This is a genomic window from Sphingobium anseongense (assembly GCF_037725245.1).
GTDB lineage: Bacteria > Pseudomonadota > Alphaproteobacteria > Sphingomonadales > Sphingomonadaceae > Sphingobium.
In genome coordinates, this window is sequence record NZ_JBBJUL010000001.1 from 115344 (window position 1) to 230686 (window position 115343).

Genomic DNA, 115343 nt, shown 5'->3' on the forward strand with positions numbered 1-115343 from the left:
GCTTTCAGCGCGGTCGCTTCTGCCGCCTCGGGCGATTCCGATGCGATTCGGGCAAGCAACCGCTCCTCCCCCATCAGGAAGATCGCGTCGCCATAGGCCAATTGCCCGGCGCGCTGCCCGCCGCCCATGCTGCGATTGCCTATCCCTGCGCTGTTGATCTGGCGATAGCGCTTGAGGCGCGACAGGTCGAGCAGCTCAAATCCCTGCGCGGCCATGAAGGCAACGATGTCCCATGCCAGCGCCTGCCCCGCATAACGCTGGAAAAAGGAAACCTCGACCTCCGCCAGTATGACCGATCCAGACAAGGTCGCGGTCGCACCGCGAAGGATTTCGATCTCGCTGCCCTGCGTATCGACCTTCAGCGCATCGACCGTCCACCCGTCCCTCGTCGCGACCGCGTCCAGCGCATCGACCGGAATGTCGATGGTGGACTGGACGTGGGTATGCGCGCCCTTTTTGCGATAGCGCGCCAGCCGCGCCGCATTGGGCATCAGCGTGGAGGACATATTGGGCAAAGCGGTGATGTTCAGCGTCGCACGACCCGCTCGCTCGCCGAGCGCGATCGGGTAGACGCTGTCGGCGCCCTTGCGTTCGATATCGCCGCCCTCGCGCGGTTCGAACAACAGAGCGGAAACCACCGGGCGCAGCGGTGTCCAGCGCCGGTGAATACCACCAGCCGAACCGACATCGGCCAAAGTCAGCCGGAAATCGTCCGGCAGAGCACGCATCAAAGCGGTAAAATTCATCTGATATCCCCCGCGCGATCTTGCGCCGAATGGTGCGATTGTAAAGCGCATTTGCGAATGGCGACCGTTGCAGTAAAGGCCATGTTTGCAGCGGGTCGCCTCGAACGGGCCGGATACAAGCTAAGGGCGAACAATGACAGAAGCGGTTCCGGTGGTCATTCCGGTGGGCGACAATTCCACCCTGTTCTGGGGCATCACCACGGCCGAACGCATCCGTCGTCTGGCGCGCGCGATGAAGCTGCCTGCGGGGCAAGCGGGCGACGGCGCGGTCCCGGCGCTGCTGGCCAGTTGCACCCATGCCTTCGATCCCGCATGGCTGCGCCATTTCGCCCGGCATCCCGGCACGGCCCTGACGCTGGCGGGCGTGCCGGTCATCGCCCATTGCCGCAACGCCACCGAGCGCGCGGCGGCGGAGGCAGCGATGCGGGACGGCACGCCGCTGTCATCGGACGTCACGCTCGCGCCCATGCCCATGGAAGGCGGTGCCAGCATCCTCAACGAACAGCTTCGCAAGCGCGAACAGCCCTTCGCGATGCCGCTTACTCCCGCAACCTTGCGCGCGGCCGAACGGGCCAGCTATTTCGGCGCCTATAAGGGCGTGACCGATATTCTCACCAAATATCTGTGGCCCGAATGGGCGCTGGTGCTGACCCGTATCGCCGCTCGCATCGGCATGACGCCCAACATGGTGACGGCGATCGGCGCCATTCTGTGCGTTCTGGCTACGGTCGCCTTCTGGCACGGTCATTTCTGGTCCGGCATGGCGATGGGCCTCGGGTTCATGGTGCTCGACACGGTCGATGGCAAGCTGGCGCGCTGCACGGTCACATCCTCCAAATGGGGCAATGTCTTCGATCATGGCATCGACCTGGTCCACCCGCCCTTCTGGTGGGTGGCGTGGGGTGTAGGCCTTATCGCCTATGGCCGCCCGTTGGAGCCGGAGGTGCTCCAATGGACGCTTGCGATCATTCTGATCGGCTATGTCGTGCAACGGCTGATCGAAGGCGCGTTCATGCGCCTGTACGGCATGCACATCCATGTGTGGCAGAAGGTGGATTCCGATTTCCGCCTGATTACGGCGCGGCGCAATCCCAACATGGTGCTGCTGTTCGTCGCCACATTGGTCGGGCGACCGGATATCGGCCTGATCGCCGTGGCGGTGTGGACCGCCCTGTCGCTGGTTTTCCATGCCGTCCGGCTCGCGCAGGCGATGGCGCGGGTCCGGCTGGCCCCCATCCGGTCCTGGCTGGAACAGGCATGAACGACACGATTGCGAAATTCGGCTGGCCCGCCACCCTGGTCGCGGAATTCGACCATTGGCTGATCCTGCTCCGCCCGGCCCAGCCGACATTGGGTTCGCTGATCCTCGCGGCAAAGAGCGACGCCACGGCATTCGGCGACTTGCCGGCCCAGGCTCATGCCGAACTCAAGACCGTCACCGCATCGATAGAGTCAATGCTGCACCAAGCCATCGGCTATGAACGCATCAATTATCTGATGCTGATGATGGTCGACCCGCACGTCCATTTCCACGTCCTGCCCCGTTATGAGGGCGAACGCATCGCGGCAGGCCTGACCATTGCCGATGCCGGCTGGCCCGGCCAACCCGATCTGGCGGCGGCGGTAAAACTGGACGAGGGGCAGCGCGACGCCTTGCTGGCGTTGCTCAGACCCTATTTCGCGTAGCGTCCTTCTTTCGTCCACCTGGCGGTCAGCGCGATTGCCGCATCGACATCCTGGGGGAAATCGACTTCCTGCCAGTCCATTCCCTCGATCGACGCGGTGCCGACGCGGTTGCCCTTGGCAATGATGTCGATCGCGCGCAGATACCACCGCTCCACCCCTTCGGGCGTGCGCATCATCTGATTGACCTGATTGCGGAAGATCGCCGGGCCCTCGCCGGTAAAGGCCAGCATGCCGATCGATTCGGCGTTGGTGTCTGGGGGCAGCAGCCGCTTGCCGATATGGTGCAGCCTGCCGTCGGCATCCCGGTTCACCTTCATGTCGTCATCATCATAGTCCGCCTTGACGTCGACCGTCACGGTAATCGGCGAATCCGCGCCGGCGATCAGCGTCGCGACGATTTCGGCCGACACGATGGTATCGCCATTCAGGATGATGAAATCGCGATCCATTTCCTCTCGCGCAATCCAGCAGGTGCCCAGATTATCGGCGACCTGGAAAAAGGGATTGAACAGCGTCCGCACCCGCGCGCCGGTATCGCGATATAGTTCAAGCGCATGGTCTTCCACCCGCTCGGTGCGAAAGCCGGTGACGACGACGATATCGGTGACGCCATTGGCGACCAGAGCCGCGACCTGCCAGCCCAGCAGGGTGCGTCCGTTAAGGTCGATCAGGCATTTGGGCACGTCGCGGGTCAGCGGCAGCAGGCGTGATCCCTGACCTGCGGACAGGATGATGGCTTTGGTGATGCTCATGGCGCGCGCCTTTAGCCCAAAGCGCGCGTCAAATACAGCCTTGCCGACCGGATTTGCCGTTTGCGGCACGCGGCTCTAGATGAACGCCGGACAGTGGGGTGCGATTGAAGGGCGGGATCGGGTGAAGGCGCGGCGCGGAGACAGCGACAGGCATGAAGGCTTTGGCCGCATCCTGGCCAACACCGGCTGGCTGCTGGGCGGCAAGGGCGTGGGCGCGGTGCTCAGCCTCGCCTATCTCGCCATCGTCACCCGCACGCTGGGGGTGGCCGATTTCGGCCGCTTCGCGCTGGTGCTGAGCGCGGCGCAGGCGATCCGGACGCTGATGACGTTCGATAGCTGGCAGATCATCGTCCGATACGGCCAGGGTCACCTGGCCGCCGGCTTGAGCGATGCGCTCGCCCGGCTCGTGCGTTTCTGCATCCTGATCGATATGGCCGCGGCGCTGATCGGCTGCCTGCTGGCGGCGCTCATCATCCTGGTCTTCGGCGACATGATGGAGCTGTCGACCGACATGGCGGTCGACGCCATGGCCTTTTGCGCGGTGATGCTGCTCACCATCCGTTCGACCCCTACCGGCCTGTTGCGGCTGTTCGACCGGTTCGACACCGACACGCTTGCCGACACGATGATCCCTGTCGGACGGATGATTGGCGCGCTGGTGGTGCTGGGCGCGGGCCATTCGATTCGCGGTTACCTGATCGCGTGGGGCGCGGCCGAACTGCTGTGCGCCGCGGTCTATTGGTGGCTGGCGCTGCGCGAGGCACGCGGGCGAACCGGTTCTTGGCGCAAGGCGCGGGCGCTCGACGCGCGGCGCGAAAATCCGGGGATCGTCACGTTCCTCATATCCACCAATCTGCAAACGACGCTGGCCAGCGTCGGACGGCAGATGGCGGTACTGATCATCGGCCTGTTCACCGGCCCCACAGGCGCAGGCCTCTATCGCCTCGCCAATCAGCTCGCCGTGGCCCTCACGAAGATTTCGGGTCTGTTGTCCCGCAGCATATTCGTGGAACTCGCTCGAACGCGGACGGCGCAGGGCACGGACGGTTTGCGCCTGCTGTTCCGGCGCACCAACCGGCTCGCAATGATCGCGGGCGTCGTGATCGTGGCGCTCATCCTCCTGATCGGCCGTCCATTGCTGGAACTGATCGCCGGCCCCGCGTTCCTGCCCGCCTATCCGCTGCTGCTGATGCTGGGCATCGCCGCATCCATCGATCTGGTCGGCGTCAGCTATCGCCCGCTGCTGATGGCAACCGAAGCGGCGGCGCTGTCGCTGCGCATCACCCTTGTAACGACCATGTTGCTGCTGGCGTTGCTGACGCTGCTGCTGCCGCTTTACGGCCCCATCGGCGCGGCTGCCGCCAATATCGCCGCGGCTGCCGTCGGCTTCGTGCTCATGGCGCTCGCCAGTCGCTGGATCTTGCGCAATTAGGCACCCTGCTCCACCGGACTTGCCGCCCGGTCACACGCCGCCTAGATAGGAGCGATGGGCCAGCACCATCACCACCAGGAGCCGCAGGGCGCCAAGCTCGCAGATGCCGCGCGCGCGACTCTCCAGGCGAGCGACGAACAGTGGACGCCGATGCGCGCCGCCATATTCGATGTACTGGCAGGCAAGGAAAAGCCGGCATCGGCCTATGACATTGCCGACGCCGTGTCGCAGGCGCGCGGCAAGCGCGTCGCGCCCAACAGCGTCTATCGGATCCTCGACCTGTTCGTCGCCAACAACATCGCGATGCGGGTGGAAAGCGCCAACGCCTATATCGCCAACGCCCATCCGGGCTGTCATCACGACTGCATTTTTCTGGTCTGCCGCGTCTGCCGGGAAGCCACCCATATCGACAATGACAAGGTGACAGGCGATGTGCGGTCCGTTGCCGCGCATCAGGGCTTTCGCGCCGAAAGGCCGGTGATCGAGATATTGGGCACCTGCGCCAAGTGCGCCGCCTGACGCGGGTTGATCGCTCGCGCTATGCCTGCCAAGGCAAGGACCGGAGTATCCTGATCCCATGACCGACCTGCCCCCTACCCCCATGCTGGATCGCGCGCCCTGGCCGGCCGACCTGCGCACGCTGGACCATTCGGACCTGCGCCAATTGGCCGACGAATTGCGGGTGGAGGTAATTTCGGCGGTCGGGTCTACCGGCGGTCATCTCGGCTCTGGCCTGGGCGTGGTGGAACTGACCACCGCCATCCATTATGTGTTCGACACGCCCCGCGACAAGCTGGTGTGGGACGTGGGCCATCAATGCTACCCCCACAAGATACTCACCGGACGGCGTGACCGGATCCGCACGCTGCGTCAGGGCGGCGGCCTTTCGGGCTTCACCAAGCGGTCCGAAAGCGAATATGACCCGTTCGGCGCCGCGCACAGCTCGACCTCGATCAGCGCCGCGCTCGGTTTCGCGGTAGCCAACAAGCTCGCGGGCACACCGGGCAAGGGCATCGCGGTGATCGGCGACGGCGCGATGTCGGCGGGCATGGCCTATGAGGCGATGAACAACGCGCGCGCAGCCGGCAATCGGCTGGTCGTCATCCTCAACGACAATGACATGTCGATAGCGCCGCCGGTCGGGGGGCTGTCGGCCTATCTCGCGCGACTGGTGACGAGCCGCGAATTTCTGGGCCTGCGCGATCTTGCCCGGCGGCTGGCGCGCAAGCTGCCCCGCCCGCTTCACAATGCGGCGCGCAAGACCGATGAATTCGCCCGTGGCATGGCCATGGGCGGCACCCTGTTCGAGGAATTGGGCTTCTATTATGTCGGCCCGGTCGATGGCCATAATCTCGACCAGTTGATCCCCGTGCTCGAAAATGTCCGCGATGCCGCCGAGGGGCCGTGCCTGATCCATGTCGTCACGCAAAAGGGCAAGGGATATGCCCCGGCCGAAAATGCGGCGGACAAATATCATGGCGTGCAAAAATTCGACGTCATCACCGGCGCACAGGCAAAGGCCCCGCCGGGACCGCCCAGCTATACCAGCATATTTGCCCAGGCCCTGATCGCCGAAGCCGAGCGCGATCCCACGATTTGCGCCATCACCGCCGCAATGCCTTCAGGGACCGGCATCGACAAGTTCGAAAGCGCCTTTCCCGATCGCAGCTTTGACGTGGGGATCGCCGAACAACATGCCGTGACCTTCGCCGCTGGCCTCGCCGCACAGGGGATGCGGCCGTTCTGCGCCATCTATTCGACTTTCCTTCAGCGCGCCTACGACCAGGTCGTGCATGACGTGGCCATCCAGAACCTACCGGTGCGATTCGCGATCGACCGCGCAGGCCTCGTCGGCGCGGATGGCAGCACCCATGCGGGCAGCTTCGATGTCACCTATCTCGCCACCCTGCCCAACATGGTGGTGATGGCGGCGGCGGATGAGGCCGAACTTGTGCATATGGTCCACACCTGCGCCGTCCATGACAGCGGCCCGATCGCAGTCCGCTATCCGCGCGGCAACGGCACCGGCGTGGCGCTCCCCACCGTGCCCCAGCGGCTGGAGATCGGCAAGGGACGGATCGTGCGCGAAGGCCGGCAGGTGGCGATCCTGTCGCTGGGCACCCGCCTGGAGGAAGCCTTGAAGGCAGCGGAAGCGCTGGAGGCCAAGGGGCTGTCCACCACGGTCGCCGACCTGCGTTTCGCCAAGCCGCTGGACGAAGCGATGATCCGCAGGCTGCTGGTCACGCATGAAGTTGCGGTAACGGTGGAGGAAGGCGCGATCGGTGGCCTTGGCGCGCATGTGCTGACGCTGGCGAGCGACCTTGGCCTGACCGACGCGGGCCTCAAGATCCGCACCCTGCGGCTGCCCGACATTTTTCAGGATCAGGACAAGCCCGAAAAACAATATGCCGACGCCCGGCTGGATGCCGATGCGATCGTCGATACGGTGCTGACCGCGCTGCGGCACAACAGCGCGGGACTGGACGCTGGCGCACGGGCTTGAGGCGAGATCCGCCACAGGGCCGCAGCGCCGGGTTGTCAGGGCCTATTGGGCGGTCGCCGCGCGCGCGTCCTGACCATCGCCTTCGGGCGCGGCGATAATGTCGCGAGTGACCGCGCCCTTGTCGACGACTTCGGTGCCCGGATCGCCGGCTGACGAACGGATGCCCGGCACCGCGGTCGAACGACCAGCCGCTGTCAGCGCGGCGGCTTCCGTCGCCGAACGCATCGCGGGACCGCCGAACATCGCTTCCATGGCGGCGCGGCTCGAATCGACCGATGTCGACGAAGGCGTGCCCGGCGCCGGCGGCACCATCGCGAAATCGGGCGGAATCACCAGCGGCGCCTGGCGCGACACCGCGAACTCATCGGGACGCTCACGGTCGAACAGCCCAGTCGAACCGCAGGCGGACAGGGTGGAAAGCAGGCCGGCGGCGAGGATCAGTTTACGCATCAGTTCGAAGTCTCCGTCTTTGCGCTCTTCTCGCGCAGCAGCAGCGCCCGCGCAAGCAGGATCAGCACGCCGATGGTGATGGCGGCGTCCGCCAGGTTGAAAATCAGGAAGGGCCGCCATTCGCCAAAATGCAGGTCGGCATAGTCGATGACATAGCCCAGCCGCACGCGATCGATGATGTTGCCGATGGCCCCGCCCAGCACCAGGCTGAGCGCGAAGACATCCTGCCGCGCCTTTTCCCGCCACATCCAGACCGCAACGCCAGTGGCGATCAGGATGGTCATGCCGACCAGCGCCCAGCGCATCATATCGGTTTCGGCGTGGAAGAAGCCCATCGACACGCCGCGATTTTCAAGCCAGCGCAGGCGGAAGATCGGCAGCAGGTCGATGCCCTCCCCCGCCCGGCTCTTGAGCGCGAGCGGATAGGTCACGGCATATTTGATCAGCTGGTCGAGGACGAGCGTGACCGTCACGACGGTGATGCCCAGCGGGCGGTGGTTGAAGGGGGTGGACACTTAGCTAGCCTCAAAAACAGCCGTCATGCTGAACGTGTTTCAGCATCCATTCCTCGCCACGCGGAATTTTCCCTTGGGGCAGAATGGATGCTGAAACAAGTTCAGGATGACGAAGGAGGAAATACCGGCTCATTCCTTCAGCACCGCATCGCAACGATCGCACAACGCGCCATCTTCGGTCACTTCGGGCAACAGGCGCCAGCAACGGCCGCATTTGTGCCATTCGCTGGGGCGAACGATGATGCCGTCGCCCACGCCCATTTCGATGCGGGCGACGATGGCGACTTCGGCGAAGTTCACACCGTCGCTGGGGACCAGTTCACCCATGGTCACGTCGGCTTCCAGACTGGAGCGGACGATCTTTTCGCGGCGCAGCGGTTCGATCGCTTCGTTCACTTCCTCGCGCTTGACGCGCAGATTGGCCCATTTCTCGCCAAGATGACGGTCGATCCAGCGACGATTGACATCAGGCCATTCCAGAAAATGCACGCTATCTTCGTCGCTTGGAAAGCAGCTTTGCCACACTTCCTCAGCAGTGAAGGGGATGATCGGCGCGACGTAGCGGATCAGCGCGTGGAACAGCGTGTCCAGCACCGTCCGGTAGGCGCGCCGCTTGGAATCGCTCTTCGCGTCGCAATAGAGGCAATCCTTGCGGATATCGAAGAAGAAGGCCGACAGGTCGCTGTTGGCGAAATCGAACAGCGCGCGGGTGTAGCGGCTGAACTCCAGCCAGCTTTCGCTGCCCGCCGCCTTGTCGACCACGGCGCGCAGTTCGGCATCCAGTTCGGCGAGGCGATGGAGCATGTAGCGCTCCAACTCCGGCATATCGGCCACCGCCACCCGTTCCTCTTCCGAAAAATCGGAAAGAGCGCCGAGCATGTATCGGAACGTATTGCGCAATTTTCGATAGGCGTCGGACGATCCGGCCAGCACTTCCTTGCCGATGCGCACGTCATCGAAATAATCGGTGCTGGCGACCCAGACGCGCAATATGTCCGCGCCGCTCTCGCTCATGATCTTGAGCGGATCGACCACGTTGCCAAGGCTTTTCGACATCTTCTTGCCCGTGCCGTCGAGCGCGAAACCGTGGGTCAGCACCGCGTCATAGGGCGCGCGGCCGCGCGTGCCGCTCGATTCGAGCAGCGAGGACTGAAACCAGCCGCGATGCTGGTCGGACCCTTCGACATAGAGGTCGGCGCGCACGCCTTCGCCATAGCGCGCCTCGATGACGAAACTGTGGGTCGAGCCGCTGTCGAACCAGACGTCGAGAATGTCGTTCACGACCTCATAGTCGGCAAGGTCATAGTCCGGGCCGAGCAAAGCCTGATGGTCTGCCCCGAACCAGGCGTCCGCGCCACCGAGCTTGAACGCCTCGACGATGCGGGCATTGACCGCCGGATCAACCAGATACTGGCCGGACTTGCGATGGACATAGAGGGCGATGGGGACGCCCCAGGCGCGCTGGCGGCTGATGACCCAATCGGGACGCCCCTCCACCATCGAGCGGATGCGGTTGGTCGAGCGCTCCGGCACCCAGCGGGTATTGGCGATGGCGTCGAGCGCGACACCGCGCAGGGTCGGGCCGTTGCCTCCCTCCCCCGCCGTCACCCCAGCGAAGGCTGGGGTCTCAAGCATGTGCGCGCCGCCGCCTGAGATGCCAGCCTGCGCCGGCATGACTGAGTGTGGGGATGGCGTATCCATCGGAATGAACCATTGCGGGGTGCAGCGATAGATGAGCGGGGCCTTCGAACGCCAGCTATGGGGATAGCTGTGCCGCGTGCTTTCATCGTTGCGGGCGGAAAGCAACGCGCCCGCGGCTCTGAGATCGCTGCAAATCGGGCCGTCCGGCGCGAGCAGCTTCTTGTTGATGACCGACAGCGACTTGTCCTGCGGCCAAATCCAGTCGTCACGATAAGTCCCATCGCCTTGCACCGCGAATACCGGAGCTAGCGGGAGCGATTTCGTGCCAAGTGTCGGTGCAAATTGCTTGCACAGCGTAAAGTCATCCTCGCCATGGTCGGGGGCCATATGGACAAGGCCGGTGCCCGCGTCGGTCGTGACGAAATCGCCGGGGAGGAACGGGCGCGGCTCAGCGAAGAAGCCGCCGAGCGCATGCATCGGGTGGCGGGCGGTGGCGCCGGCGAGCTTGGAACCGGAATACATCCCCTCCAATCGACCTTCGCCTGATTGTGGCTCATAGCCAATACGCTTCATGAATTCAGGTTGAAGAGCGAATGCGACAAGATAGCGCTCTCCTCGCCATTCAATCAAATCGTAGCTGATCTCTTCCCCATAGGCGATCGCCTGGTTCACCGGAATCGTCCAGGGCGTCGTCGTCCAGATCACTGCATGCGCGCCGACCAGTTCCGGCGCGTTCGGCGCGTCCACGATCTCGAACGCCACGTCGATCTGCGTCGACGTCACATCCTCATATTCGACCTCGGCCTCGGCCAGTGCGGTCTTTTCGACTGGGGACCACATGACGGGCTTGGCCCCGCGATAAAGCTGGCCGCTTTCGGCGAACTTCAGCAGCTCGCCAACGATCGTCGCTTCGGCATCGAACTTCATGGTCAGGTACGGATCGGCCCAGTCGCCCATCACGCCCAGCCGCTTGAACTGCTCGCGCTGCACGTCCACCCACTTATCGGCATAGGCGCGGCACTGGGCGCGAAACTCGAACGGGGGCACCTCGTCCTTGTTCAGCTTCTTCTTGCGATATTCCTCCTCAATCTTCCATTCGATCGGCAGGCCGTGGCAATCCCAGCCGGGCACATAGGGCGCATCCTTGCCGAGCAAAGACTGGCTGCGGACGATGATGTCCTTCAACACCTTGTTCATTGCGTGGCCCATATGGATGTCGCCATTGGCGTAGGGCGGGCCGTCGTGGAGGATGAAGCGTTCGCGCCCCGCGCGCTTTTCGCGCAGGCGGTCGTAGAGGCCCATGGCGTCCCACTTCGCCGCGATGGCCGGTTCCTTCTGCGCGAGGCCGGCCTTCATCGGGAAGTCGGTCTGCGGCAGGAAGACAGTGGATTTATAATCTGGGGCGTCGGTCATGAAAGGTCCGGTCAATGAATAAACCGTTCACCCCGAACGAAATCGAAGGGCTTTGCCGAGGCGAAGCCGAGGCACTTCGCTACGCTCAGTAAAGGGCTTCGACTTCGCTCAGCCCGAACGGAGAAAAAGTCAGCGCGTGCCCTACGCGACGTGGGGCGTGGCCGCAAGGATTTGCCGCGCATGGGCGCAGTCCCGGTCGATCTGCGCCATCAGCGCGTCCAAACTGTCGAACCTGGCTTCCGCGCGAAGATACTCGATCAGTTGCACCTCGATCGGCTGGTCGTAGAGATTGTCGCCAAAGTCGAAGAAATGCGGCTCCAGCAGTTCCTTGGGCGGGTCAAAGGTAGGGCGGATGCCCAGATTGGCCGCGCCGTCCAGCACGCGCCCGTCCGGCAACAGCCCGCGCACCGCATAGATGCCATAGGCCGGCCGCAGATAGTTGCCGATGTCGACATTGGCGGTGGGATAACCGATCGTGCGACCGAGTTTGTCGCCATGCTGGACGACCCCCTGAATGGCAAAGGGCCGAGTCAACAGCCGGGTCGCGGTTGCGCAATCGCCGGCCTTCAATGCCTCGCGAATCCTGCTGGACGAAACGGGCAGGCCATCATCCCTCCGCACCGCGCCCACCGCCTGGGCGACGATGCCCAGCGACGCGCCGATCTCCGCAAGCCCGGCAACATTGCCCGTCTTGCCCTTGGCGAAGGTGAAATCATCGCCCGTCACCACGCCGGCCAGCCCGATCCGGTCGCGCAACATGCCCGCCACGAATTCATGGGGGCCAAGCGCGGCCAGCGCCGCGTCGAAATTGAACACCAGCATCGCATCCGCGCCGGCCGCAGCGAACAGCCGCTCGCGCTGGTCGAGCGTCGTCAGCCGGAACGGCGGCGCATCGGGATGGAACAGCCGCATGGGATGCGGATCGAACGTCGCGACGATCGCGCGTCGACCCTCGCTGCGCGCCCATTGGATCGCGCGCCCGACCACCGCCTGGTGACCAAGGTGAAATCCATCGAAATTGCCGAGCGCCACGATTGCCCCGCGGAATTCCGCGGGCACCGGGGCACTGCTGTCCAGCCGCTGCATGGAAGCGGCCTATAGGGGCGGCAGCGCCATTGGGCAATGCGCGGCAGAGCGCCGTCAGGCCGGCCATCACGGTGGTGGCGATCGCGGCTCTGCCTGTCGATGGGATGAGCCGGCCTAGACCTTGCCCATCGGCGCTGCTGCATCGCGGCGGCGAAATGTGACGAAGCTGAATGCGGGATGATCCCCCACAGCGGCATGATCTTCGCGCGCGGTTTCACGCCAGTCCGCAGGGTCGGGATAGGCGATTGCAGCGTCGCCCAGGGCGTCGATATGCACTTCGGTCAGCTCGATTCGATCGGCGCGGGGCAGGAACAGGCGATAGATGTCCGCGCCGCCGATCACCATGATCGCAGGCGCATTGGCGAGGATCAGCGCCTGATCGGCCGACCGAGCCACCTCCGCCCCCGTCCCGCGCCACGCGGCGTCGCGGGTCAGCACGATATGGCGTCGCTCCGGCAACAGGCCGGGCAGGCTGTCGAATGTCTTGCGGCCCATGATCATCGGATGACCAAGCGTCAGCATCTTGAAGCGGCGCAGGTCGGCGGGAAGTCGCCACGGAAGGGCCCCGTCCCTGCCGATCACGCCATTGTCGGCGCGCGCGAGGACAAGGACGATTTCCGGCTTCGCGCTCACCGCGTCAACCGCGTCACATGCCCCATCTTGCGCCCGGCACGCGCTTCGCCCTTGCCGTAGAGATGGAGGTGGTTGGCCGGGTCGGCCAGGATCGCGGCCCAGTCGCTCGCCTGATCGCCGATCAGGTTGCGCATCTCCACGCGCGGCGCGGCAAGGGCGGTATCGCCCAGCGGCAGGCCGCAGATCGCCCGGACATGATTTTCGAACTGGCTGGTCACCGCGCCCTCGATCGTCCAGTGGCCGCTGTTATGGACGCGCGGCGCGAGTTCGTTGAATACCGGGCCGTCGGCAGCGGCAAAGAATTCGAGCGTCAGCACGCCGACATAATCGAGCGCATCGGCCACCTTGCGCGCGAGCGCGCGGGCGGCGGGCAGATATCCCTCGATCAGCGGTCCGGCGGGCAGGCAGGATGTGGCCAGAATGCCGTCCTCGTGCACGTTGGCGGTGGAATCCCAGAAGCGGATGTCCCCGTCCGCTCCGCGCACCAGAATGACAGAAAATTCCTCGGCGAAGGTGACGAACCCCTCCAGGATGGCGCTTCGCCGCTGAATCGCGTTCCACGCGCCCACCGCGTCCCCCGGCTCATTCAGCCGCGCCTGGCCCTTGCCGTCATAGCCCATGCGGTTGGTCTTGAGGATCGCGCGGCTGCCGATCGCGTCGATCGCCGCTTCCAGGTCGTCCAGGCTATCGACCGGGGCAAAGGGCGCCGTGACCCCGCCCAGGTCGCACACGAAGCGTTTCTCCATGAACCTGTCCTGGCCGATGCGCAGCGCCATCGCGCCGGGGCGAACCAGGGTTCGACCTGCGAGCGTTTCGATCGCGGCCGGGTCGATATTCTCGAACTCATAGGTCACGACATCGACCGTGCCGGCGAAAGCCGCGAGCGCGGCGGCATCCTCATAGCGTCCGCGGGTCCAGCGCGGCGAAACGTCCGCGGCGGGGCCGCTGTCTTCGGGCGCATAGATATGGGTGCGATAGCCAAGCTGCGCGGCGGCGACGGCGATCATCCGGCCAAGCTGGCCGCCGCCCAATATGCCGATTGTCGAACCAGGAGCGATGCAGTTCATCTTATTCGGGGCTGTCCGCCACGTCGGCCGTCTGCTTTGTCCGCCAGCCATCGAGCCGGTCGGCAAGCGCATCGTCGCTGGTGGCGAGGATCGCGGCGGCAAGCAGCGCCGCGTTGATCGCACCGGGCTTGCCGATCGCCAATGTGCCAACCGGAATGCCGCCGGGCATCTGGACGATGGACAACAGCGAATCCATGCCCTTGAGCGATTTGGATTCGACCGGCACGCCCAGCACCGGCAGCCGCGTCATCGAAGCCGCCATGCCCGGCAGATGCGCCGCTCCGCCCGCGCCGGCGATGATCACCTTGAGCCCACGGCCAACGGCGCCCGTCGCATAGTCATAGAGCCGTTGCGGCGTGCGGTGCGCGGAAACGACCTTGCATTCATGGGGCACGCCCAGCGCATCCAGCGTTTCGGCCGCATGCCGCATCGTGTCCCAGTCGGACCGCGACCCCATGATGATGCCGACCTCAACCCCGCCCATGGCCTGATGCTTCCCTGCTGACCCGGAAAGCGACGGTCCTTAACGGGCGCAAGCGCCGCGGGCAATATAACTCGCAGTTATATTCCGGACGGCCAAATCCCTGGGGTCTCGTCACCGCTCCGACAGATAATAGCGGTCGATCGCGCTCAGGTCGTCGGCCAGTTCATAGACGATGGGCTGGCCGGTCGGGATTTCCAGTTCGGTGATTTCGTCATCCGGGATGCCCGACAGATGCTTGACCAGCGCGCGCAGCGAATTGCCGTGCGCGGAAATCAGCACGCGCTTGCCCGCCTTCAGTTCGGGCGCGATCCGGCTGTTCCAATAGGGCAGCACGCGTGCGATCGTGTCCTTGAGCGATTCGGTCGACGGGATCGCGATGCCGGCATAGCGGCGGTCCTTCGACAGGTCGAATTCGCTGCCGGCATCCAGCACCGGCGGCGGAATGTCGAAGCTGCGGCGCCAGATCTTCACTTGCGCCTCGCCATGCTTGGCGGCGGTTTCCGCCTTGTCCAGCCCGGTCAGGCCGCCATAATGCCGCTCGTTGAGGTGCCAGTCCTTTTCCACCGGCAACCACAGCCGCCCCATTTCCTCCAGCGCCAGATGGAGCGTCTTGATCGCGCGGGTCTGGACGCTGGTGAAGCAGGTGTCGAAATCGAGACCCTTGTCCTTCATCAGCCGGCCCGCCGCGCGCGCTTCCTCCACCCCTTTTTCGGTCACGTCCACGTCCCACCAGCCGGTGAAGCGGTTTTCCAGGTTCCAGGCGGACTGGCCGTGGCGGATGAGGACGAGCGTGGGCATGGGGCGGCGTCTCCGTGACTACATGATCGCGCATCCCCATAGCGGCTGAGCCCGGCGGCGCAAGATTGCAGTCGTGGGGGGGATGGGGTAGCGCTTGGCCCAATCGAGGAGACCGGCGTGGCGTTCATCAAAGGCATCTGGCGCATATTGGGGGCGGTCAAGGACGGGCTGGTGCTGTTGCTTCTGCTCCTGTTCTTCGGCCTGCTCTATGCCGCGCTGACGATGGCCCCCACGCCCGGAAGCGCCGTGTCGAGCGGCGCGCTGCTGCTCGACCTCGACGGCACGATTGTCGAACAGCCCGCCGAAATCGACCCGTTTTCGCTGCTGGCCGGCTCGGGACCGCAAACCAGGGAATATCGGCTGGCCGATATCGTCGCCGCTCTGGACGCCGCGAAAAACGATGCCAAGGTGAAGGCGGTCGTGCTCGATCTGGATGGCTTCATGGGAGCTGGACAGGTGGCGCTGTCGCGCGTCGGCCTGGCGCTGGACAGCCTGCGCGCCGCGAAAAAGCCGGTCTATGCCTTTGCCACCATCTACACCGATGATGGCTATCAACTCGCCGCCCATGCGTCCGAAATCTGGGTCGATCCGCTGGGAGGCGTCGCGCTGGCCGGCCCCGGCGGTTCGCGGCTCTATTACAAGGGATTGATCGACCGGCTGGGCGTCAACGCCCATGTCTATCGCGTCGGCACCTACAAGAGTTTCGTCGAGCCGTTCACGCGCACCGAACAGTCCCCCGAAGCAAAGGCTGCCGACACCGCGCTGGCCGGCGCCCTGTGGCAGAACTGGCAGGATGAAGTCGCCAAGGCGCGGCCAAAGGCGAAACTCGCCGGTTACATGGCCGATCCGGCGGCGGCCGCGCGGGCGACCGGCGGCAATCTGTCGCAGGCGGCGCTGGCGGCGGGCCTGGTCGACCGGCTGGGCAGCGAAGCGAGCTTCGAGGCGCATGTGGCCAAGGTTGCTGGCGAAGAAGCGGACGCGAGCAAGACAGGCTTTGCCGCAATCGACCTGCGCACCTACGCCAAAGCGCACCGGCCCGCCGATGATGGCGCGATCGGCGTTCTGACCGTGGCGGGCGACATTGTCGATGGCGAAGCGGGGCCGGGCACGGCGGCGGGCGATACGATATCGGACCTGCTATATACCGCGCTGGCGGAAAAGGCGCTCAAGGCTCTGGTCGTCCGCATCGATTCGCCCGGCGGATCGGTGATGGCGTCGGAAAAGATCCGGGTCGCGATCCAGTCGGCCAGGGATGCCGGTCTGCCCGTGGTCGTCTCGATGGGCAATGTCGCGGCGAGCGGTGGCTATTGGGTGGCGACACCGGCCAATGTCATCTTCGCCGAACCTGGCACGGTCACCGGGTCTATCGGGGTTTTCGGCATCCTGCCGAGCTTTGAAGGAACGCTGGCAAAGATCGGCATTACCACCGACGGGATTACCACCACGCCGCTGTCGGGCCAGCCCGACCTTGCCGGCGGAACGACACCGCAATTCGACGCGGTGATGCAGATGGGTGTCGAAGATGTTTATCGCCGCTTTGTGGGGCTGGTCGCCAAGGCGCGCGACAAATCGCCTGCCCAGATCGACGCTATTGCGCAGGGCCGCGTGTGGGACGGCGGCACCGCGCGGCAGATCGGCCTTGTCGATCGCTTCGGTGGCCTGGAAGACGCCGTGGCCGAGGCGGCCAAACTCGCGAAGCTCGATCCGGCCAAGGCGCGGACCTACCGCATCGAAAAGCAACCCGATCGTATCATACGGTTCATCGAACAGATGCGCGAAGGCGACGAAGATGCCGCCCCCGCCGCGCGCGACCTGCTCGGCCGCGCCGCGCGGGCGCAGCGTTTGTGGGCGATGCAGGCGGTCGGCGACGTTCGGGCGATGCTGGCGGGCAATGGCGTGCGTGCCGATTGCCTGGAATGTCGCGGCCTTGGCGCGCCCAAAGCGGCGACGCGTGAGGATGCCGGGGTCTGGGCGCTGATCATGTCCGCGCTGCGTTAAGGCGGCCTGCATTGCGCACGCGGCTGAGCATCTGCCTGAAAAAGGCCCGTTTCCCTTCGGAAGCGGCTGCGCTGCTGGCCCCGCGCACCGCCAGCATCGCGCTGCGCCATTATCGCTGCGACCGCTGCGGCCTGTTTCACCTCACCAGTCGCACCAAGGGCAAGCGGGTGGCGCGGCCTGGGCAGTGACCGGCCACGTCATTTGGCTCATGCGCCGTTGAACGATCAGCCCAGCGCCTTGCGCACCAGTTCGTTGACGACCTGCGGATTGGCCTTGCCCTGCATCGCCTTCATCGTCTGACCGACGAAAAAGCCGAACAGCGCTTCCTTGCCGCCACGATATTGTTCGACCTTGTCGGCATTGTTCGCCAGCACCGTGGCCACCGCCGCCTCGATCGCGCCGGTGTCGGACGTCTGCTTCAGGCCCTTTTCCTCGACGATCTTGCCCGCCCCGTCGCCGGTTTCCAGCATGATCTCGAACACCTGCTTGGCAAGTGATCCCGACAACGTGCCGTCCGCGACCAGCGCCAGCAATTCGGCGGCCTGCGCCGGACTGACCGGGCTGTCCTCCAGGCTTTTGCCAAGCCGGTTGAGCGCGCCATAGAGGTCGGACAGCAGCCAGTTGGCCGCCGCCTTGGCGACGTCGCTCTCGCTCTTTTTCTGGGCGGCGGCGCTCTGCGCCAACAGCGTCTCGAACCAGCGCGCGGTATCGGCGTCGGCGGTCAGGGTCGCGGCGTTATAGGGCGACAGACCCAGCGCCTGCTCATAGCGCTTGCGCTTGACGTCGGGTAGTTCGGGCAGCGAGGCGCGACATTCGTCCAGGAAAGCATCGTCCAGCACCAAGGGCAACAGGTCGGGATCGGGGAAGTAGCGATAGTCGTGCGCATCTTCCTTCGACCGCATCGACCGCGTCTCATTCTTGTCCGGGTCGTAAAGGCGGGTTTCCTGCACGATCTTGCCGCCGGCCTCCAGCACATCGACCTGACGGCTCGCTTCCCGTTCGACCACCGCCATGACGAAGCGCACCGAATTGACGTTCTTCGTCTCGGTCCGGGTGCCCAGTTCACCGCCCGGCCTGCGCACCGAAACATTGACGTCAGCGCGCATCGAACCCTGGTCCATATTCCCGTCGCACGACCCGACATAGCGCAGGATCGTCCGCAGCTTCGCCAGATAAGCCCCTGCTTCCGCTGGAGAACGCATGTCGGGCCGCGACACGATTTCCATCAGCGCAACACCCGACCGGTTGAGATCGACATAGGAGCGCGTGGGATGCTGGTCATGCATCAGCTTGCCCGCATCCTGTTCGACATGGATGCGCTCGACGCCGATCACCTTGGCGCTGGTGTCCGGATTCTTCTCGTCCAGCACGATCTCGATCTGCCCTTCGCCCACGATCGGGTGATAGAGCTGGCTGATCTGATAGCCCTGCGGCAGATCGGCATAGAAGTAATTTTTCCGGTCGAAGCGCGACCATTTGTTGATCTGCGCGTCGATCGCCATGCCGGTGCGCACCGCCTGGCGGATGCATTCGCGGTTGGGCACGGGCAACATGCCGGGCATCGCCGCGTCGACCAGGCTGACCTGCGTATTCGGCTCCGCCCCGAACGCGGTCGCCGCGCCGGAAAACAGCTTGGCATTCGACGTCACCTGCGCATGGACCTCCAGGCCGACCACGACCTCCCACTCACCGGTTGCGCCCTGGATGCGATAGGTTGATTCAGTCATCAGTCGTCCTTTGAAGGCGTGATCAACGGCACGCCGGGAAAATAGCTGCGATAGAAGCGCGGATCGCGAGTCAGGATGGTGGCGCCAACGGATTGGGCATGACCGCCGATCAGGAAGTCGGCAACAATCGCTTTGGGTGTATCACCGGGACGCATTCGCCGATATTTCTGAAAGGCGCATCCTGCGTTGAAAGCCGCACGCGCATCAAGCACTTCAAAACCAATCACCATGGCGACCATGCGGATCATGAAATCATCAAGGTCACCATATTGAGGAGCGATTTCGGCCACAACGACTGGATTAATGAATACGCTGCCCATCGCGGTGGCATCTTCAAGCCTAGCAAAAGACCAGTCGAACCATCTCGGATCACGATCCAATATGTCAATCAAAACATTGGAATCGATCAATATCACGGTTCGTAATCACCCCTTAGTTCCCGCATATATTCATCGGTACTCATGCCGTCAGGATTTGGATATTTGCCGGCAATGGCCATCAATCCTTCCCGCATCCGCCGCACCCGTTCTTCCGCATCCTCCGGACCAAACCCCAAAGGTGCGACGACCACCTGACCTTCGGCATTTACCGTGACCTTATACGGCCACCCCGGCTTCAGACCCACCGCGTCGCGCATGGCCTTGGGGATCAATATCTGCCCCTTGCTTGTCATGGTCCCGGTTTCGACCTTGCTCTGCGCGTTCATTACCCAATCTCCAGTGTTACCAAGGTAACACTTTGCAACCCTATCTTCAATCACCGGGTATGACGCGGATGCGATAGGTTAATACGGTTATTGATCTTTCTCTAACCTAGTGAAAAGCGTGGCTGGATATGTAAGCTCCAATGAAGAAGATCGCAGCAAAACCAAACAACCACTTAAAGGCCGTGACCACAATCTTGTCGTAAGTGACGTCGCCCAGCTTAGCCCGCGCAATTGCGATTACTCCTAAGACTAGAACAATGACGATACCGCCACTCATCTCACCACCACTTGTCCGGCCGCGCGACGAAGCCAGCCCGTTCCTCGATCGCCAGCCCCGCGTTCAGCACCGTCTGCTCGTCCAGCGCCTTGCCGATGATCTGTAAGCCCAGCGGCAGGCCTTGCGAGTCCAGCCCTCCGGGCACGCTCATCGCCGGCAGCCCGGCGAGCGAGGCGGGCACGGTGAACACGTCGTTCAGATACATCGCCAGCGGATCGGCCTGCTTTTCGCCCAGCGTAAAGGCCGCGCTTGGTGCGGTCGGGGTCAGCAGCAGGTCGCATTGTTCGAACGCCCGTTCAAAATCGCGCGCGATCAGCGCCCGGACCTTTTGCGCCTGGGTATAATAAGCGTCGTAGAAACCGGCCGACAGCACATAGGTGCCGATCATGATGCGGCGCTTAACCTCCGGCCCGAAACCGGCGGCGCGGGTCGCGGCATACATGTCCTGCAAGCCTGCGCCATCGGGCAGGTCGCGCTGGCCATAGCGCACGCCGTCATAACGGGCGAGGTTGGACGAGGCTTCGGCGGGCGCGATGATATAATAGGTCGGCAGCGCATATTTGGTATGCGGCAGCGACACTTCCACCACGTTCGCACCTGCGTCCTTGAGCCATGCGATGCCCTTGTCCCACAGCGCCGCGATTTCCGCGTTCAGGCCATCTGGACGATATTCCTTGGGAATGCCGACCGTCTTGCCCTTGAGATCGCTCGACAATCCCGCTTCCCACTGTGGCACGGCGACGTCGAGAGAGGTGGAATCCCTGGGATCAAAGCCCGCCATCACCTCCAGCAGCAACGCATTGTCGCGCACGGTGCGCGCCATCGGCCCGGCCTGGTCGAGCGAACTGGCGAACGCCACGATGCCCCAGCGCGAACAGCGGCCATAGGTCGGCTTGATGCCCGCAATGCCGGTGAAAGCGGCGGGCTGGCGGATCGACCCGCCGGTGTCGGTGCCGGTCGCAGCCGGGCAGAGCCGCGCGGCGATGGCCGTCGACGATCCGCCCGACGATCCGCCGGGGGCCAGCGCCGCATTGTCGCCGCCGCCGCGTTTCCATGGGGAAATGACATTGCCGAAATAGCTGGTTTCGTTGGACGATCCCATGGCGAACTGATCGAGGTTCAGCTTGCCCAGCATCCCGGCGCCCGCAGCCCACAATTTGGCCGACACGGTCGATTCATAGGTCGGCACGAAACCTTCCAGCATGTGGCTGGCCGCCGTGGTCTGGACGCCTTCGGTACAGAACAGGTCCTTCATGCCGATCGGCACGCCCGACAGTGGCTTGGCGTCGCCGGACGCACGCGCGGCGTCGGCGGCGTCTGCCGCTTCCAGCGCCTTTTCCGGCGTTTCGACGATGAAGGCATTCAGCGCCTTGGCCGCCGCGACATTGGCGTTGAACGCCTGCGCTACCTCGCGTGCCGAAAAATCGCCCGCGCGGAAGCCATCGCGGATTTCCGCAACGGTAAGATCGGTGAGGTTGGTCATAACCAGATTTCCGTTCGCCCTGAGCCTGTCGAAGGGCCGCACTTCATTTCAACAAAGGGCCAGGCTTCGACAAGCTCGGCCAGAAGGGGTCGAGGATCGATCACTCGATCACTTTGGGGACCGCGAAAAAGCCATGTTCGGCTTGCGGCGCATTGGCCAGCACCTTGTCGCGAACATTGCCGTCGGTGATCGCATCCTCGCGCAGGCGCAGATGGTTGGGAATGACGGCGGTCATCGGCTCGACGCCGGTCACGTCGACCTCACCCAGTTGCTCCACCCAGCCAAGGATGTTGTTGAGTTCGGGCACCATCGCCTGCGCCTCGTCCTGGGTCACCGAAATGCGCGACAGGCTGGCGATCTTTTTCACGGTTGCAAGGTCTATGGACATGGCCGGGCGCTAGCATCCGCGTATCGCCGCTTCAACCCCGTACGTTACGTGCGACCGCCGCCCTTGCGTGCGCCCGGCGCTTGCGCCAGACAGGCGGCACGATGGCGGCAGCGCCACGCAATACAGACGGAGTGGCCGTTGGCTCGCAAGTTCCTCTATATCATCGCCGGGCTGGTCGTGCTGGTGATCGCGGCGCTGCTGGCCTATCGCATCTGGGGTACACAGTTGATGCGCATCGTGATGGTGCCGCGAGAACCGTTTGTTGCCCTCTCTCCGCTGCCGGCCAACGCCTATGACGATTCGGCGATGTGGATCGCCCGGCCGGACATCGCCAGGGACAATCCGACGCTGTGGACGCCGGCGGGCATTCGCGACACGCCCGTCGAGCGCAAGGTCGCGCTGTTTTTCATCCATCCCACCTCCTACATCACCACATTGGGCGACGCCCATTGGAACATGGCGCTGGACGACCGGGAATCGCTCGCCATCGCGCGCCGTTTTGTCGGCAGTCAGGCGAGCGCCTTCAACGCCGTGGGTTCGATCTGGGCGCCCCGCTACCGCCAGGCCAATATCGGCGCCTTCCTGACCGACCGGCCGGACGCCGACCTGGCGCTGGCCGCGGCCTATCGCGATATCGCAGCCGCTTTCGCCACGTTTCTCAAGGCCAATCCCCAAGGGCCGCTGATCCTCGCCGGCCACAGCCAGGGAACCCGGCATCTGCTCCAGCTCCTGCGCGAAAAGGTGGCGGGCCAGCCGGTCGCGGACCGTGTCGCGGCGGTCTATGCCGTGGGCTGGCCGATTTCGGTGGAGGCGGATCTTCCCGCGCTCGGCCTTCCCGCCTGCGCGGGACGTGACCAGGGTCACTGCATCGTCGGCTGGCAAAGCTATGCCGAGCCAGCCGATCCTTCGGCCGTGATCGAAAGTTTCGTACGCAAGGCGGGCTACACCGGCCGGCCGCGCAAGGGCACGCACATGCTCTGCACCAATCCGATCACCGGCGCGTTCAACGGCGCGGCGCCCGCGAGCGCCAATCGCGGCACGCTCGACAGCCGTGACGAGGGCAAGCCGCCGCGCTTGCTCAAGGGCATCGTCCCCGCGCGCTGCGACACCAGCGGCGTGCTGATGATCGGCGAGCCGGTCGACATGGGGCCATTCACGCTGCCCGGCAATAATTACCATGTGTATGATTACAGCCTGTTCTGGGGTGACGTCCGGGAAGATGCGCGGCGGCGGCTCGCGGCTTTCCTGAAGTCATGAGCCTCGTCACGGCGGATCGCCCGACCTTTCGCGCGGCCTTGCCCCAGGGCGGGCGATTGATCGGTCTGGACGTGGGCACCAAGACCATCGGGCTGGCGCTGTGCGATGCGGGCTGGTCGATCGCCAGCCCCGCCCACACCATCAACCGGACCAAGTTCACCAGGGACAAACTCGCCCTTGCCGATTTCATCGCGCAGCAGCAGGTAAAGGGCATCGTCATCGGCCTTCCCTTCAATCTCGACGGCAGCGAATCGCCGCGCAGCCAGTCCTCGCGCGCCTTTGCGGGCAATCTGGCCGATCTGGGGCTCCCGATCCTGCTGTGGGATGAGCGCTGGTCGACCCAGGCCGTCACGCGCACGCTGCTGGAGGCGGACGCCAGCCGCGCACGCCGCGACGTGCTGATCGACAAGATGGCGGCAAGTTACATATTGCAGGGCGCGATCGACGGGCTGGTCGCGGGGATGGAGCATTGATGGCGCGCGCGGACAGGCTGGAGCGACTGGATGCGCGGCGCGCAATCCTGGAAAGCGACTATCGCGAAGCCCTGATCGCTGCGCTCAAGGTGACGGCGGCGGGCAAGTGGGGCCTGTTCGGCCACCAGAAGGACCGCCAGATCGAAGCCGCCGCCGCACCGACCATCGCGGCCCTTACCGAGCTTGGCGAAGAGATAGACGCCATCCGCGAGACGCTGTTCATGGAACCGTTCGCGCTGCATGCGGAATTTCTGGCGTCGCGCGGACCGGTCAAATCGACCGCCGTGGGCGAACCCAAGCAGGCGCGGGCGTGGCTCGAACGGTTGGAGCGGGCGTCATGAGCCGCCGTCTTGCCCTTCCCCGCCCCCTCCCCTAAAGCCTCGCTTCATGCCCGAAACGACCACCGCCCCTTCCACGACCGGCCTGACCGGGCGGGCGTTGTTCCCGCACCGCCACCTTCTGTCGATCGCGGACCTCAAACCCTGGGAAATTCGCTTCCTGCTCGACGAGGCCGAGGGCTGGGTGCAGGCCAACCGGGGTCACGCACGCAAGCATGACGATCGACTGGCCGGCATGACCCAGATCAACGCTTTCTTCGAAAATAGCACGCGTACCTTGCTGTCGTTCGAAATCGCGGGCAAGCGCCTCGGCGCGGACGTGGTCAACATGCATGCCGCCCAGTCGAGCGTCAAAAAAGGCGAAACGCTGATCGACACGGCGATGACGCTCAACGCCATGTATGCCGACGTCATCGTCATTCGCCATGGCAGCTCAGGCGCGGTCCGGCTGATCGCGGACAAGGTGGATTGCCCGGTGCTCAACGCCGGCGACGGCTGGCATCAGCATCCGACCCAGGCCCTGCTGGACGCGCTGACCATCCGTCGGCGCAAGGGCGGCTTCGAAGGATTGGTGGTCGCGATCTGCGGTGACGTGCTGCACAGCCGGGTCGCGCGCTCCAACATGCTGTGCCTCGCGGCATTGGGGGCGCAGGTGCGCGCGGTCGCGCCGTCCACGCTGATGCCGGCGCAGGTCGACATGCTGGGCGCGACCCCCTTCACCGACATGGCCGCCGGGCTGGAAGGCGCGGACGTGGTCATGATGCTGCGGCTTCAAAATGAGCGGATGGACGGCGCGTTCATCCCGTCGCCGCGCGAATATCACATGCTCCATGGCCTCACTCCCGATCGCCTGGCGCTGGCCAAGCCCGATGCGCTGGTCATGCATCCTGGTCCCATGAACCGGGGTGTCGAAATTTCCAGCAGCGTCGCGGACCATCCCGAACGATCGGCGATTACCGAACAGGTCGAAATGGGCGTCGCGGTTCGCATGGCCTGCCTTGACGTGCTGACCCGATCGGCGCGCGGCGTGGAGGGTTGGGCATGAGCCGGACCGCCATCGTCAACGGCCGCCTCGCCGATCCGGCCGGCAGCGCCGTTGCGCCGGGCACGATCCTGATCGAGGGCGACAGCATCCTTGCCGCCGGCGCGATCGACGTTCCCGCCGATGCCGCACGGATCGACGCGCAGGGCCTGATCGTCGCGCCGGGCCTGATCGACCTTGGCGTGTTCAGCACCGACAAGCCCGCTTTCCATTTCGGCGGCGTGACACGCGCCGCGCTGATGCCCGACCAGTCTTCGCCGCTCGACGATGCCGGCCTGATCCGGCAGGCGACACGCGCGGGCAAGCCCGATTTCTGGGTTCATCCCATCGCGGCGGCGACGCGGGGCCTGGCGGGCAGGGAATTGGCCGAAATCGGCATGATGCGCGCGGCCGGAGCGATGGCGGTGGGCACCGGGCGGCAATGGATCGCGGACTCCGGCGTCATGTTGCGCGTCCTGTCCTACGCATCGGGCCTGGGCCTGACCGTCATTGCCCATGCCGAAGACGGCGGCCTGACGGGCAATGCGGTCGCCACCAGCGGCGAAACCGCGACGCGGCTTGGCCTCGCCAACGCGCCTGCCTGCGCCGAAGCCATGGCGATCGCGCGCGACGTGATGCTGGCGCGCGAAACCGGCGCGGCAATCCATTTCCGGCTGGTGACGACCGCCGACGGCTTCGCGCAGGTGCGCGCCGCCAAGGCGCAAGGGCTGCGCGTCACCTGTGGCACCAGCCCCGCCTATCTGTTCCTGTCGGACAATGCGGTCAGCGACTTCCGCACCTTTGCCCGATTGTCCCCGCCGCTTCGTTCGGAGGATGATCGCAAGGCGACGATCGCGGCGGTTTCGGACGGCACCGTCGATGTGATCACATCCAGCCACGACCCGCGCGGTCCCGAAGACAAGCGCCTGCCCTTCGCCGACGCCGCCGCCGGCATGGCGGGGGCGGAAACCCTGCTCGCCCTGTCGCTCAATCTGGTGCGCGATGGGCATGTCACGATGAACCGGCTGATGACGCTGCTGAGCGGCAATCCCGCGCGCATCCTGGGCGTGGCCGCCGGCGACTTTGCCACGGGCCACGCCGCCGACCTCATCTTTATCGATCCCGACGCGCCCTGGATCATCGATTCGACCCGGATGGCGGCATCGGCGGGCAATACCCCCTTCGACCGCGTGCCAGTTCAGGGCCGCGTGCGCCGAATCATGAAGGGCGGCATGTTCCTTTAGGGAACGTGCCGCCCTTCATGAAATGATCGCTGTCGATCAGCGTGAGGCGTACTGACGGCCCCTGGTCGCTACCGCCCAACGCTGCGGCGTCGCACCCGGCGCGCCTTCGCGGACGAAGCATTGCCCCTTTTGCGCCTGGATCGTCCGGCACATCGTCAACGCATCGGCGCGATTGGCGAAGCCGCCGACCGCAAGGCGATGGAAGCTCTTACCCTTGATCGTCGCGCTGCTGGTGAGCACGGGGAATGCGGCGAGATTATTGTTGACGGTCGCCATCCGCGTCCAGCGTTCCTTGGCGATCGCCGCGCTGTCATAGGCGCCCAACTGAACCACCCAATTGCTTGCGCCGCTGCCGACGGGCTTGATGAAGGCCGCCTTCTGCATCGTCGCAATCGCCGGCGCCGCATTCCGCACGGCAGCCCTGGCGGCTTTCACTGGCTTGGGCGCGGCGCTCGAACGCTTGCCCTTCTCCTCGACGACGAAATCATCGGCGGCGGTACGGACCGGTGCCGGCGCCGCCTGGATGATCGGCGCTTTGAGGGTCGCGGCCGGGACGGGCACGGATTGCACCGCGGCCATTTCGAACGGCGGTTGCGCATCGTCCGTCGCTGGCGGCGTGTCGGCGGCGGCATCGGCGAAGGCCTGCGGCGTTTCGCTCGGAGCCTGGGGCGCCAGCGCGAGCGCGACCGGCTGGCCGGCATCGACGCCATTCACCTCAACGCCCATCAGCACCGCGACGCGCTGGGCGCCCATGGCGGGATCGGCCATCGTCGCCCATTGCGAAACACGCTGCGCGGCAGCGAGCGGCGGCAGGTCTTCACCCGCCATCACGCGCGCATCCTTCCACCGCCCGGCAAGAGCATAAGCGTAAGCGAGGTTCTGGCGCGTACGCGCGGTCGCCGACGGATCGTGGATCGCCTGGCTCAATATATTGACGCCCTCGACCGGATCGCCGGCCATCGCGATGGCAAGGCCATAGTCGGCGGCGGGCAACGTTTCGGCGTGGGCGGCGATCAGGCCGCGCGCTTCATCATTCTTGCCAAGGCCGACCTTGACCAGGGCCAGGCTGATGATCGTGCGGGCATCGCTCTTGCCCAGCGTCATGGCATCCTGCAACGCGGTTTCGGCCGATACGAACCGGCCGTTGGCGACATAGGCGCGCCCCAGCAACTGGCGCAGCGTGGCATCGCGGGGATAGCCTGCGACGGCCGCCTCCGCCGAAGTGAGCGCGCGATCAAAATCGCGTGCCGCCAGCGCCTTTTCGGTCGCCGCAGCCAGCTTCTGGGCGGTCTGCTGTTCCTTCGTCGCCCCGGCCGAGGGCCGGTCCGTGAATGCAGCGCCGCTGCAACCGACCATCGTGGTCGCCATCAGCAGCGAGGAAAGCGCCGCCCTTCCGAAACTGTTCCGCGTCATCTGCCTATCCACCCTTCGTTCAATTGGTGCCGCGGCGACGCGGCAACTGTCCGGCGAGTCGTTCGACTTCCGGCTGGCTGTTGAGAAATGCATCGAGCGCATCGGTCACGATCTGCTGCGCCGAACGCCCTTGCAGCGCGCAGGCTAGGCGCAGCCTGAGGTGCCGGTCGCTGTCGAGCCGCAGTGTGAACGCTGCCTTGCGGGCCAGCGCCCCGGCGGTCGCGACAGGGCGCGCGGCCTTGGATTTGTGCGTGCGGGCAACGCGCCTGGCCAGTTCCACCCGTTCGGTCACGACCGGCGGCACAATTGCCGGAGCCACGGACGCCATCGGCGTCAGGCCCGCATGCGGGCGGATATCGGCGGGCGGCGGGGCGTCATGGCCCATGTCGTTCCAGCCAAGATCTTCATGATGTGCAGCAAGGTTGCTGCTCGCCCCCCCGCCAAAGCCCGCGATCGGCTGACGTCGCATCGCCGGTTGCGCCGATCCCTTGCGCGCCAGCAGGCCCGAAGTCAGCGATGCGAAGGATTTGGGTTCGGCCATGGGTGCTTCTCCCCTCACTGGCTGACGACGCGGCGGCCAAAGCCACCGAGCGGACGGGGGTTGCCGGTCACGCCGGCACTTCCGGCCGGCACCGAAAAGACGGTGCGGCGAAAATTCTTTTCCAAACGATCGGAAATATAGGTCCACAGCGTCGTCACCTCGGCTGCGGACTTTCCCCTGGGATCGACTTCCATGACCGTTCGCCCGTCGATCATCGACGCGGCGAAATCAGTGCGATGGTGCAGCGTGACAGGCGCGACCGTGCCATGCTGCGACAGCGCAACGGCCGCTTCCGACGTGATCCGCGCCTTGGGCGTCGCCCCGTTGACGACAAAGATCAACGGTTTGGCGGCACGTTCACACAGGTCGACGGTCGCACCCACGGCGCGCAGGTCGTGCGGGCTGGGCCGGGTCGGCACGACGATCAGTTCAGCTACCGAAATCACGCTCTGGATCGCCATGGTGATGGCCGGCGGCGTGTCGATGACGGCAAGTTTGAAGCCCTGCTGGCGAAGCACTTCGAGGTCGGCGGCAAGGCGGGCGACGGTGGTCTGGGCAAAGGCGGGCAATTCGGCCTCACGCTCGTTCCACCAGTCGGCAAGCGAGCCTTGCGGATCGATATCGATCAGCACCACCGGGCCGGCGCCGGCCAGTTGCGCCTGCACGGCAAGGTGGCCCGAAAGAGTCGTTTTGCCCGACCCACCTTTCTGCGATGCCAGTGCTAGAACGCGCACGCAAATCCCCCCAGGAAATTCAATTCCCGATGGCAATGCCATGGTCGCGCCTAAAAATTGGTTAAGCAGGTGGCCACTTTTCGAAAAGCGGGCGCGAACAGTTAATCCCGTGTTGAGATTCGGGCACTTATGCTAATTCGCGATTAACCTTATTCTGCTTTAGCACTGGCGAAGATAGTTACAGGAGCATGTAGATATGGCAGGTCGGTGGGCGCATTTGCTATTGGTCGGTCTAGCGACAGTTGCCACGCCAGCGCTGGCGGACGTCAAGGCCGGCGTCGATGCATGGCAACAGGGCGACTATGCCCGCGCCATCAGCGAATGGCGGCCGCTCGCCGCCGCGGGCGACCCGGATGCCCAGTTCAACATGGGCCAGGCGCACAAGCTGGGGCGCGGGGTCCAGACCGACCTGTCCGCCGCGCTCGAATGGTATCGCAAGGCTGCGGGCCAGGGGCATTTGCGCGCCGAGGATAATCTGGGGCTGCTGATGTTCCAGCAGGGCGATCGCGCCGGCGCAATGCCCTATCTTCAGCGTTCCGCCGCGCGTGGAGAACCGCGCGCGCAATATATCGTGGGCACCAGCCTGTTCAACGGCGACCTGGTCGGCAAGGATTGGGTGCGCGCCTATGCGTTCATGACCCGCGCCTCTGCCTCCGGCCTGCCGCAGGCGACGACCAGCTTGCAACAGATGGACAAATTCGTGCCCGAAGCCCAGCGCCGGCAGGGCCTTGCGCTGGCAGCCGATCTGGAACGGCAATCGAAGGCGGGCGCGCTCGCGACCGGCCCGGCACCCAAGCCCCAAGGCCCGGTGGTGCGACCGGCGCCTTCCAGCGTCCGCACGACCAGCCTGCCGCCTTCCGACCTCAACCGACCGCTGGCCGAACCGGTGGCGCAACCGCGCACCGCGCCGCCGCCTGTTCGCGAAGCGACGAAGCCCGCGCCCCGCGCGGTTGCCGCAATCCCCGCCCCGGCAAAGGGCGGCGCTTACCGGATCCAGTTGGGCGCGTTCGGCGAAGAAGCCAATGCGCGCGCGCTGTGGAGCCGGCTGACCGCGCGGGTCAGCGGACTTTCAGCCTACCAGCCTTTCCTGGTAAAGGGCGGCAATGTGACGCGGCTTCAGGCCGGGCCGCTCGGCAATGCCGCCGACGCGGGACGGCTGTGCGCCAGCATCAAGGCCGCCGGCGCGGATTGCCTGCTCAAGAAGATGTGATGGCTAGGGCTCGTCGCCATCGCGCCCATAGACATCGTCGATGAACCGCACCCCGTCGCCTTCGGGCACGGCCGTAAAATAGGTCAGGTAAACCGGCACCGGCTGGGGCAGCGGACGATGCTGTTCAGGCGCATTGTCCGCGCTCGCCAGGCGTTCGCCAAAGAACCAGCGGCCAAGGCGCTGCGCATCTTCCAGCCGCACGCAGCCGTTGCTGAACTGGCGCGCTGGCCTCGCGAACAGGTCGCGCGCGGGCGTGTCGTGCAGATAGATGCCCAGATCGTTGGGGAACATGAATTTGACCTGGCCCATCGCATTGTTGCCGCCAGGCAGTTGACGGACCCGCACCTCCTGCGCCCCTGCCGCCACCGCCTGCCAGTCGATCTCGCTCTGGTTCAATCGGCGCGGATTGGCGCTCCAGTCGGACAGCGCCTCATATTTCATTCCCACCAGCGACGCGCCCCTCAATATCCTGGGCGCGACGGTGCGCTCGACCAGGTCGGACGGGATGTTCCAATAGGGATTGAGCGTCGCATAGCGAACCATGCCCGCCATCATCGGCGTCTGGCTATCGGGCGCGCCCACCACGACCTTCATCGTGCCGTCAAGTGCGCCATTGCTGTAATACCATAGCCGGGCGGAGGCCGCGTCGACCACGACATGCCGCACCCATGGCCCCGGCAACAGCCGCGCGCGCTCCAGATTGATCGCCAGCAGACGGCGCCGCTCGCCGGGATCGCGGTTGAGCGCGGCCAGCGTTTGCGGCCCGGCCACGCCATCGTCCTTCAGTCCCTCGACCGCCTGAAACCTGCGCACGCGCGCCGCCAGCGCCCTGTCATAGCCGCCCTCATAATGCAGACCCAGCCGTTCCCGCAGAGCCTCGACATCGGCGCCGCTCATCCCCGGCTTCAGCGTCCTGCCGGTCGGCACGTCGATATGATCGCTCCGCCGGCCGTCATCGTCATAGAGCGCGCGTGCATGGCGCAGCCGCATGTAGAAGTTGCTCATCCACTCGGCATTATGGACATAATCCGCAAAGGAGGGCGCGAGCGCGGCTTGCCGCAATATGGCAGAAGGATCGGCGCGGCGCGGCTCCAGTTCCTCGTCCAGATAGCGCATCGTCGCGCCCCTCGCAGGGCGGCGCATATCCTCGACCAGCGCGGCAAACGCGCGCGACAACGCCAGTTCGGCGCGCGCCAGCGCCCGAAACTCGCCGCTCTGTGCTTCCTCGATCGCGCGACGCAATCCGCGCGGGTCGTAATCGCGCGGATCGAGACCGTCCAACTGCGACGTTTCGATCAGCGCCAGCAGGTCGTCGGCCTGCGCTCCGACGGTTTCACCATCGATCCAGACCGGCCAATAGCCGCGCGCGCTGTAAAAATCCTTCAGCTTGCCGCTGACCTGCCCCGCTATTTCCGCGGCAACGCTACTTCGGGCGCTGTCGGCGGTCGGCGGCTGAGCAAGGGCGGCTGCCGGCGTCATGCCGATCAGCAGCAGCGCCATGAGACGAAGGGGGACGCGGCGGTTGCGCCGCGTCCCGACAGATGCAGATTTCAGCCGCGTTCCCCCGAACGGGTGGGCGGCGGCGGCGGCGGCGGCGGCGGGCACGGCGGACCCATCACGGCATGATAGACGCCATCGGCGCTGTAATAGCCATCGACGATACCGTCGCCGTCGCGATCGGCGGCGACCGTTCCCATGATCGCGCCGGGGCCGACCGGCGGCGCGGGAGCGATGGGTTCATTGGTGGAAGCACAGGCCGCAAGGGACAGCATCCCCGCGGCGGCAAGAGCCATATGGCTGATGGTCTTCATAATATCTCCTCTGCGGCCCGTTCCGAAAGGAGCTTCCAGCGGCCGCTCTTTTCGATGCTGCAATCCGCAGCAGCCGGGTAACGACCAAGGATGCTCGTCTATACCATTACTCTTGAGTAATGACGCCGAACAGTGGATTTACCACGATAAACCGAGGGCGCGTTCAATCGCCGATCCATTGTGCGGGGGCGATCCCCTGCGCGTAGAGCAGGACCGACAGGTCACCATGCACGATCTCGGCATGGGCCGCCGCTCGGGTCTTGGGCTTGGCATGATAGGCAACCCCCAGTCCCGCGCCCTCGATCATCGGAATGTCATTGGCGCCATCGCCGACCGCCAGCGTCAGCGCGCGGTCGATGCCCCCGGCAATTGCCGCTTCCAGTTCCGCTCGCTTGCGCGCGGCATCCACGATCGGCAACGACACAGTGCCGGACAGCCGGCCCCCATCTATGTCCAGCACATTGGCCACGGCATGATCGAAGCCGATCTCGCTCGCCACCGGCTCGGCGAAACGGGTAAAGCCGCCCGACACCAACAGCGTGCGCGCACCCCGCGCCTTCATGGTGCGGACCAGCGCCCTGGCGCCGCCCATGATGACGACCCGTTCGGCACGGCATCTGTCGATGGCCGCATCGTCCAGCCCCCTGAGCAGCGCCACCCGCTCGTGCAGAGCGCCCGCGAAGTCGAGTTCGCCCCGCATCGCCCGCTCGGTTATCTCCGCGATCTGCGGCTTGATTCCGGCATAATCGGCCAGCTCGTCGATGCATTCCACAGTGATCATCGTCGAATCCATGTCGGCGATCAGCAGGCTTTTCTGCCGATGGGCCACCGGCTGGACGATCAGGTCGATGCCCTGCCCCAGTCCGGTCAGCGCCGCACGCGCTGCAACCGGATCGGCGGCGAAGAACAGATCAGCCGCCTTGCCCTGTTCCAGCCAGGCCAGGTCCCCCGGCGCGCATCGCGCATCGTTCAGCCTGTCGCGCGCGGCGGCAATATCCCCCTGCCCCATCGAGGCGCTTGCCACTAAGGTCGCGACGAACATGGACACTCCTGACACCGACAGCGGCGAATCCCGCCCAAGGCTCGCGCTTATTGCCGGGCCGACCGCCAGCGGCAAGAGCGCGATCGCACTTGCCCTGGCCCGCGCCGCCAATGGCGTGATCATCAACGCCGACGCCAGCCAGGTCTATCGCGACCTGTCGATCCTGTCGGCGCGCCCCGACGAGGCCGAAATGAGCACGGCGCCCTATCGCCTCTACGGCCATGTGGATGCGAGCGAAGCCTGCACCGCCGCCCGCTGGGCCGCCGAGGCGCGGGCGGAGATCGACCGCGCCCACGGGCAAGGCCGCCTGCCGGTCCTGGTCGGGGGGACCGGCCTTTATATCCGAACGCTGATCGACGGCATCGCCCCGGTGCCGGATATCGACCCGGCCATTCGCGCCGGCGTCCGCGCAATGCCCGTCGCGGATGCTCATGCGGCGCTGGCACGCGAAGATCCGCCCGCAGCCGCGCGCCTAGCGCCAGCCGACGCCAGCCGCGTCGCCCGCGCGCTCGAAGTCATGCGCTCGACCGGACGCGCCCTGTCCGAATGGCAACGCCACAAGGCTGGCGGCATCGCCGGTCGCGTCGCGCTGCACCCGCTGGTTCTGTTGCCGCCGCGCGACTGGCTGATCGCCCGATGCGACGCCCGCTTCGCGCAGATGGTCGACATGGGCGCGATCGGTGAAGTCGAAGCGCTTGTGCGCCGCGACCTGTCGCCCGATCTGCCGGCGATGCGCGCGATCGGCGTGCCCGAGATCAGCGCCTATCTGCGCGGCGACATGAGCCGCGAAACGATGATCGAGCGGGCGCGGATCAGCACCCGGCAATATGCCAAACGCCAATATACCTGGTTCGCCAATCAGCCGCCGGCCGACTGGCCCCGACATGGATCAGTGATTGATGATAAAATCATAGACGAATTCGTAATTAAGTTACAATAATATGGGTTGACGCGGCACTTTATAATAAATAGAGGGCCGACCTTGCCTTATGGCAGTGTGTGACGCAAAGGCGCAGCCTTGATGGATCGGAAGGACGTAACGTGGCCGAAAAGAGCGGCGCGGACATATTGGTTGAATGCCTGATCGACCTGGGGGTCGAGGTCGTCTTCGGCTATCCCGGCGGCGCGGTACTGCCCATCTATGACGCGCTTTATAATCATCCCAGCCTGAAGCATGTGCTGGTCCGTCACGAACAGGGCGCCACGCACATGGCGGAAGGCTATGCCCGTTCGACCGGCAAGCCCGGTGTCGTCCTCGTCACGTCCGGCCCCGGCGCCACCAATGCCGTCACCGGCATCACCGATGCGCTGATGGACTCGATCCCGATGATCGTCATCACCGGCCAGGTTCCAACGCAACTGATCGGCACCGACGCCTTTCAGGAAGCGGACACGATCGGCATCACGCGCCACTGCACCAAGCATAATTATCTGGTGAAGGACCCCGGCAAGCTCGCCGGCGTCGTTCACGAAGCCTTTCACATCGCCACCACCGGCCGCCCAGGCCCGGTCGTCATCGACATTCCCAAGAATGTCCAGATCGCGACCGCGCCCTACAAGCGGCCGGACAAGTTCGACCATGCCAGCTATCGTCCGCAGATCAAGGCGGACGCGGCCGCCATCGACAGCGCGGTTGAAATGCTCGCGGCGGCCGAACGCCCGGTGTTCTACACCGGCGGCGGCGTCATCAATTCCGGGCCGGAAGCCTCCCGCCTGCTGCGCGAACTGGCTGAACTGACGGGCGCGCCTGTAACCTCGACGCTGATGGGCCTGGGCGCCTTTCCCGCCTCCTCGCCCCAGTGGCTTGGAATGCTGGGGATGCACGGCACCTATGAAGCCAATTTCGCGATGAATCAGGCGGACCTGATCCTTTGCGTCGGCGCGCGCTTCGATGATCGGGTCACCGGGCGACTGGACGCCTTTTCACCCAACAGCCGCAAGATCCATATCGATATCGACCGCAGTTCGATCAACAAGACGGTCGACGTCGACCTGCCCGTCGTCGCCGATGTCGCCAGCGCGCTCGCCGACATGGTGGCGCTCTGGAAAAGCCGTGGCCATGAAAAGGCGGACCTTGCCGAATGGTGGGCGCGGATCGCGGGCTGGCAAGCGCGCCAGAGCCTCGACTATGCCGACAGCAGGACGGAAATCATGCCGCAGCGGGCGGTGGCAGACCTGTATCGCGCGACGCGCGGTCGCGACGTCATCATCACCACCGAAGTCGGCCAGCATCAAATGTGGGCCGCGCAGCATTTCCATTTCGATGCGCCCAACAAATGGCTGACCTCCGGCGGTCTTGGCACCATGGGCTATGGCTTTCCCGCCGCGATCGGCGCGCAGATCGGCAATCCCGACAGCCTGGTCGTGTGCATCGCCGGCGATGCCTCGGTCCAGATGAACATCCAGGAAATGGGCACGGCCAGCCAGTATCGCCTGCCGGTCAAGCTGTTCATCCTCAACAATGAATATATGGGCATGGTTCGCCAGTGGCAGGAACTGACCTATGAAAGCCGGTATTCAAACAGTTACAGCGATTCGTTGCCAGACTTCGTGAAGCTGGGAGAAGCCTATGGCTGGACCGGTATCCGCATCGAGGGACCCCAGGACCTGGAGGCCGGCATCCAGCGGATGATCGACACGCCAGGCCCCGTCATCGTCGATTGCCGCGTCGCCAAGCTGTCCAACTGCTTTCCGATGATCCCGTCTGGCGCCGCCCATACCGAAATGCTGCTCGACCCCAGCATGGTGTCGGGCATCATGTCGGACGAGGCAAAGGCGCTGGTGTGACCGCTCACCTCAAGCTGCGCATCCATGTCAGCGAACCCTGGGATTTCGAGCGCGTCGCCGGCACGGCCGAACTGACCGGCTGGACCACCGACCATGTCGACCCGGACAACGGGGAATGGGAAGTGCATCTCGACCATGGCTTCGATTATCATGGCGAACATATTGGCCGGCTGTTGGCAGGCCCGCGATATGTGGGCGAGCGGCTGGATCGGGTGATCGACGCGGTGGTGGGCTTTCCCGCCCGCCTCGCATACCGCCAGGACGGCGGGTGGCATTTCGCATTGATCGGCATGGTGTCGCTGAACCATGAAAGCGACCAACAGGAAACCGGGACGACCATCTGATGCATATTCAGGAAGAACAGAAGGAGCGGCATGTCCTGTCGCTGACGGTTTCCAACGAAGCCGGCATCTTGGCGCGGATCGCGGGGCTGTTTACCGCCCGCGGCTATAATATCGACAGCCTGACCGTGGCGGACATCACGCCCGATCACCTGATCAGCCGCATCACCATCGTCACCAACGGCCCGCCCAAGGTCATCGACCAGATCATCGCCCAGCTCGACCGGCTGGTGCCCGTCCACAAGGTCACCGACCTGTCGGACAACGGCCCCTATGTCGAACGCGAACTGGCGCTGGTGAAAGTCGCGGGCACCGGCGAAGACCGGATCGAGGCGCTGCGGCTGGCGGACGTGTTTCGCGCCAAGGTGGTCGATACGACCATCGAAAGCTTTATTTTCGAAATCACCGGGACAACCGACAAGGTCGACAATTTCGTCGGGCTGATGCGGCAGATCGGACTGGTCGAGGTCGGCCGCACCGGTGTTGTCGGGCTGATCCGGGGGAAAGAAGCGATTTAAGCCATTAACCCCTCTCCCACCGGGAGAGGGAGGGGCCCGCCGCGCAACGGTGGGAGGGTGAGGGCGAGCGTGGCTCCCCTGCTCCCGGTGGTTCCCCCTCACCAACTTCGACTGGGGCCGGTCGGCTCAAGTCTTCGTATCCTCTCCCTCCAGGGAGAGGGTCAGGATATGAAAAGGGAAGATACGGACAATGAAGGTATATTACGATCGTGACGCGGACATCGGCCTGATCAAGGGCAAGAAGGTCGCCATCCTGGGTTATGGTTCGCAAGGCCACGCCCATGCGCAAAATCTGCGCGACAGCGGCGTTGCTGAAGTCGCCATCGCGCTGCGTGCCGGTTCGGCATCCGCCAAGAAGGCGGAAGGCGCGGGCTTCAAGGTTCTGGCCAACGCGGATGCCGCTGCATGGGCCGATGTGCTGATGATCCTGGCGCCCGACGAACATCAGGCCGAAATCTACGCCAACGACATTCACGCCAATCTGCGCCCCGGCGCGGCGCTGGCCTTTGCCCATGGTCTCAACGTGCATTTCGGCCTGATCGAGCCGCGCACCGACGTCGACGTCATCATGATCGCGCCCAAGGGCCCCGGCCATACCGTGCGCAGCGAATATCAGCGCGGCGGCGGCGTGCCCTGCCTGATCGCGATCCACCAGGACGCGACCGGCAACGCGCATGATGTCGCCCTTTCCTACGCTTCGGGCGTGGGCGGCGGCCGCAGCGGCATCATCGAAACCAATTTCAAGGAAGAATGCGAAACTGACCTGTTCGGCGAACAGGCAGTGCTGTGCGGCGGCGTCACCCACCTGATCCAGGCCGGTTTCGAAACCCTGGTCGAAGCGGGCTACGCCCCGGAAATGGCCTATTTCGAATGCCTGCACGAAACCAAGCTGATCGTCGACCTGCTGTATGAAGGCGGCATCGCCAACATGCGCTATTCGATCAGCAACACCGCCGAATATGGCGACATCACCACTGGCCCGCGCATCATCACCGACGAAACCAAGGCGGAAATGAAGCGCGTTCTGGCGGACATCCAGTCGGGCCGGTTCGTCAAGAATTTCGTCCTCGACAACCGCGCCGGCCAGCCCGAGCTGAAGGCCGCGCGCAAGCTGGCAGCGGCGCACCCGATCGAGAAGACCGGCGCCCAGCTGCGCGCGATGATGCCCTGGATCGGCGCCAACAAGCTGGTGGACAAGGACAAGAACTGATCGCGGCATGAACCGTGGATGGCCGGTTTCAACGCCGTGACCCATCCACTCCGACCCGGAACGATCCGTTTCCGGTTACGGGTCTGGAACAATCGAGGGGCGCAACCTATTGTGGCTGTGCCCCTTGATCGTTTTCCGGAGAGTCCCGCATGAAAAAATACCTCATCCCCGCCGCCGCCCTCGTCGCCCTGACCGGCGGCACCGTCCTGATCGCGCAAGCGCCGATGGCCGCGCCGGGCACCAAGGATGCGACCAAAGTCACAGGCGGCAGCTACACCGTCGACCCCGGCCATACCCAGATCGTCTTTGCCTATGACCATATGGGCTTTTCCAACAATATGGGCGTCATCAGCGAATCCACCGGCACGCTGACGCTTGATCCCAAGAACCCGACCGCCGCCAAGGTGTCGATCGACGTCCCCGTCACCAATATCAGGACCGGCATTGCCAAGCTGGACGAACATCTCGCCAAGCCCGACTTTTTCGATACCGCCAAATTTCCCAAGGCGACCTTTGTGTCGACCGGCGTAAAGCCCGACGGCGCGACCGGAGCGGACATCATGGGTAATCTGACGATCAAGGGCATCACCAAGCCGGTGACGCTGGATGCCGAATTTTACGGCGCGGGTAAGGCCCCTGCCATGGCGGGCGGCAAGGAGAATATCGGCTTCGTCGCCACCACGACCATCAAGCGCAGCGATTTCGGCATGGGCTATGGCGTGCCGATGGTTGGCGACGCGATAGAACTCAAGATTATCGCCGCCTTCCAGAAATAAAGCTGCCCTGCCTCATGCGTCCCCGTCATTCCCGCGACTGCGGGGATGGCGGGCCTGGGCAGCGTTGCAGATAAGAAAACAACTGGACGCCCCCGGCCCGACGCGGCTATGATGGCTTCATCATGCAGAGCTTCGCGCTTCTTTCCTTGCTACGACTTACACGCCCTTAGGCGTGGTTTTTCGGCTGCCTTTCGATTATGGGCAGCAACGATACGCCTAAGGGCTTCCCATCGCTGATAGTCGTTAACCGAGCCGCTGCGGCGCGCTCGTTCGCATGAAGAAGTAACTGCCCGATGATGCTGACCGATCCAAGCCAGAAATACCGCGCCTTCCCGCAGGTGAACCTGCCCGACCGCCAATGGCCCTCCAACGTCATCACCGCGCCGCCGCGCTGGCTGTCGACCGACATGCGCGACGGCAACCAGTCGCTGATCGATCCCATGAACGCGGAAAAGAAGCGCCGCTTCTTCGACCTGCTGATCAAGATCGGCGTCAAGGAGATCGAGCTCGGCTTCCCCAGCGCCGGCGCGACGGAGTTCGACTTCATTTCCGGCCTGGTCAGGGATGGCGCTATTCCCGACGACGTCATCGTCCAGGTGCTCACGCAGGCGCGCGCCGACCTGATCGCCACCACATTTGAATCGCTGCGCGGCGCTCCCCGTGCGATCGTTCATGTCTACAACGCCGTGTCGCCCGCCTGGCGCAACATCGTGTTCCAGATGGATCGGCCGCAGATCAAGGACATCGCGCTCAATGCCGCCAAGCTGCTGCGCGACAATGCCGCCAAACAGCCCGATACCGACTGGCATTTCGAATATTCGCCCGAAACCTTTTCGACCGCCGAACTGGATTTCAGCCTGGAATGTTGCGAGGCGGTGATGGACGTCCTCCAGCCCACGCCGGACCGGCCGCTGATCCTGAACCTGCCCGCGACGGTCGAAGCGGCGACGCCCAACATCTATGCCGACCAGATCGAATGGATGTGCCGCAACATCTCGCGCCGCGACAGCGTCGTCATCTCGCTCCATCCGCACAACGACCGCGGCACCGGCGTCGCGGCGGCGGAACTCGGGCTGATGGCCGGGGCCGATCGGATCGAAGGCTGCCTGTTCGGCAATGGCGAACGCACCGGCAATTGCGACTTGGTGACGGTCGCACTCAATATGTACACCCAGGGGATCAACCCGGCGCTGGACTTTTCGGATATCGACACCGTCATCCAGACGGTCGAATATTGCAACCAGTTGCCGGTCCATCCGCGCCATCCCTATGCCGGCGAACTGGTGTTCACCGCCTTTTCGGGCAGCCATCAGGATGCGATCAAAAAGGGCTTCGCCGCGCAGGATGCGCGCAACGACCTGATCTGGGATGTCCCCTATCTGCCGATCGATCCCAAGGATCTGGGCCGCGATTATGAAGCGGTGATCCGCGTCAATTCGCAATCGGGCAAGGGCGGGGTCGCCTGGGTGCTGCAACAGGACAAGGGCCTGAAACTGCCCAAGCGGATGCAGGCGGATTTCAGCCGCGTGGTGCAGGCGCTGGCCGATGAAACCAGCCGCGAACTCAATGCCGCCGATATCTGGCAGGCGTTCGAGGGGCATTATTGCCTGGTGTCGGACCAGCCCTACAAGCTGCTCGATTATCATGAAACCGGCGTGGCGGGCGATCGCATCTTCACCGGAAAGATCGGCTATCAGGGCGGAACCCGCAGTGTGTCGGGCCGGGGCAATGGCCTGCTCTCCAGCGTGCTGTCCGCATTGCGCGACGAGTTCGGGGTCGAGCTGGAGATTGCCGACTATAGCGAACATGCGGTCGGCGCGGGGAGCGATGTCAATGCTGCCGCCTATGTCGAATGCCGCACCCCTGATGGCCGGACCCTGTTCGGCGTCGGCATGGACAGCGACGTCGCCACGGCGTCGGTCAAGGCCGTGCTGTCGGCCGCCAACGGCCTGGCCCGGCATATGGCCTGATCCGGCTTTGCCCTTTCCGGCTGATGGCTGCATCGGCGGAGAGGGCAAGGCCGCGTGCGAAAGCAGGCGGGCGCCATGGCGGAGCTTGGAGCACCGGCGGATAAAGCCCTTCGGCTCGCACCAGGCGAGGCGAAGGGAATTGGTGGGCCCGGCACCTACTGAAAAAGCATGCTGCATTAGCTTGAAACCGTCGGTTCCGACGTTTCAATTCGGGCTAGTGCCCCCACGGATGCCCCCAAATAAATAAAGTTTTCCCGGCGCTATCCCAAGCCTCCATCGTGGACCATCTTAGCCATTTTTCCGATGGAGTTGCGCATGGACACGAACGAGTCGGGCGAAGGCTTTGGAGCCTGGCTACTCAAGCAGACGAAGCGGGACGACTGGATAGGCACGCTTGCGAAGTCGGCGAAGGCCGACCCCCGGTTTCGCGCCAGCACGAAGCCGGACGAACTGCGCAAGCGGTTGCAGGAGGCTAGTGCGGAGGGCGACAGCTTCGAGGCGCTGGATGATGCGGAAACTGCATGGACGAGCGAATGAGGGATATCGCCAACGCCGTCTGTGTCGAGGACGATTTGATCGCCGTGAAAGACCGGTGTGAAGCAGGCGATGTCAGCTATACACACCTGACCAGTGGACTTAAGGCCGGAACCATCGTGGTCTGCCGGTCCCCAGAGGATGCGAACCGCCTCCTCGCACCATATGGGCTACGCGCCCATGCGCGGGTTCGAGACGATCACTGTTGACAGATTAGGAGCTATGGGCCTGCGCGCAGCGGGTGATCAAGCAGCACGGGGGCAAGGCCCCGCTGCACGTCGCCTCCCGGATCGGGGAACTGGCGATATTAAACGACCATGAGGGCGTCGAGACATGGCGGGCAATCGCCACGCGCGTGGACCAGCTTATGGACTATCTGCCGGGCAAGCTATTGAGCAAGCAGTGACCGGCACCCCTGTGACGTCGCGAGTTCACCATTACGTGACTTGGCGTATGGCCTCCTGGCTGGCGGCGGGGGCGCTCGAACACGCCCGCGCCGCCTCTACTCCTTTAAAGCTTAACTCGTACGATGCCGTCGGCCGACTTATAAAAGCGGCCTGACGTTAGGCCCGCTGCTGCTGCAGCTGCCTCATTTGCATATGTCGATAGTTCCGTGCCGTAGATTGCTCGGACATAAAAGGCGCGCACGCGATTGGTGGCTGTGCCGATGTCATAGTCAACGTCGCTAGTCGGGGAGAAGGTAAGGCCATTAATCATCCAACGCGCCGTGGCATTGACAGCCGCGAACGTAATTTCAGTGTCTCCCCGCAGCTTCAGGCCACCGACATCAGCTTGGACCTGGGCGGTTCGAACATTCGCAAGATTTCGAGTGGACGTGCCAATCACATGCGTGGCAGCCGTGCTCGGCGCCAGCCCGGCTGCGCCAATCGTCCAATTTAACACCCCAGCTTCTGTAATATCGAGACTTGTTCCAGACGCACGTTCCAGCGTTAACTTGTCATTTGACGCGACGCTGCGGCTATAGACATTGGCAAAATTTTCCAGGGTCGTACCGACAGCGCCAACGTTGTTCGTCTGGGGGCTCGGGCCATCTAGGCCATAGATCATTTCACCAACATAACGCCGACCCTGGTAGTGATTGAGAATTACGGACCCTACACCCCGGTTCCCTGAATCAAATGAGCCCTTGTCGGTGCCATCCAGATACAGGTTAGCCCGAATAAAACGGCCCGCAAATTCGATCGAGCCGGTGCGCGAGAATACCTGCACTCGGCCATAACCAGGATCCAAGTCTGTGGCCGCTTCACCATAGCCTTGGATGTAGACGCGGTTGATGCGGTCCGCATAGAGCATGTATTGTGCACCGCGGCTGCGAAGCGTTGCACCAAACATCCAGATACCCTGTCCGGCCTGAGCAGCATTCAGTATAGCCGCGTCCAACCAAATACTTGCTCCTTGGGCGTTAGCGCCATCATTCCTAAATTCGCAATCAATGAAGCGGATATCTGATGTCCCGGCAGGCGCCCATACCCAATATTTCGTTCCGGAAACGGGGCTACCCGTAAGCGGAACAGAGGTATTATACACAGCTGGATCGCGATTGGTGCCGCGCAGCTTGAATCCACGCAAACCGCCGAAATAACAGGAAATCGATTCGAATTCGCAAACTCCGTCGTCCTCCTCAATGCTGCTGCGAGGCAAGGGCGCGACCCGCTCACCGTTCCGCCATGTCGCGTTATTGACGGAGCTCCACGTCGCGTCCAGGTAGAGGCCCGCGTCGGCCCACGACCCGGAGATGTTGACGTTCCACAGTTTTACCCGACGTACGGCCGGCACGAAGAAGCCCGCATGCCAAATATTGGGTGAAGCAACATAAATGGAAATATCGCGCATATAAGCGCCAGGCCCACCTGCGACAAATGCTGGTCGAAACGGAGCATCATTCACAGTAGGATTGATGTCTGTCCAGACTACATCGGTGCCGGCCCAGGTGCTCGCAACGATGAGCGTTCCCGGCAAGGTTGCGGGATCACCCAAGTTGAGTTTCAAGGGGTTAACGAATCCTTCGCCGATAATGCCCTTGCCCGGTGGGATGATAATCGTATCATTTATTTCATGGTAATAGGGCGCGGTGGTTTTGCGTGGTATTAGAAGTCGAGACACCAAGGGCGATGCCAGCGCGGCCTTCACTTTGTCGGTAAAAGTTGCGCCGGAAAAATCATCGGGGATTGGGAAATTGGCACCTGGCACAAAACTCTCCTCGCTCAGTCAAACCACTTGAATGGGCATGCTGTCAGAGTCGCAGGGTCGGGTCACGCCCTCGTTGGTGATGGGGATCGGATCGTCGAAGGTTAACTTCCCCTCGTCGCTAAAGTGTGCTTCACCTGCGGTCGAAGCACGGTGGCAGCTTCGGCATGCATCTTAGGAAGAGACAATCATCTCCGCTGCCCGCCGCCGGTCGATCGCGTCGATATCGTCCACGTCGTCTCCACCTCTTCCATCTGGAAACGAATATCATCACAGTGCTCAAACTTACCTTCGGCGATCGTTTGCGCTATGCGCGAAACGACGGCTTTAGAACCGCTAGTTTATCTCTCCCTTTCAGTGTTTTACACACCGTTTTCGGGCGGCGAAGGGAATTGGTGGGCCCGGCAGGAATCGAACCCGCAACCTAGCCGTTATGAGCGGCCAGCTCTAACCGTTGAGCTACAGGCCCCACCGACGGCGGGGATTAGGACGCATCAGGCGGCTTGGCAAGCCCGCGCGCGCGTCGGGACCGCGCGCAAAAGCTCATCGAGGCTGGCGGCCGCCACGCCGCGACGCGCCAGGTGGGCCAGCACCCTGTCCCACCAGGTGTAGAAGGCCGCCCGCCCTGCCTCGTCGCGGACATAGGGCGTATGCCCCGGCTCCAGCGTGGGCGAATGGAAGCTGAAATTGAGCACGCGCGCGCCCTCGCCGATCAGCGCGTCGATCGCGGCGATCGCTTCTTCCGCGCGCACGCCTTCTGGTGTCAGCGGCACGCGGCTGAGCAATCGCCCCCGCGCCAGTGCGCCGCCAAGCGGCCCCATCGCCTGCGCCGCGCGATAGGCGCTCTCCCCCGCCCCGCGCATCAGGCCGGTGAAGGCGGTCGACAGCGGCAATTCGACCAGACCGCGCGACGGCCCCGTCCAATAGGGATGGATGGGCAGCCCATGAAAATCCGGCCCCTGCTGCGGCGAATAATCGAACCGGCTGCGAACCGAACTGTCGAGGCGGAAGCCCGCTTGCTCCAGCAGGCGCGCGCTGTTGGGACCAACGCCATAGCGACCGGCGCGATAGGCGAGCGGGCGCTGGCCGAAGCGTTCGTCGATGCGGTCGCACAGCGCCGCGAGCTTGGCCCGTTCCACATCCTCGGGCAGAAAGCCGACATAGCTGTTGCGAAGGCACACCTGTTCGACATGGGGCGGGTTGACCCAGGGGTGGAGATGCGCGCCGATGTCGGCCGCGCCGTCCGCCACCCATTGCGCCATCATCGCGGCGGCGGCGTCACTGTCGATCACCGGATAATCCGTGACATAGACGGGCCGCACCCCGGCAGCCGCGAAATAGGCCTGGCCGCGCGCCATGCCGGCGAGCGCGGTGACCCCATGGCCGGTCCGGCTGAACGGCGCGTCCCAGTCAAACTCCTCTTCGGTATCCACAAACAGCATGAAGCGGGTGCCAAAAGCGGGATCGAGCGCGATCATATCGCACGCATCGGGCGCGGCCAGCAAATTGCCATCGTGAGAAAAGCGGGTCATGCGCGGCAAACTATCGGCCAATGGTTGCGATTGGGTTGTCGCGGATGCGGATCACAACCGGCCCGCTTCGCTTTCCCCCTCATCCGAAACCGCCGGCATCGTCAGCAGGAAGCGCCGACGGTCGATCTCCAGCGAGCCGCCGCACCCGGCGGCCAGACTGCGCACCAGCCGCAACGAAAAGCCAAGGCCCAACAGCGGCCCATCGGCCCATTCGCCGTCGGGCATGTAGCCCGGATCCAGCAATTGCGCCTCTTCCATACCTGCAAGCGTCGTGGGCCGGTCCAGCGCCACCACCACACGTCCTACGCTCTCGTCGGGCTGGAACCAGCAGGAACCGGTCACGTTCGTACCGGGTCCGGCGACCGACACGAGCGTGCGCAGCAGATGCTGGACCATGCGTTCGCCCTGTACCGGATCGATGCGGACATTGGGCAGTCCACCCGCAACGCTGATATCGACCCCGCGCCCGTCACCGTCCTGTTCGCCCGAAAAGCGGGCGGCGACCTGCGCCACCAGCAGCGCCGGATCGACCGGCCGGGGGGCTTGAGGCTCATCCCCGCGAGACACGCGCGCAGCAAGATCAAGATCGTCGAACGCCGCGAGCAGGTGGCGCGCATCCCCCACGATCTTGCCGGCCATGTCGCGATATTCCGGCGCTGCGGGACCAAATAGCTGCTGCTCGATAATTTCGGCAAAGCCCAGTATGGCGTTCAGCGGGGTACGCAGTTCATGCACGAGCTGGCGCAGGGATTCGCCCGACAGGCCGGGAAAGGCATCAGGCGTGGCCGCGGATGCCGCGACTTCGTGCAGATGCGGGCGGCGCGCCTGGCCGCGATAGCCCTGGAACCGCCCGGAACGCGGATCGAAAAAGGGCGTCGCCGACAGGCGCCACTCGCCCGCCATCGATCCGCCAATGATGGTGAAGCGACCATTCTGGAAACCGCTGCGCCGCGCAAATGCGCCCGCGACATGACCGTCGGGTCCGCTGCCCCCCGATATCGCCGGTTCGCCAAGGGTCAGGCCGACCAGCGCGGCGCGTGGCCCTTCGCCCACCCAGACCAGCGTGCCCAGCGCGTCGGTTTCAAAGGTGAAGGCGCGGATTTGCCCTTCGGGCGCGGCTTCGGCGGCGGCGCCCTCGCCATAGGGGCGGCGGGCGCTGGTGAACCGCTCGATACGATCGACCAGGTTGCGGATCTGGTCCGGCGCGACGATGGCGGCGGGCGGCGCCGCCATATCGGGCGTCAGCAGCATGGCCGGCTCAGCCTGCGCGTCGGTGGTCAGGACGAGGTCGGACTGGCCGAAGGCCTGAAGCGCGCGCGCGGTCTGCGATCCGATATCCCGACGCGCGCGCAGCACGCCGCGCGCGGTCGGCGACAATTCGCCCAGCAGCGATGGCCACAGCGCGTCGGGCAATTGCGCGCGCGACATCGCCGCCGCGACGATCGAGGGGCGGTCGGCGGCGAGAAAGCGGACCAGGGCGGGCGAGCACAGGCGGTTGCCAAGTTCCACCACGGTCGCGAGCCGCTGGGTTTCCGACACCTGATTGCGCAGGCCTTCCATGCGAGCGACCAGCGCATCGCGTTCTTCGGGCGCAAGGTCGGCGCGCCCGACGCGATCGCGCTGGGCGAGCAGGTCAACGCACTGACGCCATAGAGTCACTGCGCCCGGCCCGCTCCGTTCACCGGCAGCGAGCACCGTCTGCGTAAGATCGTTGAAGCGCAACCCAAGTCCCCATGTCCATCGGCATTCGCGACGGCTCATCATGGATAAGCCGGGATCGCGGAAAGGGAAAGAGTCCGCACGAGTCCCGATGCGGACCGTCGCATAGTGGGACAATTGCATTGCGAGGAAATATTATTATGATGCAGCCACATATCCGGAAAGGAAATAATCGAAGCATGGCCGGCCCCAGTATCGACGATATCGACATGCAGATCCTGGCCGAATTGCAACGCGATGGACGGATGACCAATGTCGAACTGGCGCGAAAGGTGGGCCTGACCGCGCCACCGTGCCTGCGACGGGTTCGCGCGCTGGAAGATATGGGCGCCATTTCGGGCTATCATGCCGTGGTCGATCCGGGCCTGCTGGGCTTTACCATCACCGTGTTCGCGATGGTCAGCCTAAAGAGCCAGGCAGAAGCCGATTTGAAGGCGTTCGAGGATCATGTCGCGGCGCTGCCCGAAGTGCGCGAATGCCATATGCTCAATGGCGAAATCGACTTCATCCTGAAGGTCGTGGCAAAGGATCTGCAAAGCTTTCAGCATTTCCTGACATCCAAGCTGACCCCCGCGCCCAACGTGGTCAGCGTCAAGACCTCGCTGACCATCCGCACATCGAAGAACCTGCCGGGGGTGCCGCTGCCCGAATAGGGCGGCACGACCGGCATCATGCGCGAAACCAGGTGGCCGGGATCAGCTACCGGCGACCGCCTGTGTCCGTGCGAGGACCGGCGGCGGGGTCGACGATGCGCTTTGTCGGGCCTGCTGGTCGACCCATACCGCCCAGAATCCGGCGACATTGGCCCATTCGCCATTCGCCTGAGCAAGCGACGTCCGCGCATTGGCCAGATCGCCCGAGCGCGCCAGCGCGACGCCCAGGCGGCTGTTGACGCGACCTGCATCGACACCGCCCTTGGCCAGAGCGAGGCGATAAAATTCCACTGCCTTGGGGAATTGCGACAGGGAAAAATATTCGTCGGCGACTTTCGCCGCCGCGCTGCCATCGCCGGCGGCGGTCGCCTTTCGCGCCAACGCCGGCAAGGCGCCGATTTCCTTCGCCGCCTTGGGCGTTACCGTCTTCATCAGGCCCGCCGTCACCGTCTGGGTCGCGACCAGCTTGCCGGCGGCCCGACCGGCCTCGATGATGGCCTTGGCTTCGGCATTGTGGCCGCTGCGCTCCGCCAGCGAAGCATAGGCCTGGAAATCGCGCTCGCTGGCCATGGCGCCCACGGCGGCCTGCAAGCGATAAAGATCGAGTTGCACCTGCGGATTCATGCCGGGCGCGGTCAGGTAATTGGCGATGGCGCTGCGCCAGTTGCCGGTGGAAGGATATGCCGCCAGCCGCTCGCGATAGAGCGCGCCGACAGCGGCCCAATCGCCGCTCTGATAGCCAAGGGCGATGGCGCGGTCATACCAGGCCGCGGGGATCGGGCGGCCGGCTGCGCGATATTGCGCCAGCAGCTGATCGACAAAGGGCCGCGCCTCGCGGGGCTTGTTCCGGCGCATCTGGATGTCGGCCATCAACATGGTCGCGTCGATGCCGGTATAGCCGAGCGTGCGCGCATAATTCAGCTGCGCGACGGCATCGTCATAATTGCCGACCTGAAAGGAATATAGCCCCGCCATATAGCGCAGGCGCGGCGCATCGGCAGGCGGAACAGACGCCGTCTTGAACATATCGGTCAACGCGACGCGCTGCGCCTGAATGTCGCCCCGGCGCGTCGCCGCCTCGAACCGCAATCCGGCAGCGGCATAATTTTCGAAATCGCTGGTCGGCTGAAGCGTCGAGAGGCGCGAAACCGCCGTTACCAGGTCACCCGCCTCCAGCGCGGCGCGCACGGACGCGGCAGCGGCACGGAAGCTGTCCGACATGGCGATGACCGGCCCGGCGGCGTCCTTTTTCTTAGCCTGGACGGGTGCGGCCAGCAACATGCCTATCGCGGCGCTGCCCGCCACGATCCTCGACCCTCGACGCGCACGATCCATAGCCCCTGAAACTCGGCACATCTTCATCCCCCTCCATCATGATCGGGGAGCGGGCGCGAACGCCCGCTCCCTATCGTCTTATACGCCCTTGGTCGACAGATAGGACAGCCACAGGCCGGCAATCTGCTTGCGCGCGCCATTCTGTACGGCGGAAAACGCAGCCTTGGCGCCCGCCAGATCGTTGCTCTTGGTCAGGGCGATACCCATGCGCGTGTTGATTTCGTCGGCATCGACGCCACCCTTCTGCCTGGCCACCTCGAACAGGCTGGCGGCCTTGGCATAGTCGCCATAGCCAAGATAGGCGTCGGCGGTCGCGGCCGCGATCTTGCCGTTGGCGGCTTTGCGCGCGTCGGCTTCCGCCGCGCCCAGCGTCGCCTTGTCGCCCGCGATACGCGCCACGGCCTGCTGATAGAGATCGCCGCCCTGGGCACCGCTCAGCACGCCCTTCGCCCGTCCGGCATCGATGGCCGTCTTCACTTCACCGTAAATGCCGGTCTTGGACGCCATTTCCGCATATTCGGTAAAATCGCCCGCCAGAACAAGGCCGCCAGATATCGACATCAGCCGCAACACATCGAGGTTTTCGCGATTGCTGATCGACGGATTGGCCCGCTGGAACAGGCGAATGAGCGTACGCAGATTTTGCCCGCTCGGGTCCGCCTCGAATGCCATCCGCGCCCAGTCGGTGATTTCGGGCAGCTTGGCGACTTCGGAGCGGCTGACGCCGATCTGATACCATTGCGCCGGAACCTGCTGCCCCGCCGCCTTCATCGCCGTGGCCGCGGCCTTCAACGCCGCCAGACCCTGGACATTGAAGCCGCGTGCCGGCTCGACCGAACCGTTGCCCGTTCCCGCCTTGCCGAAATAGGCCTGCGCCAGCGTCACGTTGACGGCTTCGGGCCGGAAATTCGCCTGGATGGCGGCCTGCGCCCGGCTGATCGCCAGATCGTAATTCTTCGCGGCCAGCGCCTGTTCGGCGGCGGCGGCGGAAAACTGGCCAACCTGATCGGCGGGGGTCAATCCGCTGTCGAGCATCACCGACAACGCTTCGCCCTGAAGCGCGCTGTCCTTGGTTTCGATAGACAGGTTCAGCTTGATCGCCGCTGTCTGATAGCGGTCGTCGTTGGACTTGGCGAGCCCCTCAGCCTGAGCGATCGACGCCTTGGCCGCCGCGAAATCCTGCTTCTGCATCGCCTGCTGGGCCGCCTGCAGCGCCTTGATAACATCCGCCGACACGTTGAGCTTGGGGGCCTTGGATTGCTGTTTCTTCTGCGCCATGGCGGGCGTGGACACCGCGCCGCTGGTCAGTGCCATCGCCAGCACGAGCGCCACGGGGGAAATAAAACGCATATCTCTTCTCCTTAACGCCCTCGGGACAGGCGACTTTCAGTTGAGCACCGGTTAGGGGCCGGCGCGTGAATGGCCGTTGAACAAGCCTATAGCTGCCGATTTTGCAACTGTCATGTGCGCGATCCGTTCCGCGCCGGACCCTCTTCATCCACGCGCGCGGGCGCGCGCGCATAGGCGCGAGGGGTGACAGGATTGTTTCGCTCGGCTAGGGCGGAAGCACCTGTCAGACACCTGAAAAAGAGAATCGCATTGACCGACGAGACCCTGCTCGCCGACCCCTCGGATATCAGCCCCGTCAGCATCGTCGACGAGATGAAGACGAGCTATCTCGACTATGCCATGTCGGTCATCGTCTCCCGCGCGCTGCCCGACGTTCGCGATGGTCTCAAACCGGTGCATCGGCGCATCTTGTTCGCCGCGCAGGAAGCCGGCTTCACCTATAATCGCCCCTATCGCAAGTCGGCGCGCCTGGTGGGCGAGGTGATGGGTAAATATCACCCGCATGGCGACAGCTCGATCTATGACGCGCTGGCGCGCATGACCCAGGACTGGTCGATGCGCGTGCCGCTGATCGACGGCCAGGGCAATTTCGGGTCTATGGACCCCGACCCGCCGGCGGCGATGCGTTACACCGAAGCGCGGCTGGCGAAGGTCGCCAATGCGCTGCTGGAAGATCTCGACAAGGACACCGTCGACTTCACGCCCAATTACGATGCTTCGGAAAGCGAGCCGCAGGTCCTGCCCGCCCGCTTCCCCAACCTGCTGGTCAACGGCGCGGGCGGCATCGCGGTCGGCATGGCGACCAATATTCCGCCGCATAACCTGGGCGAAGTGCTGCGTGCCTGCCTTGCCTATATCGAAAATCCCGGCATCACCGTCGATGAACTGATCGCCATCGTCCCCGCCCCCGATTTTCCCACCGGGCCGCTGATCCTGGGCCAGTCGGGCGCGCGCAGCGCCTATCACACCGGGCGCGGTTCGGTGATGATGCGGTCGCGCCATGTGGTCGAAAGCACGCGCGGCGCCAAGAGCGACGGCCGCGAATCCATCGTCCTGACCGCCATTCCCTACCAGGTCGGCAAGAACGGCCTCGTCGAAAAGATCGCCGAAGCCGCCAAGGACAAGCGGATCGAGGGCATCAGCGACATTCGCGACGAATCCAGCCGCGAAGGCGTGCGGATCGTCATGGATCTGAAGCGCGACGCCACGCCCGAAGTCGTGCTGAACCAGTTGTGGCGCAACACCCCGGCGCAATCGAGCTTTCCGGCCAACATGCTGGCCATCCGGGGCGGCCGCCCCGAATTGCTGAACCTGCGCGACATCATCGAAGCCTTCGTGCGCTTCCGCGAAGAGGTCATCACTCGGCGGACCAAGTTCGAACTGGCCAAGGCGCGCGACCGCGCGCACATCTTGCTGGGCCTGGTGGTCGCGGTCAGCAACCTGGACGAGATGGTCAGGATCATCCGGGGATCGTCCAGCCCCGCGCAGGCGCGCGAAGAGCTGCTGGCGCGCGAATGGCCCATCGGCGAGATCGCGCCCTATATCCGGCTGGTAGAGGCGATCGACACGGAGATCGCCGGCGACGTCTATCGCCTGTCGGACATTCAGGTGCGCGCGATCCTCGACCTGCGCCTGCATCGCCTGACCGCGCTTGGCCGCGACGAAATCGGCAAGGAACTGGCGGAACTGGCCGAAGCCATCGCCGAATATCTCGCAATTCTGGGCGATCGCGTGAAGCTCTACGCGGTCATGCGCGAGGAGTTCGAGGCGATCGAGCGCGAATTTGCGACCCCGCGCAAGTCGGAGATCACCGCCGCCGCCGATGGCATCGACGATGAAGACCTGATCGAGCGCGAGGAGATGGTCGTCACCGTCACGGTCCAGGGCTATATCAAGCGCACCCCGCTCGAAAGCTTCCGCGCCCAGGCGCGCGGCGGCAAGGGCCGGTCGGGCATGGCGACCAAGGACGAAGACGCGATCACGGAATTGTTCGTGACGTCGACTCATACGCCGGTGCTGTTCTTCTCCACCGCCGGAAAAGTATATCGCATGAAGGTGTGGCGTCTGCCCGAAGGCGGCCCGGCGACGCGCGGGCGGCCGATGGTCAACCTGTTGCCGCTCGGCCCCGGCGAAACCATCCGCACCGTGCTGCCGCTGCCCGAGGACGAGGAAAGCTGGAAGGATCTGCACGTCATGTTCGCCACCGCGAACGGCACCGTGCGCCGCAACAGCATGGACGCCTTCGCCAATGTGCCGAGCAACGGCAAGATCGCGATGCGCTTCGATGAAGGGTCGGATGACCGGCTGATCGGCGTCGCCCTGCTGACCGAGGACGACGACGTGCTGCTCGCCACCCGGCAAGGCCGCGCGATCCGTTTCCCCGCGACCGACGTGCGCGAATTCCAGAGCCGCACATCGACCGGCGTACGCGGCATGACGCTCAAGGATGGTGACGAGGTGATCTCGCTCACCATCCTGCACCGGGCGGGCACCAGCCAGGAGGAGCGCGAGGATTATCTGCGCTTCGCCCCGTGGAAGGGCGAAAGGGAAGGCGAACCGGCCATGACCCCGGAACGGTTCGCCGAACTACAGGCGAGGGAACAGTTCATCCTGACCGTCTGCACCAACGGCTATGGCAAGCTGTCGTCGGCCTATGACTATCGCCGCACGGGACGCGGCGGCCAGGGCATTCTCAACATCGACAATATCGAACGTAACGGCCCGGTCGTCGCGAGCTTCCCGGCGCGCAAGGAGGATCATCTGATGCTGGTCACCGATCAGGCGAAGATGATCCGCATGGGGCTGGATTCGATGCGCGTGATCGGGCGGAACTCGGCGGGCGTGCGGCTGTTCAACGTCGCCGACAATGAGCATGTGGTGAGCTGCGCCCGGATCGAGGACGTCGAGGATGACGTCGCGGCCATCGAGGACTCACCCACCGCGTCATGACCGGGCGGGTGGGTGGGCGATCCAGCCCACCGCCCTGCCCGCGACGCCGATGTCGCCCCAAGCGGTCTTGAAAACGCATGGTTCGTCCGCACCGTTGACGCAGATGGCGACCGCTGCCTGGGGCAGGCACAGCGCCACACGCCGGGCGTCGGCCGCTTCCCACCGTTCGGGCGTCATCGGCGCGCCGCCTTCGTCGCTCCAACAGCCTGTGTCCGGGGTCAGCAGCGCGGTGTCGCGCAGCGCCGCCACCCGCGCGCGCAGCGCCGCCAGCATGACGGCGCAGGCTTCGATCTCCTCATCGCGCGCCGCCCAGTCCAGCCAGGTGATCGCATTGTCCTGCGCATAGGCATTGTTGTTGCCGCGCTGGCTGCGGCCGAATTCGTCACCGGCGGTCAGCATGATGGTGCCGCGTGACAGGAACAGCGTGGCGAGCAGCGCCCTGACGTCGCGCCGCCGCGCCGCAACCACGTCAGGGTCGTCGCTCGCCCCTTCGACGCCGTTGTTCCAGCTCAGATTTTCGCCATGGCCGTCGCGATTATCCTCGCCATTGGCATGATTATGCCTGGCTTCATGCGCGACCAGGTCGGCCAGGGTGAAGCCGTCATGCGCGGCGAGGAAATTGACGCTGCGGGTCCCCGCTTCGCCTCCGAAGATGTCGGACGATCCCGCCAGCCGCGTTGCGAAGCGCCCCAGCGTGCCCGGATCGCCGCGCCAGAAACGGCGCATGTCGTCGCGATAACGGTCGTTCCATTCCAGCCAGCGGTCGCCGAACCGCCCAAGCTGATAGCCGCCCGGACCGATATCCCACGGCTCGGCGATCATGATGCGGTCGCGCAGGACCGGATCGGCCCCGATCTCCGCCAGCAGCGGCGCACGGGGATCAAAGCCGTCCGGCATCCGCCCCAATGCCGTGGCAAGGTCGAACCGAAAGCCGTCCACGCCCGCCTGCTCGATAAACCAGCGCAGCGAATCGAGGATCATGCGGCGGTTGGCGGGACGATTGCAATCGATGCCGTTGCCCGTTCCCGTATCGTTGATCAGCGTCCCGTCGGCGGCATGGCGGAACGATCCGCGCGCATCCAGCCCGCGCAGCGACAGTGTCGGTCCCATCGCATCGCCTTCGCCATTATGGTTATAGACCATGTCCAGGATCACGCCGATCCCCGCCGCCCGCAATGCGGCCACGGTGTCGCGCAACTCCGCCATCCCGCCGGGCGCGATGCGCGGGTCGAGCGCGAACCAGCTGACCGGATTATAGCCCCAGCCGTTGTGCAGCCCAAGCGGCCCTAGATGCCGCTCGTCGATCCAGGCGTTGATCGGCATCAATTCGACGGCGCCGACGTGCAACGCCTTCAAATGCGCGATCACCGCCGGATGCGCGAGCGCGGCGATCGTGCCGCGCTGGCCCTTTGGAATATCGGGGTGCAGCATGGTGAAGGCGCGGACCTGCAACTCGTATATCAGCGCGCCCGGAACGAACAACGGCGGCTGGAGCGGGAGGGGATCGCAGGGCGCTTCGACCACCCCCTTGGGCATCAGCGGCGCGGTGTCGGGCCCCTGCCCCCGCATGGCGGCGAGCGCCGGATCATAGGCCAAGGCACGGTCCAGCGCGGTCGCATAAGGATCGAGCAGCAGCTTGTCGGGATCGAACCATGATCCGCCGCCGGGATCGTACGGCCCATCGGCGCGCAGGCCGTAGCGCGCGCCCGCGCCGATGCCCGGCACGAACACCGACCAATGGCCATCCTCCGCCCGCGCCATCGGCCAGCGTTCCTCGCGGTCCAGCGCGTCGAACAGGCAGAGCCACAGCGCGCTCGCATCGGGCGCGCGCACCGTGAAGCGCACGCCGCCCGGCTCGACCGCCGGCCCCGGCCGCCTCACCCCGCCTGCCTGATGAGGTCGGCGAACAGGGCGGCATAGCGGCCGGCGCTGCGATCCCAGGAAAAGTCCGCCTTCATCCCCGCCCGCTGCATCGCGCGCCAGCCCGCGCGGTCGCCATGCAGCGCGATCGTCCGCGCGATGGCCCGGCCCAGCGCCGCCCCGTCGTCGGGCGCATGATGCACGCCGGTCGCAACCCCGGCCGCGACCGCCGCTTCATTGGCGTCGATCACCGTATCGCCCAGGCCACCCACGCGCGCCACCACCGGCACGCAGCCGTAACGCAGCGCATAAAGCTGGGTCAGCCCGCACGGTTCGAAACGCGACGGGATCAGGATCGCGTCGCCGCCCGCCTGCATCAGGTGCGACAGCGGCTCGTCATAGCCGATATGCGCCGCCACCCGGCCGCGATGCCGGTCGGCCGCCGCCAGGAACGCGCCTTCCAATGGCCGGTCTCCGGTGCCCAGCAGCGCCAGCTTGCCGCCCCCCTCCACCAGGCCGTCGATCGCCTCGACCAGCAGGTCCATGCCCTTTTGCCAGGTCAGCCGGCTGACGACGATGAACAAAGGCGCGTCATCATGGTCCAGGCCGAATGCGTCTTCGAGCGCGCGGCGATTGTCCCCCCGCGCGCCCATCGCCCGCGCTGAAAAGGGCCGCGCGATCAGGGCGTCGTTCACCGGGTCCCAGATCGCCCGGTCGATACCGTTCAATATGCCATGCAGCCGGTCGGCGCGCGCGCGCAGCAATCCGTCCAGTCCCATGCCGTCGCCAGGCGACAATATCTCCTGGGCATATCCGGGGCTGACGGTGGTGATCGCATCCGCTGAAATCAGCCCGGCCTTCAGGAAGCCGATGCCGCCATAATATTCGACCCCGTCCACGCTCCATGCCTGGGACGGCAGCTTGAGCTGCGCGAAAATCTCCGCCGGAAAGCGCCCCTGAAAGGCAAGATTGTGGATGGTGACGACGCACGGCAAAGCGCTTGCGTCAAACCGCATATAGGCTGCGGCCATCGCCCCCTGCCAGTCATGGGCATGGACGATGTCGGGCCGCCAGCCCTTGACGCCCGCGCCGGCGATGTCCGCCGCGACACGCCCCAGCGCCGCGAACCGCCGCCAATTATCGGGCCAGTCGCTGCCGGTGGCGTCGCCATAGGGGCCGCCTTCGCGCACGAACAGGCCGGGCGCATCGAGCACCAGCAGGTCAAGGCCATCGACGGTCGCCGCCAGCAACCGCGCGCGCGCGCCGAACAGATCGTCATAGGCCAGCATCCTGCGCGGCTTGCCCAGCCGGGCCAGGATCGCGGGATAGCCCGGCACAAGCGTGCGAACCGCGACGCCCTGCGCCCCCAGCGCGCCGGGCAGCGCGCCCACGACATCGGCCAGCCCGCCTGTCTTGATGAGCGGATAGATTTCCGACGCGACGGCCAGGCAGCGGATCGGCGTCACGTCAACATGCCAACCGGTCGATCATCGCCTGGGTGATCAGGGTCACGCCATTGTCCGACACGCGAAAGCACTGCGCGTCCTGCGCCGGATGTTCGCCGACGACCAGGCCCGGCGGGATGATCACGCCTGAATCGACCACGCATTTGTGCAGCCGCGCGCCCCGACCGACGATAGAGTCGGGCATGATGACGCTTTCGGTGACCGACGAAAAACTGTGCGTCCGCACCCCGGAAAACAGCAGGCTGCGGTGAAGCGATGAACCCGACACGATGCACCCGCCCGCGACCAGCGACGATGTCGCGGAACCGCGCCGGCCATCCTCGTTATGGACGAACTTGGCCGGCGGCGTCACTTCGGAATAGGTCCATAGCGGCCAGCTGCGGTCGTACAGGTCGAGCGAGGGGACGACATCGGTCAGGTCGATGCTCGCCTGCCAATAGGCGTCGATCGTGCCGACATCGCGCCAATAGGATCCAGCCTCGCTGTCGGCGCGGACGCAACTGCTGGAAAAACGATGCGCGACCGCCCGGCCGCCGCCGACGATATGGGGAATGATGTCCCCGCCGAAATCGCGCCCGCTCCTGGGGTCGGCGGCGTCGCGGCGCAATTGTTCGATCAGGAAACGGGTCTGAAAGACGTAAATGCCCATCGACGCCAGCGCCATGCCCGGCTGCCCCGGAATTTCGGGCGGATTGGCGGGCTTTTCGACAAAGGCGGTTATGACGTCATGGGCATCGACATGCATGACGCCAAAGCCGCTCGCTTGCGCGCATGGCACCTCCAGACAGCCTACGGTCACGTCCGCGCCGCTGTCGACATGCTGCTGGAGCATCAGCTCATAGTCCATCTTGTAGACATGGTCGCCCGCCAGGATCACCATATATTCGGGGGCATAGCTTTCGATGATGTCGATATTCTGGAACACCGCATCGGCGGTGCCTTCATACCATTGGCTTTCCGACACGCGCTGGCTGGCCGGCAATATATCGAAGCTTTCATTGCGTTCGGTGCGAAAGAAATTCCAGCCGCGCTGCAGGTGCCGGATCAGCGAATGCGCCTTGTACTGGGTGGCGACGCCGATGCGGCGGATGCCGCTGTTGAGCGCGTTGGACAGAGCGAAATCGATGATCCGCGCCTTGCCGCCGAAATGGACCGCGGGCTTGGCCCGCCGGTCGGTGAGCTCGGCGAGCCGGCTTCCCCGCCCGCCCGCCAGCACATAGGCCATGGCGTCCCGCGCGATCGGCTGATGGCGTGACTGCATTGTCTTACCCTCTCCTGCCCGGCGTCGCGACATATCGCGCGCGGATCACCCTTCCGGTTCGAACATCAGCGTGGCGAGCGGCGGCAGCGCAATGTCCACCCAGCCGTCGCGATCGGCGCGGATCAGGCCCATATTGCCGAAGTCGCCGCCGCCATAATAGCTCGCGTCGCTGTTCAATATCTCGCGCCAGCGCCCGCCCTGCGGCAGTTTGAAGGCATAACGGTTGTGCGCCAGCGGCGTGAAGTTGCTGATGACGACGATCGGCGGCTGGTCCGGCGCGCGGCGGACCCAGGCAAAGACGGAATCGGCGGCGGCATCGGCCAGCAGCCATTCGAACCCGTCCGGTTCGCAATCGCGCGCATGGAGCGCGGGCCGCGATCGGTAAAGCTGGTTGAGATCGCGGATCAGCTGCGACACGCCGCGATGCGGGGCATAGTTCATCAGCCCCCAATGCAGGTCGCCATCCTCGCTCCATTCGTCGCGCTGGGCGAATTCCTGGCCCATGAACAGCAGCTTCTTGCCCGGATAGCCCCACATCAGCGCATAGAAAGCGCGCAGCGTCGCGAATTTCTGTCCGTCGTCGCCCGCCATCTTGTGCAGCATCGACGATTTGCCATGGACCACCTCGTCATGGCTCAGGGGCAGCACGAAATTCTCGCTGAAGGCATAGAGCAGGCCGAAGGTCACATCGTCATGATGATGCGCGCGGTGGATGGGGTCGCGCGCCATGTAGCGCAGCATGTCGTGCATGAAGCCCATGTTCCATTTGAACCCGAACCCCAGGCCGCCTTCGTGCACGGGCGCTGAAACCTTGGGCCAGCTCGTCGATTCCTCGGCAATGGTCATCACGCCGGGGCGCGTGCCGTACAGCGTCGCGTTGACATCCTTGAGGAAGGCGACCGCTTCCAGATTCTCGCGACCGCCCTGTTCGTTGGGCACCCATTGCCCATCCTCGCGCGAATAATCGAGGTAGAGCATCGAAGCGACCGCGTCGACGCGCAGCCCGTCGACATGATAGCGTTCGGCCCAGAACAGCGCGTTGTTCAGCAGGAACTGTGCGACTTCACGCCGGCCGAAATTATAGATCGCGGTGTTCCAGTCGGGATGAAAGCCCTTGCGCGGGTCTTCATGCTCGTAAAGCGCGGTGCCGTCGAAACGGGCAAGGCCGTGATCGTCGACCGGAAAATGCGCCGGCACCCAGTCCAGAATGACGCCGATCCCGGCCTGGTGCGCCCCGTCGACGAAGCGCGCAAACCCCTCCGGCTCGCCAAAGCGCGCGGATGGGGCATAGAGGCCGGTGGTCTGATAGCCCCAGCTTGGATCATAGGGATGTTCGGCGATCGGCATGAATTCGATATGGGTAAAGCCCATATGCACGACATAGGGGATAAGGCGCGCGGCGAGCGCATCCCAGTCCAGAAAGCCGCCATCCTCGGCCCGCTGCCAGGACCCGGCATGGACCTCGTAGATCGAAATCGGCTGGCGACGGATGTCCAGGCTCGCCCAATGGTCGCGATGGGCGGCGTCGCCCCATTCATGCGTCAGCGGGGCGGTAACGATCGACGCCGTCGCGGGCCGCAGTTCCGATCCAAAGGCGAACGGATCGGCCTTGAGCGGCAGCAGCGTGCCGTCCGCGCCCAGCAGTTCATATTTATACGCGCAGCCAGGGCCGATATCGGGCAGGAAAATCTCCCATACCCCGGCGTCGGCCCGCCGCCGCATGACCGCGCGCCGCCCGTCCCAGCGGTTGAATTCGCCCACCACCGACACGCGCCGGGCATTGGGCGCCCAGACCGCGAAATGCGTGCCCGGCACGCCTTCATGGACGATGGGGTGCGCGCCCAGCTTGTCGAACAGCCGGTGGTGCGACCCTTCGGCAAGGAAATGATCGTCCAGCGGCCCCAGCACCGGGCCGAACCCATAGGGATCGGTCATCCAATATTCTTCGCCATCGGCATAGACGGCGCGATAGCGCAGCACCTCGTGCGCGGTGATCGCGACCGGCCCGCCGAACAGCCCGGCCGGATCGAGCATCGCCAGATCGCCCACCGCCTCGCCGTCGAGCCGGTAAGCGGAAACGGCTTGCGCGTCGGGCAACATGACGCAGGCCGAAAAGCCGTTGCCCTGGGGATGCACGCCCAGCGCCGAAAACACGTCGTCATCATGTCCAATAACCAGCGTGGCGATCCGGTCACTCGTCAGCATAGGCACTCCCAGTCGCCGGCGTACCGGTGGTCAAGCAATCTTCCAGATATCGGCGGCATATTCGCGAATGGTGCGGTCCGATGAGAACCATCCCATGCGCGCAACATTGTGGATCGCCTTTTGCGCCCATATGGCCTGGTCCTTCCACAGCGCATCGACGCGCCGCTGGGCGGCGGAATAGCTGTCGAAATCGGCGGCGACCATGAACCAGTCGTTCGTCCATATGCCATCTATCAGGCCCTTGTAGCGATCCGGGTCGTCGGGAGAAAACACGCCGCTGGCGATCGCGTTGAGCGCCTGGGTCAGTTCCTTGCTTTGGTCGATGACGTCGCGCGGGGCATAACCGGCGGCGCGGCGGTCATTCACCTGCTGCGCGGTCAGGCCGAAGATGACGATATTATCCTCGCCCACATGATCGCGCATCTCGACATTGGCCCCGTCCAGCGTGCCGATGGTCAGCGCGCCGTTGACCGCGAACTTCATGTTGCCCGTACCCGACGCTTCCATGCCGGCGGTCGAAATCTGTTCGGACAGGTCGGCGGCGGGAATCATCACTTCGGCCATGGAGACATTATAGTTGGGCACGAACTGGACCTTGAGCAACCCCTGCACCGCCGGATCGTGATTGATCGTGCGCGCGACGTCGCCGGCCAGCTTTATGATCAGCTTGGCGTTGTGATAGCTGGGCGCCGCCTTGCCGCCGAACAGCTTGACGCGCGGCACCCAGTCCTTTTCGGGATGCGACCGGATCTGGTCGTACAGCGACACCGTCTCGATCAGATTGAGCAATTGCCGTTTATATTCGTGGATGCGCTTGATCTGGATGTCGAACAGCGCCCCCGGGTCGATCCGGGCGTTGATCCGCTGGCGCAACAGCGTCGAAAGCGCCCCCTTGTTGGCGCGCTTGACGGCCAGGAACTTGTCCTGGAACGCGCTGTCGGCGGCAAAGCGGTCAAGATCGCGCAAGGCTTCGGGGTCGTCCATGAACCCATCGCCGATCGCCTCGCGGATCAGCCCCGTCAGCCCCGGATTGCACTGCATCAGCCAGCGGCGATAGGTGACGCCATTGGTCTTGTTGTTGATCCGCGCCGGATACAGCTTGTGCAGGTCGGCGAACACCGTGACCTTCATCAGGTCGGTGTGCAGCGCCGACACGCCGTTGATGCTGTGCGATCCGGCAAAGGCGAGGTTGCCCATCCGCACGCGCCGCTCGCCCCCCTCGTCGATCAGCGAGATCGTGCCGATCCCCTGGTCGTCCAGCACGCCGCTGCGCCGCGCTTCCGCCAGCAGGCGGCTGTTGATCGCATAGACGATCTGCATATGCCGGGGCAGCAGCCGCTCGAACAGCGGCACCGGCCAGCTTTCCAGCGCTTCGGGCAACAGCGTGTGGTTGGTGTAGCTGAAGGTGCGCCGGGTGATGTCCCACGCCTCGTCGAAGTCGAGGCCGTGATCGTCGAGCAACAACCGCACCAGTTCGGCCACCGCCACCGCCGGATGGGTATCGTTGAGCTGGATCGCCGCCTTGTCCGGCAGGGTGGTTATGTCGCCGAAATATTGCAGGTGCCGGCGGACGATGTCCTGCAGGGACGCGGAGGAGAAGAAATATTCCTGCCGCAACCGCAATTCCTGACCCGCGGGCGAACTGTCGGCGGGATACAGGACGCGCGCCAGCGCTTCGGCCCGGTTGCTTTCGGCCAGCGCGCCCAGATGGTCGCCGGCGTTGAACCTGTCGAGCAGGATCGGGTCGATCGGCTGCGCGGTCCACAGCCGCAGCGTGTTGACCCGCTTGCCGCGCCAGCCGGCGATCGGCGTGTCATAGGGGGTGGCGATGACGCGCTCGGCCGGCCGCCACTGCATCTGGTGCGGGCTTGCGCTGTCGCCTTCGGCGGGGTCGACCCGGCCGCCGAAGCCGATTTCATAGCTCGCCTCGCGCCGCTCGAACTCCCACGGATTGCCGTGCGCCAGCCAGGTTTCGGGCAACTCGACCTGCCAGCCGTCCGATATTTCCTGCCGGAACATGCCGTTGACATAGCGGATGCCATAGCCATAGGCCGGCACGTCGACCGTCGCCATGCTTTCCATCAAGCAGGCCGCCAGCCGCCCCAGGCCGCCATTGCCCAGCGCCGCGTCCGGCTCCAGTTCCGCGATCAGGTCGATGTCGACGCCCAGCGATGCCAGCGCCGCCTGCATGTCGTCCAGCATCTCCATGTTGGACGCGGCGTCGCGCATCAGCCGGCCGATCAGGAATTCCAGGCTCAGATAATAAACCCGTCGCCCTTCTTCCTCATAGGTTTTCTGGGTCGACGTGATCCAGCGGTCGATGACCCGGTCGCGGATCGACAGGATGACGGCGTGCAGCCAGTCATGCGGCTTGGCCGCCTGGGCATTCTTGCCGATTCGATATGTCAGCCGCTCGACGATTTCCTGCGCCAGTACCTGCGGATCGAACTGGCGGGGGGCAGGCTTGGGAAGGTTGGTCTGGCCCTGGAGGTTCACGTGTCGGTCCCCTGCGATGTCGGGCCGATGATGACACAGGCATGGCCGCCGCGCCACCGGCAATCCTGCGGCGCAACATTAAAAAATGCTCCCTTTCACACCATTTCGGTCACCGTTTCGCTGCAACACCGCTGCCTGCACCTGCTGGCGCAATTCCGCCCTGACCGCCAGCGTGGCTGACGGCAGATGCTGGGTCATGAACAGGATGATCAGTGCCTCGACCGGATCAATATAAAAAGCCGTCGAAAAAATGCCGCCCCAATAATATTCGCCCGCGCTGCCGGGAACGATGCTTTGCGACGGGTCGGTGGTGACGGCAAAGCCAAGGCCGAAACCCGTGCCGGCATAGGTCGCCTCGCTGAACAGCGATGTCGACAGGCTGGCAAGATCGGCGCCGCCGGGCAACTGGTTGCGCCGCATCATCGCCATCGTTTCGGGCCGGAGCAGGCGCGCGCCGTCCAGTTCGCCATCGCGCAGCAGCATGCGGCAAAAGCGGTGATAATCGGCGGTGGACGACACCAGCCCCCCGCCCCCCGAAGCAAAGCGCCCCGACCGGCGCCAGCCGCTGCGCGCGCCGCGATCGGCCAGCGACAGGCTGCGGTCCTGCTCCAGTTGCCATGCGTCGGTCAGGCGGTCGACGCGGTCGTCCGTCACCTCGAACATCGTGTCGGGCATGTGCAGCGGATCGAAGATGCGCTCGCGCAGGCAGGTGCCGAGCGACAGCCCGGACAACCGCTCCACCACCACCCCCAGAACGTCGGTCGACACCGAATAATTCCACTGGTCGCCGGGCGAAAATTCCAGCGGAATGTCTGCGAGCGCAGCGATATACTCATCCGAACTGCGCGGCTGCTGAAACTCGTCCAGCCCGCGCTCGCGATACAGCGCGTCGATCGCGGTCTGCCGTTGCAGCCCGTAGGTCAGGCCCGACGTATGGCGCAGCAGGTCGATCATCAGCATCGGTCGCTTGAGCGGCGCACGTTCAAGCCCGACGGTCAGGCGCGAAAATTCCGGGATCACCCGCGCCACCGGGTCGTCGAGCGCGACCAGTCCCGCCTCGACCAGCATCATGAAGGCGACGGACGTGACCGGCTTGGTCATCGACGCGATGCGGAACAGCGCATCCGAACCGAGCGGTTCACCGCTTTGGCGCGCGCGCCCGCGACTGGCAAACAGCAGGGGCTGTTCACGGCGCGACACCATGATCTGGAAATGCGGCAGCCGCCCGGTCGCGATATATTTGCGGTCGAGAAAAGCGATCAGGCCCGCCAGGCGATCCGGGTCCATCCCCGCGCCGCGCGCCGCCGCCTCGTCAACCTCCTGTCCGTTCATTCACGCCGCCTTTCATGGGCGCAGGGCTAGCGAAAGCCCCCCGGCGCGTAAAGGCGGCGGATTGCCAGCCATGGAGCGGACGACTATGCCGATGCGCTCGCCCCTTACCGGATGGACCGCTGCGCATGGCTGGCCTGGCCGACGTCTTTCTTGCCCATCGCACCGCCCTGCTTCGTTTCCTGCGCGCGCGCGGCGCCGGGACAGAGGCGGAGGATCTGGTGCAGGACCTGTGGCTCAAGGTCGAAGGGCGCGATGGCGAGGATGTGGCGGATCCGCTGTCCTATCTCTATCGCATGGCCAATAATCTGATGCTCGACCGCTACCGGTCGATCACCCGGCGCGAACGGCGCGAACAGGATTGGGTCGATGCCGGCAGCGGCGTCATGGCGGAAGCCGCGGACGACAGGCTGGCGGACGAACGGATGATCGCGGCGCAACAGCTGGAGGCGGCGCGCGCCGTCCTGCGGGACCTTGGCCCGCGCGTCGAACTGGTGTTCCGCCGCTTCCGCATCGAAGGCGTGGGACAGCGCACCATCGCGCGGGAACTGGGGATCAGCCTGGCGACGGTCGAAAAGGACCTGCAAAAAGCCTATCGCGCGATGATCGCCCTGCGGCAGCGGCTGGATACGGAATGAACGGCGTGGCGGCGTCTGTGATGCCAGGGGACCAGATATGAACGGGGCACGCACCATGATCGAACAGGAGGAGGCGCTCGACTGGACGATCCGCACACGCGACCCCGACTTTCGCGACTGGGACGCCTTCACCCGATGGCTGGAAGCCGCGCCCGGCCATGCCGCCGCATATGATGCACTGATGCTCGCCGATGCGGACCTGCCGGCGCTGGTCCCCGCCGAACCGCTGTTTGCCGGCACCCCCGCCAACGATCGCGGCGCGCCCGCGTCGCGCTGGCGCTGGCGCTGGATCGGCGGCGGAGCGATCGCCGCGGCGCTGGTCGCGGCCCTGTCGATCGGCATGACCAACCGCGCCGACATCTACACGGTCGACACCCGCCCCGGCGAAGTGCGGGTGATAGCGTTGGATGACGGCACCCGGATCGAAATCAACGGCGGCAGCCGCCTGCGGCTCGACCATAACGACCCGCGCTTTGCCGCGCTGGACAGCGGCGAAGCGAGCTTCACCGTCACCCATGACGCCAGCGACCCCTTTCGCGTTACCGTCGGCGACACGGTGTTCGAGGATGCCGGGACCATATTCAATATCGTCCGCGCGGGCGACGCGACCCGCATCGGCGTGGCCGAAGGCGAGGTCATCTATAATCCCGACAGCGACGCCATCTCGCTGCCCGCCGGCCGGGCGCTGCGCGAGGACGGGCGCGGGCTGACGATCGTGTCGGTCGCGCCTGAAAGCGTGGCGAGCTGGCGGCAGGGGCGGCTCGCCTATGACAATGCGCCGCTCGCCGACGTGACCGGCGATATCGCCCGTTCGCTCGGGATCAGGATCGTCGGCGCGCCGCCGCTGCGCTTTACCGGCACGATCCTGCTGGACCGCGATCCGCAACGCTTTTTCGCGCGCGCCGCGCCGCTGCTGGGCGTGACCGCGCGACACACCCGCGATGGCTGGATTTTGAAGGAGAGGGATGGCCCGCAGAGCTGAGTTTGCCGTCCTCGCCGCCACGCTCGCATGCGCGCCCGTCCCGCCCGCGCTGGCGGCGGAAAGACCGTTGATCAGCATCGCCCAGGGACGCCTGGGCGATGCGGTGATCGCGCTCGGCCGCCAGACCGGCACCAGCATCGGCATGTCGGACCAGTCGCTCGCCGGTCTGCCCGTGCCCGCGGTCGGCGGCAGGATGAGCGTCGGCGCGGCGCTCGACCGGATGCTGCGGCGCACCGGCGCGCGCGCCGAACGGATCGACGCGACCAGTTGGCGGATCGTTCGCACTGCATCGCCCTCGCGCCCCGCGCCTCCGCCGCCCAGGGCCGATCCTGCCCCGCTCCCCGACCTGCCGCAGCCCGACATCATCGTCACCGCCTCCAAGCGCGACATTCCCCTGTCGCGCTATGCCGGCATGGTCGAACTGGTCGAAGGAGCGGCGCTGACCGGCGGCGAAGCGGCGGCGGGCACGGCGGCGCTGCTCGGTCGGGTCGCCAGCCTCAGTTCCACCCATGTCGGGTCGGGCCGCAACAAGCTGTTCATCCGCGCCATCGCCGATTCGGGATTTTCCGGCCCGACCCAGGCCACCACCGGCCAATATCTGGGCGACATGCGGCTCAACTATGCCGCGCCCGATCCCGACCTGCGGCTCTACGATGTCGGCGGGGTGGAGGTGCTGGAAGGGCCGCAAGGCACGCTCTATGGCGCGGGATCGCTGGGCGGCATATTGCGCGTCGTGCCCAACGCCCCCAATCTGGGCATCGCTAGCGGGCAGGTGTCGGCGGGGCTTACCGCGGTTCAGCACGGCGACATGGGCGGCGACATTGCCGGCGTCGTCAACCTGCCGATCGTCGCTGAAAAGCTCACCCTGCGCGCCGTGGCCTACGGCGTGCGCGAGGGCGGCTATATCGACGACAGGCGGCGGTCGCGCCGCGACGTCAACGACACGCGCATCGGGGGCGGCCGGGCCGCGCTGCGCTTCGCCCCCGATGCCGACTGGACGATAGACGTTTCCACCCTGTATCAGCGCACCGACGGCGATGACGCCCAATATGCGAGCCGCGATGTCGGTCGACTGGCGCGCGCATCGAGCGTCGCCCAGCCCTATTCCGCCGACTATATCCTCGCCAACCTGCGCGTCGAGCGGCAGTGGGACGATCTGCGGCTGGTGTCGTCGAGCGGCTATGTCCGCCATGCGATCGCCGAAAGCTATGACGCCACCCAGCCGGGCGATGTCCCCGCCCTGTTCCGCCAGCGCAACCGCATCGACATCATCTCGATCGAGAACCGGCTGATTCGCGATCTGGACAATGGCCTTGGCTGGATCATCGGCGCCGCTTATCTGGAAAGCCGCTCCGACATTCGCCGCTCGCTCACTTATTATGGCGACGCGCCCGGTTTCGCGTCGACCTTCCCCGGCATCGCCTTCACCGGACCCGGCATCCCCGCCACCGCGACCGGGGTGCGCAATCGCGTGACCGAAGCGACGCTGTTCGGCGAAGCCTCGTTCGAACCGGCCAAGGGGCTGATCGCGACGCTGGGCGGTCGCCTGACCCACAACCGGCTGAGTGGCAGGGCGATGGACCCCACCATGCTTCTTTCATCCGCCGATCTCGCCCGCGCCCAGGCGCAGGCCGACGCCAGGGAAACCATCTTCCTGCCTTCCATCGCGCTGCTCAGCGATGCGATCCCCGGCCTGACGTTCTACGCACGCTACCAGCAGGGCTTTCGTCCCGGCGGCCTCGCGGTCGACGACCAGCATGTTCAGCGGTTCCGCAATGATCGCATCGCGACCCTGGAAATCGGCCTGCGCAGGGGCAGGCCGGGTATAGATTCGCTCGCCTTTTCGGCCAATGTCGGCTGGACCGACTGGCGCGACATCCAGGCGGACCTCACCGACCGGCTGGGCCTGCCCACCACCGCCAACATCGGCGACGGACGCATCTACACGATCGAGGCGCGCGTCGTTGGCAGGCCGCTGCCCGCGCTCACGCTCGACGGCAGCATCATCTACAATGACAGCCGCCTCAGCCAGCCCGCATCGTTCCTGCGGACGCTGAAATATGGCGGACAGTCGCTGGCGCTGCCCAATGTCGCCGCCTGGGGCGGGCGGGCTGCCTTCGACTATCGGCTGGCCTGGGGCGACACGGTGCAGCTGCGCCTGTCGGGATCGGCCCGCTATGTCGGCAAATCGCGGCTGGGGATCGGCCCGGTGCTCGGCAACGTCCAGGGCGATTATGTCGATACATCGCTGTCGGCCGCATGGCGTCGCGGGCCGGTGGAGCTGTCGCTGACGCTCACCAACCTGTTCGACAGCACCGGCAACCGCTTCGCCCTCGGCACGCCGTTCGACCTTAAAGCCGGCTTTTACACGCCGCTGCGCCCGCGCACGCTGCGGCTGGGCATGGACTTTGCCTTTTGACGGACGCCGCGCCGTCATCTCGAAACGAAAAAAATTCCGCCCGTCGCATCGTGACGCGACGGTTCGCCAGGGCTTGCGGCGTCATAGCAGGGAATTGGCGGGCTTCACCCCACCCCCGGCCCGCCGGTCACGCCATGGCAACGCTCCCTCCCCCCCCCCGAGCGCCATGGCATCCCAAGGGAAGGGGCCAAGGGAAAGGGCGTCGCGGCCTGGGGCTGCGGCGCCCTTTTCATCGCCCGACCATCGGCATGTCTTCGTCTAAAATTATGCACCAGGCCGCGCAAAGCCAGTTCCCTTGTCCACAAATCTGTCCCATTATCGCCGGATATGACCAAGGATAGCAAAGCCGTAGCGCCGCAGGGCGCTGACACGCCTCCCCCGCCCGCGCCCGAAGCAGGCCCGCCGCCATCTCGCGGGAAAAAGGCCGCCTGGGTTGGTGCCGCAGCCGGAATCGGGTCGGCAGCCATCGTCGCGGCTTTGCTCTACGCGCGCAAAAGGCCCTGACCTTCACGCAAAAAAGTGATCCGATGGGGGCATCGGACCACTTTCCTGCGACCCTTGAGGGTTTGTTTGTCCCTGTCCTTCGCGACGGGGATTTCCTGGTTGAACCTTATCCGGCGCCGCCGCTAAGGTAAGTGACCAGCTCGGGCTTGCTGACGCTTTTGTTCTTGTCGGCGTCGGCGCTGGTAAACGCGCCGCTCGCCCATGCCGTGACCTGCTCGGCCGGCAACGCCTTCCCCGTCGCTTTCATTTCCTGGTCCTTGAGCGCCGTCATCCACCTGGAAAATTCGGGCTGGTCGAGCTGTCCGTCGCTATTGGCGTCGTAAGCGGGAAATTCGCTGTCGACGATCGCGGCGACGGAATTGGCGGGCGCGGCGGGGGTGGCGCCTTGCGGAGCGGCCGGAGCTGCCGGCTGCGCGGCCGATGCAGGCTCCTGCGCGGGGGCGGCGGTCGTGCTTTGCGCCAAAGCAGGCGCGGCAACCGCCAGTGCGGTGGAACAGAGAAGAATGCGAATCATATAATCATCTCCTGATCTTTTCGCCCTGACCGTCGCGGCTTTTGCACCGAACCGACAGGGACGAGTAGGACTTGCATGGATAACAAGTCATCACCCGGCCCGATCGTTCCCGCTTCACTCTCGCCCATCTCGTCTGATCGTCCGTTTTGGCTCGACCTGTCTCTCGCACGGGCTGTATTTGCGGCGAACCGACGCGAATGATGGCGCCATTACTCTGTCGATATTTGCCGCGCCGGCCGATTTGCCCCCGCGACCGCAGGCTGCTAGGCGGCGCGCCATCCACCCTTTCGACAAGAAGCAGGATTCGCCATGGTTCCGCGTTACGCCCGTCCACAGATGACCGCCCTTTGGGAGCCCGAAGCCCGCTTCCGCATCTGGTTCGAGATCGAGGCGCATGCGACCCAGAAGCTGGGCGAACTGGGCGTGGTGCCCCCGTCCGCCGCCCAGGCGCTGTGGGACTGGTGGGGCACCGATCCGGCAATCGACGTCGCCGCGATCGACGCGATCGAGGCGGTGACCAAGCATGACGTCATCGCCTTCCTCACCTGGGTTGCCGAACAGGTCGGCGACGAAGCGCGCTTCATGCATCAGGGCATGACCAGCAGCGACGTGCTCGACACCTGCCTCGCGGTCCAGCTCGCGCGCGCATCGGACATATTGATCGACGATATCGACAAGCTGCTCGAAGTCATCAAGCGCCGCGCCTTCGAACATAAGCTGACCCCGACCATCGGCCGCAGCCATGGCATCCACGCCGAACCCGTCACCTTCGGCCTCAAGATGGCGGAGGCCTATGCCGAATTCAGCCGTTGCAGGGCGCGGCTGGTCGCCGCCCGCGCCGAAGTCGCGACCTGCGCCATTTCGGGCGCGGTCGGCACCTTTGCCAATATCGACCCGCGCGTCGAGGCGCATGTCGCGCAAAAGCTGGGCCTCGCGATCGAGCCGGTTTCGACCCAGGTGATCCCGCGTGATCGCCATGCGATGTTCTTCGCGACGCTTGGCGTCATCGCTTCCTCGATCGAGCGGCTCGCGGTCGAAATTCGCCACCTCCAGCGCACCGAAGTGCTCGAAGCGGAAGAATATTTCTCGCCCGGCCAGAAGGGCAGCAGCGCCATGCCGCACAAGCGCAACCCCGTGCTGACCGAAAATCTCACCGGCCTTGCGCGCATGGTGCGCGGATATGTCACGCCCGCGCTCGAAAATGTGGCGCTCTGGCATGAACGCGACATCAGCCATTCGTCGGTGGAACGCTATATCGGCCCGGACGCGACGATCACGCTGGACTTCGCACTGGCGCGCCTGACCAGCGTCATCGACAAGCTGCTGGTTTACCCTGAGCGGATGATGAAGAATCTCGACCGCATGGGCGGCCTCGTCCACTCCCAGCGCGTGCTGCTGGCGCTGACCCAGGCGGGCGTCAGCCGCGAGGACAGCTACCGCTATGTCCAGCGCAATGCGATGAAAGTATGGGAATCCGACGGGGCGCTGTCGCTGCTCGAACTGCTCAAGGCCGACGCCGACGTCGCCGCCGCGCTGCCCGCGAGCGAGATCGAGGACAAGTTCAACCTCGATTATCATTTCGCCCAGGTCGACACGATCTTCGCGCGGGTTTTCGGCACCTGATCCTGCGCCTGGCGGGGCACACGGCGCGGGGCTTCCGCCTCTCGCCGAAATCGCCTAAGCTGCCATGTCGCAACAGCCAAGAGGATAGCCGATGCAATTCCTGAGGACTGCCTTCTGGGTCATTCTGGCGGTCGCGGTCGCGCTTTTCGGCAAAGCCAACAACCGTCCGCTGGAAATCAAGATCTGGGGCGACATCGTCTGGGAAACGCGCATCTGGTTCCCTATCCTGATTGCCTTCCTGCTGGGCGCGATCCCCTTCTGGATCAGCGCGCGGGCGACCCGATGGCGGTTAAGGCGTCGGCTGGAAAGCAGCGAAAAGGCGCTGGCCGCCGCCATCAGCGCGGCAACGCCGCCGCCGCCGCCCGTCTCCCCGCTCGACGCCCTGCCGGACGCCGGCCCCCTTCCCGTTTCCAACCCAGCCACAGGTCCAGCATGAGCAGCCCCCTCTACGTCGCGATCGACACACCCGACCTTGCAAAGGCGCAGGCGCTCGCCGGTCAGGTGCGGCGCCATGTGGGCGGTCTGAAGCTCGGTCTCGAATTCTTCTGCGCCAACGGCCACCATGGCGTGCATGAAATGATGAAGTTCGACCTGCCGATCTTCCTCGACCTCAAGCTGCACGATATTCCCAATACCGTCGCAAAGGCGGTGCAGTCGCTGCACGCGCTCCAGCCCGCGATCCTGACCGTCCATGCCGCCGGCGGCCGGGCGATGCTGGAGGATGCCAAGGCGGCGGCCGGGGTGAATACGCGGGTCGTTGCCGTTACCGTGCTGACTAGCCTGGACGATGCCGACCTGCTCGACATCGGCGTTGGCGGCCGCGCCGCCGATCAGGTCGCTCGCCTTGCCGATCTCGCGCGCACCGCGGGTCTGGACGGCATCGTCTGTTCGGGCGAGGAAGTCGCGGCGGCCCGGTCCGCCTGGTCCGATGGCTTCTTCGTCGTCCCCGGCGTTCGGCCGGCGGGCGGATCTATGGCGGACCAGAAGCGCGCCGTCACCCCGCGCCAGGCGCTCGATCGCGGTGCCTCGATCCTGGTCGTCGGCCGCCCGATCAGCCTCGCGCCCGATCCCGACATGGCCGCCCGCGAGATCGAAGCCACGCTTTAGGGGCTGGCCTTTTCCCCTGCGGCGAGGCTATGCAGCGCCCGAACCCGGACAATCCTTCCGATCTTCCCCCGGCGCGTCCATGCGCCCTCCAGACCCTGAGAGACCAGCCCCATGAAGCGCGCAACCCTGACCCGCTTTCTGATCAAGCAGCAGCGGTACGAAAACACCGTGCCCGCCGAGTTGCGCCTGCTGATCGAAACCGTCGCGCGTGCGTGCAAGACGATCAGCCATTCGGTCGGCAAGGGGGCGCTGGGCGAGGTGCTGGGCAGCCTCGACAGCGAAAATGTGCAGGGTGAAGTGCAAAAGAAGCTGGACGTCATCGCCAACGAATTGCTGCTCGAAGCCAATGAATGGGGCGGCCATCTGGCCGCCATGGCCTCCGAAGAGATGGAAACGATCCATCGCATCCCCAATCGCTATCCCAAGGGCGAATATCTGCTGCTGTTCGACCCGATCGACGGGTCGAGCAATATCGACGTCGACCTTTCGGTCGGCACCATCTTCTCGGTGCTGCGCGCGCCCGAAGCGGTGTCGGGCCGCGAAGTGACCGAGCAGGATTTCCTTCAGTCGGGCCGCCATCAGGTCGCCGCCGGCTATGCGATCTATGGCCCGCAGACCATCCTGGTGCTGACCGTGGGCACCGGCGTGTTCGAATTCACGCTCGATCGCGAAGTCGGCGCGTGGCTAATGACCGACAGCGACATGAAGATGCCGCAGGGCAAGTGCGAATTCGCCATCAACATGTCCAACCGCCGCCAATGGTCGCCCGCCGTCACACGCTATATCGACGAGCGGGTCGAAGGCGCGGCGGGGCCGTGCGGCCAGGATTACAACATGCGCTGGACCGCATCGATGGTCGCCGACGTTCATCGCATCCTCAAGCGCGGCGGCATCTTCATGTACCCGGCCGACCATCGCCATGAAAACAAGGCCAAGCTGCGGCTGATGTATGAAGCCAATCCGATGAGCATGCTTATCGAACAGGCCGGCGGCGCGGCGACCGACGGCTTCAACCCGATCATGGACCTTGAACCGCAAAGCCTGCACCAGCGGGTTGGCGTGGTGCTGGGCGACAAGGCCGAAGTGGAGATGGTGACCGCCTACGGCCGCGGAGCCTGAACGCAGGCCGCCTGCGCGCGCCCGCGAAGGGCGAGCGACATGTCTGCCGGCATTTCCCCGCCACGCGACGCAGCGCCAGAGCGCCCCTCCATCGCCGCTCGGGCGCGCCGGCAGAAGCACCATGCGCCTAATCGCGATCATTCAACATCCGTTCGGGCTGAGCGAAGTCGAAGCCCTCGCCTGAGCGCAGCGAAGGCGCTTCGCCCGCGGCTCCCGGCGAACGGTCATGATCAGGGGGCGATCACTTCAGATGGCATGATATTCGTTCGTGCCAAGTAGAGACCGAGCGTGTCGAAGGCTCGTATCGAAGCATCCGCGCCCATCTCTGTCCGTCGATATGCCATGTTGTCGGCGCTCCATGGCTGCTCGGAGCCTGCCGCGCAAAGGCGAGGGAGAAATCAGGCATCCCACTCCAGATACGCTGCGAACCGCCGGCATCACCCAACGTCCGGTCTGGCTGAGCGAAGTCGAAGCCTTCTCCTGAGCGCCGCGAAGGCGCTTCGCCCGCGGCTCCCGGCGAACGGTCATGATCAGGGCGCGATGTTCCTGGCCGAGTCGGGAAAGACCGCAATCGACCATCCACGCCGGTCCCTTGCAACATCATGCTTAAGGGGCGCCGGCTCGCCCGTATGACAAATCGCCAGCACTCTATCCGGCCCGAAACGCAAAATGGGGGCCGGCATCGCTGCCGGTCCCCATTTCGGCCAGACAGATCGCGTCCTTGTCCCTTACGGGTCCGGCGCGCCTTGCCTTGCGTCTCGCTTATGGGGGCGCAAACGCCCGCATATCGCGTTGCTAGAGGGAGCGGAACGTGCGTTCCAGGCCCTGTCGCGGCCCTTTCCATGTCGGTCTGGCGTTCACTTGCGCGCGCACACGACTTACGTGGGTCGGGTCATCCGTTATAGTCATGATCCTTACGGAACATTTCCGGTAACGGATCATCGAGCTGACATCCAAGCGCTTGGTTTCCCTTGCACTTTTTGCTTTGGATTTCTCCGCTGCTGCGTCATCCGATAATCAGATGGTCTCACCATTTGCGAGTCGCTCCAAGCGAAATCGACATGAGCAGGACAGCCATCCATCAAAATTGTGGATAAGTCTCGCATGCTCCTTTCCGATACGGCCGCAAACAGCGTTCCATCGCCTGCCAGCACCGCCTGAACCCGAAATTTATCCGAACAAAAGCAGTGGCTTGATTTGTTGTCTCAGGTTCATGCAACCTGGATCAATCTCCACGGGTTCACATCGCAAATCACGCTTGTCTGGAGGAGATTTCTCATGCGTAACGCCATTCTCGCCGTTGCCGCCCTGTCGGTGGCCATTCCCGTTTCGATGGCGCTGCCGACCGACGAGGTGCAGGCGCGCAAGCATCACCGCCATAGCGAATGGCGCGGTCGCGACGGTCGCACCTATTGCCGCAAGTCCGATGGCACGACCGGCCTCATCGTCGGCGGCGTCGGCGGCGCGCTGCTGGGCCGCACCATCGACACCCGTGGCGATCGCGCGACCGGCACCATCCTGGGCGCTGCCGGCGGCGCGCTGCTCGGCAAGGAAATCGACAGCAAACGCCGCTGCCGCTGATCCAGAGCCGAAAAAAGGGGCGGCCCTCATTGCGAGAGCCGCCCCTTTTTTGCGTTCGACCGAAGCGTCCGAAGCGTTACTTCGCTGCGTCGCGCGCCTCTTCGACATCGAAAGCGATGCGCTGGCCGCCCGACTGGCCCGACACCTTGCCATCCTTGACGGCCAAGTTGAAGGCGACGCTATCGGGATAGCGACGACCCGAAATGACCTGACCGGTCTTGGTGTCCTTCACCTCATAGACATAGGTATACCCTTCATGGGTGAAGCGCTTCTTGCCGGCTTCTTCCGCACCGGCGGGAGCGATGGCGACAACACCGGCAAGAGCGCCGGCAACAATGAACTTGGACAGCATTCGCATAGGATTCTCCTTGGGAATGCCGATCAAACACCTCGGAAATATTATATTTTGTTGAGGCCCGGTATCATGTTGCAACGCAATAGAGACAATCGCAAAATGCGTTCAGGCAATTGCACCAAATGCAATCGCAGCGCGGATGGTCACCGCTTCGCCAGCGCCATGATATGATCGAACTCCGCCTTCGTCACCGACGATACCGACAATCGGCTCAGCCGCAGCATCTCCATCCCCGCCAGTGCCGGATCGGCCTTCATCGCCTTTAGCGTCACGGCTTTCGCCAGCGGCTCGCGCGGGGCGACATGCACCGCCACCCATTTGCCGGTTTCGTCGGTGCTGTCGGGGCCGGCCTCCTCGACTATTTCCATCACGCCCACCGCCTCGACGCCGATATTGCTGTGATAGAAGATGGCAAGGTCGCCCTTCTTCATCGCCATCATGTTCAGCTTGGCGCTGTGGTTGCGCACGCCGTCCCATTCGGCGCGCCCCTTTTTCACCAGGTCGTCATAGGAAAAGACATCGGGTTCGGATTTCATCAGCCAGTATCGCATCGCTTCTCCTTGCATCAGCGGCGTGGCGCGATCAAGGATCGCGGGCAGCGAAACGGAGCCTTTCGACATGACGGATGCTGTTCTGGACCAAGTGCCGCTGCTTTCGCTCACCCGCCTTTCGGGCGGCGAGTTCGCCACGGCGTTCGGACGCTCGTTCGAACGGTTCGGTTTCGCCATCGTGTGCGATCATGGCATGGACCAGGCGCAGATCGACCGGGGATGGGCGTTGGCGCGGCGCTTCTTCGCCCTGCCCGATGCGGTCAAGCGCCGCTATGACGCCGCCGCCAATGGCGGCCAGCGCGGCTATACCGCCTTCGGCACCGAAATCGCCAGGGGCGCCCTGGCAAGCGACCTCAAGGAATTCTGGCATGTCGGCCGCGAATTGCCGGTCGGCGATCGGCTCGCCACGGTCATGCCGCCCAATGTCTGGCCGCAAGAGATCGCCGGGTTCCAGGCCATATTCACGCGCCTTTACGCCGAATTCGATCGCGTCAGCGCACGGCTCCTGTCGGCCATCGCGCTTTATCTCGGCCTGCCCGAACGCTGGTTCGACACGGCGATCGACAACGGCAACAGCGTGCTGCGGCTGCTCCATTATCCCCCCGTGCCCCAGGATGCGCCCGGCGTGCGGGCGGGCGCGCATGAAGATATCAACCTCATCACCCTGCTGCTGGGCGCGGAGGAAGGCGGCCTGCAACTGCGCGACCGCGCCGGCAACTGGTTGCCCGTGGAGCCGCCGCCCGGCGCTCTGGCGATCAATGTCGGCGACATGCTGGCGCGGCTGACCAACTACCGCCTGCCCTCGACCACTCACCGCGTCGTCAATCCGTCGCCCGAACGGCGCGGCCATTCGCGCTATTCGATGCCCTATTTCCTGCACCTGCGGCCCGATTTCGTCATCGACGCGCTGCCGCAATGCGTGGACGAAGCCCATCCCCGGCGCGATCCGCCGATCAGCGCCAACGACTATCTGACGCAAAGGCTGGTCGAAATCGGCCTGATCAAGCCCTGATCAAACGCCGATCCGCAGCGCCTATCTGCGCCACCGCGACAGGGTGATGCCGATTTCCTCGCCGCGCTCGCTCAGCGCCAGCTTGACGATCTTCACCTCGACATGGCGCACCTTGTCATCCTGAAGGAAGACGGTGTCGATGATATGGTCGGCCACCGCCTCGATCAGGGTGAAATGCACGCCTTCGGGCAGCGCCGCTGTCGCTGCATGTTTAAGGTCCATGTAGTTTTTGGACGCCGACAACGGCGTGACCGGATCATAGCGGTCGGCATGGCGCAACAGCGCGCGGATCGAAATGCGCAGCGGCTGGGGAAGATGCGTTTCTTCCGAATAGATGCCCGTCAGCACATCGACATGCAGATTGTCGACCGCCAGGGTCAGAACGTCCTCATTGGGGATGGTCATTGGCTCGCCGTCAACAGGGCCGCGCCGGGTCGGGATGGCGGCCACATAGTCCTTTTATTTTCACGGCCAGCCGCTAAAGCCCGCCGCTCACCGCGCGCTCCATGCGCCAACAATCGCGGATCGGCAAGACGTGTCAATCATCGTGCCTCTTTTGTCCCTCCCGCCCGAAGCGATCGAGCAGCTGCTCGACGCCGCGTTCGGCGAAGATCGCCACGGCCGCACCGCCTATGCCATTCGCCAGGGCGCGGCGTGGCTGCCGCGCCTGTCCTTCGGCCTGGTGGACGATGCCGGGGCGCTGATCGGCACGTTGCAAAGCTGGCCGGTCGCGCTGACCATGGACTCGGGCGAACAGCAACCGCTCATCATGATCGGCCCCGTCGCCGTCCAGCCCGCGTTCCAGCGCGGCGGCCATGGCCGGGCGCTGATGGACGCTGTCGTCGCCGCCGCTCGTGCCCAGGCCACAGAACCGCTGATGATGATCGGCGATCCCGAATATTATGGCCGTTTCTGGGGCTTTTGCGCCGACGGCACCGCCGGCTGGGACGCCCCCGGCCCGTTCGATCCGCGCCGGCTGCTCGCGCTGTCGGTCGATGGCCGCGCGATCGGCGGCAACGGCATGCTCGGCCCGCGCATCCCCGCCCGCGCCTGAAGCCAAAGCGCAATCTGTCTTTGCGTTCGGACGGCGCGCTCCCTATCTCACAGTCATGCCGATGGACCCGCTGCCCGACCTTGCTTCCCTTTCGCTCGCCGACATCGTCAGGCTGGCGCAGGAAAAGCGGCTGCCGCCGGTCGACAAATGGAACCCCGACCATTGCGGCGACAGCGACATGCGGATCGCGCGCGACGGCACCTGGTATCATCAGGGTTCGCCGATCGGTCGCGAAGCGATGGTGCGGCTGTTCGCCACCATCTTGCGCCGCGAACCCGACGGCTCCTTCGTGCTGGTCACGCCGGTCGAAAAATTGTCGATCGCGGTGGAGGACGCCCCCTTCGTCGCGGTCGAACTCAAGAGCGAGGGCGAGGGCGAAGCACGCAACCTTGCCTTCCGCCTCAATACCGGCGATCTGATCCCCGCCGGCCCCGGCAACGCGCTCGTCGTGCGCGAAGGCGAAGCTGGCCCCCATCCCTATCTCCACGTCCGCGCGGGGCTGGAAGCGCTGGTCGCGCGCAGCGTCTATTATGAACTGATGAACCTGGCGCTGGAAGAAGGCACGGACCCCGTCGGCCTGTGGAGCGAGGGGCAGTTTTTCCGCCTGGACGGCCAGGCATGATCGCCCCGACGCTGGCGGAACGGCTGCGCATGGAACTGGCCGATGGCCTGCGCAACGATGTCCTGCGCGCCGCCGACGTGCGCGACCCCCGGATCGAAGGCGATATCCCGCTGTCTCCCGCCGCCGTGCTGCTGGCGATCACCGACCGGCCCGAACCCGGCCTGATCCTGACCCAGCGCGCGAGCACGCTGCGCCAGCATGCCGGGCAGGTGGCCTTTCCCGGCGGCCGCGTGGATGAAAGCGACGCCGACGAGATCGCCGCCGCCCTGCGGGAGGCCGACGAGGAAATCGGCCTGCCGCGCGACCAGGTCCATGTGATCGGCACCTTCGACCGCTATCACACCTTCACCGGCTTCGACATCATCCCGGTGATCGGCGTCGTGCCCCCCGATCTGCCGCTGCTGGCCCAGGTCGACGAGGTCGAGGACTGGTTCGAACCGCCGCTCGCCTTCCTGCTCGATCCGCTCAACCATGCCCGCCGCAGCATTCATTATGAGGGCAAGGACCGGCATTATTACGAAATCATGTGGAATGGACGGCGGATCTGGGGGATCACCGCCGCCATTCTCGTCAACCTGTCGCGACGCCTGCGCCATGACCGCCTTGCTGCCTGACGCCGAATGGCGGCATCGCCCCGGAATGGCGGGCCTTCTCGATGCGATCGGCGCGCGCGACGGGCTCGCCCGCTTCGTCGGCGGCGCGGTGCGCGATACCCTGCTTGGCCTTCCCGTCCAGGATCTCGACATCGCCACCGTGCTCGATCCGCACGATGTCATCCGCCGGCTCGGGGCAGCGGGCATAAAGGTTGTGCCGACCGGCATCGACCATGGCACGGTGACCGCCGTCATCAACGGGTCGCCGGTCGAAATCACCACCCTGCGGCGCGACGTCAGCACCGATGGCCGGCGCGCCACCATCGCCTATACCGACGACTGGCGCGAGGATGCGGCGCGGCGCGACTTCACCATCAACGCGCTTTATGCCGATCCGATGACGGGCGCGATCACCGATTATTTCGGTGGAATCGCCGATCTGGAAGCGCGCTGCGTCCGCTTCATCGGCAGCGCGCAGGCCCGCATCGCCGAGGATCATCTGCGGATCATGCGCTATTTCCGCTTCCTCGCCCGCTATGGCGATGACGACCCGGACGATGAAGCCTATGCCGCCTGCCGGGACGCCGCCAACAGCCTGATGGCGCTGTCGCGCGAGCGGATCGCCGACGAACTGATGAAGCTGCTGGCGGTCGCCGCCCCCGCCCCCGCCATGGGGTTGATGGTGGCCGGCGACATATTGCGCGCGGTGCTGCCTGAAATCGACATGGCGGGCGTCGCTCGGCTGGACCAGTTGGTGCGGCGCGAGGCGCAGGCCGGGCTTGCGGGCAGCGCGGTCCGCCGGCTTTGCGCGCTGGCGCCTCAGGACGCCGCCGTCGCCGATGCCATCGCCGCCCGGCTCAAATTGTCGAACAGGGCGCGCAAGCGGATCGCGATTGCCCTCGCGCCAGCGCCGGCCGGCGCAACCATGGAGGAAGCGGCCTATCGCCTGGGGCTGGAGGGCGCGACCGATCGCTGCCTGCTCGACCCCGCCTGCGATACCGCGCCGCTGCTTGCGTTTCAGGGCTGGCAGCGGCCGGCGCTGTCGATCGGCGGCGGCGCGCTGATCGCGCGCGGGCTTGCCCCCGGCCCCGACGTTGCCAGGGCGCTGCGCCTGGTGGAGGATCAATGGATCGCGGAGGGCTTTCCGCCGCCCGAACGGGTCGCGGCGCTCGCCGATCAGACCGTTTCGAAATTCCAGCGCGCACGCCAATAGTCATAGGCGTCGTTTTCGGCCATCGGCCGCGCGAAATAATAGCCCTGCCCCTGCCAGCAGCCCATTTCCTGCAACTTGAGCGCCAGTTGCTGGGTCTCGATCCCCTCCGCCGTCACCCGCAGGTTGAGCGATTCGGCGAGCGACAGGATGGTGCGGACGATCACCTGCTTGTCATGGTCGGTCAGCATGGACGACACAAAGCTGCGATCGATCTTCAATATGTCGATCGGCAGGCTGTGCAGGCTGGCGAGGTTCGAATAGCCGGTGCCGAAATCGTCCATCGCGATCGGCATTTGCAGATCCTTGAGCGCGATCAGCAGCTTGCGGGCCTTGTCGGGGTCGGCGATGATCGCGCCTTCGGTGATTTCGGCGGTCAGGCGGCTGCCTGCGACACCTGAAAACCGCAACGCTTCCTCGAACATCGACGCTATGTCATCGCGGGCCATCTGGATCGGCGACAGGTTGACGTTGATGCCCACCGGCAACGGCTGGCCGAACCGCTGGTCCCAGCGCGCCAATGTCTGTGCCGCTTCATAGGCCGCCCAGCGGCCAAGCGTGGTGATGAGGCCGCTTTCCTCCGCGACGGCGATGAATTCGGTCGGCGGCACGATTCCCAATTCGGCGTCGTTCCAGCGCGCCAGCGCCTCAAAGCCCGTAATATCGCCACTCGCCAGGTGGACCAGGGGCTGGAACGCCAGCGTCAACTGGCCCTGCGCCAGCGCGTCGCGCAACCGGCTTTCGACCGAAAAGCGCCGCTGCGCTTCCTTGAGCACGCCGTTGCGATAGATTTCGACCTTGCCGCTGCGCTTGGCGATCTTGACCGCGGCCTGCGCCTTGCGGACGATATCGTCGGGGTCGTCCCCCACGCTCGTCGACAACGCGCATCCGATCGCGCAATCGACCCGTATCTGAAGATTGCTCAGCCGGACCGGCACGTTGAGCGCGTCCTTGACCCGCTGGACGATGTGCAGCGCATCCGACAGGCCGTTGTTCAGTCGCGCGAAGATCGCGAAATCATTGCCGCCGATCCGCGCCAGCACGTCGCCCTGGCGCAGCGCCGACTTCAATCGCTTGGCGACCGTAATCAGCAATTCGTCGCCCGCCATCGGTCCCAGCGATTCGTTCACCCGGCTGAACCGGCTGAGGTCGATCGCGATGATGCCGAAACTTGAATTGGACGGCCAGGAACCGTTGGCCAGCCGGTCATCGATTTCCTCGCCGAACCCGGTACGGTTGGGCAAGGCGGTCAGGCTGTCCGACATCAGCTCGCGGCGCAGATTCTTCTCGATCGTGCGCTCGCTCGTCCGGTCGATCGCGGTGACCAGCAGGCGCGTCGGCCCGACCGCGCTATCCTCCAGCCGCCCGATCGTGCACAGGAAATATTCCGGCCCCAGCTTGCCGTCGCTGCGCAATTCGAAGCTTTCGCTCGCGCGCCCCGCGGCGATGAACCGGCCGATCCGCTCGCTCCAGTCATCGCTCGCCAGACGCCACACCGCGTCCTCCTCGGTCATGGTCAGGAAACGGCGGGCAAAGCGTTCATTGGCCCGGCATACCATGACGCCGGTGTCGTGATGGGTCAGGATGGCCGCCGCCTGCGACAGTGCCGACAGCCAGTGGGACGGGCATTCCACGCCCCCACCATGTGCACCATCCGCCGCGTCTGCGACTTCGCGGCGATACTCTTCATTCGCCTGATGACGCACGGGTGCGGGTTTCATACCCCCGGCTTAGGAGCGAAGGGTAAATATTAGGGAAACATTCGCGTCCATTGCGGGGAGAAAATCGAACAACCGTTAACGCTTGCCATCAAAACTTATTGTCCCGCGGGAAGCCGACCGGCGGCATCCGGCCAGCCGCGCCCCGTGCAACGCGCCACGGGGTCAGGTCCGGTTCGGACCGCGTGCGCCCCGATTCGCCCCCCATGCGCCAGCTCAGCCCCTCGGCCAGGCGAAAGGCGATCGCATCCGACAGGCCGCCATCGCGATAGCGCTGCAACTGCACGCCCGATCCGCGCGCCATTTCGGGCATTTCGGACAGGGCAAAGACCAGCAGCTTGCGATTCTCGCCGATCACCGCGACGCTGTCGGCGCCATCGGGAATCGGCCGGATCACCGCCAGCCTGCCGCCCTCGCGGACGTTGACGACCTGCTTGCCCTTGCGCGTTTCGGCGATGATGTCGGCCATCGCCGCGATGAACCCGCGTCCGTCCGACGCCGCCAGCAACAATTTGCCGCCGCCGCGCACCGGCATCAGCGTGACGATCTGCGTGTCGTTGTCCAGGTCGACCATCAACCGCACCGGATCGCCAAACCCTCGTCCGCCCGGCAGCTTGTCCGCGCCCAGCGTGAAGAACCGCCCGTTCGACGTCGCCAGCAACAGCTTGTCGGTCGTCTGCGCGTGAAAGGCGATCATCGGACCGTCGCCTTCCTTGAACTTGAGCGTGTCGGCGGCGACGAGGTCGCGATGTCCGCTCATCGCCCTGATCCAGCCGCGTTCGGACAGGATGACGGTGATCGGTTCGCGATCGATCATCGCCTCCAGCGGGATTTCGCGCGCCGGCCCGGCTTCCTGCACCAGCGTGCGACGAGCATCGGCTTCGTAGCGTTTGCGCAGCGCGGCCAGATCGCGCTTGAGCCGCGTGCGCTGCCGCGCCGGGCTGTCGACGAGCTTTTCCAGCTCCTCGCGCTCCTTGACGAGGTCGGCATGTTCCCGCCGCAGTTCCATCTCCTCCAGCTTGCGCAAGGAGCGCAGCCGCATGTTGAGGATCGCCTCGGCCTGACGGTCGTTCAGGCCGAACTCCTCCATCATCACCGGCTTTGGCTCGTCCTGCGTGCGGATGATTTCGATCACCCGGTCGAGGTTGAGATAGGCGATGATATAGCCGTCGAGCAGTTCCAGCCGCGCCGCGATCTTGTCCAGCCGGTGCCGCGCGCGCCGCACCAGCACGTCGACCTGGTGCTTGAGCCATTCGATCAGCACCGCGCGCAGCCCCAGCACGCGCGGCGTATGGCTGGCGTCGAGCACGTTGAGATTGAGGCTGAAGCGGTTTTCGAGGTCAGTCAGCCGGAACAGGCTGTCCATCAGCATGTCGGCGTCCACCGTGCGCGCGCGCGGTTCGATGACGATGCGGATTTCCGCGTCGCTTTCGTCGCGCACATCGGCCAGGATCGGCAGCTTGCGGTCGTTGATCAGGGCGGCGATCTGCTCGATCAGCTTGGATTTCTGCACCTGATAGGGGATCTGCGTGACCACCGCGATCCATGTGCCGCGGCCGCCATCTTCCTTGTGCCAGCGCGCGCGGGTACGGAACGATCCTCGTCCCGTCGCATAAGCCTCGGAAATAATGGCCTGATTGTCGACCAGGACGCCGCCCGTCGGAAAGTCCGGTCCCTTCACCACCTGCATCAGCGCGGCATGATCGCTGTCGGGCGCGTCGATCAGCATCGTCGCCGCGTCGATCAGTTCGGTGACATTGTGCGGCGGGATGCTGGTCGCCATGCCGACGGCGATGCCGGTCGCGCCATTGGCCAGCAGGTTGGGAAACAGGCCAGGAAAGACCTCCGGCTCCTCGTCCTCGCCATTATAGGTCGGGCGAAAATCGACCGTGCCTTCGTCCAGCCCGGCCATCAGGTCGCTGGCCGCCTGCGTCAGCCGCGCTTCGGTATAGCGCATCGCCGCGGCGTTATCGCCGTCGATATTGCCGAAATTGCCCTGCCCGTCGACCAGCGGCATCCGCAGCGAAAAATCCTGCGCCAGCCGCACCATCGCGTCATAGACGGACTGGTCGCCATGGGGATGATATTTGCCGATCACGTCGCCCACGACACGCGCGCATTTCTTGTAGGGCGTGGTGTTGCGCGCCGGATTGGCGACCAGCACGTCGGGCGACGCGCCGCCCGGCTCCATCCGCAACAGCCGCATCGCCCACAACAGCCGGCGATGCACCGGCTTCAACCCGTCGCGCAGGTCGGGCAGCGATCGCGCGGTTATCGTGGAAAGGGCATAGACGAGATAGCGTTCAGACAGCGCCGCGTCGAAAGGATGGTCCCTGATGCTGTCGAATGGATCGCGGAAATCGGTCATTACGGCGGAGATAGCAGGCTCGCGCGCGATGGCAAACCGGCATTAGCGGGCGATATCAGCGACCCGCCCGATGGTTGAGGTCATGCCCCAGCGCCAATATGCCCACGCCCAGCAGCGTATAGATGCTCTCCTGCATGCCATGATCCATGGTCAGTGCGCCCGCCATGACCCCCAGCCCCAGCGATCCGATCGCGGCCGGCATCATATAGCCATGCGCCACCGCGCCATGGCCCAGCGCGATCGCGCCGAGCAGGATGGCGAGGACCAGGCCCGCCTCGTGGAACAGGGGATTGTCGAACACCCCGCCCGCCGTCGCCAGCAGGCCCAGGACCATCGCCGTCGCGAAACAATGGGCCACGCACAGTCCCGACAGCGCGATCGCGATGCGATCGACTCGTCCGGTCATCAATGCGTTGCGAAAGCTCTCGGTCATGCTGGCGCCAACATAGGCCAGCCCGCGCAAGGTTACAATATAACATTGCGAATAATGATGCGCCCGTCCGCCTCGCCGACGTCAGGCCGCCAGGCGCAGGCAGTTGCGGCCGCTCCGCTTGGCTTCGTACAGCGCCTTGTCGGCGGCATCCAGCACGGCGGTCGCATCCATCATGCCGTCCAGTTCGACCAGCCCGGCGCTGAAGGTGACGGTGACCGACTGGCCATCGTCCAGCGTAACCGCCATTTCCTCCGCCATGGTGCGCAACCGCTCGCACATCCGGCTCGCCCCGGCCAGGTCGGTCTTGGTCAGCAGGATCGCGAATTCCTCGCCCCCCAGACGGCCGATCATGTCCGACCCGCGAATGCCGGGGCGCAACTGATCGACGAATGCGCGCAACACCTGGTCGCCGGCGCCATGGCCATGCTGGTCGTTGACCGCCTTGAAATGATCGATGTCGATCAGCGCCAGACAGGTGTGTATGCCGGTCCGCGCCTTGGCGATTTCATCGTCCAGCCGTTCCAGCAGCGCCCGCCGCGTCGCCGCGCCGGTCAGTTCGTCGACATAGGCGGCGGCCTTCAGCTCGCGCTGGACCGCCTTGTGGCGCGACATGTCGCGGATCGTACTGACCACGCCCGACGGCTCGCCGCTGTCGTTCAGGATCGCGCGCATCACCATTTCGCACCAGGCCGATTCGTCGTTCATCCGGCGCGGACGGAATTCGACCATGTGGATATCAGCGGTTTCGTCCAGCGCCCGGCGATGGGTCAGGACCACCGTCGCATGGTCGGCGACATGCACCAGTTCGGTCACATGCTTGCCGATCAGGTCCTGCGCCTGCACCCCGGCATGGTCCAGTACGGACGGCGATGCATACCGAATGAAGCCGCGCATATCCAGGTTCAGCACCACGTCGCCGCTATGGTCGGCCAGGATGCGATAGCGCGCCTCGCTGTCGCGCAACAGCGCGAACAGCCGCTTGCGCCCGTTCAGTTCGGCCGCCACCGGCACCGAAATCAGGAAGCTGACGGCCAGGTAGAGCTGGAAGAACTGGACGCGCGTTCCCATCGGCACATCGAACATGTTTATCGGCCCGACACCGCCGAACGTCGCCGATCCGCCGATCCCGGCCAGCAGCAGGATCGCTCCCGAAGCGCCCAGATAGCCGACGCGAAAGGAAATGATGACCAGCGGCAGCATCGGCAGGAACAGCAGCGGATAGGTCGCCTGATAGAAGACCCGCCAGGTCAGCAACGCAAACAGGCCGAGCAATATCAGCGCCTCGATCTTGGTCCGGCGCGAACTGTCCTTGAACCAGCGGCCAAGCTCGCCTTGCAACAGCAACGCCAGCATCGGCATGCAGGTCAGCCCGCCCAGCACATGGCCGCTATACCATTGCAGCCAGCTGCTCCAGAATCCGTTGTCCGTCAGCGCCGAAGCGACCGCCGCCGCGCCCAGCCCGGCGATGACATTGGCAATGCCGCACAGCGCCACGACGAACACCAGCAATGGCTTGAGCGATCCGGCAATGACGCTGCTCGACCCCTTCCACCTGTAGATCACGGCGACGATCAACGCCTCGACGATGTTGATCGCGGCCATCGGCACCGCCGCTACGGGTCCCATGCCGAACAGCGCCGTGGCGGCCGTGCTCGCGATCGCGCAGGCGACGATTGATTTCCACCAATATCGTGTCGGCGACGTGATCAGGTCGGCCATCAGAAAGGCGTTGGCGACCCAGATAAAGGCCAGCCCGCCTTCGAATCGAGACACCAGCAGCGCGGCCATCGCCGCAACGAAATATACCCCGCCGGTAATGACGGGCTGAAACATCGAAAGGGTGCGAATATTATGCATGGTTCTTGGCCCCTGCTTATCCGCGGATAGTTAATATTCGCTCACTTCGCGGGCCTCGCGGCGACACCAAATGGCGTCTGGTCGGGACGTGATCGCATGGCGTGCCCGGCGCGGATGGGCCGGCCAGCGGGTCCCGGCTGACCAGCGGACAACCGCCAGAATGCCGAACGGGGGTTGCGAATGTCACCGCGCGCGCCACTTTAGGGGGCGTGTCCCGTTCGCCCCTTCCCGTTGCTCCCCCGCTTCCCCCGCCGCCTTTCGCGCTGCTCAACGGCGCGGCGCTGTTCCTCGACTTTGACGGCACATTGGTCGACATCGCCGACACGCCCGACAGCGTGCGGGTGGATCGCGCGCTCGTGCGGTTGCTGCACGCGTTGCGCGCGGGCCTCGATGGACGCCTGGCCATCGTCAGCGGCCGGTCGGTCGGCACGCTGCGACAGCTTGGCCTGGGCGACTTCCTGCTTGCCGGCACCCATGGGCTGGAACTTGTCCGCCCCGGCCAGCCGGTGGACGCGCCGGTGCCGCTGCCCGCGATCGACGCGGTGGAATCCCGGCTGCTCGCCTTCGTCGCCGACCGGCCCGGCCTGCTGGTCGAACGCAAGCCGCTGAGCGTGGGCCTGCATTTCCGGCTCGCCCCGCTGGCGGCCGACGCATGCGAAGCCATCGCCACCACCCTCGCCGCGCAGTTCGGCCTGCATCTTCAGCGCGGCAAGATGCTGTTCGAACTGCGCCCCGGCGGCGCGGACAAGGGCAGCGCCGTCACCGCGCTGATGGCCTGCACGCCCATGTCGGCGGGCGTTCCGCTGTTCATCGGCGACGATGTCACCGATGAGGAAGGCTTCGCGGCCGCCGCCGCGCTCGGTGGACATGGCGTCCTTGTCGGCCCGCACAGGACGACGCTCGCCGCATGGTCGTTGGAACAGGTTGCGGCGGTCAGGCATTATCTCAGCGAGGGCGTCGCGGCCATGGGCTGATCGGCGCGCCTTGCAATGACCATTATGGGGGCCAGACCGATCCAGACCGCACAGCATGACGAAGATATTTCCCACACCCGCACGCTCGATCTGTGGCCGATAGGCAATTGCCAGGCGTCCGCGCTGGTCGATGACGCCGGTCGCATGATATGGGCCTGCGTCCCGCGCGTCGACGGCGACCCCCTTTTTTCCGCGCTGATCGACGACAAGGCCTGGAATGCGGACGACGCACGCGGCTTCTGGGCAATCGAGCTTGAGAATTGCGCCACCGTCGAGCAGCATTATCTGCGCAACACGCCTATTTTGGTGACCCGCCAGTCGGACGGCAACGGCAACGCCGTCGAAACCTATGATTTCTGTCCGCGCCACCGCGCCAAGGGGCGCATGTATCGCCCGGTGGCGTTCGCCCGCATCGTGCGCCCCGTTTCGGGCAGTCCCCGCATCCGCGTCCGCCTGCGCCCCACGACCGCGTGGAACGCCGAAGCCGTGCCGATCACCTATGGCTCCAACCATATCCGCATGGTCCTGTCCTACATGGCGATGCGCCTGTCCACCAATGCCCCCATCGGTCTCATCGCGCAGGAAAGCTGGTTCCGCCTGGAACATGACATGCATTTTTTCCTGGGGCCGGACGAAAGCTTTTCCGACGCGCTGCGCCCGGCGATGGAACGGATGCTGGACGACACGATCCACGAATGGCAGCTATGGGTGCGCGGCCTCGCCATCCCCCCCGAATGGCAGGAAGCGGTAATCCGGTCCGCCATCACGCTCAAGCTGTGCCAGCATGAAGAGACCGGGGCGATCGTCGCGGCGCTGACCACGTCCATTCCCGAACATGCCGATTCGGGCCGCAACTGGGATTATCGCTACTGCTGGGTCCGCGACGCCTATTACACGGTCGAAGCGCTCAATCGCCTGGGCGCGCTCGACGTGCTCGAATCCTATCTCGAATATCTGCGCAACATCGTCGACGGCGCGCGCGGCGGTCATATCCAGCCGCTCTACGACGTGCGCGGCAACGCGACGCTCACCGAATGGGAAGCGGACACGCTGCCGGGCTATCGCGGCATGGGTCCGGTGCGGGTGGGCAACGCCGCCTATTCCCAGGTCCAGCACGACGCCTATGGCCAGATCGTGCTGTCGTCGGTCCAGGGCTTCATCGACCGGCGGCTGCTGCGGATGGCGGACGAAAATGATTTCGAGGCGCTGGAGGCGGTCGGCGAACGGGCCTGGACGGTCTATGACCAGCCGGACGCGGGCCTGTGGGAATTGCGCAACCGCACCCATGTCCACAGCTACAGCGCGGTGATGTGCTGGGCCGCGTGCGACCGCCTCGCCCATGCCGCGCAGGCGCTGAACCTTGCCGATCGCCAGGCGCACTGGCAGGACCGCGCCACCGCCATGAAGGCGCGCATCCTCGCATCGGCATGGCGCGACGACAGCCAGGCGATTTCCGCCAATTTCGAGGATGACGCGCGCGACGCCTCGCTCCTCCAGCTGCTCGACCTGCGCTTCCTCGACGCAGACGACCCGATGTTCCTGGGTACGCTGGCCGCGCTGGAGGCCGACCTGCGGCGCGGCAACGACATGCTGCGCTACAGCACGCCCGACGATTTCGGCGAACCGGTCACCGCCTTCAACGTCTGTACCTTCTGGCTGATCGAGGCGCTGCACCGCACCGGACGGCGCGAAGAGGCACGGACCTTGTTCGAGGAGATGTTGTCGCGACGCACGGCCGCGGGCCTTCTGTCCGAAGACATCGACCCGCAGACCGGCGAGCTGTGGGGCAACTATCCGCAGACCTATTCGCTGGTGGGCATCATCAACTGCGCCGTCCTGTTGAGCAAGCCCTGGAGCGCCATGCGATGAGCCGCCTTATCGTCATCTCCAACCGCGTAAGCCGCCCCGGCACCTCCGGCAGCCAGGGCGGCCTTGCCGTCGCCCTGTCCGAAGCGTTGCGCGAAAGCCGGGGCATCTGGTTCGGCTGGTCGGGGGAAACGACCGATCATTTCACCGGCCAGATCGGCTTTAGCGAAGACCAGGGCGTCAAGACCGCGACGATCGACCTGGAAGAACAGGATGTCGACGAATATTATAACGGCTACGCCAACAAGACGCTGTGGCCGCTGTTCCATTTCCGCATCGACCTGGCCGAATATGCCCGCGATTTCGAAGGCGGCTACAATCGCGTCAACCAGCGGTTCGCCGACACCGTCAGCCCGCTGGTCGAACCTGACGACATCGTCTGGGTGCATGATTATCACATGATCCCGCTGGGACAGATGCTGCGCCAGCGCGGCCACGGCAACCGCATGGGCTTTTTCCTCCACATCCCCTGGCCGCCCACCCGCCTGCTCGTGTCGCTGCCCCACCACACCAAGCTGGTGCAGACCCTGTTCGCCTATGACCTGGTCGGCTTCCATACCGAAGAATGGCTCGAATCCTTCCGCCACTATGTCGAGCGCGAGATGGGTGGCAAGGTCGCCGGCGATTTCGTGACCCTTGGCGACCGCACCATCCAGGCGATCGCCTGCCCGATCGGCATCAACGCCCGCGAATTCGCCGCCGCCGCCGACAGCGCGGAGGCAAAGGCGATTTACGACCAGATCCGCGCGTCCCTGCGCCAGCAGGCGATGATCGTCGGCGTCGACCGCCTCGACTACAGCAAGGGCCTTGAAGAACGCTTCAACGGCTATGCTCGCTTCCTCAAGGATCATCCCGAACATCACCGCAAGGTCGTGCTGACCCAGATCGCCCCGCCCTCGCGTGAGGATGTGGGCAGCTACCGTCAGATCCGCGCGACGCTCGATTCGCTCGCGGGCCGCATCAACGGCGAATATAGCGATGTCGACTGGACCCCGATCCGCTACGTCAACCAGGGCTATCCCCGCGACAAGCTCGCCGGCATCTATCGCGCCGCGCCGATCGGCCTCGTCACCCCCTTGCGCGACGGCATGAACCTGGTCGCCAAGGAATATGTCGCGGCGCAGGACCCGGACGATCCGGGCGTCCTCATCCTCTCGCGCTTCGCCGGCGCGGCGATGCAGCTGCGCGACGCGCTGCTCATCAACCCCTACAGCCCGGAGGAAATGTCGGACGCGATCCAGCGCGCCCTCGCCATGCCGCTCGACGAGCGGCGGCGGCGGTGGCGGGCGATGATGGACAGCGTCGAAAGCCAGGATATCGGCTGGTGGCGCGCAGACTTCACCGCCCGCCTGACCGCCCTGCGCGATGTTGAACCGGATCGTGTGCCGGGCTAGTCGTCCATCCATGGACGAAGATGAACCACGCGGCCTGATCGCCGCCATCCGCAACCGATCGGGCGTAATCGTCGGCGTCATCGGCCTCATCGCCTGGGCGGCGATGCTCTGGGCGATGTTCGGCGATGTGCTGTGACTCCCATCCAATTGCACCCTTGCGCGCTTTGCTCTACAGGCCACCCCTAGCAGCCCCGGCACCCGCTGATCTTTTTCGATTCGGGTTTGCCGGGGCGCATTGTTTTTGAAGCAAGGTCAGGAACATACATGTCCCGTCGCCGCCAGATTTACGAAGGCAAGGCCAAGATCCTTTACGAAGGCCCCGAACCGGGCACGATCATCCAATATTTCAAGGATGACGCCACCGCCTTCAACGCCCAGAAAAAGGGTACGATTTCGGGCAAGGGCGTGCTCAACAACCGGATTTCCGAACATATCTTCACCCTGCTGGGTCAGATCGGCATTCCCACGCACTTCATCCGTCGCCTCAACATGCGCGAACAACTGGTGCGCCAGGTCGAAATCATCCCGATCGAGGTCGTCGTGCGCAACGTCGCCGCCGGATCGCTCAGCAAGAAGCTGGGGATCGAGGAAGGCACGCAACTGCCGCGCACCCTCATCGAATATTGCTACAAGGACGACGCGCTGGGCGACCCGCTGGTGTCGGAAGAACATATCGCCTGCTTCGGCTGGGCGACGCAGGAAGAAATGCACGACATCGCCGACATGGCGATCCGCGTGAACGACTTCATGTGCGGGCTGTTCGCGGGCATCGGCATCCGCCTCGTCGACTTCAAGCTGGAATTCGGCCGCCTGTGGGACGGCGAATATAGCCGCGTGATCCTGGCCGATGAAATCAGCCCCGACGGCTGCCGCCTGTGGGACATTGTCACCAACGAAAAGCTCGACAAGGACCGGTTCCGCCGCGACCTTGGCGGCGAAGTCGAAGCCTATCAGCAGGTCGCCCGGCGCCTGGGGCTGCTGCCCGAGGGCGTGGACACGACGGTGCTGGACCTCGACACCCACCGCAAGAAGCGCGGCAAGGAATAGGGGCGACCTCCCTCCCCGGATCGGGGAGGGGCCTGCCCGGCGGCCAGCACCCTCGCCCGATCGGGCCGGCCAGTCCTCAACGGTTCGATCTATACCCGACCAGCAGGCCAAAGCTGAATGTCGCCAGCAGGGCAAGCTGCACCTTGCCATGCGGATCGTCATAGCCGACGATCTGCTGGCCCCAGGCGAACAACGCCACGAACATGGCAAGCGCTAGACCGGACATTCCCGCACGTCCCTTTTCCCCCAAAGCGAAACGATAGCGCAACGGTCGCTAACAAAGCGATAATGGCCCCCGCCCCCCGATCCGCGCCATTATGCTTGATCCCCGCCCGCACCCCGCCTAGGGGGTGCGGCAAAGCCGACCAGCCAGGAGCCAGTCCCATGAAAGCCCGCATCTTCATCACCCTCAAGGGCGGTGTCCTCGATCCGCAGGGCCGGGCGATCCACCATGCGCTCGACGGCCTGGGCTTTGACGGCGTCAATGACGTGCGCGCCGGCAAGCTCATCGAACTCGACCTGGCCGACGGCACCAGCGACGAGGATATCGACGCGATGTGCCGCAAGCTGCTCGCCAACACCGTCATCGAAAATTACCGCGTCGAAAAGGTCGCCTGAGCCATGAAGAGCGCCGTCATCGTCTTTCCCGGCAGCAATTGCGACCGCGACCTGGCCTTGGCGTTCGAAACGGCGAGCGGCGTCAAGCCGGCGATGGTCTGGCACCGCGACACCGAACTTCCCGACGATATCGACCTGATCGGCGTCCCCGGCGGCTTTTCCTATGGCGACTATCTGCGGTCCGGCGCGATGGCCGCGCGCTCGCCGGTGATGCAGGCGGTGGCGCGCGCGGCGGCGCGCGGCGTCCATGTCCTGGGCATCTGCAACGGTTTCCAGGTGCTGACCGAAAGCGGCCTGCTGCCCGGCGCGCTGCTGCGTAACGGCAAAGGCCATTTCGTCTGCCGCGACGTCGCCCTGACGGTGGAAAACACGCAAAGCGCCTTCACCAGCCGCTATGACGCGGGCGAGACGATCCATTATCCGGTCGCGCACCATGACGGCAATTATTTCGCCGACGCGCAAACGCTCGACCGCCTCGAAGGGGAAGGCCGCGTCGCGCTCCGCTACGCCGACGCCATCAACGGCTCGGCCCGCAACATCGCCGGCATATTGAACGAAGCCGGCAACGTGCTGGGCATGATGCCCCATCCCGAACGCGTCATCGAACCCGCGCATGGCGGCACCGATGGGCAGCGCCTGTTCGCGGGCCTGGTCGAAGGGCTGATGGCGCGGGCCTGACCCGCTACGTCTGCCGTCCCTTCGCGCCGGGGGACGATGGACGATCGGCCCTCCCGCTCACGGCGTTTTGCGAATGGCGCCCAGATAATCCGTCTTGCTGAGCGGCAGCCCGGCGACGCGCAAAATGTCATAGGCCGTCGTCGCGTGGAAATAGAAATTGGGCTGCGACAGGCTCATCAGCAAGTCCTGGCCGGTAAACTCCCATCGCATCACATCCCCTATCGCGAAGATGACCGTCTTGTCGCTCAGCGCCTCGACATCGGCGGCGCGAAGCGCGCCCAATCTGTCGGCGGCGTCCTTCGCCAGCGCCCTCAAACCGGCAAAGCTGTCGGGCGGCGGCGTCCGGTCCGGCGCAACGACGCCCTTGCGCGCCCCGTCGATGGCGCCGATGGAATGCACCGCACAGCTTTTGACCTGATAGGCGAAGTCGGCCATGTCCGGTGTCAATCGCGCGTTGATGAGCGTTTCGGGCGGCAAGGCCATGCTGGTGCAATGCGCCTCGGCCTTGTCGATCAGGTTCGACACCGATCCCAGTATCTGCAGGCAGCCGGGCACGAAAGCGTCATATAATGTCATCATGTCCGTCGCCCAGCTCCCCTCGACCATGCGCCGCTCATATCGGCAGCGTCGATATAGATCAGATTCCGGGGCAGGGCCAACACCGCCCGCCGTCACCACGCATGTCCCGCCGAACGCGCCAAAACCCCCTCGACCCGGCCTCGCCCCCGCCCTATACCCCTCCCCCATGATCCTCGTCATCGACAACTACGACAGCTTCACCTGGAACCTGGTCCATTACCTCATGGAACTGGGCACGGAGGTCGAAGTCGTTCGCAACGACGCCATTTCAGCGGGCCAGGCGCTCTCCAGCGGCGCGCAGGCGTTCCTGCTGTCGCCGGGTCCCTGCACCCCCAACGAAGCGGGCGTCAGCCTCGACCTCGTCGCCGCCTGTGCCGATGCGGGCGCGCCGTTGCTGGGCGTGTGCCTGGGGCATCAGGCGATCGGCCAGCATTTCGGCGGCCATGTCGTGCGCGGCGGCCTCATGCACGGCAAGACATCGCCGATCGACCATGACGGCACCGGGCTGTTCGCCGGCATCCCCTCGCCCTTCACCGGCACGCGCTACCATTCGCTCATCGTGCAGGACATTCCCGGCTGCCTGATCGTCAACGCGACCAGCCAGGACGGATCGGTCATGGGCTTTCGCCACGCGACCCTGCCCATCCATTCGGTCCAGTTCCATCCCGAAAGCATCGCCACCGAATATGGGCATGAGATGCTGGCCAATTTCCTGAAGATCGCTGACATTCCGGTCCGCCGCCGGCAGGCCGCCTGAAACGCCTGTCCTACAGGACCGGGCGTGGTTTATGATCGCTCCGGTTCTTTCCCATCGTTCGCTTGCCCGACTTTCCGATAGGATCAGGCCCACGACATAAAATGTCGCATCGAGCGTGAAAAGTGCGAAGTTAGCGGCTCGTCCGCCTCGACTCACCGCCCCGGTCGCGCTTATGGCATCGGCGATGACGCGCCTGCCCGACCCTGCCCTGCCGCTCGACGAAGACGCCGCGACCCGTGCCTTCGACCTGCTGTTCGACGCCGACCTGCCCGAAGCGGACATCGCCGCCTTCCTGGTGGCGATGAGCGAACGCGGCGAAACCGCGACCGAAATCGCCGCCGCCGCCCGCGCGATGCGCGCGCGCATGATCCCGGTCGCCGCGCCGCAAGGGGCCATCGACGTCTGCGGCACCGGCGGCGATGGCCACCACACGCTCAACGTCTCCACCGCCGTCAGCATCGTGGTCGCCGCCGCCGGCGTGCCCGTCGCCAAGCATGGCAACCGCGCCGCCTCGTCCAGGGCCGGCGCCGCCGATACATTGGAAGCGCTCGGCCTCGATCTCGCCCGCGCCGCCGACCGCGCCGAATCCTCGCTCGCCGACATCGGCATCTGCTTCCTGTTCGCGCAGAATCATCATCCCGCGCTCAAACGGCTCGGCCCCATCCGCAAGGCGATCGGCCGCCGCACCATCTTCAATCTGATGGGACCGCTCGCCAATCCCGCCGGCGTCCGCCGCCAGCTCGTCGGCATCGCCCGCCCCGCTTACGTCCCCATCTATGCCCAGGCGCTCGCCAGCCTCGGCGTCGATCACGCGATGATCGTATCTGGCGACGAAGGACTGGACGAATTGTCGCTCGCCGGCGGCAACGACGTGGCGGAAGTCACAGGCGACGGCCTCGTCGCCATGCGCCGCCTGACCGCCGCCGACGCCGGCCTGCCCAGCCACAGGGTCGACGCCATTCGCGGCGGCGACCCGGCCCACAACGCCGCCGCGCTCCGCGCGCTGCTGCGGGGCGAACCGGGCGCTTATCGCGACGCGGTGCTGTTCAATGCCGCCGCGGCCCTTGTCGTCGCCGGTGCGGCCACCGATCTGCGCATTGCCGCCGAAGATGCCGCCGAAACGATCGACAACGGCCTCGCCAACGCCCTGCTCAACTGCTGGATCGACTATTGATGGCAAACAAGCTTACCGAAATCTGCGACGTCAAGCGCGAACATGTGGCGCGCCGCAAGGCCGAAACCACGGTGGCGGCGCTCCACGCCCGCGCCGCCGAACAGACCGCGCCGCGCGGCTTTCGCAAGGCGCTCGACGCTGCCGCGCTTTCGGGCTTTGGCCTCATCGCCGAAATCAAGAAGGCCAGCCCCTCCAAGGGAATAATCCGCGCCGAATTCGATCCCCCCGCCCATGCCCAGGCCTATGCGGCGGCGGGCGCGTCCTGCCTGTCGGTGCTGACCGACGAACCCTATTTCATGGGGCATGACGATTATCTGATGGCCGCCCGCACCGCCTGCGCGCTGCCGGTGCTGCGCAAGGATTTCATCGTCGACCCCTGGCAGGTGCTCGAAAGCCGCGCGCTGGGCGCCGACGCGATCCTGATCATCGCCGCCGTGCTCGACGACGCGCAGATGGCGGAGGTCGAGGACGCCGCGCTGGCGCTGGGCATGGACGCGCTCGTCGAAGTGCATGACGAGGCTGAACTGGAGCGCGCGCTCAGGCTCCGCTCGCGGCTGATCGGCGTCAACAACCGCGACCTGCGCGACTTCAGCGTCGACTTCGCCCGCACCTATGACCTTGTTGGCAAGGCGCCGCAGGGCTGCACCTTCGTCGCCGAAAGCGGCCTCAACAGCGCCGCCGATCTTGCCGCCATGGCCGACCATGGCGTCCGCTGCTTCCTGGTCGGCGAAGCGCTGATGCGCCAGACCGATGTCGAGGCCGCGACCCGCGCGTTGCTGGCCGGCGCATGAACGGGCTGACCCATATCGACGAACAGGGCGCGGCCCATATGGTCGATGTTTCGGCCAAGGCCGTAACCGCGCGGCAAGCGACCGCCACCGGCCGCATCGCCATGAGCCGCAACGCGGCCAAGGCCATCGCCGATGGCCAGGTCAGGAAAGGCGATGTCCTGTCTGTGGCCCGCATCGCCGGTATCATGGCGGCCAAGCGCACCGCCGACCTGATCCCGCTTTGCCACCCCCTCGCGCTGTCGGCGGTCACGATCGAATTCGACATGGATCTCGACAGCGTCACCGTCACCGCCATCGCGCGCACCAGCGCCCAGACCGGCGTGGAAATGGAAGCAATGACGGCGGCGACCGTCGCCCTGCTCACCATCTACGATATGGCCAAGGCCGTGGACAAGGCGATGGTGATCGGCGGCGTCCGCCTGCTCTCCAAATCCGGCGGCAAGTCCGGGGACTGGCGCGCGCCATGAGCCTGATGCCGGTCGAACAGGCGCAGGCGCGCCTGTTGGCGCTCGCGCCCCGGCTGCCCCCGCAAACGCTCCCGATCGGGCAATGCGCGGGACGCTGGCTGGCGAACGACGTCGTCGCGCTGCGCGACCAGCCATGGGCCGACCTGTCCGCAATGGACGGCTATGCAATCCGCGCCGCGCAATGGCCTGGCCCCTGGCGCGTCATCGGCGAAAGCGCGGCGGGCACAGGCATCCCGCCGGAACTGGCCGCTGGCGACGCCTGCCGCATTTTCACCGGCGCGCCGCTTCCGAGAGGCGCCGACGCGATCATGATCCAGGAAGACGCCAGGCGCGATGGCGATCAGGTCGTCGGCACGCGGGACGCCCCTGTCCCCGGTCGGCACATACGGCGAGCAGGTTCGGACTTTGCCGCCGACACTGTCCTGCTCGCCCCAGGTTCCCGGCTCGACCCGGCCCAACTGGCGCTTGCCGCCCTGGCCGGCCAGGGCCAGCTCAGCGTCGGCCACCGTCCAAGCGTCGCGCTGATTTCGACCGGCAACGAACTGGTCCCTCCCGGCGTCCCCGTTCCGCCCGGTGGCCTGCCCTCCTCCAACGCGGTGATGTTGAGCGCGATGCTCGCGTCCCTGCCCTGCGACATCACCGATGTCGGCATCGTGCCCGACGACATGGATGCCATGACCGCAGCGTTCAATGCCGCCCGTCATGCGGATGTCATCGTTTCCACAGGCGGTGCATCGGTGGGTGATCATGACCTCGTCCGCCCAGCATTTCAGGCGGTGGGCGGAAGCCTCGATTTCTGGAAGGTAAAATTGCGACCGGGCAAGCCGCTGATCGCCGGAAGCCTCGATCGCAGCCTGTTCCTCGGCCTCCCCGGCAATCCGGTGTCGGCTTTCGTCACCGCCTGGCTCTTTCTGTTGCCGCTTGTGCGCCACATTGCCGGCGACGCATCGCCCTTCCCCCAGCCCGAACGGGCAACGCTCGCCGACTCCCTGCCCGGCGCCGGCGACCGCGACGAATATCTGCGCGCTTTCCGCAAGAATGACCGCATCGTCGCCGTGACATCGCAGGACAGCGCGGCGACGCGAGCGCTCGCCGACGCGGACTGTCTGATCCTGCGCGCGGCAGGATCGCCGCCGGCAAAGCCGGGCGATGAAGTGCCCATATTTCCGCTGGCATGGTAGGCGGCTTAACGCGCTTGACGCAGCTCGCTCTGTTTCCTATGTGTTCCCTATCCGTTCCATAGGACAGGGATTAGGCGATGTTGACGCCCAAGCAGCAGGAATTGCTCCGTTTCATTCAGGTCAGGCTGGAGCAGGGCGGCGTGTCACCTTCTTTCGAGGAAATGAAGGAAGCGCTCGATCTCAAATCGAAGTCGGGGATACACCGCCTTATCAGCGCCCTGGAAGAACGCGGCTTCATCAGGCGCCTTCCCAATCGCGCGCGCGCGCTTGAAGTCGTCAAGCTGCCTGATGCGATGGGCAGGGCGGCCAAGCCGGTCACGCCCGTGCGCGCCGCCCCGACACCGCCGCAACTGGTTGCCGCCAATGACGTCATCGAAATTCCGCTCCATGGCCGCATTGCCGCCGGGGTGCCGATCGAGGCGCTTGAGGGCCGCAACATGCTTTCGGTGCCTGCCGCCTTGCTGGGCGCGGGCGATCATTATGCGCTGGAAGTAGCTGGCGATTCGATGGTCGAAGCAGGCATTCTCGATGGCGATTTCGCATTGATCCAGCGAACCGAAGTCGCGCGCGAAGGTCAGATCGTGGTTGCTTTGATCGATGACGCCGAAGCCACGCTCAAATATTTCCGACGCGAAGGCAGCCGGGTTCGGCTGGACCCGGCCAACAGCGCCTATCAGCCGCAATATTATGATCCACGCCAGGTCCGCATTCAGGGCAAGCTGGCAGGGCTGATCCGCCGATATAATTGACGCGCCGGTGCGCGCGCGACCCAGGGATGCGCGTCGCCCGGCGAACGCACCATGCGCACCGAGCCGCGCGACAGGTTAATCGCGATCCCGCCCGTTCGCGCCAGCGTCCCCCGGTCCAGTTTCAGCCATCGTGGTCGGCAGGCGCGCGGCAAGCGCCGGTCGCTGACGACGATGTCGGCCTGGGCGCAATCGCGCGCCAATATCGCAGGCGGGACATACATGGCGCTCCGTGTCGCCAGCACGCGCCACGATCGTCCGCTCCGCGCCATAGCCACGGCGCACAGGTCGGCGCTGCACCGCGCTTGGCGAAGTGCGGCGATCACGCCCAGTTCGCCGTCCTGCCCCGCACTTTCAGCCAGCGTGTCTCGGATATAGTCGCCTGCGCCAGCACGCAGCATTGCCATGGTTCCGTCAGCGGTTCGCACTGCAACATGCCGCCCGTCACCGGTCACGACGATGTCGGGCGCCGGCGTCAGGATGATGACCAACGTGCCGATTGCGACCGGAGCCAGCCCCAGCCACCGCACGGGGCCACGCCAAAGAAGGCTCCACAGGCCGCCCAGGGCGATAGTCGCGAACAAGCCCACGCCAAAGGCAGGCGCCAGCATGACCGCCAGCGGGCTGGCCGCCACGCCGTGGGCGATCAGCAGCAGGAGCGCCAGCGCCTGCTGCGCCACCCACCAGGCGGGTGCGCCAAGACCGAAAAGATCAAGCAGCAATGCCAGCGCTTCGGCCGGCATCACGACAAAGGTCGTCAGCGGGATGGCGACCAGATTGGCGATAGCGCCAAGCAGACCCGCCTGATGAAAATGAAACAGCGCGATCGGCATCAGCACCAGTTCGATGACAATCCCGGTAAGCAGCAACGCCAATATCATGCGGCTCGCCTTGCGCCCCGGCCCCTCGTCGCGGGCCACCGTCAGCGCGCGAAAGCCGGGATGTTCGCCCAGGGCGACCAGCGCGATCACGGCCGCGAAGCTCATCTGGAAGCTTGGCCCCACCAGCGCATCGGGCCAGAATGTCAGCACGATCAACGCGCCGGTGGCCACCAGCCGCAAGGTGATGGCGTCGCGTCCCATCGCCAGCCCGCCCAGCACCAGCAGCGACGCGATGCAGGACCGGATGGTCGGCACCTCCGCTCCGGTCAACAGGGTATAGCCGATACCCGCAGCCGCACCGGCGGCGGCGGCCATCAGCATCAATGGCCAATGCAGTGCCGCATGGCGACTGAGCGCGAGCAAGCGCAGGCACAGGAAAATGACGGCCCCGATAAGCGCGGTGACGTGCAAGCCACTGATCGACAGCAGGTGCGCCAGGCCGCTGCGCCGCATCGCTTCCACATCCTCTTGCGCGATCGCACCCTGATCGCCGGATGCCAGCGCGGCCGCGATGCCCGCCGCCGGCCCCTCGACCCGCGACTGGACATGGGCGGACAACCGCATACGCAGCGTCCTGCCGTCTCCCGGCGCAGGGCGCAGCATCTCGACCGGCGGCAAAGCTCGGCCGGTAGCGCCGATCCCTTGAAAATAGGCACGGCGCGCGAAATCATACCCCCCCGGAACCGCGGGCGGCGCCGGCGGCATCAGGCGCACGCGCAACCGGACATGCGCGCCCGCGCCCAGGCCCGCCGGTTGCCGCTCACGCGCCAGATTGACTCGTATCATGTCGGGCAGGTCCGGCCTGCTTTCCGGCCGCACCAGCAGGCGGACCATGGCCTGGGCGGGCATATCGGTCATTGCCACTACCTCTCCCGTCACTTGCGTGAAGGTCGCGCGGGCGAGCGGGGGCGATCCCACAAGGTGCGCCTTGCCCCACACCAGCAGGCAACCGATACAAGCCAGCATTCCGCCGGCCAGCATCATCTGACGCAGGCGGGCCTGGACCGGCAGCACCAGCGAAAGGCAGGAAACGGCCAGCGCGACACAGCAGAATGCTAGCCAACCGCTTCGATCCGGCAAGGCGAACCAGGCCGCGATCCCCGATCCCAGCGCCACCGGCACCCACAGCGCGATCTGTTCGCGCTGCCGTTCCAGCCATGCTTCGATCCATGCGGCCGTCGATCGTGCCCTGTCCCTCGCACCTGCGAAAAGGGACGTTTGTCGTAGCTCAAAAGCCATGCTAGGGGGCGTCGCGTCCATATACCAGCCAGCGAATGTCGAGGAATATCTGAGTGAGCGCAACCGGGGATAAAAAGAAGGTGGTGACCCGTTTCGCACCCTCTCCCACAGGATTCCTGCATATCGGCGGCGCGCGCACCGCTCTCTTCAACTGGCTCTATGCGCGCCACCATGGCGGCACCTTCCTGCTGCGGATCGAGGATACCGACCAGACCCGCTCGACCGACGCGGCCGTGGCCGCTATTTTTGATGGCCTCGACTGGCTGGGCCTTGGCGGCGATGAGGAGCCTGTGTTCCAGTTCGCGCGCGCCGCGCGCCACGCCGAAGTGGCCCGCACCCTTCTTGGCGCTGGCCACGCCTATAGATGCTACGCCTCGCCCGAGGAGCTGGCCGAACTGCGCGAGCAGCAGCGCGCCGCGAAACAGCCCATGCGCTATGACGGCCGCTGGCGCGATCGCCCGGCCGCCGATGCGCCGGCGGACGCTCCCTATGTGATCCGCCTCAAGGCCCCGCGCGAGGGCGAAACAGTCATCGACGACATGGTGCAAGGGCGCGTCGTGGTTCAAAATGCCGAACTGGACGACATGATCCTGTTGCGATCGGACGGGACCCCCACCTACATGCTGGCGGTCGTGGTGGATGACCATGACATGGGTGTTACGCATGTCATCCGTGGCGACGACCATCTCAATAACGCCTTTCGCCAGCTCGGCATCATCAAGGCGATGGGCCAGATCGAGGGCGGATGGGACGAACCCGTTTACGCCCATATTCCGCTCATTCACGGATCGGACGGCGCAAAGCTGTCGAAGCGCCATGGGGCGCTGGGGGTCGATGCCTATCGCGACGAAATGGGTATGCTGCCCGAGGCGGTGCTCAACTATCTGCTGCGCCTGGGCTGGGGCCATGGCGATGAAGAACTGATCCCCCTCGCCCGCGCCATCGAACTGTTCGACCTGAGCGGCGTCGGCCGCTCCCCTTCGCGGTTCGATCTCAAGAAGCTGGAAAATCTGAACGGCCATTATCTGCGTGAAGCGGACGACGCCCGGCTGGCGGCGCTGGTTGCGCCCCGTGTCGCGGCGCTTCTGGGGCACGACTTGCCCGATAGCGGTTTGCCTTTGCTGACAGCCGCCATGGCCTCGCTCAAGCCGCGCGCCAGGACGCTTAACGAAATTGCCGAAGGCGCGCTGTTTCTGTTCAAAAATTGCCCGCTCGATTTTGACGACAAGGCATCGGCTCTGCTAGACGACTCGGCGCGCGTGCTGGTGGAAAAAACGTCTGACGCTCTTGGCTCCGTCCAGACATGGACGATCGAAGCGATCGAAGAGACGTTACGCCGCGTGGCGGAGGATGCCGGACTTGGTCTGGGCAAGGTTGCACAGCCTCTGCGCGCGGCGCTGACGGGGCGCACGACCTCGCCGGGCATATTTGACGTCCTTTTCCTTCTCGGCAAGGACGAAAGCATATTACGGCTGACCGATGTGGGGCACCCATCGGTCGGGTGACGGCAACAAAGGAGAACATGATGTCGGAAAACAAGGCCAGTCTGACCCTGGGGGGGAAAACCAACGATTACGCCATTATGGATGGCACGGTAGGTCCCCAGGTGATCGACGTGCGCAAGCTATACGCCAATACGGGCATGTTCACCTATGATCCGGGTTTCACCTCGACGGCCAGTTGCGAATCCGGGCTGACCTATATCGACGGCGATGAAGGCGTGCTGCTGCATCGCGGCTATCCGATCGGCCAGCTTGCCGAACAGTCGAGCTTCATGGAAGTCTGCTATCTGCTGCTGAACGGCGAGTTGCCGTCGAAGGCGGAACTGGACGACTTCAGCTACACCATCACGCGGCATACCATGGTGAACGAACAGCTCACCACCTTCTATCGCGGCTTCCGGCGTGACGCGCATCCAATGGCGATCATGTGTGGCGTGGTCGGCGCGCTGTCGTCCTTCTATCATGATTCGACCGACATCAATGATCCCGAACAGCGCAAGATCGCCAGTCATCGGCTGATCGCCAAGATGCCCACCATTGCGGCGATGGCGTATAAATATTCGGTGGGCCAGCCCTTCCTCTACCCCCGCAATGACCTGAGCTACACCGGCAACTTCCTGCGGATGACGTTTGGCGTTCCGGCGGAAGAATATGTCGTCGATCCGGTGATCGAAGATGCGATGGACAAGATTTTCATCCTGCACGCCGATCATGAGCAGAATGCGTCGACGTCGACCGTTCGCCTCGCCGGGTCCTCAGGCGCCAATCCCTTCGCCTGCATCGCCGCGGGCATTGCCTGCCTGTGGGGCCCCGCCCATGGCGGCGCGAACGAAGCCGCGCTCAACATGCTGCGCGAAATCGGCACCGTCGACCGGATCCCCGAATATATCGCCCGTGCCAAGAACAAGGACGATCCGTTCCGCCTGATGGGCTTTGGCCATCGCGTGTACAAAAATTACGATCCGCGCGCGACCGTGATGCAGAAGACCGCGGAAGATGTTCTCAAGACGATGGGCGTGACCGACCCGGTGTTCGACGTCGCGCGCGAACTGGAAAAGATTGCGCTGAACGATCCCTACTTCGTCGAGAAGAAGCTGTTCCCGAACGTCGATTTCTATTCGGGCGTCATCCTGTCGGCGATCGGCTTCCCCACCGAAATGTTCACGGTGCTGTTCGCGCTTGCCCGCACGGTTGGCTGGGTCGCGCAGTGGAACGAGATGATCTCCGACCCAGCGCAGAAGATCGGTCGCCCGCGCCAGCTCTATACCGGGCCGACGCAGCGCGACTATGTTCCGGTGGACGCGCGCTGAACCGCACGCTTATCGCCTCTTCGATACGACGGCGCTCCCGACCGGAGCGCCGTTTTCGTTTCAGGCAGGGGTCGGCAGGAAGAGCGTGAAGCGCGCGCCTTGATCGGGTGCGCTATCGACGACAATGTCGCCGCCCATTGCCCGCGCAAGCCGACGGGAAATATAGAGGCCAAGCCCGCTACCCCCCGCCTCCTCGCGCCCAAGTCGCTCGAACTTGTCGAAAATCTTTTCCTGCGCGTCGGCCGCGATGCCCGACCCTTGGTCGGCGACCGAAACCCGAGCGAGCGCGCCGTCCCGCCCGACCGTCACCCAGACCTGCGATCCCTCCGGCGAATACCGCACCGCATTGCCGATCAGATTGACGAGTATCTGTAGCACCCGGCGAAATTCGCCCATTGCCGACAGCGTCTCATCCAGCCCCGGCGGGTCGATACGAATGGCTCGATCCAGTGCCTTGACGCCAAGGAGCCCTGCCGCCCTTCGCGCGAGATCCGCAAGATCGACCTCTTCCACTTCCACAGCGAAATCGGGCCGGTCGATCGCCTGCAGATCCGCCAGATCGTCGATCAGCGCCATCAGATGGCGGCCTGCAGCTGCGATATCATCGGCATATCCGGCATAATCGGGACGCAGCGGCCCGTCCCTTTGTGCGCTGATCGTATCGGCATTGGCGATGATGCGGCTGAGCGGCCGACGCAGCGACCGGTCAAGGCGGCGTCCGAATTCAACGGAATAGCCTGTCGCAAGCGCGGCGGAGTGAACAGCCTCGCCAGCGGCATCGATCAACGCCGCCGCCTTGCCGCGATAGCCCATCAGCCGGCCAGCAGCGTCGAACAATGGATAGCCCGACAGCATGACCGACCGCGTCCGATCATGCGCAAGGACCGCCTGCTGACCGCGAAAGGCGCGCCTCTGGGCGAATGCGCGCAGAATCGCCATGTCTCCGCTATCGTCCGGCGCCAGGATGAAATAGCGCGTAAAGGCGCTGCCGATGGCAGGCGCGGGGTCAGGCATCATGTCCTCGTCCGCCTCGCCATGCGCCACCAGCATGAAGGTCATCTGCGTATCGACCTGCCAGGTCCAGCCAGGTCCCAACGCCGCGAAATCGGCTTCCCGAGCCGCCGGATCGCCGGCAGGCGTCAACGCGGGGCGCTCTTGCCAGTCGATAATCGACAGCTGGACGCCCGACGCCTCCGGCTTGGCGCGAACCCACATCTCGACATCATGATCGCGACCTGCCGCGATCACCGGACGCGACACGGTGATCTCCAGCCGTCCCGCCAGCCGGGCAATAGCGGCCAGCGCCGGCACCGCCAGCACCTGTCCCAACGCGCCGCCGGCCTCCTCCTGCAATTGCAGGATAGGGGGGTCGGCGGCGACCAGCGTGCCGTCGATCGCAACCGATGCACGCAATATGTTGGAATGCGCGCGCATGTTCACCCGGCGGAGGCCCCGGCGGCAGAGGTGCGGTCGATCAGGGCGAGACCCGCGCGCAACGCTTTTGGGGCACGCAATGTCGCCACGATCGCGTCGGCCTGGGCGCCGGGCATGGCGTCGAACCGTTCGGCCTCGGCAAGGATCACGGCATCGGACAGGCCGGCACGAGCCGGTTGCAATGTCAACAGCAACAGCCGGTAGTCCGAAGCCGATCCACCCAATAGGTGGCAGATCGCGGCGACTTCGACCAGTGGACCGTCCAGCAAAATGCCGAGCAGCCCGGACGTATCGAGCCGCACGCGCCGCGCGGCGAGTGCCGCAAAAAACAGCATCTGCCTCTGCGCCAGCGCGGCCGCCAACAGCGCGGGCGCATCCGCTCGCTGCCCCAGCAGTCGCACGAGCCGGTCGGCGATGGCGATCGCACCATTGCTCTCATCCTGTTGAGACATCAGCATACGGGCACCCGTCTCCACCGCAGCCAGGGCGCGCTCCTGAACGACCATGCCGGTTCGGGCCAGCGCGGCGCAAAACGGTGCCGCGGCGGTCCAGATCAGGTCGACAAATTGTTCGGCCGGCAGGTCGGGCCGCATCGGCGCCCCTTCGGCTCCCGGCGTCGTCCATCGCCCCTCGGCCAGCGTCAACGCAACCGCGCACTCGCTGATTGCTGGATCGGAGGCTGTGGTCAGGTCCAGAGAGTCGGCGGCGAGATCCTCTTCGTCCGCCGCATGACCCTGCTGCCTCAGCATCAGGCTGACGCCCGCGCGCAGACGCATGTGGGACAGCAGGCTGCTGCTAAGCAACGCCGGGTGCGCCTGAATCGCGGGCCAGACTATCGCATCGGGCAACGCCGTCAGTATCGGCGCGACCGACGGCGCCGCAACGAGCGCCTGGCGAAGCGCGATTTCGGTCGCTGCCAGGCATCCGGCCAGATGGCGCCGCGTTTCGAACAGCATGATGTCGGACAGCGCGGGCGCATGTCCAGGAAAGAAACGAGCCAGATCGAGAGCATGACGGAGCGGCGCCGTCGAGACCCCGGCCATGATCGACGCGACCGGCCAGTCATCGGTATCCGCCATCGCGGTGAAGGACAAGGGGGCACTCATGACGGCCAACATAGCCGCACGTCCTTAATATGCACTAAACCCAGACGGCGCGATTGGCCGCTTATTCTGGCAGCCTTCTCAGGATGATGGCGCCTGCCGATCCGATCGCGCACAGCATAGCAAGGGTCAGGCCCTGGCCGATGGAACCCAGCAAGACAGCCCCCAACATCAGTATGACGGCGCTGGCTGGCGTAAAAATCATCCAGGGCCGGGTGCCCGTCACTCGCCTCCATCGGTCAGCGACCATGATCAGCCCCAGCAGCAGGACCAGGTAGAAGGCAGGCAGCGCATCGCCTACAAGCCCGATGCCGACCAGAGCCAGAGCGGGTGCGACGAGCGCGACCCAGCCATCGGACCGCGCCCGCAAAGCCAGCTCGTCCAGCCGGTCGGCAACGAGGCCCAGCAGCAATGCCACGACCATCAACAGCAGGCCAACGCCCGGCCAGCCCAGTTCGATCGGCACCAGCCCGATCGCGGCGGCGACCATGGCGGCGACCCGGATTTGCATCGCGGGCACCTGCGTCCGCATCAAAACCGGTGCCAAAAGTCCCGCGAGCGGATCGAGCAGATAATATTCCGCGCCGCCAGTGCGTGTCCCTGCGCGCGGTTGGCGCGCCACGACCCCCTGCCCCACCAGATCGGCATGCTGCTGTCCGTCGATCAGGGCGACCCTGCCTTCGAGCAGGTCATCCTGCGGTGCGGTGATCCGACGTGCATTCGCCTGGACCGCCGCGCGCACGAGGGTGAGTTCGAGGTCCCATTCACCGATCATGTCGAGCGTGCCGAACAACAGGTCAGGCGTGACGCGGGCAAGACCGCCCCAGCGCTGTCCCGCATCGATCCGCTCGAACGGCGCACTCGCCCGGCTGTCGTCCGAAACCAGCAGCGCATTGCCGTCGATCTGGCCCAAAGCGTCCAGATAGGACTGCGCCGCCAGAACCCCGTCGCCGATCAACAGCATGTCACGGTCGCGGGGCGCATCTCGCACCAGGGTTATCATGTCCCGGATCAGGCTCACCTTGATCCCATCGGCGCTCAGTCGGTCAACCGCCTGCGACAGGCCGGGCGTCACCGAAGAGACACGGATCAATATCTCGCTGGCTCCAGCCAGGCTCGCCTGCCGGGCCTGATATTCGACTAGCGTCTGGCCGGCGAAATGCAGATTGCCCCGTAGCGTCCCCGTCGAATCGCTGGAAGACCGGCTGGCGCTGATAATGGCCCCGAATGACATGGATGACGCTGACCCGCTTCTTGTGTGGGCCGTCTTTTCGCAAGGGATACGCCTTCACGCAAGCGGCGGCTGGGCCTGCGTGCAATCAGTTCTGATCAAGCCCGGCCAGCGCGGCCTTCAACCGGCGCAGCACGCGCGGGTCGCCCGGCGCCGCGCTCGCGGCTTCGTCGGCCATCGCCATCAACCCCGTCATGCCGAAACTGGCGGCCAACCCTTTGAGGCGCCACGCCGCCAACTCCCAGTTCGCATCGCAACGCGCCCGCCCCAGCAGGTCGATCTGCCGAGCGGCGCTTTCGATGAACGCTATCCGCAGATCGCTTATCAGCGCGGCGTCGTCTCCGACAGCGGCCGACAGCGCGGCGTTCAGGGCTCCGGGATCATAGGACATGGACTCAGCTTGCCGCACATCTGTTAACGATCCGTAACTTGCCGGTTTGCGCGGCGTGAAAACATGATAGTGTACGCGGCTATGAGCGGGGGCAGCACAATCGTAGAGTTTTGGCGCGAAGAGCAAGCGGAGGCTGTGCCGTCGTCGCCTTCGGAAGAGATATTGCTTTTGAATCAAGCTGTTCTGGACGTCGAGGAAGATGTTCCCGGCACCTCCGGCAATTTCGTCAGGCGAGCGCGGATCGGGCTGGTTGCCGGAGCAGTCGCGTGGCTCGGTTTTTGCGCTTGGGTCTTCGTGGCGGCTTCTCCCATGCCGGCGGCGACCGCGCTTCCGGGCATGGTGGCCACCATCATGGTGCCACTGATCATGCTGGGCGTGGCGTATCTGCTGCTGGTCCGCAACAGCCGGGCCGAATCGGGCCGCTACCTGGACACCGCGCGCGCGCTACGGACCGAAGGCGACTTGCTCGAACTGCGCCTCGGCAGGGTAGCGGATCAGCTGGAAACGGCTCGCCAGGCATTGCAGGATCAGGCCGCCCTGCTCGACAATTACGGTGCGGCGGCCAGCTCCAACATGGAAGCGTCGGCCGATCTCATCTCTGGCCGCGCCCGCGACACCGCGGAACAGGCGAAGGTCGCGGAGCTGGCCGCCGCGGGCCTTGTGCAACGGATGGACGCGTTGATGAGCGCCATGCCCGATCTGGAGGAGCGTGCCGCGCGCATGGCGGCGCAGCTGATGGATAATGGCCACGCCCTGTCCGAACGTATCGACACGCTCGAAGCGCGACTGCACGCGCTGACGGAATTGTCCGACGATGCGCGCGCGCGCACGCTTGGCGCGACCAAGAGCCTTGCGGCGCAAATGACCCAGATGCAGGAGGCCACGCGCGCGACGTCCGACGAAGTATCGGGCCTCGCCGACCTGGCGGCCGACCGCATGGATGCGGCAATTCGCGGCGCGAAGGCTGCGCTGGCGCTGACCAGCGGGGGGCTGACCGAACAATCCGGCATGCTCGACGCGCTGATCGACCGCTCCAGCACCAATCTGGTCTCGATCGGCTCGGCGGCGGTCGAGGGCATGACCGAACAGATGAGCGAGATCGAAAATCGCCTTCTTCACCTGAACGGCCTGATCGAGGGGCAGCAGGCGCTGGTCGCCAACCTGGACGACAGCCTTACGAACAATGTCGCGACCGCCGAAGAGCGGTTCGAAGCGTTCGAGCGCACAGCATTTGGCCGCAGCGAGCGGCTGGCGGACGCGCTTGGCCGGCTGACCGCCGAAACCCAGCGGATCGATGGCGCCCTCGCCGCCGGTGGCATCACGGCCGAAAAGCTGATCAGCTGTGCCGAAGGGTTGCTGGTCGCGCTCGATTCGAGCGTCCGCGAGCTGGACGAGACCTATCCCGCCGCGCTGGAGCGGTTCGAAGGGCGGATCGGCGCGACCCGCGGCTTGATCGACAGCACCACGCCGGAGTTCGAGCGTCTGGAAGCTATCTCTCAAGCGCTCGTCGGTCGCGCCGAGGAGGCGGAGGCGCTGGTCCGTGGTCAGGGCGAACGGCTCGAACATTGGCTCGCCGATACCCAGCGGGGCCTGTCCGCCGCGCATGAAAAGGTGGACGATCTGCGCACCGCGCTCGACAACGCACATCATAGCACCACCCGGATCACCGAGGGCGCCGGACCGCTGCTGATCACGGCATTGCTGCGCGTCAAGGATACCGCAGACCAGGCGGCCGAGCGTGCGCGGCAGGCGCTTGGCCGTGCCATTCCGGAAGCCGCGCAGGCGCTGTCGGATGCGAGCGAGGACGCATTGCAGCGCGCCATCGGTGATAAGGTGGCGGCGCAGATCGCGCATGTCGCCGAAATCGCTGAAGAGGCGGTCAGGGCCGCGCATCAGGCGTCGGAACGGTTGATGCAGCAATTGCATGCCATAGCCGAAACCAGCGCGAGCATCGAACAGCGGATCGAACAAGGCGAACGCGCCGCCGAAACGCGCGAACTGGACAATTTCGCCCGACGTTCCGCGCTGCTGATCGAATCGCTTAACAGCACAGCGATCGACGTCGCCAAGCTGATGTCCAACGACGTCACCGATTCGGCCTGGGCCGCCTATCTGAAGGGCGATCGCGGCGTCTTCACGCGCCGCGCGGTCAAGCTGCTAGATGCCGGCGAATCACGCGAAATCGCGCTCCATTATGATGACGACCCCGAATTCCGCGAACATGTGAATCGCTATATCCATGATTTCGAATCCATGTTGCGGATCATCCTGGCCGCCCGCGACGGGAATGCGTTGGGCGTCGCGGTCCTATCGTCGGACATGGGCAAGCTCTATGTCGCGCTGGCGCAGGCCATCGAGCGGCTGCGGCAATAGGCCGATTCTGACTCCGGCGGCGGATGACGGGCTGCGCCGGCACAGGCGACAGCCCTCCCCCTGCATGGCATGACGATGCGCCACATATCGGCGCAACGTCCCCGACGATTGCGGCCAGTGCGTACCTCTGTACCGTTGCCATGACCAGCCCGCGCCCCAAGCAAAGGCGCCGTTTCCCTGAGGATTTCCGTTCGAGTGGAGCGCGCGCAAATCCGCTTGCGGCCCGCGGGCGCGATGGCCGGCCCGCCGTCGCTCGCAACGATCACCACCTGCAAACGCGCCGCACCGCCGACCGCGTCAAGAGCGATCGGGGGTGCGGCGTATATGCCTGATTACATATGGATAGCGTTGCGGAACATCAGATAGGAAATGATCACCAGATAGACGCCGAATATTTTCTTGAGCGGCGCTGCCGGCATGGCGTGGGCCGCTGCCACGCCCAGCGGAGCAGTCAGCACCGACATCGACGTGATGGCGATCGTTGCCGGCACATTGACGAATCCGAGCGACCCCCAGGGCAGGCCGGTTTCCTTCAGCCCGATCAACGCAAAACCAATGGCGGTGGGAATGGCGATCAGCGTGCCGACGCCCGACGCCGTGGCGATAGCCCGGTGGATCGACCGGCCGCACAGCGTCATCACCATGATGGCGATCACTCCGCCACCAATGCCCAGCAGCGAGGAAAATGTGCCAAGGCCGCCGGCGATGCCGACCCGGACCATGCCGGATGGCATCGTGTCGCTGATCACCTTGTTGCCGACCTTTGGAAGCAGGAAGTTGAGCGACATGAGCGCCAGGCCGGCACCGAAAATCATCGTCAATACCTTGCCATCGACATGACCGGCCAGCATGACGCCGATGCCATCACCCAGTATCAGCCAGGGCGCCCATTGCTTGAGCACTTCAAATTCCACCGCGCCGCGCTTGGCATGGGAAAGAAGCGACCGGATCGAAGTGACGATGATGGTCGCGGCCGACGTACCGATCGCGACATGGGCGATGGCTTCATGCGAACCGCCGAGTAGCGGCAGGACAACAAACAGCGCCGGCACGACGACAAAGCCGCCGCCGATGCCAAACATGCCGGCCGCAAACCCCGCCAGCAACCCCGCGGCAAGCATGGCGACCAATGGCACGAGCCAGGTCATGACGTCGCCCACCATCACCCAACTCCCTCGATTGTCTTTTGGTACATACACGTTGACGCCGTCGCCACGATGCATCGGGCTTCGAAATAGATTCGTAAAGTCATGTGGGGCCCATGCCTTCCTTCGGTGGAACCTGTATATGCGTGGAGGCGATGAAGAAGCACCACCTGCCGATCTAAACGAACGGGCACGACGAACCCGCAAGCAGATGGTCGTTCTTGAAACGTCCAGGCACAGGGTCATCGCGCAAAAAGGTCATCGGCCGATGACCGACGCCAGCCAACCCGCGCGCTCGGTCGCACGCGGCCAACCTAGGTTCGGGCTTAGCCGATCGCGTCCTGGGCGGGGCGGAAAGGCAGGCCAAGCGCCTGTGCCACCGCCGCATAGGTCACCTGCCCTTCCCAGATGTTAAGCCCGGCGAGCAGATGCGGATCGCGGCGCATTGCGTCCTTCCAGCCCAGATCAGCGATACGAAGCGTATGGGGCAGCGTAACGTTGTTGAGCGCATAAGTGCTCGTGCGCGCCACTGCCCCCGGCATATTGGCGACGCAATAATGGACGATGCCATCGACGACATAGGTCGGCTCGTCATGAGTGGTCGCATGGCTGGTTTCGAAGCATCCGCCCTGGTCGATCGCGACATCCACCAACACCGCGCCCTTCTTCATCGTGCCCAGCATGGCGGCGGTCACCAGCTTGGGCGCAGCGGCGCCGGGGATCAGCACCGCGCCGATCACCAGGTCCGCGTCGGCCACGCATTCGGCAAGGTTGGCGCGATTGGAAAAGCGCGTCTTGGCCCGCGCTTCGAAATGGGTGCCGAGCCGTTCGAGAACTTGCGGATCGCGATCAAGGATGGTGACATCTGCGCCCAGCCCAGCCGCCATCTGCGCCGCATTGAAACCAACGACCCCACCGCCGATCACCGCGACCTTTGCCGGCAAAACGCCCGGCACCCCGCCCAGCAGCACGCCGCGTCCGCCATGCGCCTTTTCAAGCGCGGTCGCGCCGGCCTGGATCGACATGCGACCAGCCACCTGACTCATCGGCTTGAGCAGCGGCAGGCCGCCGTTCACATCGGTCACCGTTTCATAGGCGATGCAGGTTGCGCCGCTGGCGATCAGGTCGCGGGCCTGTTCGGGATCGGGGGCAAGGTGGAGGTAGGTGTAGAGGATCTGGCCGGGGCGCAGCATTGCGCGCTCCTGCGGTTGCGGCTCCTTGACCTTCACGATCATGTCGGCGCTGGCGAAGATTTCCTCGGCACCAGAAACGATTTGCGCGCCGGCCTTCTCATACAGCGCGTCATGGGCGCCGATGCCTTCGCCCGCGCCCGTTTCCACCAATATGCTATGCCCGTGCGCCGTCAGTTCATGAACGCTCTCGGGCGTCAGACCGACGCGATATTCATGATTCTTGATTTCGCGTACCGTGCCGACGATCATCCTGCCATCTCCTGTGAACAGCGGTCCCATGATCCAGCGCGGAGCCGGCGGTGAAGGTTCCACAAGCGGGCGCGGGGGAGCATCGACAGGCTAACAGGCTGACAGGTCGCGCGCGAGCGGCGATAGGCCGATCATGACCCGGCCATCCTGCTGCCAGGTCATTTATAGACAAGCTGTGCCGATACTCGCCTCACAAGGCATGAGCATCGGCGAGCGACAGCGGCGGAATTCATAGCGGCTGCCGTCGAAAATTTCGAACAATGACAGCAGCGCACCCATGCCGCCGTAACGGCATGGATGCGGGAGCGACAGGGATGTCAGAAATTATAGCTCGCTTCAAGGCCATAGGTCCGCGGAGGATTCCAGACCACCGTATATTGCGCCGTCAACCCGCTATAATAGGCAGAGGCCTTGTAATTGACGTTACGGATATTCTTCATGAAAGCGCGCAATACGAACGTTTCACTATCGGGCGTGAAGCTGACATAGGCATTCTGGATATTATAGGCGCGCTGGCTCAGGACCGACGTATTGAATTCGTTGAAGCGCACCTTGCCGCTCCAATAGGATTCTCCCCGAAGCGACAATTCACCGCCGCCCAGATCAGCGGTATATTGAGCGCCGACACTGAAGCTGTAGGGTGGCGCGCGATTGAGCCAGTTTCCGGCCACCTGCTCTACCCGCTCCGAAGCAGGACGCGTATCGCTGGCGGTGCAGGCGAATTGACCGGCCGGCAGCACGATCGTCTGGTTGCAGTTCTCAAAGTCCTTATATTTGGCGCTCTGCACCATGGCGGAGGCATCGAGCTTGAACTGCGGGGTGATGACCGCGTCCAGATTGGCCTCGATCCCCTTGATGCGCGAATCCGCGGCGTTGACCACCGAAAAACCGCCGATCGTGCCCAGGGTCTTTTGGACCTGCAAATTGCCATAATTATACCAGTAGCCGGCAATGTTCAGGCGCACGCGGTTGTCGGCGAACGTGGTCTTGAGCCCGACCTCGCCGCCTTCGATGGATTCCGGTTCATAGGCATTGCCGCACGTGCCCGCAGCGACACCGCCGGCCTTGAACCCCTTTTGATAGTTTGCATAGGCCATGATCCTGTCGGTCACGTCGAACTGGATTCCGGCCTTGGGCGTCCAGGCCGTGAACTTCTGGTCCGTCACCCCCGGATTGGCAGCGTTCGGGCAAGAGTTCCGGATAAATTGGACGGTGTACTTCTTATCGATATTGTAGCGTATGCCGCCGATGATCCGTAGCGAATCCGTTACGCTGAACGTCTGGTCGGTAAAGAAGGCGATGGACTTCGCCTTCAGCCGGTTGGTTGCAAAATAGGTGCTCGTGGGCGTCGACGTGGGACTGAACAGGGCACTGATCACCTCGGTGTCGGCATATGCACTGTCATTGAAATAATATATGCCGAATATAGATTTCAATCTTCCATCTATACTATCAAGGTTTAGATTGAATTCCTGCGTATATGTATCGGATTTTACATTTTGCAGAATTGTTTGAGCATTGAATCCGCTGCCATCATAATCGATAGGCATTGCATTGTCGTATTTGTTATAAGCGGAAATCGACTTGAACTGCACATCGTCGCTGATATCCCAGACCAGCGTCGCGGTCGCAGAATATTCCTTTGTATTATTTTCGCTGGGATAATCCGCATATACTTTCTGCGGCCGGTAGGTCTGCGGGTCGAGGCGCGGCTGGCGGGCCGGATTGAGCGAAGGAGCAAGCACGCCCGGATTGAACGATCCGCGGGTATTGCCATAGGAGCCCTCGAGCGTGAGTTGCACGGTGTCGCTGGGCTGGAAATCCAAAAGGCCGCGAATGCCGGTGAACTTGTTCTCGCCGAACCGCTTCTTGGCGGCGCCGGGCTGCAAATTCTTTACAAAGCCCTTGTCGCGATGATCCAGCATGCCCGAAATGCGGAAGCCCACAGTGTCGCTGATCGGGCCGGATATATGGCCCTGAATGGCATAGCTGTCGTAATTGCCGACGCGGCCGGTGACTTGTGCCTCCATCTGATCCGTCGCGCCGCGCAGGATATAGTTGATGACGCCACCCGTCGCGTTGCGGCCATATAATGTGCCCTGAGGCCCTGAAAGCACCTCGATCCTCTCCAGGTCCATTAGCACGAGATTCAGGCTGCGGGCGCGTGCCTGATAGACGCCATTGACGTGAATTGCGACGGACGGGTCCTCAAAGCCGCTGGTCAAGTTCGTGCTGACACCGCGCAGCGTGACCGTGTTGCTGCCATAGGTATAGCCCACCTGTAGCGAAGGAACCCGCGTGATCAGGTCGCCCAACCCACGAATCTGCCTCTCCTGCAACGCCTCCTGCGAAAAAGCGGCGATGGTTGCGGGAACGTCCTGGATGCTTTCCGACCGCTTCTGGGCGGTGACGACGATATCTTCCACGCCCCTGGACGCTTCACTCGCCGGCGACTGGGCAAATGCGCTTCCCGCGCAAGCGCCGACGGTCATGGCGACACATATCGAAACGAGCGACGAAGAGCGCAATATGCTTGCCTTTATCATGGATTTCCCCTTGAATGATTATCGTTGAGCATCGACTTATTATTATGTCTGTGCATTGACTCGATAGCGCAGCGATCACGCGATCACCCGTGAGAATTTCTCAAGAGCCAATTGCTTTGGCTCACGATATCGCTTCCGCTTCGGCCGCCGCACATCATGCCGAGGGGACGCCGAGCGCGCTTTCACCCTGCCCCTATCGCGCGAAACCGGGATCGATCCGGTGTGCCTTGCGAAGCAGGGCAGGCCAGGCGAGCGAGTCCGCCATGGCGCTCAAAACCACTGACGCCTCTTTCGCCAGCGATTCTGCGGCCCCCCGTGGCGCATGACACAGATTAGGGTGTCCGGCCGACAAGGCATGGACCTGCGCCTCGCAGGCCCGTTCCAGGAAATAGGCCCGCAAGAATGCCTGGCCGACTGTGGCGCCGCACGCCAGCGTACCGTGATTGCGCAACAGCATCGCGCTCCTGCTGCCAAGGTCGGCGACAATCCGTTCGCGCTCGTCCAGTTGCACGCCGCCCTCATAGTCATGATAGGCGATATCGCTGCAAACGGACATTGCGGTCTGGGTCAGCGGCAACAGTCCGTGCGCCTGCGCCGATACCGCCTGGCCATAGGGCGTATGAAGATGGATGACCGCCTGGGCATCATGCCGCGCCATATGGATCGCCGAATGAACGGCGAATGCCGCCGGGCTGGTGGCAAAGGGCGTGGGTTCGACCGGCAATCCGTTGACATCCACCTTGACCAGGCTGGATGCGGTGACTTCCTCGAACATCAGGTTGAAGGGATTGAGCAGGAAATGATTTTCCGGCCCCGGCACGCGCGCCGACAGATGGGTGAAAATAA

The 115343-nt window shown here is 64.9% G+C and carries 103 protein-coding genes, 1 tRNA gene and 1 pseudogene (2 of these 105 cut by a window edge); 53 read left to right on the plus strand and 52 right to left on the minus strand.

What is annotated here, in order from left to right; all coding sequences use genetic code 11:
• Positions 1–746, minus strand: the 5' portion of a protein-coding gene (locus WG908_RS00565) for an FkbM family methyltransferase (protein ID WP_340184605.1). Its footprint begins 184 nt before the window's first position; only the first 746 of its 930 coding nucleotides appear in the window; the start codon lies at positions 744–746; its stop codon lies off the left edge, out of view.
• A 133-nt stretch (positions 747–879) separates the two neighbouring features.
• Between WG908_RS00565 and WG908_RS00570 the strand changes: the two genes are divergently transcribed.
• Positions 880–2007 (plus strand): CDP-alcohol phosphatidyltransferase family protein, encoded by a 1128-nt coding sequence (locus WG908_RS00570; RefSeq protein WP_340184606.1) that lies wholly within the window; start codon positions 880–882, stop codon positions 2005–2007.
• The gene (locus WG908_RS00575; protein ID WP_340184607.1) at positions 2004–2432 is read left to right on the plus strand and encodes an HIT family protein; all 429 of its coding nucleotides are present in this window, start codon (positions 2004–2006) and stop codon (positions 2430–2432) included. The genes WG908_RS00570 and WG908_RS00575 overlap by 4 nt, the downstream gene beginning before the upstream one ends.
• Here WG908_RS00575 and WG908_RS00580 read toward each other — a convergent pair.
• The gene (locus WG908_RS00580; protein ID WP_340184608.1) at positions 2420–3184 is read right to left on the minus strand and encodes a phosphocholine cytidylyltransferase family protein; all 765 of its coding nucleotides are present in this window, start codon (positions 3182–3184) and stop codon (positions 2420–2422) included. The two genes, WG908_RS00575 and WG908_RS00580, sit on opposite strands and share 13 nt — an antisense overlap.
• A gap of 121 nt (positions 3185–3305) precedes the next feature.
• Between WG908_RS00580 and WG908_RS00585 the strand changes: the two genes are divergently transcribed.
• Genes WG908_RS00585 through dxs form a run of 3 tightly spaced genes read left to right on the plus strand, consistent with a single transcriptional unit; the run spans position 3306 to position 7119 of the window.
• Positions 3306–4616 carry a lipopolysaccharide biosynthesis protein gene (locus WG908_RS00585; protein ID WP_445326648.1) on the plus strand — a complete coding sequence of 437 codons (1311 nt, stop codon included), beginning with the start codon at positions 3306–3308 and terminating at the stop codon, positions 4614–4616.
• A gap of 54 nt (positions 4617–4670) precedes the next feature.
• Complete coding sequence (locus WG908_RS00590; protein ID WP_340184610.1) at positions 4671–5135, plus strand: Fur family transcriptional regulator; 465 nt, start codon at positions 4671–4673, stop codon at positions 5133–5135.
• A gap of 58 nt (positions 5136–5193) precedes the next feature.
• Positions 5194–7119, plus strand: a complete 1926-nt coding sequence (gene dxs, locus WG908_RS00595) for a 1-deoxy-D-xylulose-5-phosphate synthase (protein WP_340184611.1) — start codon at positions 5194–5196, stop codon at positions 7117–7119.
• A gap of 42 nt (positions 7120–7161) precedes the next feature.
• On the opposite strand, the gene WG908_RS00600 is transcribed toward dxs, so the two are convergent.
• The 8 genes from WG908_RS00600 to gpmA form a co-directional block, all read right to left on the minus strand.
• Complete coding sequence (locus WG908_RS00600; protein ID WP_340184612.1) at positions 7162–7569, minus strand: DUF3035 domain-containing protein; 408 nt, start codon at positions 7567–7569, stop codon at positions 7162–7164.
• The gene (lspA, locus tag WG908_RS00605; protein ID WP_340184613.1) at positions 7569–8084 is read right to left on the minus strand and encodes a signal peptidase II; all 516 of its coding nucleotides are present in this window, start codon (positions 8082–8084) and stop codon (positions 7569–7571) included. The genes WG908_RS00600 and lspA overlap by 1 nt, the downstream gene beginning before the upstream one ends.
• A gap of 129 nt (positions 8085–8213) precedes the next feature.
• A complete protein-coding gene (gene ileS, locus WG908_RS00610; RefSeq protein WP_340184614.1) occupies positions 8214–11138 on the minus strand; it encodes an isoleucine--tRNA ligase in 2925 nt (974 codons plus the stop codon).
• 141 nt (positions 11139–11279) lie between these two features.
• A complete protein-coding gene (locus WG908_RS00615; RefSeq protein WP_340184615.1) occupies positions 11280–12224 on the minus strand; it encodes a bifunctional riboflavin kinase/FAD synthetase in 945 nt (314 codons plus the stop codon).
• Between the two features lie 114 nt (positions 12225–12338).
• Complete coding sequence (locus WG908_RS00620) at positions 12339–12857, minus strand: dihydrofolate reductase (protein ID WP_340184616.1); 519 nt, start codon at positions 12855–12857, stop codon at positions 12339–12341.
• A complete protein-coding gene (locus WG908_RS00625; protein WP_340184617.1) occupies positions 12854–13924 on the minus strand; it encodes a 5-(carboxyamino)imidazole ribonucleotide synthase in 1071 nt (356 codons plus the stop codon). Before WG908_RS00625 ends, WG908_RS00620 begins: the two co-directional genes overlap by 4 nt.
• 1 nt (position 13925) lies before the next feature.
• Positions 13926–14408, minus strand: coding sequence for a 5-(carboxyamino)imidazole ribonucleotide mutase (gene purE, locus WG908_RS00630; protein ID WP_340184618.1), 483 nt, complete (start codon positions 14406–14408; stop codon positions 13926–13928).
• Positions 14409–14519: 111 nt separating this feature from the next.
• A complete protein-coding gene (gpmA, locus tag WG908_RS00635; protein WP_340184619.1) occupies positions 14520–15206 on the minus strand; it encodes a 2,3-diphosphoglycerate-dependent phosphoglycerate mutase in 687 nt (228 codons plus the stop codon).
• Between the two features lie 117 nt (positions 15207–15323).
• Between gpmA and sppA the strand changes: the two genes are divergently transcribed.
• Positions 15324–17204: a signal peptide peptidase SppA gene (gene sppA / locus WG908_RS00640; RefSeq protein ID WP_340184620.1), complete on the plus strand. Its 1881-nt coding sequence runs from the start codon at positions 15324–15326 to the stop codon at positions 17202–17204.
• An 11-nt stretch (positions 17205–17215) separates the two neighbouring features.
• Positions 17216–17392, plus strand: a complete 177-nt coding sequence (locus WG908_RS00645; RefSeq protein WP_340184621.1) for a hypothetical protein — start codon at positions 17216–17218, stop codon at positions 17390–17392.
• A gap of 36 nt (positions 17393–17428) precedes the next feature.
• Here the strand turns inward: WG908_RS00645 and gatB are convergent, their stop codons facing one another.
• From gatB to gatC, 5 genes are all read right to left on the minus strand, one after another.
• Positions 17429–18931: an Asp-tRNA(Asn)/Glu-tRNA(Gln) amidotransferase subunit GatB gene (gene gatB / locus WG908_RS00650; RefSeq protein ID WP_340184622.1), complete on the minus strand. Its 1503-nt coding sequence runs from the start codon at positions 18929–18931 to the stop codon at positions 17429–17431.
• The gene (locus WG908_RS00655) at positions 18931–19347 is read right to left on the minus strand and encodes a type II toxin-antitoxin system VapC family toxin (protein WP_340184623.1); all 417 of its coding nucleotides are present in this window, start codon (positions 19345–19347) and stop codon (positions 18931–18933) included. The genes gatB and WG908_RS00655 overlap by 1 nt, the downstream gene beginning before the upstream one ends.
• Positions 19344–19637, minus strand: coding sequence for an AbrB/MazE/SpoVT family DNA-binding domain-containing protein (locus WG908_RS00660; protein ID WP_340184624.1), 294 nt, complete (start codon positions 19635–19637; stop codon positions 19344–19346). The genes WG908_RS00655 and WG908_RS00660 overlap by 4 nt, the downstream gene beginning before the upstream one ends.
• A gap of 278 nt (positions 19638–19915) precedes the next feature.
• Entirely contained in the window at positions 19916–21397 is a 1482-nt protein-coding gene (gene gatA / locus WG908_RS00665) for an Asp-tRNA(Asn)/Glu-tRNA(Gln) amidotransferase subunit GatA (RefSeq protein ID WP_340184625.1), read from the minus strand.
• Positions 21398–21497: 100 nt separating this feature from the next.
• A complete protein-coding gene (gene gatC / locus WG908_RS00670; protein WP_340184626.1) occupies positions 21498–21785 on the minus strand; it encodes an Asp-tRNA(Asn)/Glu-tRNA(Gln) amidotransferase subunit GatC in 288 nt (95 codons plus the stop codon).
• Between the two features lie 138 nt (positions 21786–21923).
• On the opposite strand from gatC, the gene WG908_RS00675 reads away from it, so the two are divergent.
• Genes WG908_RS00675 through WG908_RS00695 form a run of 5 tightly spaced genes read left to right on the plus strand, consistent with a single transcriptional unit; the run spans position 21924 to position 26118 of the window.
• Positions 21924–23042: a DUF3089 domain-containing protein gene (locus tag WG908_RS00675; RefSeq protein WP_340184627.1), complete on the plus strand. Its 1119-nt coding sequence runs from the start codon at positions 21924–21926 to the stop codon at positions 23040–23042.
• Positions 23039–23515, plus strand: a complete 477-nt coding sequence (gene ruvX / locus WG908_RS00680; protein WP_340184628.1) for a Holliday junction resolvase RuvX — start codon at positions 23039–23041, stop codon at positions 23513–23515. Before WG908_RS00675 ends, ruvX begins: the two co-directional genes overlap by 4 nt.
• Positions 23515–23856 (plus strand): hypothetical protein, encoded by a 342-nt coding sequence (locus tag WG908_RS00685; RefSeq protein WP_340184629.1) that lies wholly within the window; start codon positions 23515–23517, stop codon positions 23854–23856. Before ruvX ends, WG908_RS00685 begins: the two co-directional genes overlap by 1 nt.
• A 46-nt stretch (positions 23857–23902) precedes the next feature.
• Entirely contained in the window at positions 23903–24898 is a 996-nt protein-coding gene (locus tag WG908_RS00690) for an aspartate carbamoyltransferase catalytic subunit (RefSeq protein ID WP_340184630.1), read from the plus strand.
• Positions 24895–26118, plus strand: a complete 1224-nt coding sequence (locus WG908_RS00695; RefSeq protein WP_340184631.1) for a dihydroorotase — start codon at positions 24895–24897, stop codon at positions 26116–26118. Before WG908_RS00690 ends, WG908_RS00695 begins: the two co-directional genes overlap by 4 nt.
• A 36-nt stretch (positions 26119–26154) precedes the next feature.
• On the opposite strand, the gene WG908_RS00700 is transcribed toward WG908_RS00695, so the two are convergent.
• Genes WG908_RS00700 through WG908_RS00710 form a run of 3 tightly spaced genes read right to left on the minus strand, consistent with a single transcriptional unit; the run spans position 26155 to position 28806 of the window.
• Entirely contained in the window at positions 26155–27531 is a 1377-nt protein-coding gene (locus WG908_RS00700; RefSeq protein WP_340184632.1) for an SPOR domain-containing protein, read from the minus strand.
• Between the two features lie 19 nt (positions 27532–27550).
• A complete protein-coding gene (locus WG908_RS00705; RefSeq protein WP_340184633.1) occupies positions 27551–28072 on the minus strand; it encodes a hypothetical protein in 522 nt (173 codons plus the stop codon).
• 14 nt (positions 28073–28086) lie between these two features.
• Entirely contained in the window at positions 28087–28806 is a 720-nt protein-coding gene (locus tag WG908_RS00710) for an AAA family ATPase (RefSeq protein ID WP_340184634.1), read from the minus strand.
• Positions 28807–29002: 196 nt separating this feature from the next.
• Between WG908_RS00710 and WG908_RS00715 the strand changes: the two genes are divergently transcribed.
• Entirely contained in the window at positions 29003–30016 is a 1014-nt protein-coding gene (locus WG908_RS00715; protein ID WP_340184635.1) for an SPOR domain-containing protein, read from the plus strand.
• A gap of 3 nt (positions 30017–30019) precedes the next feature.
• Here WG908_RS00715 and WG908_RS00720 read toward each other — a convergent pair whose 3' ends face one another.
• From WG908_RS00720 to serB, 3 genes are all read right to left on the minus strand, one after another.
• Positions 30020–31621, minus strand: a complete 1602-nt coding sequence (locus WG908_RS00720) for a L,D-transpeptidase family protein (protein WP_522012759.1) — start codon at positions 31619–31621, stop codon at positions 30020–30022.
• Positions 31567–31827, minus strand: coding sequence for a hypothetical protein (locus WG908_RS00725; protein WP_340184636.1), 261 nt, complete (start codon positions 31825–31827; stop codon positions 31567–31569). Before WG908_RS00725 ends, WG908_RS00720 begins: the two co-directional genes overlap by 55 nt.
• 163 nt (positions 31828–31990) lie before the next feature.
• Complete coding sequence (gene serB, locus WG908_RS00730) at positions 31991–32869, minus strand: phosphoserine phosphatase SerB (RefSeq protein WP_340184637.1); 879 nt, start codon at positions 32867–32869, stop codon at positions 31991–31993.
• Between serB and miaA the strand changes: the two genes are divergently transcribed.
• The 9 genes and pseudogenes from miaA to WG908_RS00775 form a co-directional block, all read left to right on the plus strand.
• Positions 32868–33809 carry a tRNA (adenosine(37)-N6)-dimethylallyltransferase MiaA gene (miaA, locus tag WG908_RS00735; RefSeq protein WP_340184638.1) on the plus strand — a complete coding sequence of 314 codons (942 nt, stop codon included), beginning with the start codon at positions 32868–32870 and terminating at the stop codon, positions 33807–33809. The genes serB and miaA overlap by 2 nt on opposite strands.
• A gap of 101 nt (positions 33810–33910) precedes the next feature.
• The gene (locus WG908_RS00740) at positions 33911–35656 is read left to right on the plus strand and encodes an acetolactate synthase 3 large subunit (RefSeq protein ID WP_340184639.1); all 1746 of its coding nucleotides are present in this window, start codon (positions 33911–33913) and stop codon (positions 35654–35656) included.
• Positions 35653–36000 carry a hypothetical protein gene (locus WG908_RS00745; protein ID WP_340184640.1) on the plus strand — a complete coding sequence of 116 codons (348 nt, stop codon included), beginning with the start codon at positions 35653–35655 and terminating at the stop codon, positions 35998–36000. The genes WG908_RS00740 and WG908_RS00745 overlap by 4 nt, the downstream gene beginning before the upstream one ends.
• Entirely contained in the window at positions 36000–36515 is a 516-nt protein-coding gene (ilvN, locus tag WG908_RS00750) for an acetolactate synthase small subunit (RefSeq protein ID WP_340184641.1), read from the plus strand. The genes WG908_RS00745 and ilvN overlap by 1 nt, the downstream gene beginning before the upstream one ends.
• 190 nt (positions 36516–36705) lie before the next feature.
• Positions 36706–37725, plus strand: a complete 1020-nt coding sequence (gene ilvC / locus WG908_RS00755; RefSeq protein ID WP_340184642.1) for a ketol-acid reductoisomerase — start codon at positions 36706–36708, stop codon at positions 37723–37725.
• A 149-nt stretch (positions 37726–37874) separates the two neighbouring features.
• On the plus strand, positions 37875–38501 hold the full coding sequence (locus tag WG908_RS00760; protein ID WP_340184643.1) for a YceI family protein: 627 nt from the start codon (positions 37875–37877) through the stop codon (positions 38499–38501).
• A 293-nt stretch (positions 38502–38794) separates the two neighbouring features.
• Positions 38795–40471, plus strand: coding sequence for a 2-isopropylmalate synthase (gene leuA, locus WG908_RS00765; protein ID WP_340184644.1), 1677 nt, complete (start codon positions 38795–38797; stop codon positions 40469–40471).
• A gap of 315 nt (positions 40472–40786) precedes the next feature.
• The gene (locus WG908_RS00770; protein WP_340184645.1) at positions 40787–41008 is read left to right on the plus strand and encodes a YozE family protein; all 222 of its coding nucleotides are present in this window, start codon (positions 40787–40789) and stop codon (positions 41006–41008) included.
• A 226-nt stretch (positions 41009–41234) separates the two neighbouring features.
• A pseudogene (locus tag WG908_RS00775) lies at positions 41235–41411 on the plus strand (DUF6961 family protein); the annotation flags it as partial.
• A 104-nt stretch (positions 41412–41515) separates the two neighbouring features.
• Here the strand turns inward: WG908_RS00775 and WG908_RS00780 are convergent.
• From WG908_RS00780 to WG908_RS00795, 4 genes are all read right to left on the minus strand, one after another.
• Positions 41516–43216: a hypothetical protein gene (locus WG908_RS00780; protein ID WP_340184647.1), complete on the minus strand. Its 1701-nt coding sequence runs from the start codon at positions 43214–43216 to the stop codon at positions 41516–41518.
• Between the two features lie 390 nt (positions 43217–43606).
• Positions 43607–43682: transfer RNA gene (locus tag WG908_RS00785), tRNA-Ile, on the minus strand.
• Positions 43683–43707: 25 nt separating this feature from the next.
• The gene (locus WG908_RS00790; RefSeq protein ID WP_340184648.1) at positions 43708–44745 is read right to left on the minus strand and encodes a polysaccharide deacetylase family protein; all 1038 of its coding nucleotides are present in this window, start codon (positions 44743–44745) and stop codon (positions 43708–43710) included.
• Between the two features lie 51 nt (positions 44746–44796).
• Entirely contained in the window at positions 44797–46467 is a 1671-nt protein-coding gene (locus WG908_RS00795; RefSeq protein ID WP_340184649.1) for a sensor histidine kinase, read from the minus strand.
• A gap of 176 nt (positions 46468–46643) precedes the next feature.
• On the opposite strand from WG908_RS00795, the gene WG908_RS00800 reads away from it, so the two are divergent.
• Complete coding sequence (locus WG908_RS00800; RefSeq protein WP_340184650.1) at positions 46644–47117, plus strand: Lrp/AsnC family transcriptional regulator; 474 nt, start codon at positions 46644–46646, stop codon at positions 47115–47117.
• Between the two features lie 42 nt (positions 47118–47159).
• On the opposite strand, the gene WG908_RS00805 is transcribed toward WG908_RS00800, so the two are convergent.
• Both WG908_RS00805 and WG908_RS00810 read right to left on the minus strand, forming a co-directional pair.
• Complete coding sequence (locus tag WG908_RS00805; protein ID WP_445326640.1) at positions 47160–48452, minus strand: tetratricopeptide repeat protein; 1293 nt, start codon at positions 48450–48452, stop codon at positions 47160–47162.
• A gap of 78 nt (positions 48453–48530) precedes the next feature.
• Positions 48531–49802: a hypothetical protein gene (locus WG908_RS00810; RefSeq protein ID WP_340184651.1), complete on the minus strand. Its 1272-nt coding sequence runs from the start codon at positions 49800–49802 to the stop codon at positions 48531–48533.
• A gap of 249 nt (positions 49803–50051) precedes the next feature.
• On the opposite strand from WG908_RS00810, the gene gyrA reads away from it, so the two are divergent.
• The gene (gene gyrA / locus WG908_RS00815; RefSeq protein ID WP_340184652.1) at positions 50052–52751 is read left to right on the plus strand and encodes a DNA gyrase subunit A; all 2700 of its coding nucleotides are present in this window, start codon (positions 50052–50054) and stop codon (positions 52749–52751) included.
• Here gyrA and glgX read toward each other — a convergent pair.
• The 6 genes from glgX to WG908_RS00845 all read right to left on the minus strand — a co-directional run bounded on the left by glgX (position 52746) and on the right by WG908_RS00845 (position 63371).
• Complete coding sequence (glgX, locus tag WG908_RS00820; RefSeq protein ID WP_340184653.1) at positions 52746–54632, minus strand: glycogen debranching protein GlgX; 1887 nt, start codon at positions 54630–54632, stop codon at positions 52746–52748. The genes gyrA and glgX overlap by 6 nt on opposite strands.
• On the minus strand, positions 54629–56068 hold the full coding sequence (glgA, locus tag WG908_RS00825) for a glycogen synthase GlgA (protein WP_340184963.1): 1440 nt from the start codon (positions 56066–56068) through the stop codon (positions 54629–54631). The genes glgX and glgA overlap by 4 nt, the downstream gene beginning before the upstream one ends.
• Before the next feature lie 10 nt (positions 56069–56078).
• Positions 56079–57338: a glucose-1-phosphate adenylyltransferase gene (gene glgC / locus WG908_RS00830; protein WP_340184654.1), complete on the minus strand. Its 1260-nt coding sequence runs from the start codon at positions 57336–57338 to the stop codon at positions 56079–56081.
• 45 nt (positions 57339–57383) lie between these two features.
• Positions 57384–59543 (minus strand): 1,4-alpha-glucan branching protein GlgB, encoded by a 2160-nt coding sequence (gene glgB / locus WG908_RS00835; protein ID WP_340184655.1) that lies wholly within the window; start codon positions 59541–59543, stop codon positions 57384–57386.
• Positions 59544–59573: 30 nt separating this feature from the next.
• The gene (locus WG908_RS00840) at positions 59574–62039 is read right to left on the minus strand and encodes a glycogen/starch/alpha-glucan phosphorylase (RefSeq protein WP_340184656.1); all 2466 of its coding nucleotides are present in this window, start codon (positions 62037–62039) and stop codon (positions 59574–59576) included.
• Positions 62040–62117: 78 nt separating this feature from the next.
• Complete coding sequence (locus WG908_RS00845) at positions 62118–63371, minus strand: serine hydrolase domain-containing protein (protein ID WP_340184657.1); 1254 nt, start codon at positions 63369–63371, stop codon at positions 62118–62120.
• A 125-nt stretch (positions 63372–63496) separates the two neighbouring features.
• On the opposite strand from WG908_RS00845, the gene WG908_RS00850 reads away from it, so the two are divergent.
• Genes WG908_RS00850 through WG908_RS00860 form a run of 3 tightly spaced genes read left to right on the plus strand, consistent with a single transcriptional unit; the run spans position 63497 to position 67407 of the window.
• Positions 63497–64006 carry an RNA polymerase sigma factor gene (locus WG908_RS00850; RefSeq protein ID WP_340184658.1) on the plus strand — a complete coding sequence of 170 codons (510 nt, stop codon included), beginning with the start codon at positions 63497–63499 and terminating at the stop codon, positions 64004–64006.
• Between the two features lie 58 nt (positions 64007–64064).
• Positions 64065–64988: a FecR family protein gene (locus WG908_RS00855; protein WP_340184964.1), complete on the plus strand. Its 924-nt coding sequence runs from the start codon at positions 64065–64067 to the stop codon at positions 64986–64988.
• The gene (locus WG908_RS00860) at positions 64972–67407 is read left to right on the plus strand and encodes a TonB-dependent receptor (RefSeq protein ID WP_340184659.1); all 2436 of its coding nucleotides are present in this window, start codon (positions 64972–64974) and stop codon (positions 67405–67407) included. The genes WG908_RS00855 and WG908_RS00860 overlap by 17 nt, the downstream gene beginning before the upstream one ends.
• 610 nt (positions 67408–68017) lie before the next feature.
• Here WG908_RS00860 and WG908_RS00865 read toward each other — a convergent pair.
• On the minus strand, positions 68018–68425 hold the full coding sequence (locus WG908_RS00865; protein ID WP_340184660.1) for an EF-hand domain-containing protein: 408 nt from the start codon (positions 68423–68425) through the stop codon (positions 68018–68020).
• Between the two features lie 309 nt (positions 68426–68734).
• Here WG908_RS00865 and purB point away from each other — a divergent pair, with 309 nt between their 5' ends.
• From purB to WG908_RS00890, 5 genes are all read left to right on the plus strand, one after another.
• Positions 68735–70048, plus strand: a complete 1314-nt coding sequence (purB, locus tag WG908_RS00870) for an adenylosuccinate lyase (RefSeq protein ID WP_340184661.1) — start codon at positions 68735–68737, stop codon at positions 70046–70048.
• A gap of 91 nt (positions 70049–70139) precedes the next feature.
• The gene (locus tag WG908_RS00875) at positions 70140–70484 is read left to right on the plus strand and encodes a lipopolysaccharide assembly protein LapA domain-containing protein (RefSeq protein ID WP_340184662.1); all 345 of its coding nucleotides are present in this window, start codon (positions 70140–70142) and stop codon (positions 70482–70484) included.
• Positions 70481–71155 carry an orotidine-5'-phosphate decarboxylase gene (pyrF, locus tag WG908_RS00880; protein ID WP_340184663.1) on the plus strand — a complete coding sequence of 225 codons (675 nt, stop codon included), beginning with the start codon at positions 70481–70483 and terminating at the stop codon, positions 71153–71155. Before WG908_RS00875 ends, pyrF begins: the two co-directional genes overlap by 4 nt.
• A 111-nt stretch (positions 71156–71266) precedes the next feature.
• On the plus strand, positions 71267–72274 hold the full coding sequence (locus WG908_RS00885) for a class 1 fructose-bisphosphatase (RefSeq protein ID WP_340184664.1): 1008 nt from the start codon (positions 71267–71269) through the stop codon (positions 72272–72274).
• 1278 nt (positions 72275–73552) lie between these two features.
• Entirely contained in the window at positions 73553–73855 is a 303-nt protein-coding gene (locus WG908_RS00890; protein ID WP_340184665.1) for a glycine zipper 2TM domain-containing protein, read from the plus strand.
• Between the two features lie 76 nt (positions 73856–73931).
• On the opposite strand, the gene WG908_RS00895 is transcribed toward WG908_RS00890, so the two are convergent.
• Both WG908_RS00895 and WG908_RS00900 read right to left on the minus strand, forming a co-directional pair.
• Positions 73932–74207, minus strand: coding sequence for a hypothetical protein (locus WG908_RS00895; protein WP_340184965.1), 276 nt, complete (start codon positions 74205–74207; stop codon positions 73932–73934).
• A gap of 146 nt (positions 74208–74353) precedes the next feature.
• The gene (locus WG908_RS00900; RefSeq protein ID WP_340184966.1) at positions 74354–74761 is read right to left on the minus strand and encodes an EVE domain-containing protein; all 408 of its coding nucleotides are present in this window, start codon (positions 74759–74761) and stop codon (positions 74354–74356) included.
• Positions 74762–74828: 67 nt separating this feature from the next.
• Here WG908_RS00900 and WG908_RS00905 point away from each other — a divergent pair, with 67 nt between their 5' ends.
• The gene (locus tag WG908_RS00905; RefSeq protein ID WP_340184666.1) at positions 74829–75773 is read left to right on the plus strand and encodes an isopenicillin N synthase family dioxygenase; all 945 of its coding nucleotides are present in this window, start codon (positions 74829–74831) and stop codon (positions 75771–75773) included.
• A gap of 21 nt (positions 75774–75794) precedes the next feature.
• On the opposite strand, the gene WG908_RS00910 is transcribed toward WG908_RS00905, so the two are convergent.
• A complete protein-coding gene (locus WG908_RS00910; protein WP_340184667.1) occupies positions 75795–76178 on the minus strand; it encodes a dihydroneopterin aldolase in 384 nt (127 codons plus the stop codon).
• Positions 76179–76314: 136 nt separating this feature from the next.
• Between WG908_RS00910 and WG908_RS00915 the strand changes: the two genes are divergently transcribed.
• Genes WG908_RS00915 through WG908_RS00930 form a run of 4 tightly spaced genes read left to right on the plus strand, consistent with a single transcriptional unit; the run spans position 76315 to position 79255 of the window.
• Positions 76315–76827: a GNAT family N-acetyltransferase gene (locus WG908_RS00915; RefSeq protein WP_340184967.1), complete on the plus strand. Its 513-nt coding sequence runs from the start codon at positions 76315–76317 to the stop codon at positions 76825–76827.
• A gap of 55 nt (positions 76828–76882) precedes the next feature.
• Positions 76883–77449: a DUF1285 domain-containing protein gene (locus tag WG908_RS00920; protein ID WP_340184668.1), complete on the plus strand. Its 567-nt coding sequence runs from the start codon at positions 76883–76885 to the stop codon at positions 77447–77449.
• On the plus strand, positions 77446–78063 hold the full coding sequence (locus WG908_RS00925) for a CoA pyrophosphatase (RefSeq protein ID WP_340184669.1): 618 nt from the start codon (positions 77446–77448) through the stop codon (positions 78061–78063). The genes WG908_RS00920 and WG908_RS00925 overlap by 4 nt, the downstream gene beginning before the upstream one ends.
• The gene (locus tag WG908_RS00930) at positions 78044–79255 is read left to right on the plus strand and encodes a CCA tRNA nucleotidyltransferase (RefSeq protein WP_340184670.1); all 1212 of its coding nucleotides are present in this window, start codon (positions 78044–78046) and stop codon (positions 79253–79255) included. Before WG908_RS00925 ends, WG908_RS00930 begins: the two co-directional genes overlap by 20 nt.
• On the opposite strand, the gene WG908_RS00935 is transcribed toward WG908_RS00930, so the two are convergent.
• From WG908_RS00935 to WG908_RS00950, 4 genes are all read right to left on the minus strand, one after another.
• Positions 79219–80973 (minus strand): putative bifunctional diguanylate cyclase/phosphodiesterase, encoded by a 1755-nt coding sequence (locus WG908_RS00935; protein WP_340184671.1) that lies wholly within the window; start codon positions 80971–80973, stop codon positions 79219–79221. The genes WG908_RS00930 and WG908_RS00935 overlap by 37 nt on opposite strands.
• Before the next feature lie 88 nt (positions 80974–81061).
• On the minus strand, positions 81062–83338 hold the full coding sequence (parC, locus tag WG908_RS00940; RefSeq protein WP_340184672.1) for a DNA topoisomerase IV subunit A: 2277 nt from the start codon (positions 83336–83338) through the stop codon (positions 81062–81064).
• 55 nt (positions 83339–83393) lie between these two features.
• Positions 83394–83771 carry a MerC domain-containing protein gene (locus tag WG908_RS00945; protein ID WP_340184673.1) on the minus strand — a complete coding sequence of 126 codons (378 nt, stop codon included), beginning with the start codon at positions 83769–83771 and terminating at the stop codon, positions 83394–83396.
• An 81-nt stretch (positions 83772–83852) separates the two neighbouring features.
• Positions 83853–85628 carry a sensor domain-containing diguanylate cyclase gene (locus WG908_RS00950; protein ID WP_340184674.1) on the minus strand — a complete coding sequence of 592 codons (1776 nt, stop codon included), beginning with the start codon at positions 85626–85628 and terminating at the stop codon, positions 83853–83855.
• A 209-nt stretch (positions 85629–85837) separates the two neighbouring features.
• On the opposite strand from WG908_RS00950, the gene otsB reads away from it, so the two are divergent.
• From otsB to purC, 5 genes are all read left to right on the plus strand, one after another.
• The gene (gene otsB, locus WG908_RS00955; protein ID WP_340184675.1) at positions 85838–86602 is read left to right on the plus strand and encodes a trehalose-phosphatase; all 765 of its coding nucleotides are present in this window, start codon (positions 85838–85840) and stop codon (positions 86600–86602) included.
• Positions 86603–86626: 24 nt separating this feature from the next.
• Positions 86627–88471, plus strand: coding sequence for a glycoside hydrolase family 15 protein (locus WG908_RS00960; RefSeq protein ID WP_340184968.1), 1845 nt, complete (start codon positions 86627–86629; stop codon positions 88469–88471).
• Positions 88468–89862 carry an alpha,alpha-trehalose-phosphate synthase (UDP-forming) gene (otsA, locus tag WG908_RS00965; RefSeq protein ID WP_340184676.1) on the plus strand — a complete coding sequence of 465 codons (1395 nt, stop codon included), beginning with the start codon at positions 88468–88470 and terminating at the stop codon, positions 89860–89862. Before WG908_RS00960 ends, otsA begins: the two co-directional genes overlap by 4 nt.
• 10 nt (positions 89863–89872) lie before the next feature.
• On the plus strand, positions 89873–89998 hold the full coding sequence (locus tag WG908_RS00970; protein ID WP_340184677.1) for a hypothetical protein: 126 nt from the start codon (positions 89873–89875) through the stop codon (positions 89996–89998).
• A 128-nt stretch (positions 89999–90126) separates the two neighbouring features.
• On the plus strand, positions 90127–90909 hold the full coding sequence (gene purC, locus WG908_RS00975; RefSeq protein ID WP_340184678.1) for a phosphoribosylaminoimidazolesuccinocarboxamide synthase: 783 nt from the start codon (positions 90127–90129) through the stop codon (positions 90907–90909).
• Between the two features lie 76 nt (positions 90910–90985).
• Here purC and WG908_RS00980 read toward each other — a convergent pair whose 3' ends face one another.
• Positions 90986–91135, minus strand: a complete 150-nt coding sequence (locus WG908_RS00980; RefSeq protein WP_340184679.1) for a hypothetical protein — start codon at positions 91133–91135, stop codon at positions 90986–90988.
• 158 nt (positions 91136–91293) lie between these two features.
• Here WG908_RS00980 and purS point away from each other — a divergent pair, with 158 nt between their 5' ends.
• Positions 91294–91527: a phosphoribosylformylglycinamidine synthase subunit PurS gene (gene purS, locus WG908_RS00985; RefSeq protein ID WP_340184680.1), complete on the plus strand. Its 234-nt coding sequence runs from the start codon at positions 91294–91296 to the stop codon at positions 91525–91527.
• Between the two features lie 3 nt (positions 91528–91530).
• The gene (gene purQ / locus WG908_RS00990) at positions 91531–92205 is read left to right on the plus strand and encodes a phosphoribosylformylglycinamidine synthase subunit PurQ (protein WP_340184681.1); all 675 of its coding nucleotides are present in this window, start codon (positions 91531–91533) and stop codon (positions 92203–92205) included.
• 57 nt (positions 92206–92262) lie between these two features.
• On the opposite strand, the gene WG908_RS00995 is transcribed toward purQ, so the two are convergent.
• Entirely contained in the window at positions 92263–92811 is a 549-nt protein-coding gene (locus tag WG908_RS00995; protein ID WP_340184682.1) for a DUF1993 domain-containing protein, read from the minus strand.
• Between the two features lie 139 nt (positions 92812–92950).
• On the opposite strand from WG908_RS00995, the gene WG908_RS01000 reads away from it, so the two are divergent.
• The 6 genes from WG908_RS01000 (at position 92951) to lexA (ending at position 97903) form a co-directional block, all read left to right on the plus strand.
• Entirely contained in the window at positions 92951–93541 is a 591-nt protein-coding gene (locus WG908_RS01000; RefSeq protein WP_340184683.1) for an anthranilate synthase component II, read from the plus strand.
• Positions 93542–93725: 184 nt separating this feature from the next.
• Positions 93726–94715: an anthranilate phosphoribosyltransferase gene (trpD, locus tag WG908_RS01005; RefSeq protein WP_340184684.1), complete on the plus strand. Its 990-nt coding sequence runs from the start codon at positions 93726–93728 to the stop codon at positions 94713–94715.
• Positions 94715–95506: an indole-3-glycerol phosphate synthase TrpC gene (gene trpC / locus WG908_RS01010; RefSeq protein ID WP_340184685.1), complete on the plus strand. Its 792-nt coding sequence runs from the start codon at positions 94715–94717 to the stop codon at positions 95504–95506. Before trpD ends, trpC begins: the two co-directional genes overlap by 1 nt.
• The gene (moaC, locus tag WG908_RS01015) at positions 95503–95973 is read left to right on the plus strand and encodes a cyclic pyranopterin monophosphate synthase MoaC (protein WP_340184686.1); all 471 of its coding nucleotides are present in this window, start codon (positions 95503–95505) and stop codon (positions 95971–95973) included. The genes trpC and moaC overlap by 4 nt, the downstream gene beginning before the upstream one ends.
• Positions 95970–97154 (plus strand): molybdopterin molybdotransferase MoeA, encoded by a 1185-nt coding sequence (locus WG908_RS01020; RefSeq protein WP_340184687.1) that lies wholly within the window; start codon positions 95970–95972, stop codon positions 97152–97154. Before moaC ends, WG908_RS01020 begins: the two co-directional genes overlap by 4 nt.
• Before the next feature lie 77 nt (positions 97155–97231).
• Positions 97232–97903, plus strand: a complete 672-nt coding sequence (gene lexA / locus WG908_RS01025) for a transcriptional repressor LexA (protein WP_340184688.1) — start codon at positions 97232–97234, stop codon at positions 97901–97903.
• Here the strand turns inward: lexA and WG908_RS01030 are convergent.
• Positions 97864–100020, minus strand: coding sequence for a ComEC/Rec2 family competence protein (locus WG908_RS01030; RefSeq protein ID WP_340184689.1), 2157 nt, complete (start codon positions 100018–100020; stop codon positions 97864–97866). The two genes, lexA and WG908_RS01030, sit on opposite strands and share 40 nt — an antisense overlap.
• Positions 100021–100073: 53 nt before the next feature.
• Here WG908_RS01030 and gltX point away from each other — a divergent pair, with 53 nt between their 5' ends.
• Both gltX and WG908_RS01040 read left to right on the plus strand, forming a co-directional pair.
• Positions 100074–101525: a glutamate--tRNA ligase gene (gltX, locus tag WG908_RS01035; RefSeq protein ID WP_340184690.1), complete on the plus strand. Its 1452-nt coding sequence runs from the start codon at positions 100074–100076 to the stop codon at positions 101523–101525.
• Positions 101526–101545: 20 nt separating this feature from the next.
• A complete protein-coding gene (locus tag WG908_RS01040) occupies positions 101546–102832 on the plus strand; it encodes a citrate synthase (protein WP_340184691.1) in 1287 nt (428 codons plus the stop codon).
• A gap of 60 nt (positions 102833–102892) precedes the next feature.
• Here the strand turns inward: WG908_RS01040 and WG908_RS01045 are convergent, their stop codons facing one another.
• From WG908_RS01045 to WG908_RS01060, 4 genes are all read right to left on the minus strand, one after another.
• Positions 102893–104272 carry a sensor histidine kinase gene (locus WG908_RS01045; RefSeq protein WP_340184692.1) on the minus strand — a complete coding sequence of 460 codons (1380 nt, stop codon included), beginning with the start codon at positions 104270–104272 and terminating at the stop codon, positions 102893–102895.
• Complete coding sequence (locus tag WG908_RS01050) at positions 104269–105372, minus strand: hypothetical protein (protein WP_340184693.1); 1104 nt, start codon at positions 105370–105372, stop codon at positions 104269–104271. Before WG908_RS01050 ends, WG908_RS01045 begins: the two co-directional genes overlap by 4 nt.
• A gap of 61 nt (positions 105373–105433) precedes the next feature.
• Complete coding sequence (locus tag WG908_RS01055; RefSeq protein WP_340184694.1) at positions 105434–106603, minus strand: hypothetical protein; 1170 nt, start codon at positions 106601–106603, stop codon at positions 105434–105436.
• Positions 106604–106688: 85 nt separating this feature from the next.
• The gene (locus tag WG908_RS01060) at positions 106689–106991 is read right to left on the minus strand and encodes an Hpt domain-containing protein (protein ID WP_340184695.1); all 303 of its coding nucleotides are present in this window, start codon (positions 106989–106991) and stop codon (positions 106689–106691) included.
• An 81-nt stretch (positions 106992–107072) separates the two neighbouring features.
• Between WG908_RS01060 and WG908_RS01065 the strand changes: the two genes are divergently transcribed.
• A complete protein-coding gene (locus WG908_RS01065) occupies positions 107073–109364 on the plus strand; it encodes a coiled-coil domain-containing protein (protein ID WP_340184969.1) in 2292 nt (763 codons plus the stop codon).
• A 332-nt stretch (positions 109365–109696) separates the two neighbouring features.
• Here the strand turns inward: WG908_RS01065 and WG908_RS01070 are convergent, their stop codons facing one another.
• The 4 genes from WG908_RS01070 to WG908_RS01085 all read right to left on the minus strand — a co-directional run.
• On the minus strand, positions 109697–110527 hold the full coding sequence (locus tag WG908_RS01070; RefSeq protein ID WP_340184696.1) for a sulfite exporter TauE/SafE family protein: 831 nt from the start codon (positions 110525–110527) through the stop codon (positions 109697–109699).
• A gap of 308 nt (positions 110528–110835) precedes the next feature.
• A complete protein-coding gene (ald, locus tag WG908_RS01075) occupies positions 110836–111951 on the minus strand; it encodes an alanine dehydrogenase (protein WP_340184697.1) in 1116 nt (371 codons plus the stop codon).
• Positions 111952–112268: 317 nt separating this feature from the next.
• The gene (locus tag WG908_RS01080; RefSeq protein WP_340184698.1) at positions 112269–114497 is read right to left on the minus strand and encodes a TonB-dependent receptor; all 2229 of its coding nucleotides are present in this window, start codon (positions 114495–114497) and stop codon (positions 112269–112271) included.
• Positions 114498–114690: 193 nt separating this feature from the next.
• A protein-coding gene (locus WG908_RS01085; RefSeq protein WP_340184699.1) for a class II aldolase/adducin family protein crosses the window boundary here: on the minus strand, positions 114691–115343 show its 3' portion. Its footprint extends 175 nt past the window's final position; only the last 653 of its 828 coding nucleotides appear in the window; its start codon lies off the right edge, out of view; its stop codon occupies positions 114691–114693.

Coding starts and splice junctions, on each gene's coding strand:
- WG908_RS00705 (WP_340184633.1), bottom strand. CDS start 28,072: ATGGCCGAACCCAAATCCTTCGCATCGCTGACTTCGGGCCTGCTGGCG.
- WG908_RS00945 (WP_340184673.1), bottom strand. CDS start 83,771: ATGACCGAGAGCTTTCGCAACGCATTGATGACCGGACGAGTCGATCGC.
- WG908_RS00810 (WP_340184651.1), bottom strand. CDS start 49,802: ATGCGTTTTATTTCCCCCGTGGCGCTCGTGCTGGCGATGGCACTGACC.
- WG908_RS00895 (WP_340184965.1), bottom strand. CDS start 74,207: ATGCTGTCCAAGTTCATTGTTGCCGGCGCTCTTGCCGGTGTTGTCGCC.
- WG908_RS00570 (WP_340184606.1), top strand. CDS start 880: ATGACAGAAGCGGTTCCGGTGGTCATTCCGGTGGGCGACAATTCCACC.
- WG908_RS00900 (WP_340184966.1), bottom strand. CDS start 74,761: ATGCGATACTGGCTGATGAAATCCGAACCCGATGTCTTTTCCTATGAC.
- WG908_RS01030 (WP_340184689.1), bottom strand. CDS start 100,020: ATGGCTTTTGAGCTACGACAAACGTCCCTTTTCGCAGGTGCGAGGGAC.
- WG908_RS00950 (WP_340184674.1), bottom strand. CDS start 85,628: ATGCATAATATTCGCACCCTTTCGATGTTTCAGCCCGTCATTACCGGC.
- WG908_RS00865 (WP_340184660.1), bottom strand. CDS start 68,425: ATGATTCGCATTCTTCTCTGTTCCACCGCACTGGCGGTTGCCGCGCCT.
- WG908_RS00910 (WP_340184667.1), bottom strand. CDS start 76,178: ATGACCATCCCCAATGAGGACGTTCTGACCCTGGCGGTCGACAATCTG.
- glgC (WP_340184654.1), bottom strand. CDS start 57,338: ATGCAGTCACGCCATCAGCCGATCGCGCGGGACGCCATGGCCTATGTG.
- WG908_RS00600 (WP_340184612.1), bottom strand. CDS start 7,569: ATGCGTAAACTGATCCTCGCCGCCGGCCTGCTTTCCACCCTGTCCGCC.
- WG908_RS00930 (WP_340184670.1), top strand. CDS start 78,044: ATGACCGCCTTGCTGCCTGACGCCGAATGGCGGCATCGCCCCGGAATG.
- WG908_RS00625 (WP_340184617.1), bottom strand. CDS start 13,924: ATGAACTGCATCGCTCCTGGTTCGACAATCGGCATATTGGGCGGCGGC.
- glgB (WP_340184655.1), bottom strand. CDS start 59,543: ATGCTGACGAGTGACCGGATCGCCACGCTGGTTATTGGACATGATGAC.
- dxs (WP_340184611.1), top strand. CDS start 5,194: ATGACCGACCTGCCCCCTACCCCCATGCTGGATCGCGCGCCCTGGCCG.
- WG908_RS00805 (WP_445326640.1), bottom strand. CDS start 48,452: ATGGATCGTGCGCGTCGAGGGTCGAGGATCGTGGCGGGCAGCGCCGCG.
- WG908_RS00980 (WP_340184679.1), bottom strand. CDS start 91,135: ATGTCCGGTCTAGCGCTTGCCATGTTCGTGGCGTTGTTCGCCTGGGGC.
- WG908_RS00700 (WP_340184632.1), bottom strand. CDS start 27,531: ATGACGCGGAACAGTTTCGGAAGGGCGGCGCTTTCCTCGCTGCTGATG.
- WG908_RS00715 (WP_340184635.1), top strand. CDS start 29,003: ATGGCAGGTCGGTGGGCGCATTTGCTATTGGTCGGTCTAGCGACAGTT.
- WG908_RS00790 (WP_340184648.1), bottom strand. CDS start 44,745: ATGACCCGCTTTTCTCACGATGGCAATTTGCTGGCCGCGCCCGATGCG.
- gpmA (WP_340184619.1), bottom strand. CDS start 15,206: ATGCCCACGCTCGTCCTCATCCGCCACGGCCAGTCCGCCTGGAACCTG.
- parC (WP_340184672.1), bottom strand. CDS start 83,338: ATGACCGATTTCCGCGATCCATTCGACAGCATCAGGGACCATCCTTTC.
- ilvC (WP_340184642.1), top strand. CDS start 36,706: ATGAAGGTATATTACGATCGTGACGCGGACATCGGCCTGATCAAGGGC.
- ilvN (WP_340184641.1), top strand. CDS start 36,000: ATGCATATTCAGGAAGAACAGAAGGAGCGGCATGTCCTGTCGCTGACG.
- WG908_RS01050 (WP_340184693.1), bottom strand. CDS start 105,372: ATGAGTGCCCCCTTGTCCTTCACCGCGATGGCGGATACCGATGACTGG.
- purS (WP_340184680.1), top strand. CDS start 91,294: ATGAAAGCCCGCATCTTCATCACCCTCAAGGGCGGTGTCCTCGATCCG.
- WG908_RS01060 (WP_340184695.1), bottom strand. CDS start 106,991: ATGTCCTATGATCCCGGAGCCCTGAACGCCGCGCTGTCGGCCGCTGTC.
- WG908_RS00890 (WP_340184665.1), top strand. CDS start 73,553: ATGCGTAACGCCATTCTCGCCGTTGCCGCCCTGTCGGTGGCCATTCCC.
- WG908_RS00685 (WP_340184629.1), top strand. CDS start 23,515: ATGGCGCGCGCGGACAGGCTGGAGCGACTGGATGCGCGGCGCGCAATC.
- gatA (WP_340184625.1), bottom strand. CDS start 21,397: ATGACCAACCTCACCGATCTTACCGTTGCGGAAATCCGCGATGGCTTC.
- WG908_RS00905 (WP_340184666.1), top strand. CDS start 74,829: ATGACGGATGCTGTTCTGGACCAAGTGCCGCTGCTTTCGCTCACCCGC.
- WG908_RS00860 (WP_340184659.1), top strand. CDS start 64,972: ATGGCCCGCAGAGCTGAGTTTGCCGTCCTCGCCGCCACGCTCGCATGC.
- WG908_RS00695 (WP_340184631.1), top strand. CDS start 24,895: ATGAGCCGGACCGCCATCGTCAACGGCCGCCTCGCCGATCCGGCCGGC.
- WG908_RS00725 (WP_340184636.1), bottom strand. CDS start 31,827: ATGAAGACCATCAGCCATATGGCTCTTGCCGCCGCGGGGATGCTGTCC.
- ileS (WP_340184614.1), bottom strand. CDS start 11,138: ATGACCGACGCCCCAGATTATAAATCCACTGTCTTCCTGCCGCAGACC.
- leuA (WP_340184644.1), top strand. CDS start 38,795: ATGATGCTGACCGATCCAAGCCAGAAATACCGCGCCTTCCCGCAGGTG.
- purE (WP_340184618.1), bottom strand. CDS start 14,408: ATGGGCGGGGTTGAGGTCGGCATCATCATGGGGTCGCGGTCCGACTGG.
- gatC (WP_340184626.1), bottom strand. CDS start 21,785: ATGTCCATAGACCTTGCAACCGTGAAAAAGATCGCCAGCCTGTCGCGC.
- WG908_RS00935 (WP_340184671.1), bottom strand. CDS start 80,973: ATGAAACCCGCACCCGTGCGTCATCAGGCGAATGAAGAGTATCGCCGC.
- WG908_RS00770 (WP_340184645.1), top strand. CDS start 40,787: ATGGACACGAACGAGTCGGGCGAAGGCTTTGGAGCCTGGCTACTCAAG.
- ruvX (WP_340184628.1), top strand. CDS start 23,039: ATGAGCCTCGTCACGGCGGATCGCCCGACCTTTCGCGCGGCCTTGCCC.
- WG908_RS00885 (WP_340184664.1), top strand. CDS start 71,267: ATGAAGCGCGCAACCCTGACCCGCTTTCTGATCAAGCAGCAGCGGTAC.
- gatB (WP_340184622.1), bottom strand. CDS start 18,931: ATGACTGAATCAACCTATCGCATCCAGGGCGCAACCGGTGAGTGGGAG.
- WG908_RS00800 (WP_340184650.1), top strand. CDS start 46,644: ATGGCCGGCCCCAGTATCGACGATATCGACATGCAGATCCTGGCCGAA.
- WG908_RS00615 (WP_340184615.1), bottom strand. CDS start 12,224: ATGCAGCGGCTGGACAGCAGTGCCCCGGTGCCCGCGGAATTCCGCGGG.
- WG908_RS01080 (WP_340184698.1), bottom strand. CDS start 114,497: ATGATAAAGGCAAGCATATTGCGCTCTTCGTCGCTCGTTTCGATATGT.
- WG908_RS00575 (WP_340184607.1), top strand. CDS start 2,004: ATGAACGACACGATTGCGAAATTCGGCTGGCCCGCCACCCTGGTCGCG.
- WG908_RS01055 (WP_340184694.1), bottom strand. CDS start 106,603: ATGTCATTCGGGGCCATTATCAGCGCCAGCCGGTCTTCCAGCGATTCG.
- WG908_RS00760 (WP_340184643.1), top strand. CDS start 37,875: ATGAAAAAATACCTCATCCCCGCCGCCGCCCTCGTCGCCCTGACCGGC.
- purC (WP_340184678.1), top strand. CDS start 90,127: ATGTCCCGTCGCCGCCAGATTTACGAAGGCAAGGCCAAGATCCTTTAC.
- otsA (WP_340184676.1), top strand. CDS start 88,468: ATGAGCCGCCTTATCGTCATCTCCAACCGCGTAAGCCGCCCCGGCACC.
- WG908_RS00845 (WP_340184657.1), bottom strand. CDS start 63,371: ATGAACGGACAGGAGGTTGACGAGGCGGCGGCGCGCGGCGCGGGGATG.
- WG908_RS00995 (WP_340184682.1), bottom strand. CDS start 92,811: ATGGTCGAGGGGAGCTGGGCGACGGACATGATGACATTATATGACGCT.
- WG908_RS00970 (WP_340184677.1), top strand. CDS start 89,873: ATGGACGAAGATGAACCACGCGGCCTGATCGCCGCCATCCGCAACCGA.
- WG908_RS00660 (WP_340184624.1), bottom strand. CDS start 19,637: ATGAACGCGCAGAGCAAGGTCGAAACCGGGACCATGACAAGCAAGGGG.
- WG908_RS00925 (WP_340184669.1), top strand. CDS start 77,446: ATGATCGCCCCGACGCTGGCGGAACGGCTGCGCATGGAACTGGCCGAT.
- WG908_RS01040 (WP_340184691.1), top strand. CDS start 101,546: ATGTCGGAAAACAAGGCCAGTCTGACCCTGGGGGGGAAAACCAACGAT.
- WG908_RS00690 (WP_340184630.1), top strand. CDS start 23,903: ATGCCCGAAACGACCACCGCCCCTTCCACGACCGGCCTGACCGGGCGG.
- purB (WP_340184661.1), top strand. CDS start 68,735: ATGGTTCCGCGTTACGCCCGTCCACAGATGACCGCCCTTTGGGAGCCC.
- WG908_RS00920 (WP_340184668.1), top strand. CDS start 76,883: ATGCCGATGGACCCGCTGCCCGACCTTGCTTCCCTTTCGCTCGCCGAC.
- WG908_RS01000 (WP_340184683.1), top strand. CDS start 92,951: ATGATCCTCGTCATCGACAACTACGACAGCTTCACCTGGAACCTGGTC.
- WG908_RS01020 (WP_340184687.1), top strand. CDS start 95,970: ATGAGCCTGATGCCGGTCGAACAGGCGCAGGCGCGCCTGTTGGCGCTC.
- pyrF (WP_340184663.1), top strand. CDS start 70,481: ATGAGCAGCCCCCTCTACGTCGCGATCGACACACCCGACCTTGCAAAG.
- ald (WP_340184697.1), bottom strand. CDS start 111,951: ATGATCGTCGGCACGGTACGCGAAATCAAGAATCATGAATATCGCGTC.
- WG908_RS00850 (WP_340184658.1), top strand. CDS start 63,497: ATGGCTGGCCTGGCCGACGTCTTTCTTGCCCATCGCACCGCCCTGCTT.
- WG908_RS00875 (WP_340184662.1), top strand. CDS start 70,140: ATGCAATTCCTGAGGACTGCCTTCTGGGTCATTCTGGCGGTCGCGGTC.
- moaC (WP_340184686.1), top strand. CDS start 95,503: ATGAACGGGCTGACCCATATCGACGAACAGGGCGCGGCCCATATGGTC.
- lexA (WP_340184688.1), top strand. CDS start 97,232: ATGTTGACGCCCAAGCAGCAGGAATTGCTCCGTTTCATTCAGGTCAGG.
- WG908_RS01065 (WP_340184969.1), top strand. CDS start 107,073: ATGAGCGGGGGCAGCACAATCGTAGAGTTTTGGCGCGAAGAGCAAGCG.
- serB (WP_340184637.1), bottom strand. CDS start 32,869: ATGTTCGTCGCGACCTTAGTGGCAAGCGCCTCGATGGGGCAGGGGGAT.
- WG908_RS00590 (WP_340184610.1), top strand. CDS start 4,671: ATGGGCCAGCACCATCACCACCAGGAGCCGCAGGGCGCCAAGCTCGCA.
- WG908_RS00960 (WP_340184968.1), top strand. CDS start 86,627: ATGGGGGCCAGACCGATCCAGACCGCACAGCATGACGAAGATATTTCC.
- purQ (WP_340184681.1), top strand. CDS start 91,531: ATGAAGAGCGCCGTCATCGTCTTTCCCGGCAGCAATTGCGACCGCGAC.
- miaA (WP_340184638.1), top strand. CDS start 32,868: ATGGACACTCCTGACACCGACAGCGGCGAATCCCGCCCAAGGCTCGCG.
- WG908_RS00580 (WP_340184608.1), bottom strand. CDS start 3,184: ATGAGCATCACCAAAGCCATCATCCTGTCCGCAGGTCAGGGATCACGC.
- WG908_RS01070 (WP_340184696.1), bottom strand. CDS start 110,527: ATGGTGGGCGACGTCATGACCTGGCTCGTGCCATTGGTCGCCATGCTT.
- trpD (WP_340184684.1), top strand. CDS start 93,726: ATGACGCGCCTGCCCGACCCTGCCCTGCCGCTCGACGAAGACGCCGCG.
- trpC (WP_340184685.1), top strand. CDS start 94,715: ATGGCAAACAAGCTTACCGAAATCTGCGACGTCAAGCGCGAACATGTG.